This is a genomic window from Paenibacillus sp. GYB003 (assembly GCF_036577625.1).
In the GTDB taxonomy this organism is placed as follows: domain Bacteria; phylum Bacillota; class Bacilli; order Paenibacillales; family NBRC-103111; genus Paenibacillus_AB.
The window spans coordinates 173,015-259,215 of record NZ_JARBDC010000005.1 but is presented as its reverse complement, the minus strand read 5'-3'; the positions used below and the strand labels follow the sequence as shown (position 1 = coordinate 259,215).

Here is an 86,201-nt window from a genome sequence, read left to right as displayed (position 1 = left end):
ATCATCCTGCACCCTCTACAATGGAGATTTTTTTCGGTTTTGTCCACGAAAATGGTATAATATTTGGAACAAATAGTAAATTATAGATCGTTTTTTTATATGTGAGCTTTGATGCAACGCTAGTGGAGAAGCTCCCGATAATATCGTGCGAATTGCGCCTTTTGCCGATGCGGCGCAAATTTACCGGGAGCTTCTCCCGTTAAAACGAATCGAAGCTTGCCCGGTGACGAACAAACGGGAGGAATTCCGGTTAAACGAGTCGCTTGGCAGGATAGGGGGCGCCCGGACTTGGAAAAAGAAAGGAGTATCCCGAGCGTCCCGAATACGCTTGCTTTGCCGGCTGTCCCGATTTCCCGCAAAGTTTGGTACGATAACGGTATCGCATAGGCGGCTTCGGCTCGAATGCGACCATTCGATGGGAGGCGATACGGACGATGGACGCTAACGCCAATGGGAACCGCGCCCGCACGGGCGCCGCGGCGATTCAACCGGAAGAGCTGCGCACCGGGGAAGTCGTGGCATCGGCCGGCGGGCCGGGAGAGGACGTATGGAGCATGCTCGCAAGCTGCATAACGGGCGATACCGCGACCGCCGCCCGTTTGCTGGAACGGAATCGGGAGCTTGCGAATTGCTGCTGGGGCTATTTCACGCCGCTTCATTTCGCCGTACGCGAAGGGCATGCCGGGCTCGTCCGGCTGCTGCTGGACTGCGGGGCGGATGCGACGTACAAGTCGGGCCTCGGCTGGCAGGACGATCCGCTGACGAAGGCGATCGATCGCGGACACGGCGAAATCGCCAGTCTGCTGAAGGAGCATTTGGCGCGGAGCTACGGGACGACGCCGACCGGCGGCGAGATCGGCGAGCTGATCCGGGCGCGCCGGGTCGCGGACGTCCTGCGACGGCTGGACGAGTCGCCCGGAATTGCGGCGCAGGCCGACGAGCGGGGCAATACGCCGCTCCACTGGGCCGTGTTGACCCGGCAGCTGCCGCTTATCGCCGCCTTGCTCGACCGAGGCGCGAATATCGCGGCGGCGCGTGCGGACGGGGCGACTCCGCTGCAGCTCGCCGTCGCCGGCGGCGATTACTGGTACCGGGCGAAGCGGGATTTGCCCCGGCAGGCGCTGCGCAGCGAAGCGGTGCTCGTCGGCTATTTGCTGGCGCGCGGGGCCGACTACGACATATGGACGGCAGCGGCCGTAGGCGACGCCGATCGGCTCGGCGAGCTGCTCGAAGGGGATCGGCAACTGGCGAACGCGAAAAATTCGGTCGGCAAACGGCCGCTCGGCTATGCGGCGAAGCCGGGGCATACGGCGGCGGTGAAGCTGTTGCTCGAGTGCGGCGCCGATCCGAACGCGGACGAGGCGGACGCGCCGCGCGGCAGCGCCCTGTGGCACGCCGCAAGCGGCAATCATCTCGAATGCGCCAGGCTGCTGCTCGCGCACGGGGCCGATCCGAACGCGCTGCTGGACGCCGGCGGCAGCCCGCTCTCCATCGCCGTTTCCAAAGGGCACGACGAAATGGCGAAGCTGTTGTACGCCCACGGCGCGACGATGAGGCTCGATTTTGTATGCTATTTGGGCAACATCGAGGTCGTCAGCGCTATCCTCGGCACGAACAAGTCGCTCGCGAACAGCGGCGGCGATTACGGGCCGCTGTGCATGGCCGCCGGCTTCGGCCACGCCGATATCGTCCGGCTGCTTCTGCGCAGCGGAGCCGAGCTGAACGCGCCGTGGTACGCGAACAACTATATGGGCTATGCGGCCGATTTCGGAACGGACATGGTCCGGCTGCTGCTGGAGGCGGGAGCGGACCCGAACCTCGCCAACTGGCAGGGCGTCACGTATTTGCACATCGCGGCCGCCAAAGGGCAAATCGGCGTCGCCGCGCTGCTGCGCGAATTCGGGGCCGACCTCGACGCGATCGACGGGGAGTACGGCGCGACGCCGCTCGGATGGGCGGCCAAATACGGACAAACGGAGATGGCGCGCTGGCTGCTCGAGCAAGGAGCCGATCCGCGCCTGCCGGCGGAGGAGCCGCGGTCGCGCCCGCTCGCGTGGGCGAGGCGGAGAGGGCATGCCGCTATAGAGGCGATGCTCGCTCCGTACGCCGATCGCGCCGACTGAGCAGCGCGGGCCGACCGTTCCGTCACAAATCGTTCCATAACGGTGTGATTGCACGCACAGGCATACGCCTCCTCGCGGCCTATACTTGGTGTATACCAAACCAAGACAAAGCGAGGAGATTGCGATGCTTGCCCCTGCGACGATCGAAATCATTAAATCGACGGTACCCGTTCTGGAAAAGCACGGAACGGCGATTACGAAACGGTTTTACGAGCTGCTGTTCGACAATCATCCGGAGCTGCTGAACGTGTTCAACCATGCGAACCAGAAGCAAGGCAGACAGCAGGCCGCTCTGGCGGGAGCCGTATATGCCGCCGCGCAGCATATCGACAACCTGGAAGCGATTCTTCCGGTCGTGAGGCAGATCGGCCACAAGCACCGCAGCCTCGGCATTAAAGCGGAGCAATACCCGATCGTCGGACGCAACTTGCTCGCCGCCATTCAGGACGTTCTCGGCGATGCGGCGACGGAAGACGTCATCCGGGCGTGGGGGGAAGCGTACGGCGTCATTGCGGATGCGTTTATTGGCGTAGAGGCGGACATGTACGAGCAAGCGGAAAAGCAGGAAGGCGGCTGGGCCGGCTTCCGCGCGTTCCGCGTAGAGCGGAAGGTGCGGGAGAGCGAAGAGATCGCATCGTTTTATCTCGTTCCGGCCGACGGCAAGCCGATAGCCTCCTACGCCCCGGGCCAATACGTCAGCGTGAAGGCCGAAATCCCGGGCGAGCCGAACGTCCACATTCGCCAATACAGCTTATCGGGCGCCCCGGGCAAGCCGTATTACCGGATTTCGGTCAAACGGGAGGACGCCGCCGCGGATCGGCCGGCCGGCAAAGTTTCCGTTTATTTGCACGAAACCGTCGGGGAAGGGGACGTATTGCCGCTGTCGGCCCCGGCGGGCAGCTTTACGTTGGACGAAGGCGACCGTCGTCCGGTCGTTCTCATCAGCGGCGGAGTCGGAGTAACGCCGTTGGCCGCCATGCTGCACGCTTTGGCGGAGAGGAACGATCCGAACCGACCGGTTGCGTTCATCCATGCGGCCCGCAACGGGGACGTTCACGCGCTCCGGAAAGAAGTCGAGGAGCTTGCTTCGGGCCGCTCCGCCATACGCGCCTACTGGTGCTACGAGAAGCCGACGGAACGGGACCGGGCTGCCGGCGCGTTTCATCAGGAAGGCTATATCGATTTGAATTGGCTTCGGCGGATCGTGCCGACGAAGGACGCCGGCTTTTATTTTTGCGGACCGATCCCGTTCATGAAAGCGATCAACCGCGCTTTGCTGGAATGGGGCGTCGCTCCGGCCGACATTCATTACGAATTTTTCGGACCCTCGGGCCGGCTGGACGACTGAGCGGCGATTCCGGCCCGCAGCAGCCGGTTGACCGTCTCGCGGCGAACGCCGATCAATTGGCCGATTTCGTCCTGCGTGAGCAGCTCCGTCATCGAGACCGGCGCGATATAGGCGCCGAACCAGGCGTCCAGCTTGCGCAGCTTTTCGGCGGGCGCGACCTCGGTCAGCTGATCGATCCGCTGCTGCATCATGCGCAGCTTTTCCTGCAGCTGCAGGGCGATGGCGCGCATTTTGTCCGGGCTGCTCTCCGCTTCCCGGTACCATTCGTTCGCCGGCAGGACGTCGACCTCGCAAGTGACGAGCGCTTCGGCCGTTCCGAAATACGGGTTCGGGCTGATGAGCGAATGGTGCGGAATCGTTTCGCCCGGCACGATGAGGTTGACTACGAATTGCCGGCCGTCCTCGTGGACCCGGACGATTTTGAGCAGGCCGCTGTTTAACCGGTAGAGCGGCCCCGTTTCTCCTTGGCGGAACAACGTCTCGCCTTTGTGCAAAATCATGGAAATCCCCCGATTCGGGAGAGCGAGCGCCGGGAACAGGTTCGGCCGCCCGCTTCTTCCCGTTTTTTCGTTTACGATGATTATAACCTTTTTCACGTATGGCGGTTCAAGGAGGACATATGCGATGACGACGCTGCGCGAAGTGATGGACAAGCTCGAAGCGATGGGATCGGAGCAAACGAAAAGCACGTTTTTGCGGCACGGGGCCAAGGAGCCGTTATTCGGAGTCAAGGTCGGAGACCTGAAGAAGCTCGTCAAAGAGGTGAAAGCAAACCAGCAAGTCGCACGCGCTTTGTACGATACCGGGAACAGCGACGCGATGTACTTGGCCGGACTCACGGTCGATCCGAGGACGGCGGACAAAGACATGCTGCAGCGCTGGGTGCGTGCGGCGAACTGGTATATGCTCGCCGAGTACGCCGTCGCCTGGGTGGCGGCCGAAAGCCCGCACGCCCTCGAGCTCGCGGAAGACTGGATCCGGTCTCCCGACGAGATGACGGCTGTCTGCGGCTGGAGCACGTACGCGAACTATATATCGATTACTCCCGACGGCCGGCTCGATCTGCGGCGTATCGAGCGGCTGCTGGGTCAGATCGAAGCGACCGTTCACGAAGAACGGAACCGGGTCCGCTATGCGATGAACGGATTCGTCATCGCGGTCGGCGTCTATGCGGCCCCGCTGCACGAGAAAGCCAAAGCTTGCGCGGACGCCATCGGCAGCGTCAAGGTCGACGTCGGGCAAACGGCGTGCAAGGTGCCGCGGGCGTCCGAATATATCCGCAAGGCTGAGGAGCGGGGGAAGGTCGGCGTCAAGCGGAAGACGTGCATCTGCTAGAAACGATGCCCGGCGGCGCGTGCCCGGCTTCTAGCGGACATAAGCGAGCTTATCCGGATTGACGACGATATACACCGCCGCGATTCGTCCGTTCTCGGCATGGAACGAAAACACCGATTGCGGAACGCCGTTTTCGTACGTGACGATGCCGGCGTCGCTCCCGACTCGGGCGAACCGGAACGAGAAGGCGGGGGACGCTTTTTCGAGCAAGCCCGTAAGAAATCGGATCACGCGGTCCGCTCCGACGATCGGGCGAGTCGCCGCATGCACTTTGCCGCCGCCGTCCGAGTAAAGCACGGCGTCTTCGGACAAGATGCCGAGCAGCCTGGCGATATCCCCGCTTGCGAGCGCCTGAACGAATTGCCGGACCAGCTCGCCCGTTCGTTCGGGATCGGCCGGGCGGGACGACGCCGCCCCCGGCACGGGGGCGGCTTCTTCGTCGTGCGGCGGGCGGAGGCTGATGCCGCGCTTCGCCCGGTGAAAAATTTGCCGGCAGTTCGTTGCGCTTTTGCCGACGATGCCGGCGATTTCGTCGTAATCGTACTGCAGCACTTCCCTCAGCAAAAAGACGGCCCGCTCGACCCACGACAGCTGCTGCAGCAGAAGCAGGTAAGCCGTCGACACCGACTCGCTGCGCACATACGCTTGAAGCGGGTCCGCCTGCGCGTCGGTCTCCGGCGTCACGATCGGCTCCGGCAGCCACGGCCCCACGTACACTTCCCGCTTCGCCTGACCGGAACGGAGACGATCGATGCAGCGGTTCGTGACGATTTTGCACAAATACGCTTTGCCGTTCCGAATGGGCGCAGGGTCGGCTGCGGCACCCAGCGACAGAAACGCTTCCTGCACGATATCTTCCGCGTCCATGACGCTGCCCAGCATCCGGTAAGCGAGCGAAAATAAAAGCGGCTTGTAGGCGGCGTACCAGTCCTCGATAGGAACGGTATGGTCCATAGCGATCATCCTTTCGGCGGGCCGGTCAGGTCAGCCCCATTTGGTCAACGGCCGCACGGCGTCCGTCCGGACGGCGGGCGAGGATTGCAGCAGCTCCCGCACGGCGCGCTCGGCGCTTGCCGCGGCGGCGTCGGCGAGCATTTCCCCCCGGGTGACCCAGTCGCCGGCGACGTACAATCCGCCGATTTCCGGTACGGCGGGACCGGGCGCGTCTTTTCGGCCGACGCGGACGACGTCGTGAACGACGGTCATGTTCGGCAAATATTGCTTCGCCGCCACTTCGTTCCGCCAGCCGGGGTGCAGCAGATCCATCGTCGATTCGAGCATTGTCTCGTCCGCTTTCGGATCGCTTTCCGCGCCGTCGTTATACTTGATCAGATGCATCACGAGCGTCGCGTCCCGGCTCAACCGGGCGACCCGGGAATGATGGGTGAAAAAAACGGGCTGATCGATGCCGATCGCGAAATGGCGATCCGGCACCGGAAGCTTGCGCAGACAAAGGTCGAGACACGCCGCCTTGACCGGCCTGGCCGCTTCTTTCCAGCGGCGCAAAGCGGTTCGCTCCGCGTCGCGGACCAGCCGGTACGTGTCGGCCGGGGACAGCGTGCTGATGACGCCATCGACTTCAATGGCGGCGCCGTCCGCGCAACGGATGCCCCGAACCGCTCCGTCGTGCCGAATCTCGGCGACGCTTTTGCCGGTCATGACGGTCGCTCCGGCGCGGACGGCCATCTCCCGCAGCTGATCGACGATCGTCTGCCAGCCTCCGTTCAAATAGAGAACCCCTTCCTTCAGCGATCGCTGGATTTGCCGCATGACCGGTCCGATCGGCTGAATATCGATGTCTTTATTATAAGTGGCCGTCCGGCACAATGCATACAGCAGATGACGCACCATCGGGTCGCGGATTTCCCGCTCGGCCCATTCGCGCAAGCTGATGTCGGGCAGGTCGGCCGTGCGGATTTTGCCGATGCGGAGCATGGCGCGCCCCAGCTCGATTTTGCCGGACCATGTCAAAAGCCGCGAAGCGAGCAGCCGAACCGGATCCCCCGGCAGCGGCAGCAGCCGGTTTTGCCATAACGCGAACCCGTCGGCGAGCGGCTTGCCGCCTTTGAGACGCACGCCAAGCTCCTGCAAAATCGAATGCGCTTCTCCGCCGCGATACAGCGCATGGCCGCCGAGGTTGAAGAGGGCGCCTTTTTTGTCGATCGTCATCGCCCTTCCGCCGATACGCTCGGACTTCTCCAGCACGACGACCGATTTGTTCGCCCGGGCCAGCAGGACCGCCGCAATAAGACCCGACAAGCCTCCGCCGATTACGGCTGCATCGTAACGATTCATAAGGATCATCCTCCGTCTTTTCGTTTTCGTTACACAAGACGAGGAAGGAGGCGAAGCTGTGACAGACGGCTCAAAAAAATAGGATAGATGCCGAAACAGGGGGAAAGCGATGTCGATCGGCTTGTCCGGCTCGTTTCTCGGCCAAAAGCGCGTCATTCCCCGCATGATCGAAAACGGAGGCGGTTCTTTCGCAAGTAATGCCCGGCATTGCAAAGTAATGCTTGACAATGCCGGATAATGGAATCAAGGAAAAACCGCCCTTCGGATGAAGGACGGCTTTGGTCGTTGTTGCCGAAGCGACGGCATCGCGCGGCAGAGCCGGTATGCAAGATCACGACCGCACGACATCGACGGCAAGCGGACGCCCGTCCGGGTCCCGCAAAATCCACCGGCGAATGCCGGCTGCGCCGTCTTCCGCAGCCTGGGCAACGGTCATGTCGCATTTCCGGATCAGCCGGTAGGCTTGATCGGCATCGGCCGTCTCGAACCGCAGCTTGAAGGACGAGTCGGGGCCGTACTTGTCCGCGAAACGGAACCATCGACCGGCCTCGTCCGGGCCGAACAGGTCGGCGTACGCCCGCGCCGAGGCGATCGGATTTTTGGCCGCGACCACAGCCGGTCCGGCGTCGAATGCGAGCGGATGCCGAGCCGGGGCGGCGCCGGCGAACGGAAAGGCGTGCGACAGCGAATGGCTGCCGACGATCAGCTGATGTCCGTCCGGGTCGGCGGCGATGAAGAAGTCCGTGAACAAACCGCCTTTGTCCAAAAAGTTGACGATTTTCCATCCTTGCCGCCTCGCATCGTCGTACGCCTTGTCCACGTCCGGGACCCGGATATAGAAGGCGGGCTGCCAATCCGCATGGTTGAGGTCGAGTCGCCGATCCATCAGCACGAGCAATCGGGCGTCCCGAAGCGGGAGGAAGCCGACCGGTCCGCTCAGCCTTTCGGGCGCCGGTTCGATGCCGAGCAGCTTGCCGTAGAACGTCATGCTTTCCTTCAGGCTGGCGCACATGCAGACGACGGCTTCGAGCGCCCCGGCTTTCGAAGGTTCGTTCGAAGGCTTCGGACGATTGCCGCCGAACGAATAAAACGGACTGAGCGCGATATGTTGAACGGGAGCGATCGCACTTCCGCCGGAACGTTCCCGAAGCGTCCGCAGCAGTTCGCGAATGCGAGCGATGCCGGATGCCTCGTCCTCTCTCGCCTTGCGAAGCAGCTGTACGGCTTGCCGCATGCAATCCGGGTCGTGCGGCGTCCCTCCTTGCGGGAACGGGAACAGCTCGCGCAGCTTTTCGAACGTCTCGCTCACTCTCTCGTAGCACCGTTTGACCTCAAGCAAGCCGTCCTTCGCCAAACGATGCCGATCCGCCGACTCCGGCCGTCGGCCATCGTATTCCCCGATCCGTTCCTTCCAGAACGATACCGCCTGTTCCCGAAACCATCCGTACAGGTTCAAGTTCGACGCGTTCCCGAGCGGTTCGATCGTGCCGCTCTCGAACGCGGCGATCCATTCGTCATAGGCGCGCAAGCCGCCTGCGCACGGCATGAAGGTCGGGTCGTCTCCGTCCGAGTGACGCACGATCCGCTCCAGCAGCCGAACGAGTCTGTGCTCCGGAAGCCGCCGATCGTCGTCCAGCTCCCCGTCGAAGACGAACGCATACAGCTCGCGGGATATCGCTTTATCGATTTTCGGAGAGCCCGAATACAGGCTGCTGTACGAAATTTGCTCGCACGATTGCGGGTCGGCGACGTAGAGCGTTTGCTTCTCGTCGTCGTAGCCGTAAACGACGGCAAGGTCGTAGGAAATCGCGCTGCTCAGCAGCGCGGGCATCCCCCGGTCGATCGAATCCCGGATCATATCGAGCGTAAACAAAAGATTGCGGGTTTTGTGCGGGCTCGAACCGGCATTTTTATAATGCTGGTAATCGACGTAACGCGAATGGAAGCCCAAATTGAGCAGGGCGTTGGAAAGGAACGTATCCCAATCCCAGATCATCGGACTTTCGGCGCCGATCGTCGAGCGCCGGACGTTCAGCACGAAGGCGTAGCCTGTGTAGCCCGTCGCTTCGGCCATCGTTACCGGCCTGCCCAACGAACGGAGAATATGATAGAGGGCGTTCGGAAAGGCGGCTCCGGGGTGAACCGGGGGCTCGTCGGCGAGTCCCGGCTTTGCCAGAACGACTCGTTTGCCGCCGCCGCGCGCATCGATATGGGACCGGATGCGGCTGCGGATATCCAGTTCGATGCGGGTATCTTCGGCTTTGCGCCGAATGCGGGACAACGCCTTATGGATCGTGTTCACGTTCGTATTCCAATGGTCGGCGATTTCTTGCGGAGACAGCTGCCCGTAAAAATGTTTCTCGAATACGTCGCGCTCCCTCGGCCCGAGCGCTTTGACGACGGCGGGCAGCCATTCCGCGAGAGGCGATTCCGCGCCGGAGGCGGCGCTGTCGGTCCCGTTGTCCGTTCCCGCACGTTTCGCATAATGGCGCAGCACCGTGTCCAGATCGCGCCAGTCGGGCTCGGCGCCTTCGGAAGCGGACGTTGCCGAATCGCGAAGCGGCGGGAACGGCTTCTCCCGTCCGTGCGGACCGCCCCGCCTCAGCTTCATCATCGCCTGGTTGCGCACGATCGTCCGCAGCCAGGGCAGAAACTTCGTCAAATCCGTCATCGTCCCGAGCTTCAAGAACGCGCGGACGAGCGCTTCCTGTACGATATCTTCCGCCAAATGATGGTCGGAGGTAATCTGCTTGGCCCATGCGAACGCCCGACCGCGATGACGGGCCAGCAGCTCGTTGTACGCCTCGCGGTTCCCTTGGCGGGCGCGCTCGATAAGGGCCTCGTCCGAATCCAATTCCAGCTCGATGTCCGTCGTCATAGGTCCTCCTTGTTCCGGCAAAGCCTCACCGCTTTTTATTCGCGCCGGGGCGGGCGTACTCCTCTTCGAAATTGTTTTCGACTTTTTTGGCAAAAGGATGTCACGTTTCGAAGGTTGCGCGGCATCGTCACCAGTGAATTTTCCAAATCAAATAACAGCCAAAGGCAGAAAGAGGAGAAGTTCATGATCCCCATTCACAAAGCGACGCCGTCGCCCGTTGTCGCGTCCGTCATTCCGACCTTGTTCGTCGGCGAGCTCGAAAGCGCGTTGGCCTGGTATTGCCGTTGTTTGCGGTTTAAGGTGCTGGCCTTCAATCCGCATTTCGCGACGATGGAAATGTCGCCCGGGCGCATTTGCTGGATTCGAAAAAACGTCGAGAAAAAAGGACAAGGGACGCTCAATTTCCATGTGAGGGATGCGGGGGCGTTCCATGACCGACTCGTCAGGGAGGGGGCGGATGTCGACCCGCTCGAAATCGGGGTGGCGAATACGCATTGGTTTCAATTCCGCGATCCGGACGGCAACACGTTCGGGGTATGGAGCGGGCTGTTCGGCTTGAACGAAACGGAGAACGTGAACGGACCGAATTTTCCGAGGCTCGTTTCGTACACGTTCGTGAAGCTTCCCGAGATCCGATGCGCCGGCGTGCAGGCGACCGTGGATATAAGCGATCCCGGATCCGCATGGTCCGACGCCGTTTCGACGCTGGACCGTCACACCGAGGGAATCGAGGGAGTGCTGCCCGGCCGTTTCTGCGTCAACCCGATTATCGAGCGTTATGCGGGGGTAACGGAGCACCGTTTGTTCGTCTGCCGGGAGTTTGCGCCGAATGTCTCCGTTCCGGAACAATTGGTCGAGCTGGTCATACCGGGGCAGTATTACGCCGTTTTTTCGTTCGAACGCGCCAGGGACGATTTTAGGGCGGAGTATTCGAGCCTATACCGCTGGCTGGGCAAACAGTTCGGCTTTCTGAAGGCGGAACCGGGAGCGCCTAACGCGTACCATTTGGAACGGATGCACGAAGATAGCCATGAAGTATACGTCCCGTATACGGTGGGGCCGGACGAAACGCACGACTACTGCTGACTTCGGCATTCCGTGAGCGAGAGCATGCGCGGTAAGGCGATTCGCGGAGCGGGAGGGGACGGAAGCCCGAACGAGCGGAAGACGACCGGCTCGAACGTTCGCTCGGGGTCCGTTTTCTTTTGCATGTTCGGCCGTCCGGTACGTATATAAGATTGCCCGAAACAGGGGAACCTATCATCTTAAGCTGTACGAAAAACGGGAAGCCCCTTTCGTCTGCACGGCCGGAACCGCGAGGTGATCATTGGTGGGAAACAATACGGTAGTCGGGAAAATAACCCAAAACGTAATCGACGCGCTGCAGCTTTCGCTCAAGGCGGATATGCCGATTTATATAGGCGACCAAAACATCGCTCACATGAGCAAGGAACATCCCGCGGATTTTCAAACTTATTTTCCGTATCTTCGCGACATTCTGCAAAATCCGGATTACGTAGCCCTTCATCCGAAAAGAGGCTCGCTCGAGTATATCAAGGTGTTTCGTGAAGAACGCGACGTCTATGTGTTGGTCGCCGTAAGGCTGACGAGCAAAAAGAAATTGTTCGCCCGGACGCTGTTCGTCATGTCGGAGGATAAGGTCGCCAAGTATCGCGAGGAAGGGTCCCTCAAGCGGGTGTAAAATTCGCGCGGGCGAAATGAAGGGGCCCGGACTTGTATCGATCTGGAATCAACATTATAATAAAGACTGCTGTTACATAAAATAGCATGGAATGGATCATTTGAGGACGGAACAGGCAGCCGTCGCCCATCGTTTGGAGATGCAGATTGTCACCTGCCTATGATCTGTTCGGCACGAAGCCACGGAGAGTCTCCCGTGGCTTTTTTATGTCCCCGGCTATCTGCCGACCGGCGAACGGTCGCAAAAAAACGCGCGAATTCCGACCGAATTCCGGCCGGTGTTACGAAGTATTGTAATGGAGCGTCTTATTCGAGAAAGCCGCGAACCGACAAGTCGAGATAGCGGACCGCATCGTTTGGCGTTGCAAAGCATTACCGCGCCGGCCGATTCGGCATTGCCCGGTAATACCGAAAAAATGAATCATAAAGGAGGCTTGGCTTTTATGCAGTATCATTTTTTCGTCGGAAACGATAACGGGAACAGCGAGCACGATTTGTTTATCGACGGCAGGCTGATCAAGCAGCCGAATGTGTATTGCGGAGTGGACAAGCTGCCTTGGAGCGAGGAGCTGCCGCCGGAGAGCTTCATCAAAAATTTGTCCGAGCAGCTGATCGTAACGATCGATTCGCCGGCCGTAAAGCCCGGCATGTATTATATCGGGAAGTTCGCGCTGGAAAGCGGCGAGCTGCTCGATACGCTGCAAATCGGCATCGACCAAAAGTGCGACATGGACTTGCCGATCATCAATACGCTCGGCCAAATCGCGGCGGTTGCCGTGCAGAAGGCGTACGAAGAGACCCAGACGATACCGGAGCAAGTCGAGGTCCATGTCGACATGGCGACCGCGCTGCCGGTTACGCAGCATTCCGACGAGACGGCCGCCCGGTTCGAGAGACGGTTTACCGACGGTGCGCATCACGTGACCGTGCATCTGAACAAGCAGCGGGTCGCCGTCAAAGTCGTGTTCGATTACACGAAAGTAATCCCGGAGGCGACGCCGGTCATTTTCGCGCTGCAAAAAGACGTGGAAGGGCGTCCGCGGGAAGGCGACATTTTCGAGGAGTTCGTGAACACGTACCAGCTCGGCAAGTCGTTCAACGGCGGGTATTTCAAGGACAAACGGATCTTACATACGGATATCGGGGACGGCTCGACGGAATATCCGATCACGGAAGGCAACAAGTTTTTGCGCCAATTCGTGCACGGGAGCCATCACGGAGCGGGCTACGCAATCGAGGAGGCGCTCGGCGAATTCAACCGTCTCGTCCATTTGCCGGACAGTCCGCGGCAATTTTTCAGCGACGTCATCAAAAATCCGAAGCACAAATATTACGCGAGGGCGATCAACACGCTGAAGCGTCCGCTCGAAGGACAAGCCCGGCATATTATTCAAAACATCCGCAAGCAGCTGACGAAGGCGCGCAACGAAATCGACGTCATCTGCGTTTACGGGGGCGGCAGCATTTTGATGCGTTCCTTCTTGTATCCGCTGCTGAAGGAGCTGTGCGACGAGCGCGAAATCCGGCTGCTCTACATTCCGCCGCAGCACGCGATCACGCTCAACGCCGAAGGGCTGAACGCGTTCGTGCACGGGAAAATATACGAAACGTTGAAAGGCAAGGCGATTAAAGCCGGGTAAGCGGGGACGACCCGGCCCGAGGTGAACGAAGCGTGAAAAAACGGAAACTGCCCGGCGAAAACATAAGCCTGAAAACGAAAAAGAACGAATCCGACGCGATTATGGAGTGGATCAACAGCCAGTCCAATCTGATGGATTCGATCCGGTATTTGATCGAAAACGAAATTCGCGAAAACGGGCTGCGAAATTTGCAGCATTTCATTCCGTCCGATCGTCCGATGATTCCGGCCGACGCGGCGAGGACTCGCGCGGAAGCCGCGGCCGCCCTGGATCTGGCGCCGGGCCCTTCCGCGGAGAAGCGCAAGCCCGAACCGGACGATATCGACGACGAGGATATCGAATCTTGGCTGTAACGCGTTAAGCGAATGGCGAAAGAAGCGCTGCAAGTAATACTCGGTATTGCTTGCGGCGCTTCTTTTTGTTGTTCGGGTCACACTTGGTATTACCCTGCTATGTCGTAGGGAAGCCCGGCGTCGTATCCTCCCGCTCGGTCGGCGAAACGAACGATTAATCCGGCGGTGCCGCTTCGGAAACTCTTCATGGATGCACGGGACAGATGGGCTGACTCTTATTGCCGGCAAAACCTGCAACAAGGAGACATGTTGATGGAAAACGTCCATGTAATTTGTCGGGTTCCCCGATTTAGGAACATTTTAAAGGGAAGACATCCCGATAATGCCGCTCGAAACGCGCATTCTTGCCAATGCAAGTGCGATTAACGGGAGCTTCTCCCGTTCTTTCAAGCCGATGCTTGACTGGAGAAGAATGAACGGGAGGTATTCCTGTACTGTTCGAGCCCCGTGGCAACCGGAGAATACGCCAGCGCAGAAACGGAAAAATATTGGCGGAGGATCACTCTTCAAATCGTTTGCAACGGACCTCCCCAAGTTGACAAAACGGATATCGTGTAACTATAATTGTTACAGGTTGGATTGGGCCGCAGGTCATACTTTGTTCGGCGGAGATTCATACTAAGCTCGATACGGCAGTCGACCTTAATTCAAAACGGCAATCGACGATTCCGATCCGGGGCGGACGATAACGTGAAAACCTCCCGATAACCTTTTCCGATTTCCTTAAGTCGGCCGCTATAAAGGAAAAGCTCCCGCTAATTTGGGCGAAGCCGTGTTTTTCAACGATGCGGGACGGAATTTAAGGTAGCATTTCCCGATAAATCGCTTAGTCACCCTGACAGAAGGCGAAATAGCGGGAGATATTCCGGTTACGTCCGGCCGAACCGTCCAGCGCGCCGCGTCTAGTACGGCAACGTCGACAAAGGACTTGCGTAACGGAGCGAAGAAACCGCTCTGCCTTTCCCTTACCGACCAACCGATTCCGAATACGGGAGGATATGCCCTTATGAAAATCGCAGTCATCGGCGCAACCGGCAAAGCGGGGAGCCTTATCGTAAAAGAAGCGGCCGCAAGAGGCCACGACGTGACCGCGATCGTTCGCGACGCGTCGAAAGCGGGCGATTTGAACGTCGCCGTCATCGGGAAATCGGTATTCGACTTGAACGCGGACGATTTGAAAAGCTTCGACGCGGTCGTCAACGCGTTCGGCGCGGCGCCAGGCCGCGAGCATCAGCATGTGGAAGGGGGGAGAGCGCTCATCGAAGCGCTGAAAGGAGCCCCGGACACCCGGCTGATCGTTGTCGGCGGCGCGGGCAGCTTGTTCGTGGACGAGGCGCTGACGACGCGGCTCCTCGAGACGCCGGAGTTTCCGAAGGAGTACTACGCGACCGCGTCGAACCAGGGCCAAAACCTGGAAGATTTGCGCCGGTCGACCGGCATTCGCTGGACGTTCGTCAGCCCTTCGGCCTTTTTCGACCCGGCAGGCAAAAGGACCGGCGCCTACCGCACCGGCGGCGATCGATTGCTCGTCAATTCGCAAGGCAAAAGCTACGTCAGCTACGCCGATTTCGCAATCGCGATCGTCGACGAGATCGAAAATCCGCGGCATGCGAACGAACGGTTCACGGTCGTGTCCGAAGCGGAATAAATGCCGGCCGACTAACGGAGGCCGAAAAACGAAAGACTATCCGCAGGCGTTTGGGCGCCGTCGGATAGTCTTGTTTTTTCGCTATGCGCTAAGTTCGGCGGCCGATCATTTCACGCCAAGACGCATCCGGTAGCCGAACAGGAGCTCAAGCGTCCGGCCGGCGAAAAATCGTTCCGCCGCTTCGCGGAACGCGGCGATCTCGGCGTCCAATTCGTTCGTTCCGAGCTTCAGCGCCGTTTGAACGCCGCCCTGGCTGAGCGCCAGTCCGACATAACGTTCGGCGTCGCCCTGCTCCGCGTTATGAAACACGATTTCTTTCGTGTACCGGAACGCGCCGCTGTCGCGCAGCTGCTGCAAATGCCGCTCTTTATCGCGCTTGACGGCTTTGTCGCGTTTGTCGGCGAGCCGATCGACGATCGCGTCGGCTTTCTCGATCAGCTTGTTGTAGCCCTGCTCGACGGTCCAATGAATCGTCGGCGGCCAGTCGCAATCGTAAGCGGCGAAAATGCCCCCCGGACGCAGAATGCGGGATACTTCCCGCAGCGTGCTGACCGGCTCCATCCAATGAAACGATTGCGAGCAGGTGACGATATCGGCGGATTCGGATTCCAGCTCCAGCTTGTTCGAATAGCCCTGAACGAACGATATAGAGCCGGCGCCGTCAAGCGCGGCCAGCTTCGCCCTCGCTTGGCCGATCATATCCGCATTCGGCTCCACGCCGACGACGCGGGCGGCGCTGCCGCGCCAGACGAACGTCGACAGTCCGGTTCCGCAGCCGACATCGACGACAAGCGAAGGGGAGCGGCCCAAATAGGTCGTCAGGATGTCGATGACCGGGCGCGGGGCGGTCGGACGGAAACGGTCGTACACGTGCTCGAAGCCGGTAAAACGGTCGATATTGCTTTGCAAATTTCCTTCCGGAATCATGGGCGCAAACCTCCGATCTTGATGCGAATACTATAACGATTCGATATCGGACAAGGAAAGCCTGCCTGCCGGCATGAAAAAAACGGAAGCGGCAAAAAGTTGACTTTTCGGATGCTGCTAACTAAAATATAGTTAATATTTTAAATACAGTCTCTATAAAATTGGGATTCGTTTTATGCCGTTCCAGTTTACGGAAGGCGAAGGCGAAGGATGCCGGGCGCGGGAGCGAAGCGGGCAACGTCCGGCCGCCTTTTTTCAACCGGCCGGAATTCTATATAAATCAAACCAATCGGAGGGAAACTGATCATGAAAGTCGTTGCAATCGTAGGCAGCATCCGTAAAGAATCTTACAACTACAAGCTGGCGAAATACGTACAAAACCGGTACAAGGACAAGTTCGAGCTGGACATTTTGAGCTTGCGCGGCTTGCCGATGTACGATCAAGATATCGAAAACGAACCGTCGGACGAAGTGAAGGCGTTCAAACGCAAGGTGGCCGAAGCCGACGCCGTTCTGTGGGTGACTCCCGAATACAACGGCACGATTCCGGGCGTTCTCGGCAACGCCATCGATTGGCTGTCCCGCGTCGACAAGGTGATGAACGGCAAGCCGTCCTGGATTATGGGCGCTTCGATGGGCAACCTCGGCACCGTAAAGGCGCAGCTGCATTTGCGCGAAATCTTGTTCTCGCCGGGGATCAACTCCCCGCTTTTGCCGAGCAACGAAGTGTACGTGGGCGCCGTTCACGAAAAAATCGACGCGGCCGGCAATCTCATCCACGAGCCTACCGTCAAATTTTTGGACGGCGTCGTCGACAACTTCCTCGCTTGGATGAGCAAGCAAGCTCGCTAATCGATCGGGCGAGATTCGAAGGCGGAGACGGGCGATTTCCGAAAGGGATCGTCCGTTTTTCGCCTTTTTGGCGTTCGGCCCTTTCGGCAAGCGTTTCGAAAAAATAAAGGAATGTTTCCGGCCTTGGGCGAATTTCCTGTATAGAGCCTGAGCTACGGTCCGTGCGGGCAGCGGGCGATTTGCGGAGAAGCCAAGGAGGAAGCGGCATGCACAAAACGGTTTTGGCGAACGGGCTAACGGTCGTTAGCGAGCATCGCGAGCAGGCGTCGTCGACGCTGCTCTGTTATTGGGTGCGAGCCGGCGGGCATTACGAGGAGCATTATCCTTACGGCATCGCTCACCTGTTGGAGCATATGATGTTCAAAGGGACGGGGACGAGAACGAAGGAGCAAATTTCGTACGATATCGAACATTACGGCGGACATCTCGGCGCCGGGACGAGCACGGACCGGACCCGCTATTACGCGTATATGCCTTACGACCGGATGAAGGACGGCATTTCGCTGTTGACCGATATGGTGTTTCATTCGACGTTTCCGGAACGGGAGCTGGAGCTCGAGAAAAAGGTCGTTATCGAGGAAATTCATCGCGCCCGCGACAATCCGCGGGAATTCGGCGGACGGACGCTGACCCGGACGCTCCGGGCGATGCATCCGGAGAGGGCGAGCAACCTCGGCACGGAGGAGAGCGTGTCCGGCATTACGCGCGACGATCTGCTCCGGTTTCACCGGGAGTTTTACGGCGCGGGCAACATCGTGCTGGCGGCGACGGGGCACGTTCGCCATGACGAGCTCGTAGCCGCCTTGAACGAGCTGGACATCCCGGCCGGCTCCGGACCCGCATACCGGTTAGGGAAGCTGCGGCCCTACGAGCTGGGCGGGCAGCTGATCCACGAGGCGAGAGACATTCGCCAGGCGCAGCTGTATTGGGGCATGTACGGCCCGGATGCGTACGACGACGCGAAATACGCCGGCTATGTGGCGATGCATGCGCTCGGAGGCGGGCAGGCGTCCCGGCTTTGGCGAAGCGTGCGCGGCGACAAAGGGCTTGCGTACGAAGTGTGGGCCACGATGAGCCCGATGGTCAGCGAAGGATTTATCACCGGCTACGTGGCGACCGATCCGCTCCGGCTCGCGGAAGCGAAGTCGATCATTACCGGCGAGCTGGAGCGGCTGCGGAAGGAGCGGCTGCCGGACGAGGAGCTGACGCGCGCGCAGCAGGCGATTACCGGCCGGCATTTGATCGCGCAGGACAAACCGGAGGCGATCAACGCCAACATGGCCGCCCGCTATTTATACGACCTGAATACCGATCCGCGCTATTTCGCGGAGCGCATTCGCGCCGTGACGAGCGAAGCGGTGCTCGATTTCGCCAACGCCTATTTGGACCCGAGCCGGATGCTGTATGTGCAGGTGAGCCGCGAGGCCGACGCGGGGGCGGGAGGAACCGGCGGCGAAAGCGGAAGCGAGAGTCAAGCGGCCGGTTGAGGCTGATCGGCCGCAACGGGAAGCCGCTCATGCCGGCAGCCGGCGGGGTCCTTCCGCCATGCGCCGCGCAGGGCGGCTTTTTGCCGTCCCGCCCGACGGATTGGCAGGTTTCTTGCGTTGAGGTCGAGACCGATTTCGTATATGATGTTTAAAGATTGTCCTTCAACATACGATAAAGGGAGATATAGCTTCATGTACCCTACCGATATGCAATACTCGATGCCGGCCGAATGGGCCAAGCACGAGCGCACGTTTCTGTCCTGGCCGGTCCGGCAGTCGATGGTTTATCCGGACCACTACGAGCGGGTAGCCGAAGGCTATGCGCAAATCGCCGAAGCGATCGCCGAGTTCGAGCCGGTTACCGTCATCGCCAATCCGGACGATGCGGAGCGCATTCGCGGCCGTTTCGCCGGGACGAGCGTCGACGTGCTGACGATTCCGCATAACGACGCGTGGTTCCGCGATAACGGGCCGACGTTCGTCGTGCGCGAAGGCGGCGGCGTGGCCGGCATCAACTGGCGGTTTAACGCGTGGGGCGGCAAATACGCGCCGTGGGATTTGGACGACGCGGTCGCCCCCAAAGTGCTCGAGCATTACGGCGTCGAGCGGTTCGACGCGCCGCTCGTCATGGAAGGCGGCTCGCTCCACGTCGACGGGGAAGGGACGCTGCTGACGACGGAGGAATGCCTGCTCAACCCGAACCGCAACCCGGACATGACGCGGGAGCAGATCGAAGACGCGCTGAAACGGTACTTGAACGTAAGCAAAGTCATTTGGCTAAAGCGGGGGCTCAGCGGGGACGAAACGGACGGCCACGTCGACAACATCGCCTGCTTCGCCGCTCCCGGCAAAGTGCTTATGCAGGTATGCAGCGATCCGGAGGACGACAACTACGCGATCACGCAGGAAAACTTGCGGGTTCTCGCGGAGGCGACCGACGCCAAAGGCCGCAAGCTGGAAGTCGTTCCGATCGAGCAGCCGCCCATGGCGACATACGAAGACAGCCGGCTTACGCTCAGCTATTTGAACTTTTATTTCGTCAACGGGGGCATCATCCTGCCGGTATTCGGCGGAGCGGCGGCCCGTACGGACCGGCTCGCGGAGCAAACGCTGCAGGCGCTGTATCCGGAGCGGCGCATCCGCACCGTCGACGGGATGGCGATCATTCGCGAGGGCGGCAACGTCCACTGCACGACCCAGCAAATGCCGGCGCGCGGATAAGCAAACAAGAGAGGAGCGATAGCGATGAGAAACGTCAAAGTGGCCGCAACGCAGATGAGCTGCTCGGACAATATCGACGAAAATATAAGCAAGGCGGACGCGCTCGTCAGACAAGCCGCCGCGGAAGGCGCGCAAATCATTTTGCTGCAGGAGCTGTTCGAAACGCCGTACTTTTGCCAGAAAGAAAAGTCGGACTACTACGTGTACGCGACGGAGATGGAGCATAACAAGGCGGTCAACCATTTCCGCGCGGTCGCGAAAGAGCTGAACGTCGTTCTGCCGATCAGCTTCTACGAGAAAAAAAATTACGCCCGCTACAACTCGCTCGCCGTCATCGACGCGGACGGAGAAGTGCTGGGCAAATACCGCAAAAGCCACATTCCCGACGGTCCGGGCTACGAGGAGAAGTTTTACTTCAATCCCGGCGATACGGGCTTCAAGGTTTGGAAAACCCGCTATGCAAAAATCGGGGTAGGCGTTTGCTGGGATCAATGGTACCCGGAAGCGGCCCGCTGCATGGCGCTGATGGGCGCGGAGCTGCTGTTTTACCCGACGGCGATCGGCTCGGAGCCGCAGGACAGCTCGATCGACTCGAAGGATCATTGGCAAATGTGCATGCGGGGACATGCCGCGCAAAACTTGATGCCGGTCGTCGCTTCGAACCGGATCGGGGAAGAGCGGGACGAAGACTCGACGATCCACTTTTACGGCTCGTCGTTCATCGCCGGGCCGCAAGGGAACATGGTCGCGGAGGCGGGCCGGACGGAGCAGGCGGTGCTCGTCGCCGAATTCGATCTCGATCAGCTGGAGACGCAGCGGATCGAATGGGGCATTTTCCGCGACCGCCGGCCGGAGCTGTATAAAGCGATCGCTACGTACGACGGCGATTTGAAGCTGTAACAGCGAAACGATCGGCAAGGGCGCTCTCGCGGGCGTCCTTTTCTTTTAAAGTAAAACAATCCGTTGTTACATACCGGGTATCGAGTACAATAGCAGTAAAAAGCCGTTCCCGACGCGTTCGGGGAATGGAGGTCGTAACCGTGACGGACAAGCGATACCGCTTCAAGCAAGATGAAATCGACGGCATTACGGGCCGCTTCGGCCAAGCTTTTTACGAAAAAGCGTCGAGGGACATCGAAACGTATGCCGACAAATGGGCATTGACTTCGTTTCAGCTTATTCCTTCTTATTCCGCCAACCTGGTCTTAACGTGCCGTTCCGACCGGTTCGGAGACGCGGTGCTTAAAATCGGCGGTTCTTCCTCCGGAGGCGCTTCCACGGAATTCTATACGCTGCGTCAATATAACGGCAGACGATTTTGCAAACTGTTCGACGCGGACCTTGCAAACGGCGTAATCCTCGAAGAGCGGGTGCAGCCGGGCCGGCCGCTAAGGGACGAGACTTCTCTGGAAAAACGAATGGCCGTATTCAGCTCCCTCTACAACGGCCTGCACGAGCCGCCCGCCGATGCCGAGCTTTACCCGACCTACGCCGGTTGGGTCGGCAGCATTACGGATCACATGAGCAAGCGGACCGATTGCCGGGAACTGTATGCGTATATGAAGAAAGCGCACGACATCTGCTTGTCGGTTTCGGCCGAATATTCGCGGCGGATGCTGCTTCACGGCGATTTTCACCATGACAACATTTTGCTGGGCGCCGGCGGGGAGTATGTCATTATCGATCCCAAAGGCGTCATCGGCGATCCCGTGTTCGACGTTCCGCGGTTCATATTGAATGAGTTCGAAGATGAAATCACTCCGGAGTTATACGAAAAAATCAACAAAGTTATCGCCATATTGGAGAATCATCTGCAAATCCCGGATTCGATATTGAGGCAGTGCGTGTTCGTGGAAACGGCGATGGGCGTATGTTGGAGCGCCGAAGACGGACCGGCCCCGGGGGAATACCCGAAGCTCGTGCGGGATGTCGCATTCGCGGAAGCCATTTTGAACGCCGGGTAGCGATAGTAAGGCAGGTCGAACAGCAGACCGTGGAAACATTTGGAGCGCCCGTACGGCGCTCCTTTTGTTCACATCCCGCCGCGATTCGCTTATACTGGGACTTATGTTCATTTGAACTTCACAGCTCAGAGAAAGAGGACATCATGATGAACAGGAACATGAACATGGCGTTCGTCCCGCTCCTGGTCTTCGCGCTTCTCCTGCTGCTGTTCGGACCGGCCGCGCCGTTTATGCGAACCGAAGCCGTCCAGGCGGCGAACGAGCCGGCCAAGGCGGCCAAGAAGCTCGTGATGGGCACTTCGCCGGACTATCCTCCGTACGAAAGCGTGGATGCGAAAGGAAGCGGCGACATCGTCGGGATGGATATCGATATCGCCAAGACGATAACGGCCGAGCTCGGTTACGAGCTGGAGATCGCAAGCATGGACTTTAACGGACTGATCGCCGCCCTCCAATCGGGACGGGTCGATTTTGTCATGTCCGGCATGTCGGCAACCGAAGAACGCAGGCAGAGCGTAACGTTTTCCGACGGCTACTATACCGCCCGCAATACGATCGTCTCCCGCAAGGAGGCGGCTTATGAAACGGCGGGGCAGCTGTCCGGCAAGCTGGTCGGGGCGCAGCTCGGCTCGGTTCAGGAGCAGTTCGCGGAGACGCTCGAGGGCGCGAAGCTGAAGAAGCTCAATAAAATATCGGACCTCGTTCAAGAGCTGAACTCCGGGCGGATGGACGCCGCGATCGTCGAGGATGCGGTCGCGATCGAAATGGTTCGCGCGAACCCCGGCCTGGCTTTAAGCTACCTGCCCGCCGCGGAGAAGGATAACGGCTACGCGATCGCGTTTCCGAAGCAGAGCGAACTGGTCGACGAATTCAACCGAGTGCTCGGCCAGATGAAAGAAGACGGCCGGCTGCAGCAAATCGTCGCGAAATGGTTCGATCAGAAAGATGCGGCCCCGACCGAACGTCCGGCCGGTTTGAATATCGATTTCCGCGTATTGAACGGATACGTGCCTTATATCCTCAAGGGCGTCTATGTAACGCTGCTGTTCACGCTCGTCTCCGCCCTGCTCGGACTATGCTGGGGAGCGATCCTTTCCCTGTTCAAAATATCCGGCGTCAAGCCGCTGCAGTGGTTCGCCACCGCCTATACGTCCGTATTTCGCGGAACGCCGCTGCTCGTGCAGCTGACCTTGATCTACTATGCGACGCCGCAGCTGCTCGGCTACGATATTCCCGCCCTGCTGGCGGCCGGGCTGGCGTTCGGCCTCAATTCGGCGGCTTATTTGTCGGAGACGATTCGCGGCGGCATTATGGCGGTCGACAAAGGGCAGCGCGAAGCCGCCATCGCCCTCGGCGTCCCGTACCGGAAAATGATGACGCGCATCATATTTCCGCAGGCGCTTCGCCATATTTTGCCGGCGCTGGTGAACGAGTTCGTGGCGCTGCTCAAGGAGTCTTCGCTCGTCTCCGTCATCGGCGTAACCGAATTGATGCGCCGCGCCGACGTCGTGCGGGCGAGCACCTTCCGCGCCTTCGAAGCGCTGCTGCTCGTCGCCGCGATCTATTACGTGCTCGTGCTCGTGCTGACATCGTTGGCCCGCATGCTGGAAAGGAGGCTGCGCCGCAGTGATTGACGTAACGGACTTGACGAAATCGTACGGCAAACAGCAGGTGCTTCGCGGCATTACGACCCGGGTCGAAAAAGGGGAGGTCGTCGCCTTGATCGGCCCTTCCGGCTCCGGCAAGTCGACGTTTCTGCGCTGCCTCAACCTGCTGGAAACGCCGACGTCGGGAACGATCGCCATCGACGGGATCGAGCTGACGAATCCGAAAACCGAAGTCGCTCGCATTCGCGGGCGGATCGGCATGGTGTTTCAGCATTTTCACCTGTTTCCGCACATGACCGTGCTCGACAACATTACGTTCGCGCCCGTCGAGGTGAAGAAGATGTCCGTGGAAGCCGCCCGGGTCAAGGCGCGCGAGCTGCTCGCGCAGGTCGGGCTCGCGGATAAAGCGGACAGCTACCCGTCCCGGCTGTCGGGCGGGCAGAAGCAGCGCGTCGCCATAGCGCGCAGCCTGGCGATGGAGCCGGACGTTATGCTGTTCGACGAGCCGACGTCGGCGCTCGATCCGGAAATGGTCAAAGAAGTGCTAAGCGTGATTCGCGGACTCGCGGACAGCGGCATGACGATGCTGATCGTCACCCATGAGATGAAATTCGCGAGAGAAGCGGCGAATACGATTTATTTCCTCGATCAAGGGACGCTCGTCGAGCGGGCGACTCCGGAACGGTTTTTCGCCCGGCCGGAAAGCGAGCGCGCCGCCCGCTTTCTGGATCAGGTTTTATAGAGCGTCGACGCAGCCCTCGGAATCCGGTTCCGGGGGCTGCGCATTGTCGCGGCCGAAACGCGCGAAGGAAAATACTGCCTTTGACATATTCCGACCAAACCGCTATGATTTATTTTATTCGACTATTTTCGACGAATTCGAACAACAAACGACGTTACGGCATTTCGTTTGGAGGGACACCGTTGATCCGACTCGTTGATTTATATAAACGTTACGATACGAAAAAAGGAAGCGTCGTCGCCGTCGACCGCGTGAACCTGCATATCCGCCAAGGGGAAATTTTCGGCATCGTCGGCTACAGCGGCGCCGGCAAAAGCTCTGTGCTGCGGTGCATCAATCTGCTGGAGAAGCCGACCTCGGGCCGCGTGCTGGTGAACGGCGTCGAGCTGACGAGCTTGTCGAAAAACGAGCTGCGGCTCGCCCGCCAAAAAATCGGCATGATTTTTCAGCATTTTCATCTGATCAGCAGCAAAACCGTTTTCGACAACGTCGCCTTCGCCCTGAAAGCGGCGGAAACGCCGAAAGCGGCCATAGCGGGCCGGGTGAACGAGCTGCTCGGCCTCGTCGGACTGGCCGACAAAGCGGACCAATATCCGGCGCAGCTGAGCGGAGGCCAGAAGCAGCGGGTCGGCATCGCGCGGGCGCTTGCAAACGAGCCGCAAGTGCTGCTGTGCGACGAGCCGACGTCGGCGCTCGACCCGACGACGACCCAATCGATTCTCGCGCTGCTGAAGCAGATCAACCGCGAGCTCGGCTTGACGATCGTGCTCATTACGCACGAGATGGAGGTCGTCAAAGATTTGTGCCACCGCGTGGCGATCATGCAGAGCGGCCGAGTGATCGAGGAGGGGGACGTCTATTCCGTCTTCGCCGACCCGGTTCAGCCGCTGACGCAGCAGTTTATCCGCAACGCGCTGGAGTTCAAGCTGCCGCAGAAGCTGTGGGACAAGCTCGACCCGGCGGGCAAGGTGCTGAAGGTGCTGTTTCGCGACGAGGTCGCCGAGCAGCCGGTCATCGACGAGCTGCTCAAAGCCGGCGGCATTCGGGCGAACATTTTGCACGGCAGGATCGAATATATCGGGGATAAGCCTTTGGGCACGTTCATTATGGAAGTGACCGGCCATACCGGCGAAATCGACGAGGCTGTCCGCTTTTTGACCGGGCGCGGCTGCGGCGTGGAGGTGATGTCGAATGTCGGTTAGTTCCCTGCTCGAGCTGCTGCCGGATATGCTCAAAGCGTTTTATGAAACGCTGTACATGGTCGGCATCTCGCTGGCGATCTCGATCGCGCTCGGCATCCCGATCGGCATTTTGCTGTTCGTCAGCGGCAAAGGCCTGTTCGTGGAAAATCGCACGCTGAACGCGGCGCTCGGCTTGCTCGCCAATATCGTCCGCTCGATTCCGTTTTTGATCCTGCTCGTCCTGCTGCTGCCGTTCACGCAGTGGATCCTGGGCACGACGATCGGCCCGACCGCGGCGTCGGTGCCGCTGTCGGTGGCGGCGATTCCGTTTTACGCCCGCCTGGTCGAAGCGTCGCTGCGCGAAGTGAACAAAGGCGTCATCGAAGCGGCGGTCGCCGCGGGCGCGAAGCCGTGGCTCATCATTCGCGAGGTGCTGCTGCCGGAAGCCAAACCCGGCATCATTTCCGGACTGACGATTACGGCGATCAGCCTGCTCGGCTTTTCCGCGATGGCGGGAACCGTGGGCGGCGGCGGCATCGGCGATTTGGCGATCCGCTTCGGGTATTACCGGTACAACAACGAAGTTTTGTTTACGACGGTTATCGTGCTGATCGTGATGGTCCAGCTCATTCAGTGGTTCGGGGACTGGGCCGCGCGAAAAGTCGATAAGCGTTGATTCATATACACGACTGCAGCTTGTACAGACAGAAAGGGAGTAGGAACCGTATGAGAAAAACAGTTTCGCTGTTCGCCATGCTGACGGCGCTGCTCGTGCTGCTTGCCGCCTGCGGGGGCAACCAAACGGGAGGGAGCGCCGGTTCGTCCGGTGCCGCCGGCGGCGGCGAGAAGAAGACGATCAAATTCGGGGCGACGGCCGGTCCGTACAGCGATATGGTAACGAAGGCGATCAAGCCGCTGCTCGAGAAGAAAGGGTATAAAGTCGAGCTGGTCGAGTTTAACGATTACGTGCAGCCGAACAAAGCGCTGGCGAACGGCTCGATCGACGCCAACCTGTTCCAGCATATTTTGTATTTGAAGCAATTCGCGACCGACAACAAGCTGGACATCCAGGAAGTGATCAGCGTCCCGACCGCGCCGATGGGGCTCTATTCGAACAAATTCAAGACGCTCGATTCGATCGAGAACGGCAGCCTGCTGACGATCGCGAACGACCCGTCCAACCTGGCCCGGTCGCTGCTCATGCTGCAAAGCATGGGTCTCATCACGGTCAAGAAGGACGTCAACGCGGCCACGCTGTCCGAGAAAGATATCGTGGACAATCCGAAAAGCTTGCAGTTCAAGCCGGTGGAAGCCGCCTCGCTGCCCCGCACGCTGGACAGCACCGCGCTTGCGGTCGTGCCCGGCAACTTCGCGCTCGCGGCCGGAATGGACTTGACGAAGGCGCTCAAGCTGGAGGAAATGGCGGAAAACTACCGCAACGTCATCGCGATCAAAACGGCGGACAAGGACAGCCAGTTCGCCAAAGATTTGAAGGAAGCGGTGCAATCGGACGAGTTCGAGAAGACGATCGACGAGCAGTTCAAAGGGTTCTCGAAGCCGCAATGGATGACGGGGAAGTAAAGAAGGAAGTTGAAAGCTGCCGATGCGCTCGGCAGCTTTTTTTATGTGGTACGTGCAAGGCGTGCGGTTCGGCTCAAAAGCTTTTGGCGACCATGAAGTACAAAATGACGACGGGAAGCAGCGTCGTAATCGTGCCGAATACGGCCCAATACCGCGACGCCCGGCGATACGGCTCCGTGACCGCGCCGGCTTCGATCGACTGCTTGCTGTGGCGGATCATGCTCCGCTGCAGCGGGATCAGGATGCCGAGCCAGAGCGCGCCGGTGACGGCGAACAGGACGAGCGACAGGGCGAGCCAATTGAAGCCGGACTGGAGCGCGCCCGTGCGGACGGCCATCCCGATTCCCGAGACGGTCAGCAGGACGAGGCCGGGCAGCGTGAAGGCATAGTCGGCGATCATCACGTTTTGGGCGGCGCGATGAATGACGACCGGGTTGCCCGTGACGTCGGCCCGTATTTTCCAAAAGGCGGCCGTCACGATATTGCCCAGAAACAGAAAAGCGCCGAAAATATGAACGAACAGAAGCAAGCTCATCGGTTACACGTCCTCTCTCATGGCGGAACGCTTGCGCGGATCGCCTCTCTTTGATCTTATTATATAAACCGACCGGCGGTTTGTAAATACCGAAACGAAAATCCCGCCAAACGCCTGGCGGGAGTCGTAGGCCGGACCGCACACGGCCAAGGGGCCGGCGAGGTCAGCCGATCGTGATTTTTCCTTCCGGGTACCGGAACAGCTCTTTCTCCGCTTTCGACGTAAGCGTAAAGGCGAGCGTCACCGGACCGAGCCGGCCGATAAACATGAGCAGCATAATGACGATTTTGCCGGGGGTCGTCAATTGCGATGTCAATCCCATCGACATGCCGGTCGTGGCGTAAGCGGACGTTACTTCGAAAAGGATGCCGAGAAACGGATAATCTTCGGTAGTCGAAAGCACCATGGCCGCCAGTACGATCAGAAAAAACGACAGCAGCGTGAACGTGATCGCCTTGTAAATCCGGTCTTTGGCAATCCGGTAGCGGAACATGACGATGTCTTCCTTCCCCCGGACCATCGCGACCATCGCCCCGATCAGGATGGCGAACGTCGTCACCTTGATGCCGCCGCCGGACGAGCCGGGAGCCGCTCCGACGAACATGAGCAGGATGATGAAAAACTGCGTCGCCTGCCGCAGCGATTCGATGTCGAGCGTGCTCAATCCGGCCGAACGGGCCGTGACCGATTGGAACATCGCGCCGAATATTTTCCCGAACGGCGAGAGCGGATGCAGCGTGTGCGGGTTCGTCAGCTCGAACAGGAAAATGACGAGCGTTCCGACGACGATCAAAGCGGCCGACACGGTCAGCACGACTTTGCTGTGCAGCGTCAGTTTCTTCTGCTTCGGATACGAGAGCAGGTCGGAGATGACGATAAATCCGATGCCGCCCAAAATAATGAGCACGATCGTCACCGCATTGACGACCGGATCGTCCACGTAATGCATCAGGCTGGCGCGGCGGTCGGGAAACATGCCGAATAAGTCGAAGCCGGCGTTGTTGAACGTGGAAATGCTGTGAAACATCCCGAAGTACAGCGCCTGCCCCAAGGGCATTTCGAACATCCAGCGGACCGCGAGCACGACCGCGCCGACCGCCTCGATGACGAGAGCGTACAGCAGCACCTTTTGAATCAGCCGCACGATGCCTTCCGTCGTCGCCTGGTTCATCGCCTCCTGCAAAATGAGCCGCTCGCGGAACGATATTCGCCGGCGGAATACGAGCGCGGCGAGCGTCGCGACGGTCATGAAGCCGAGCCCGCCGATTTGCACGAGCAGCAGCAGCACGAGCTGGCCGAACAAGGAAAAATGCTCGCCGATGTTGTAAAAGGAAAGCCCCGTCACGCAAGTGGCCGAGGTCGCCATAAACAGCGCGTCCAAAAACGGCATCGCCGTCCGGCTGGAAGACGAAACCGGCAGCGAAAGCAGAACGGAGCCGGCCGCGATCATGACGATAAACCCGAACGCCAGCACTTGCGGCGGATTGGGCCGAAACCGTTTCAATTTTTTATGAAATTGACCGAACATATCGAAATAACCCCGTATCGTTTGTTTGCGATCTATTCTATCGGTCGCGAACGGAAAAGTAAAGGTGTTTGGGGAGGAGTGTGGTATAATCGGAAAACGAACGAATGTTCCATTCATGCGGGAAACCCGTAACGGCAGGTGAAAAAGGACCATGTCCGATCTCGTAGAAGTATCGGTGCGTTCGCTCGCGGAATACGTGTTTCGCGGGGGCAGCATCGATGCCGGCTTTCGCACCGGCGCCACGCTCGCGGAAGGAACGAAAGCGCACCGGGCGATCCAGCAAACGTACAAGGAAACCGACTTGAAGGAGGCGTACGTCCGGGGCGACGTCGAATACGAAGGCATCGTGTACCGGATCGACGGCCGCTGCGACGGCTTGCTGTTCGATGAAGCCGGCGACGGCGTTGCGACCGTGGAAGAAATCAAATCGACCGGGGGAAGCGTGACGCTCCTCACGGAGCAGTCGCACCCCGTCCACTGGGCGCAGGCGCAATGCTACGCCTATTTGTACGCCAAAGCCGAGAAGCTGGAGCGGATGCGCGTTCGGCTGACCTACGTTCATCGGCAAACGGAGGAGCGCAAGTCGTTCGAACGGATGCTGACCCGGGGCGAGCTGGACGCGTTCGTCCGAATGCTCGTCAAGGCGTACGATCCGCACGCGAGGCAGCGGCTGGCCTATGCCCGGGACCGGGAAGCCGGCATCAGGGAGCTGCCGTTTCCGTTCCCTTCGTACCGGCAGGGCCAGCGGCATTTCGCCGGCGCGGTGTACAAATCGATCGCCGACCGGAAGCGGCTGTTCGCGCGGGCGCCGACCGGGACGGGCAAGACGATTTCGACGCTGTTTCCGGCGGTGAAGGCGATCGGGGAAAAGCTGCTGCGCCGCTTTTTCTATACGACCGCCAAGACGACGACCCGTGCCGCCGCGGAGGATGCGCTCGCGCTCATGCGCGCAAGCGGGCTTTGCCTGAGATCGGTCACGATTACGGCGAAGGAGAAAATATGCTTCAAGGAAGAGACGCGGTGCGAGAAGCTGTACTGCGAATACGCGGACGGTTATTACGACCGGATCAACGCGGCGCTGTACGATTTGTGGTCCCGGGAAACGGCGATCACCCGGGACGTGATCGAGGCGTACGCCCGCAAGCACCGGGTGTGCCCGTTCGAATTTTCGCTCGATGCGGCCTACGAGGCCGATGCGGTCGTGTGCGACTATAACTACGTCTTCGATCCGCGAGTCTCCTTGAAGCGGCTGTTCGAGGAGGAAAAGCGCCATACGGCGGTGCTGGTCGACGAAGCGCACAACCTGGTCGACCGGGCGAGGGAGATGTATTCCGGCGAGCTGACGAAAGCGCCGTTCCTCGAGCTGAAGCGGCAGACGAAGGCGGGAAGCGGGAGCCGCACGCTGCACGAAGCGGCGAAGGCGGTCAACGAGGCGTTTATCGCGCTTCGGAAAAGCTGCGGAGAAGGCGGCGGCGGATTGATCGTGCTCGAAGCGATTCCTCCCGCTCTCGTGCCGCTGCTCGAATCGTTCGCGTCGGCGGCGGAGGCGGCGCTGCTGGCCGGCGATGCGGCGGCCGACCGCCAGCTGCTTACGGATATGTACTATACGGTTCAGCATTTTATCCGGACCGCGGAAAGCTTCGACGAACGAAGCCTCGTCTACGTCCAGGTCGAGCGGAGCGACGTGCGGATCAAGCTGCTGTGCGTCGATCCTTCGGGCATGCTGCGACTGATGGGCAAAGGGTACCGCTCGCTCGTTTATTTTTCGGCGACGCTGTCTCCGATCCCGTATTACCGCGATACGCTCGGCGGAGACGAGGACGACTACGCGACGGCGATTCCGTCGCCGTTCCGCAGCGAGCAGCTCGACGTGCTGCTGCTGCCGGTGTCGACGCGCTACCGCGACCGCGGGAGGTCGAAGGCGCGGATCGCGGCGATGCTGCGCCGGGTGACGGACGAGCGGCCGGGCAATTATTTGGTCTTTTTCCCCTCGTACGATTATATGAACGAGGTCGCCGAGCTGTTTCTCGGCGCCGGCTGGGACGGGGAGGCGCTCGTGCAGCAGGCCGGCATGTCCGAGGAGGAGCGCGATTCGTTTCTGGCGGCGTTTCGCGCCGGGGCGGAGAAGACGATCGTCGGCTTCGCCGTCATGGGAGGCGTGTTTGCGGAAGGGATCGATTTGGCCGGCGACCGGCTGACCGGCGTCGTCATCGTCGGCGTCGGATTGCCGCAATTCGGCGGGGAGCGGGAGCTGATCCGGCGGTATTTCGACGATACGGGCCGAAACGGCTTCGATTACGCGTACAAGTTTCCGGGCATGAACAAAGTGCTGCAAGCCGGCGGGCGGCTCATCCGCACCGAAAGCGACAGCGGGACGCTCGTGCTCGTCGACGACCGGTTTATGCAGCCGGACTATTACGCGCTGCTGCCGGAGGAATGGAAGCCGGTGACGACGATGCGCTGAAGCCGGCTGCACTTGGGGAAGGGTAACCGGAATGAGGGTATCCCGTTTAAAGCGCAGGAAACGGGAAATCCGGAAAATGGCATGAGGCTTTCCGGCAAGGCGATAACCGGACTCATCGACCTCGACGACGGACGTCGGGGTTGACGGTACGAGACCCGAGTCACTATACTTGTGGCATTCGAAAAAAGCTGATCGCTCCCGGAAAGGATACGGAACAGAATGAACGAACGCGTCGGAGCGACGCCGCCGGCAGGCCGGAGCGCCAGCCGCGCTTGGCTCGCGCTCATTCTCGGAACGTTGTCGGCCTTCGGGCCGTTTTCGCTCGATATGTATTTGCCCGCTCTGCCCGAGCTGGCCGAAGATTTGCATACGACCGCATCGCTCGCCCAGCTCAGTCTGACCGCTTGCCTGGCCGGTCTCGCCTTGGGGCAGCTGCTCGCCGGCCCGCTCAGCGACGTGCGGGGGCGGCGCGGTCCGCTTTTGCTCGGGCTCGTCCTGTACGCGGTGTCGTCGCTGCTGTGCATGGTCAGCCCGTCCGTATGGACGTTCGTGCTCATGCGCTTCGTTCAAGGCGTCGCCGGGGCGGCGGGCATCGTCATCTCCCGGGCGGTCGCGCGGGATTTGTTCGGCGGCTCCGAGCTGACGAAATTTATGGCGTCGCTCGCGCTTGTCAACGGGGTTGCGCCGATCGTCGCGCCGATCGCGGGCGGACAGCTGCTGCAGGTCGTTCCGTGGCGCGGCGTGTTTCTCGCGCTCAGCGCGCTCGGACTGCTGACGCTGCTCGCCGTCCTGTTCGGCCTGCCGGAAACGCTGCCTCGGGAGAAGCGGTCGCGCGGCGGCCTGAAGCAAACGGGACGGACGTTCCGCCGCATCGTCCGGAACCGGCCGTTTATGGGCTACGCGTTATCGCAAGGACTTGTCGCCGCCGCGATGTTCGCCTATATCGCCGGGTCGCCTTTCGTGCTGCAATCGATATACGGGGCGTCTCCGCAGCTGTTCAGCCTCTGCTTCGCGATCAACGGGGCGGGCATTATCGCGGCCAGCCAACTGACGGGAAGACTCGCGGGACGGCTCGGGGAAACGCGGCTGGTGGCGGGCGGACTGATTATGGCCGCCTGCGGCGGAACGGCGCTGCTGCTTGCGATTATGGCCGATGCCGGGCTGTTCGGCATCCTCGTTCCGCTGTTTTTCGTCGTGTCGAGCGTGGGCGTCGTCAATACGGCGTCGTTTTCGCTGGCGATGCGGGATCAGGCCGATTCCGCGGGCAGCGCGTCGGCTTTGCTCGGGGTGATGATGTTTTTGTTCGGAGGCATCGTCGCTCCGCTAGTCGGGCTCGGCGGAGAAGATACCGCTTTGCCGATGGGGCTCGTCATCGCCGCGGGGGATTTGGGGGCGCTTGCCGTCTATGTGTGCATGATCGGGCTGAAAGAGCGCCGCGTTTCGAACGAACAACCATAATCGAGCAGCAGCGCGCGAAATCGGGCGGAAAGTTCCCATAATGCGCGAATAGGGGAGAACCCGGCCCGTTCTTGTCACGAAATGTTCACATATGTCAAAAATTGATTTTTCCTTATTTTTCGGATGAGGGGTATAATAGGGACATATAGGGTTCTTGTCGAACCTGTTCCTGCTCTTGGAAATGGAAGACTACTTCTTTAACCCGAATACCCGGCGTCATGACCTGATGCGTATTCCGTACGCTCAGGTCATGCTTGTGAAAAATGGAACAGCTGCGCCGGGCACGGGCAACCGTTTTCGCCATTATGCTATTTTTGCGTTTTGCGGAAGAGACGTACGTCTACCTTGCTTGAACAGGTATCGGGATACTCGGCGGGCTTCTATTTCATGCAAAGGAGGACGTTTACAAATGTCAGAAACAACTACGCAAGAAGCGGTTCTGACTCCGGCAGCGCGGGAGGATGTACTCGATCTATTGATGAAGCCCGAGGTGCAGCAATCGCTGACGGTTCTCGTCGAGAACATGCCGAAGCTGGCGGAGATGGTCACCCTCATGACGAAGGCGTACGATTTCGTGCAAAGCGTAACGACCGACCAAGTCCTGATCGAAGACTTGAAAGGCGGCATGGACGAAATCGTCAAGCCGATTACGGAAAAAGCGAAAGGAATCGCCTCCGCCGCTATCGAAGCGAGCGATCGCGCGCAAGCGGAAACTTCCACGATCGGTTTGTTCGGCCTGCTCAAAATGTTGAAGGATCCGCAAGTGCAGCAATCGCTCCGCTACGCGCAAGCGTTTCTGGAAGTGCTCGGCGAACGTCGGAAGCAAGGCTAATCGGTTTCAGCCAAACCGAAATCAGAACGGAGGATTCGTATGTCCAAGCAAATCGTAATACTCGGCGGCGGCTACGGCGGATTGCTTGCCGCGCTCAGCGCACGCAGCCATATGTCGGCCGAAGAAGCGACGATTACGGTCGTCAACCGGTATCCGACCCATCAAATCATTACCGAGCTTCACCGTCTGGCGGCCGGCAACCTGGCCGAGAAAGCCGTCGCGCTTCCGCTCGAGAAGCTGCTTCGCGGCAAGCAAATCAATCTGATGATCGACACGGTGCAGGAAATTGCGCCCGATCAGAAGACGGTCAAGCTGGCCGGCGGCGCTTATTTGAAATACGACGCGCTTGTCGTGGCGCTCGGCAGCGAAACGGCGTTCTTCGGCATCCCGGGCCTTCAGGAGCACAGCTTCATCCTGAAGTCGGTGAACGACGCCAACAAGCTCCGCGAGCATGTCGAAGCCCGCGTCGCCGCTTACAGCCAAACGGGCAACAAAGCGGACGCTACGTTCGTCGTCGGCGGCGGCGGCTTGACCGGCATCGAGCTGGTCGGCGAATTCGCGGATATGCTTCCGGGCTTGTGCCGCAAGCACGGCGTCGATTTTAACGATATCGAGCTGTACTGCGTCGAAGCGGCTCCGTCCATTTTGGCCGGCTTCTCGCCGGATTTGGTCGAGCATGCGCAGAAGAGCCTGGAAAAACGCGGCGTCAAGTTTTTGATCGGCGTGGCGATTACGGAAATGCAGCCGACGACCGTTTCGCTCAAGGACGGCAGCACGATCGAAACGAGCACGCTCGTTTGGACCGGCGGCGTTCAAGGCAACTCCGTCGTGGCGAACTGCGGCATCGAAGTAAACCGCGGACGCGCGACCGTCACCGAAACGCTGCAATCGACTTCGCATCCCGACGTGTTCCTCGCCGGCGACAGCGCGGTCGTCATGAGTCCGGAAGGACGCCCGTTCCCGCCTACGGCACAATTGGCTTGGCAAATGGGCGAGCTGGTCGGCTACAATCTGTTCGCTTATTTCAACGGGGCGAAAATGGATACGTTCCAGCCGGTATTCTCCGGTACGCTCGGCAGCCTCGGCCGCAAAGACGCGTTCGGCACGATCGGCGGCAACAAAACGAAGCTGAAAGGCTTGCCGGCTTCGCTCATGAAGGAAGCGAGCAACATCCGCTACTTGTCCCACATCAAAGGTTTGTTCTCGCTCGCTTATTAATAACGACACGAACGAAGGGTGCCGCTCGGCACCCTTTTCTATTTACCTCGGTTACAGCGACGCATACGCAAGCGCCGAGAGCAGAACGGACGTGATCGCCATCGCCAATACCGGGCGCAGCGCCTTCGTCCGCAGCTGCTTCAAGTCGACGTTCAGCCCGAGCCCGACCATCGCCATCGACAGCAAAAACGTCGTCCCCGCGGCCAAGCCGTTCATCGCCGAAGCCGGCACATCGATATCGTTTCCAATTATGAAGCTGCCTATGAGGCTTGCGGCGAGGAAGCCGAGCAGAAACCAAGGGAATTCCAGTCGCGCGCCGGCCTGCATCGTGCCCGAGCGGCGTTTCCAGGCGACAAGCAGCAGGCAGAACGGGACGAGCAGCAGCACGCGTCCGAGCTTGGCGAGCAAAGCCGCCGCCAGGGCGTCCTGGCCGGCGGGAGCGGCGGCCAGCGCGACGTGGGCGATTTCGTGCAGGCTGATCCCCGACCAGGCTCCGTAGTCCGCGGCGTCCAGCGGCAGCAGCGGACGCAGCAGCGTATAACCGACGGCGAACGCCGTTCCGACGAGCGCGATCATGCCCGCGCCGATCGCCGTATCTTCCTCCTTCGCCTGCAAAATCGGCGAGACGGCGGCGATGGCCGCCGCTCCGCAAATGCCCGTTCCGACGCCGAGCAGAAGCGTGACGGACGGGTCCGCTTTGAACCGTTTGCCGAGCCATACGGTTAGAGCGACGGCGAAGGCGATGGCGCATGCGCCCCGCAGCAGCAGTCCGAGTCCGTCGTGCAGCACGACGCCGATATCGAGCCGCAACCCGAACAGGACGATGGCGAGCCGCAGCAGCGTTTTGGACGAAAATTGGATGCCCCGGCGCAGCGTCTCCGGGTATCCCCGAAAGCGGCGGTAAGCAACCGCCAACGCTATCGCGCAGGCGAGCGGTCCGAGACGGTCGAGCCCGGGAATATGCGCGGCTCCCCAGCCAAGCGCCGCGACCGCGATCGTAAAGGCGACGCCGAGCGCCCATGCGCCCCGCGACGGACGGCCGGACGGCCGTTCCTTCGCAAAATCGCGTTTCGCGGCAGGGGGTGCGGGGGTTGGTGCGGGCGCGGGCGCCGCAGTCCACTTTTCCGTTTGTACAGTCATCGTCGACAACTCCTCGTGAAGGATACACCTTCAGCATACGACCGGAATTGCAATAAATAAAATAAATCATTATGATTAGATTCATAAGTATACGCTTATGATTAAGGTGGAAAGGACGGGGCGCGGCATGGATCAGGCGCTGCTCGTTTTTATTACGGTAGCCGAGAAGGGCCATTTTACCCGGGCGGCCGAGGAACTGCATATGACCCAGCCGGCGGTTAGCCAGTATGTGCAGCAGCTGGAGCGGACCTACGGCACGAAGCTGCTCGAACGGGGCCGTGGGCAGGTGCGGCTCAACAAGGCGGGGGAAATCGTATACCTTCACGCCAAACAAATCGCCAAGCTGTACACGCGGATGAATTACCTCGTCGACGATCTGCTGCACAAGGCGAGCGGCGCGCTGACGATCGGCGCGAGCTACACGTACGGCGAGTACGTGCTGCCTCGCATGATCGCCCGGCTTCAGGCGGAATATCCGCTCATCCGGCCCGCGATCTCGATCGGTAACACGCAGCAAATATCGGAGGAGGTCGCCGGAGGCGAGCTCGACATCGGCATCGTCGAAGGGGAGTTCCGGCACGAAAAGCTCGATATCGAGCCTCTCGCCGAAGACGCGATGGACGTTATGGCCGCGTCCGGTCACCGTTTGGCGGGCCGCGCCCGCGCGGACGCCGCCGAGCTGGCCGAGGAGACGTGGATCGTCCGCGAAACCGGGTCGGGCACGCGGGCGGCGACCGATGCGATGTTCGACCGTTTCGGCTTGCGGCCGCGGCGGTGCATGGAATTCGGCAGCACGCAGCTGATCAAGGAGTCGGTTGAGGCCGGACTCGGCGTCACGCTGCTTTCCCGCTGGGCCGTACGCAAAGAAATCGCGCTCGGCACGATGCGGCGGCTGCACGTCGAGGGCATGCCGGTTACGCGGCGGTTTTATTTGATTACGCCGGCGACGAAGTTCCATACGCGGGCGACGGACGTGTTCAAGGCGCTGCTGCGGGACGGGGGCGAAAGCCCGGATGGCGCGGCGACGCCGGTAAATGAATCGGGTAATGCAAATTAGCGGACCTTGGGGCTTTTATTTCCTCCGATCTCGTCACGACCGTTAATTGTTGGAATCGGCCGATCCTGGTCGGTTAAGATGCTTCAAAGACCGTTATTAAAACGAATCACGGTCGGGGGAACAGCAGTCCGTTTAACCCCGTATAGGTTTGCCTCAAAAGAAAAAGCTTCCGCCCTCGGGAAACCCGGTCGGAAGCTTTTTCGGTTAAGTCGCCGCAGCCTGATGCCCAAGCGCGTCCGCGACGAGCGAGGCGTACGCCTCGGCCCCTTCGGCGTTCAGGTGAACGCCGTCCTGCGAGAAATAATGGTCTTTTTCGGCGCTGGCCGAATACCAGTCGATCAACGTCGCGTTCGGATGCGACTTGGCGACCTCCGCCAAAGTCGCGTTGACTTCGGACTCCCACGGGCGCGGAACGCGCGTGTTCACGAGAACGATTTGGCGGTCTTTGCCGATCGAGGCGAGCAGCGCTTCGAGCTTTTTGCGGGGAAACGCTCCGTTCGTGCCCAGCTCGATAATGACGCGATCGCCGAGCTTGTTGCCGGTTTTCATTGCGTCGACGATGTCCGCGGCTTGAACGAGCTGCCGGCCGATTTTGCCGTCCACCTCAATGCCGGGAAGCAGCTTCTCCAAATACGGCTTGGCGTCCAAAATAACCGAATCGCCGATAACCGTAATCCCTTTGCCTTTGCCGTCTTTCGTGTCGGGCGGCGCGGCCGGGTCCGGCTTTGCCGCCGCTTCTTCGCCCGTTTCCGTCTCCGGACGGTGCGGCGGGAGCGGCTTCGTCCCGCTGCCGTTCGCATCGGGGCTGCCCGGACCGCCGGCACTGCCCGGCACTGTCTCCGGCTTCGGCTTCGGCTTGCCGCCCGTATCGGCGGGATTGCCGGGCTTCGGCTTGCCGCCGGACGATCCGGCGGGTCCGGCCGTTTGGTCGGCCGGCGGCCCGGACGGAACGCCGGCACCGACGCCGGCGACGACGCCCGCCGGGTCGTCCTCGTGCGGAAGCGGGGCTTCGGCGGCGGGGACGGAGCTCGCCGTAGCCGGCGGATACAGCCGGGTCGCGCCGATGCCGAACACGGCGATGGCGATCAGCGAGCCGGCGACGGCGATCGACGCCGTGCGTCCGCCGCGGCGTCCCGTCCGCTTCCGGTTGCGCCAGAGCATCCACCGCTTGCGGATGGCGCCGCGCCGGATCGGCTCTTCGACGAATCGCCAGGACAAGGCGGCGAGGACGAGGGTGGCGGCCAACTGAAAGGCGGCGAGCGGCCAGTCGATCCCGCCCGTCCGAACGGCCGGCTTCGTCAGCGCGATGACGGGGAAATGCCATAAATAGATGCCGTACGAGCGGACGCCGAGCCAGCGGAGCGGCTTCATGCCGAGGAGGCGGCCGAGCCGGGCGGCCGGATGGGCGAGCGCGGCGACGACCGCGGCGGCGGCGACGGATAGCGCGACCATCCCGCCTCTGTACAGCGAGGCGTCGTATTCGCTCGTCCGCGCCATCATGTACAGGACGGCGAGCAGCCCGGCCGCGCCGACGCAGTCGAGCGTGCGCCGCGCCGCCGGCGTCGCGCGCCCTGCGGCCGGCTTCGCCGACGGCCAGACGACGGCGAGCGCTGCGCCGATCAGCAGGCCGAACGCGCGGGTGTCCGTGCCGTAATAGACCCGGCTCGGGTCGGTTCCCGGCTCGTACAGCAGCGCCATGGCGAGCGCGGACGCCAGCGCGCCGGCGATGAGGAGCGCGAACAGCTTGCCGCGCTGCGGCGCGAATCGCAGCCCGAAGGCAAGCGCAAACGGAAACAGCAGGTAAAACTGCTCCTCCACGGCGAGCGACCATAGATGGCCGAGCGGCGACGGCGGTCCGAAGCTTTCGAAATAAGACACGTCGCGGTAGACGAACCACCAGTTGCTTGCGTACAAGACGGCCGCGATCGCGTCGCCCCGCAGCGAGGCGAGCCGGGACGGATCGGCCAGCAGCAGCCACAAGCCGACCGCGGCGAGCATGACGAACAGAGCCGGCAGCAGCCGTCTCGCCCGGCGGAGCAAAAACGGCTTCAGCGCCAGCCGCCCGTTCGTTCTCCATTCGGCGGCAAGCAGGTCCGTGATCAAATAACCGGACAGCACGAAAAACACGCCGACGCCGAGCAGTCCGCCGGGGAACGCCGACGGGTCGAGATGGTACGCGATGACGGCCATGACGGCTATCGCCCGCAAGCCGTCCAGACCGGGCATGTAGCGGCCCACGCCATTCGGTTTAGGCATTGCGATCGCCCCCCTCGCCGGGGTTGAGGCCGGTTCGTCCATAGCGCTTTCCCGAAGCCGACGCCCCGAACCCGCTTGCGGTCGTTCTCTTGCTGTCCGCTTTCACCATCATGTTCATCTGCGATCTGCCCTTTCGTTCGCGTTGCCGCTCTGTCAATTCTCCAAATTAGACGGGGCAGCGAAACGATTGGTTACATGCCGAAGCAAACTTTTCGGCTGGAAAACGAAGGCTCGCGTCTTTCGGAGCGATTGCGCGAAAATGCGCGGATTGGCGCGAATGCCGCAATAAAGCAATCGAAAGAGACGTTCTCATTTTCAAAAGGAACGCCGAAAGGCTCCTTCGATCCCGAAGCGGGACGAAGGAGCCTTTATTGTTTCGAACGGGACTCGGGGAAACTTACTGCTTCAGCAAAAACGAGTTGCCGTCCTCGTCGGAGAACGTCGCGTACGTTCCCCATTGCATGCTCTGCGGCTCCCCTTCGAAGCGGACGCCGCGCTGCTTCATGGCCGCGTAAGCGGCATCGATGTCGTCGCATTGAAAAACGATCGACGCCTTCATCTCGTTCGAGCCCGGCATCATGCTTTTCGGATAAATGACGAGGGCCGACTCGGCGCCTTTCGGAGCGACCTCGAGCCAGAAGGCGTTCGGTCCCATCGGCGTTTCCCGGACAAGCTCGAAGCCGACCTTCTCCGTCCAAAACGTTTTCGCTTTTTGCTGATCTTCCACGTATACCGCAACCGTCGCGATTTTGCCGATCATGGGCGGTTCCTCCTCTGCTTGAATTCGGACAAGCTTTACTTTACCACGCCGCCGGCGGCTAGTCTTGTAAAAAAACGACATCGTTTTTGTTGGCGAACGACGCGGACTTGCGCCTCATCCAGCTTTTGTATTCCGGGGCGTGACGCCGAGGCAAAGTTTGAAGTCTTTGGAGAAATGGGCGTAATCGTAGTATCCGAATTCGAGCATGCATTGATGCAGATCGATCGTCGGCTCGCGAAAAATACGCAGCCGGGCTTGATTGAAGCGTGCGATTTTTTGCAGCCGCTTCGCCGGCATGCCGACGAGCTCCAAGCATTTGCGTTCGAACTGCCGGCTCGAATAGCCGCTTTCGGAGACGACCGGAGCGATATCGGTTTCCATCGGCTCGCGGTACAGCCGGGACAACGCCTGCAGCAGCCTCGGGTCGATGCGGTCGGGGGCGACGATCGACAGCAAATACCGCTCCAGCAGCGAATAAGCTTCGTCCATATCGGCCGACGCGAGAGCCGTTTGCAGCTTGGCGACGTCAGCGGCTTCCAGCACGCGGTCCAGCGGGACGGCCCGGTCGTTGAACGACTTGAGCGGGGCTTCGGAAAAAGCTTTCAGTCCCCAAGGCAGCAGCCGGACGCCGTACAGCCGAATCCGGCCTGCCGCATCCAGCCGGAAGCTGCGCGACAGCATGCCGAGGAAGAAAGCCGGGGGCAGCGAAGCGCCGTCCGCGGAGTAGGCGGAGCCGTAATGGAACAGCATTTCCTGGCAGCCGTCCGGCCACAGCGTTTCGCCGCCTTCCGCGCCGGAGTAATCGCGGTTCAGCGTCCATATGCATTTGACATAAGGCTTCAGCGCCTCGGTCGGCTCGCGTTCCTCGTATCGCACCCGTTTTCCTCCGTTTCCGTCGGTTTGTCCCTTATTATACAACATGCGCGCCATCGGAATGCCGCGTTCGCAAATCGGCTCGCGCGATCAGCCGGTCAGCCGCCGATACGTATCGGCGTCGCAAATGACGAACAGCCGGGCGTCGTCCGGAATCGGCTCGTCAAGCCGGCGGTTGATATTCAGGTTGTCCCCTTCGGACAGCAAGGTCGCTCCTTCCCGCAGCAGCTCGTCGAACGCGTCTCGGAACGTGCGCCAATGCGCGCGCTTGCCGATTTCGTACAAGTCGCCGCTGTCCTTGCTCGTCAGCAGCTGCGAGACGACGCGGGACGCGCCCGGATGGAAAGCGGAACGGACCGCGAGGCGCGATACGGTTTCCGGCCCGAGTATGAATTCGTCGACGTGAACATGGGCGAAGTTCGGGATGTTGTCCCGGTCCTTCACCTCCGCGATCGTATGTATGCGCCGGAAATGCCGTTCGATCGTCGTGGCGACGAGCAGCGTTTTGCCGTCGATAAAAGCGCTGTCGCGGATGATCTGCTGATTGTCGAGCGTTTCGTCGGCGAAGATGAACACCGCCCTCGCCTTGGACAAGTTCGCGTCCTCGAGCGTTTGCCGCTGTACCGGATTGCCTTGAACGTAATGAACCCGGTCATGGGACAACGGCGTTTTCGGCAGCTGGGCGATCAGCACGATGTCCGCGTTCGGATCGCTTTTCATAATTTCTTGAACGGCCAGCTCGGCGTGCTTGCTCCAGTCGATCAATACGAAATGATTTTCGCCCTTGTATCGCAACTTGCCTTCCTCCTTGTTCCGGTTGTACGCGAAGATGAAATCGACCGTTTTGCTGATGACGATCGAGATCAGCCCGATGCCGAACACGTACAAAAACATGCCCAGCAGCTTGCCCGGCACCGTCTTCGGATAAAAATCGCCGTATCCGACCGTGGTGACGGTCGTCATGACCCACCACAGCCCGTTGAACGGGTGCTGGAACGTATCGGGCTCGAGCATGTAGATCGCCAGCGAGCTGAGCAGCAGAAGGATGGCGGCCGTACCGAAAACGGCGCCGTTGTTCATGCGGATCAGGCGAATGACCCATTTGCTGAAAAAAAGCATGCGCTCCCTCCATAATAAAGCGGCTTTCGGCTACGGGAAAATCATACCATAATTATCGCGCCGCGCGCGGGATGCGTCCCTTTCAAAAAAGAAACGCCCCGAACGGCGCGGGCGCCCTCTGACGAAAATCTCCGGCAAACGCCGCCGCGGCGAGCGTAAATGTTGACACCGGAATGTTTTGTCCGCCGCCCCCATACCTTTTTAACAGGAAATCATGGTTCGGGAAAAATAGGGAATCCTACCGGAAGGGAATCGCTTAACCGTCGCCAAAAATATATATTGACAATCGTGTGAACGCGGGAGTATTGTTATGTACATAATTCCTATCGGATATATGGGGTTACAATCGCAAAGGAGAGGGTAGACTTGAAAAACAACTTGTGGATCGCCTTGCAGACGAACTGGGTCAGCCTCGTCGTTTCGATCGCGATTATCGGCTTCCTGTACGTGCTGGCCCGCAAAAGAGTCGGCTTCGGCACCCGCGTGCTGATCGGGCTCGGCCTCGGGCTCATCGCCGGTATCCTATTCAACAGCTTCAAGCTGGATTACAAAAGCGTAAGCACGATCGGGACGATTTACGTCAACCTGATCAAAATGCTCGTCATGCCGCTCGTGTTCGTGCTCGTCATTAACAGTATCGCGCAGCTGTCCAGTCTCGGTCAACTGCGAAAAATCGGCGTGAAGACGATCGGCTGGTTTTTGCTGACGACCGGCATCGCCGCGATCATCGGTCTGATCGTCGCTTTGGCGATCGATCCGGGAGCCGGCATTCAGGCGGCCGTGCCGAAAGATTACAAGCCGCGGGACATCCCTACGTTCTCGCAGGTCATTCTCGATCTCGTGCCGTCCAATCCGGTCAGCGACGCCGCCGGCGGCAAAGTGGTGCCTTTGCTTATTTTCGCGATTTTCGTCGCGGTCGCCATCATTCACGTAGGGTCGAAAAAGCCGGATGCCGTCGCGCCGATCAAAGCGCTCATCGAATCGGCCACGGCCGTTCTGCACCAAGTCGTCAAATACGTCATCCGGCTTACCCCGTACGGCGTCTACGCGCTGATCGGCGCGATGGCGGCCAAATACGGCATCGAAACGCTCGCTCCGCTCGTAAAGCTGATCGGCACTTCCTATTTGGCGCTTCTGATCCATTTCGTCCTCGTGTTCGGCGGGCTCGTGCTGCTCGTCGCGAAGGTGAATCCGATCAAGTTTTTCAAAAAAGCGTATCCGACCGTCGCCGTCGCCTTTACAACGCGAAGCAGCTATGCCACGCTTCCGGTCAATCTGGAAGTGATCACGAAGCGGCTTCGCGTCTCGCCCCGCATCGCCAGCTTCGTCGCTCCGCTCGGCGCGACGATGAACTTCAACGGCTGCGGCGGCATATGGCCGGCGATCGTGGCGATATTCGTCGCGAAGGTATATAATTTGCAGCTCGGCTTGTCGGATTATATCGTGCTCGTCCTCGTCGCCGTCATCTCGTCGATCGGCGTAGCCGGCGTGCCGGGACCCGCGACGATATCCACGACCGTAGTGCTGACCGCGCTCGGCTTGCCGCTCGAAGGGATGGGGCTCGTCATCGCCGTCGAATCGGTCATCGATATGGGACGGACCGCCGTCAACGCGACGGGGACGACCGTCACTTCGCTGCTCGTGGCCAATGCCGAAGGCGAGTTCGACCGCGAATCGTTCGACCGGGACGAGGAAGATCCGCTCGAGGTCGGTGCGGCGTAACGTCTCCCCGACCTACGTACAGGTCCGCGCAAGCCTTATGTCCGATTTGCTTTTGCCCGTTTCCCGGTAGTATAGTGATAGTATCTATACAGGGGTGGAACGAATCGGATGGTTGCTGGCTTGGATTTGTCGGGGTTTCGCTGGGAAGACACGGAGCAGCTGCTGCATCAGTTTGAGGCGCTCGGGCCGCTGCCGGGCTTTGTAGCCGCCTGGCTCGAATCGCTGCTGCCGTTTTTGCCGCTTGTTGCGATCTTGATCGCCAATGTGAACATATACGGCTTTCTGGAAGGGTTTCTGCTGTCTTGGTTCGGCGTCGTCACCGGAGCGTTTACCGTCTTTTGGTTCGTGCGCCGGTTCGGCGGCCGGGTCCGCCAATTCGTGGAGCGCAAGAGCCCGCGTTCGACTCGGCTCATCCACTGGCTCGAGCGGCACGGCTTTATGCCGATCTTTCTGCTCTCGTGCTTTCCGTTTACGCCGTCGTTTCTGGTCAACATCGTGTCGGGCTTGTCGAAGGTGCCGTTCCATACGTTCATCATCGCCACGGTGCTCGGCAAGGGCGTCATGATTTTGATCGTATCGTTCGCCGGCCACGACTTGTTCAACTTGTTCCAGCAGCCGTGGAAGCTGGTGCTGATCGTTTCCGTATTCGGCATTTTGGCGGTGACGGGACGCAAGATCGAAGCGAAATATTTCAAATAAGATCGACGGGCCTTCCCTTTCGAAAGGGGAGGCCTTTTGCGTTGCCGGCTCGCGCGGACGTGTTCAGAATATGTTCAGCCCCCTTTGCTACGATGAAAGAAACGGTTCAGGTTACGGAGGCGGGCGGATGGCGAAAATTATGGTTGTCGACGACGCGGCATTCATGAGGCAAATGCTGAAGCATATACTGGAGAACGCCGGTCACGAGGTGCTGTGCGAGGCGGCCGACGGCGCGGAAGCGGTCGAGAAGTACCGGGCGTTCCGGCCCGACCTCGTCACGATGGATATTACGATGCCGGAGATGGAAGGGATCGAAGCGCTGCAGCGCATTCGCCGGGACGACCCGGACGCGAAGGTCATCATGTGCACCGCGATGGGGCAGCAGCGGCTGATCGTCCAGGCGATCCAAAACGGCGCGCGCGATTTTATCGTCAAGCCGTTTCAGACGGGCCGCGTGCTGGAGGCCGTATCGAAGGTCATGGTTTCTTTTTAGCGCGATACGAGACGAACAGGGAAAAGTGGCAAGCCGCGGACGGGTATCCCGCGGTTTTTTCGTGTATCCGGCGGCAGCGGCATGGCGACGAACGGGGGCGCCGGCAAACGGATTGCTTTCCGCGTTCGGGATCGGTATAGTGAAAGTATCAGGTCGAACAGAAAGGACCCGGGCCGCGCGCGGAGCGGTTCGGCGGTGCTTGTCTATGAGCGAAGACGGCAAAAAGCGCGCCGGCATCGTGCCGGGGCTCGAAGTGGATATCGTGCTGAAGCAGGATCAGCGGACGGGGAAGACGACCCGCGGCGTCGTCAAGGACATTTTGACGAAATCGCCGGAGCATCCGCACGGCATCAAGGTACGCCTCGCGGACGGACAGGTCGGGCGCGTGAAGCGGATCGTTTCGGACGGAAGCGGGAAGCGCGACGGCGGCTGACCGGCGGATTTATTCAGATTAGCGAAAAAAGGAGCGGATCGCGATGAGTTTGCGCAAACCGGGGCCGGCGGAGTATGCCGGACATTTCGGCGAATATATCGGGCAAGTGCCGGACGGGAGCTTGACGGACATTTTGAACGAGCAGGCCGATCGCGTTCGGCGGCTGTTCGGGTCGGTTCGCGAGGAGGACGGAGGTTACCGGTATGCGCCGGACAAATGGAGCGTCAAAGAGGTGCTCGGCCACATCGTCGATACGGAGACGGTGATGAGCTACCGGATGATGCGGGTGGCGCGGGGCGACCGTACGCCGCTTCCGGGGTTCGACGAGAACGACTTCGTGCGCGGCGGGGAGTTCGGCCGGCTGACGATCGCGGCGCTGCTGGAGCAGTTCGACGCGGTGCGCCGGGCGACCGTCCTGCTGGTCGGAAGCTTGCCGGAGAAGGCGTGGGCCCGGGAAGGCACCGTATCCGGCCACGCGATCACGGCGCGCGCGCTGGCGTACGTCATCGCCGGCCACGAACGCCACCATACGCGTCTGCTGGAAGAGCGCTACGGGGCCGTAGTCGCCAAAGCTTAAACAAAAGCCGCCATCTGCGGTTTCGGGAGCGTACTGCCCGCGCCCGAGATTACAGATTGGCGGCTTTCGCTTTCGAGCGGGGCTTCAGCGCGGCCCAGCAAGCTTCCAGCCCTTGCGACAGCTTCAGGGCGGCCAGCAGGCCGACGAGCGAGCCGCAGACGAATACCGGAAGCGTCCAGACGTTCGGCAGCGGAGCGAAAAAAGGGATGAAGGCGACGGCGACGATCGGGGCCGCCTGGATGCGGATGAGCCGGATCGATCCGATCGCGGCCGCGCACGTGAGAAGAAACGCGAGCGGGCCGGGGTGTAGCGCGTGAAGGACGCTTCCCGCGGCCGAAGCTGCGACCGCCGCCGCGACCACTTTGGCCGACTCGCCCGGTTTCAGGCTGCGGCTGATGAAAAAATAGCCGAACGCGCCCAGCGTCGGGTAAAAGCACATTTTCAGCACCCCGAAATGGGATGAAAGAGAGTACGCTGCCAGCAAATAGCAGCAGAGGACGGTCGATTTGATCCACATCGGTTGCGTTGCAGCCTCCGCATCGGTTGTCGCGTCATTCTAAGTAAACGCATCGTATTGGGCGGAAATGTTCGCCGCAGCTTATTGTAAGACAGGGGCCAGTTGCGGGTCAAGGAAAAATTCGGATCGTTCATGCGAAAGCATTATATCTTTTCGGGTTTGTAACGGTAAGTACGATAAAGCATGGAGCGTGCAGCGCCTTTCGTTGCCGTGTCCGGCGGATCGCGATCCTGCCGGGCGGTTGGAATGGAGCGAACGGGAAAACCTCCGGTTAACCCGCTCTGCTGGTGGCGTCGTTTCGAAAAAACGGGAGAAGCTCCGGTTAAAATGGCGCTGGATCGGCGAAAAGCGCGGCATGGACGTATGTAGCGGGACGTTTTCCCGTTGGTTTTCCCGGAAACGGGAAACGACGGAAAATAGCGGGAACTTTTCCATCCCGCTTCCCGCTCCGCTGCCGTTTCGGCGTGCAAAAAGGTTCGGTTTGCACAGAAAAGACCGTCCGGCCCGACCCTCGCTTAAAAGCCAAAGCCGGAGCGGATTTCCTACTGCCGGCGGCGGGAAACGGCGATACCGGCTCGGTTGACCTGCGCCGGCGTCGTCGGGAGTTGGAGCGGGGGGCGAGCACGGGGCGGCGGCGGGACTGGCCCAAGTTTCAAATGTCTAACGGACATGGCGGCCGCTAAGAAGCCTCATTTCGGCTTATTTTTTTGTAACGGACACAGGCGCACCTATTTGGCGAAAAACCTCTTTTGGACGCGGTTCGGAGCAAATAAGCGCAGGTGGTGTCCGTTACGATCGGAAAACGGCCGATTTTCGCGAAATAAGCGCCGTGGCGTCCGTTACGTTTCGGAAGCCGACTGTTTTCGCTCGTCCTCGAAATACGTCGATAGACGGTTTTCTTTTACGGCGAAATCGTTCACCCGACGCGCTTGAACTGGCTCGTATAAAGCTCGTAATAAAACCCGCGGCGCTCCAGCAGCTCCTGATGGGTGCCGCGCTCGATAATTTCGCCGCCGCCTATGACGAGAATCTGGTCCGCTTCGCGGATCGTGCTGAGCCGGTGTGCGATGACGAAGCTGGTCCTGCCCCTCATCAGCGATTTCATCGCTTCCTGAATGTGCATCTCCGTGCGCGTGTCGACGCTGCTCGTCGCTTCGTCGAGAATGAGGATCGCGGGATCGGCGAGTATCGCCCGCGCGATCGTAATGAGCTGCCGCTGCCCTTGGCTCAGGTTGGCGCCTTCCGCCGACAGCAGCGTATCGTAGCCGGCCGGCAGCTTGCGGATGAAGCCGTCGGCGTTCGCCAGCCGGGCCGCCGCCTCGATCTCCTCGTCGGTCGCGTCCAGTCGGCCGTAGCGGATGTTTTCGCGGATCGTGTCCGAGAACAAGTACGCGTCCTGCAGCACGATGCCGAGCTGCTCGCGCAGCTTGCTTTTGTCCCAGTCGCGCAAATCGCTTCCGTCCACGACGATCCTGCCTTCGTCGATATCGTAGAAGCGGGTGAGCAGGTTGACGATCGTCGTCTTGCCGGCTCCCGTCGGCCCGACGAGCGCGATCGTTTCGCCCGGCTTCGCCGCGAGCGAGACGTGTTTCAGCACCGGCACGCCTTCCTTGTAGCTGAACGTGACGTTCTCGAAGCGGACGTCCCCGCGTATCGGCCGGTCGATCGCGGCTTGGGCGTTATTCCTGTCATATTCGGTCGGGCTGTCGAGCACCTCGAACACGCGCTCGGCCCCCGCGATCGCCGATTGGATCATGTTGAACTGGTTGGCCAAATCGTTGATCGGCCGGGTAAACTGGCGCGAGTAGTTGAGGAAGCTGACGACGATGCCGATCGTCGTGTAGCCGCCTATCGCCATCCAGCCGCCGATCGCCGCGATGAGCGCGAAGCTGGCGTTGTTGATGACGTTGTTGACCGGGCCCATCAGGCCGGATAAAATTTGCGCCCGAATGCCGACGGCGCGGAGGCTTTCGTTGTGCGTCTGAAACTGCTTCAGCGCTTCGCTTTCCCGGTTGAACGACTTGACGACCTTTTGCCCCGTGACCGTTTCCTCGATATAGCCGTTCAGCTCGCCCAAATGTTTCTGCTGCGCCGAAAAATGGCTGCGCGTCCGCTTCGCGATCTGCCCCGTCACGAACATCGTAAGCGGAATGGTAACCAGGCTGACGAGCGTCAGCCAAACGCTGAGGCCGAGCATAAAGGCGAGCGCGCCGATGACGGTCAGCAGGCTGTTGATGAGCTGGGTGACGCTCTGGTTCAGCGAGTTGGACACGTTCTCGATGTCGTTCGTCGTGCGGCTCATCAGCTCGCCGTGCGTCTTGCTGTCGAAGAAGCGCAGCGGCAGCTTCTGCAAATGCTCGAACATGTCGCGGCGCAGCTCACGGACCGTCCGCTGGGAGACGCCGGCCATGACGTACGCCTGCACCCAGCTCATCGCCGCGCTGAGCACGTAGACGCCGAGCAGCGTCAAGCACAGCCGGACCAATCCGTCGTAATCTCTCGGAATAATGTACAGATCGATCGCCCGCCCGAGCAAATACGGGCCGATCAAAGCGAAGCCCGTACTCAGCGCGGTCATGGCGAAAACGGCGACCAAGCCGGACCGCTGCCGGCCGAGGTAGGCCCACAGCCGTTTCAGCGTCGGTCCGAGCCGTTTCGGCCGCACCTTCGGCGTCATCCCGCGCGCTCCGGGGCCATGGCCGCCTCCCATGCCCATCGGTCCCGGCCCTCCGGCGAACGGCCCCGGCCGACCCGTCGACTGCGACGGGTGCTGCTCTTGTGCTTGCGCTTGCGCTTGCGTATGCGCCGAATTCCGGTCAGACGATCCCGCCATGGCGAATTTCCTCCTTTCCGAGCTGAGACTCGTAAATATCTTGATAAACGTCGCAGCTGCGCATCAGCTCGTCGTGTTTCCCGATGGCGACGATGCGTCCTTCGTCCATGACGACGATTTGGTCGGCGTCCATGACGGAGGAGATGCGCTGGGCGATCACGATCGTCGTGCTTTCGCCCATGAGCCGTTTCAGCGCCTGCTGGATGCGCGAATCGGTGCCGAGATCGACGGCGCTCGTGCTGTCGTCCAGAATGAGCACCGCCGGGCGGACGAGCAGGGCGCGGGCGATCGACACCCGCTGCTTCTGACCGCCGGACAAGTTGACGCCGCGCTGTCCGATGATCGAGTCGTAGCCGTCCGGCATGCGCGAGATGAATTCGTCCGCCTGTGCCGCGCGGGCCGCTTCCTCGATTTCCTCCTGCGTCGCCTCGGGCTTGCCGTAGCGGATGTTGTCGCGGATCGTGCCGCTGAACAAAATCGCTTCCTGCAGCACCATCGCCACTTGCCGGCGCAGATGGTCGAGCCGGATGTCGCGGATATCGACGCCGTCGATCCGGATCGCCCCTTCGCTCACCTCGTACAGCCGGGAGATGAGGTTGACGAGCGTCGATTTGCCCGCCCCGGTCGAGCCGAGGATGGCGACCGTCTGGCCGGGCTCGGCCGTGAACGAGACGTCGGTCAGCTCGTAGTCGCGGCGCGATCCGCCGTAGCCGAACGACACGCGGTCGAATTCGACGCGGCCGGCGCGAATGACGCCGGTCCGGGCGTTCGCCGCGTCGCGGATTTCCGGCTCCGTTTCGAGCACCTCGCGAATCCGGTCGCCGGACGCCTTCGCCCGCGAGACGGATACCATCATCATGCCGACCATCAGCAGCGAGGAGAGCAGCTGCGTCACGTAATTGACGAACGCGATCAGATCGCCGACCGCCAGCGAGCCGCTCCAGTTCAAGTCCGCGCCGTACCAAAGCACGGCTACGATGCTGGCGTTCATGATGAACATCATGATCGGCATGTTGACGGCGACGATGCGCGACGCTTTGACGGCGACGTCCGTAAACTCGGCGTTCGCTTTGCCGAAGCGGCTGTTTTCGAAAGCGGACCGGACGAACGCCTTGACGACGCGAATGCCGGACAAATTTTCCTGCAGCACGGTATTGACGCCGTCGAGCTTGTTCTGCACTTTCGAGAACAACGGGAACGAGGCGCGAATGAGATAATACTGGGTCACGAACAGAACCGGCACCGCGACGACGAGCACGACCGCCAGCTTCGGGCTGAGCAGGAACGCCATGATGCAGCTGCCGATGGCGAGAAACGGCGAGCGCACCAAAATGCGCAGCGTCATCTGTACGAGGTTTTGCATCTGCACGACGTCGTTCGTCAGCCGCGTGACGAGCGAGCCGGCTTTGAACCGGTCCAGGTTGCGGAACGAAAACGATTGCACTTTCGCGAACACGTCTTTGCGCAAATCGGCGCCGAAATGCTGCGAGGCGATGCTGGAATATATCGTGCAGCCGATCCCCCCGACGAGTCCGGCGAGCGCGACGGCGAGCATCAGAAGGCCGGTTTTGCGGATGTACGCCAAATCGCCGGTCATGACGCCGTTGTTGACGATGTTCGCCATCAGCTTCGGCTGCAGCAGGTCCATGAACACCTCCAGCAGCATGAGCAGCGGGGCGAGCAGCGCGGGGAGCCAGTACGGCTTCAAATAATCAGTCCATTTGATTCGCGTCATCGGGCGGAGCCTCCTTCATTTGCCGGCTAATGATCTGCTCGTACTGCTTCACGTTATCGAACATATGGAGCAGCAGACGGCGCAGCAGCATGTTTTCCTCCGGCGTCACGCCCCGGAGCGCATACGCCTCGCTCGCCTGCAGCGCCTCGCGCACTTCCTGTACGGCGGCGCGGCCTTTGTCCGTCAAGTAGACGCGCTGCACGCGCTGGTCGTTCGGGTCGGGCCGGCGTTCGACGTGGCCGTTTTTCACCATCCGGTTCAGCATGACGGTGACGGTGGCGGGCTTGACTCGCATTTTGGCGGCCAGCTCGCTTTGGCTGAGGCCGTCGTGTCTGGACAGCTCGAACAGCACCGGCGGCTGCCCGGGGTGCACGTCCTGGTCTTTCAGCGACAAATGCGAATTGTAATGATGCTGGCGCATCAGACGGGCCATCAGGCCCATCAGCGGGGCTTCGTGGTGATGGTTCGGTTCCAGGCGAAAGCGCCTCCTTTTCGAAAAAGGACATATACGGTATGTAGGAAAATGAGAACGTTGCAAATGTTAGCCGACTAATTATAAGGGTAGGGGGATCGCCGGCCGCTGTCAATCTTTTTTTCCTTTATTCGGTTCGTTGATGTTTCCCCGCGGGCGGGAGTACAATAGAGGCAGAGGATGCAATTCGGACCGACCGGAGGTGTTTGAACGTGACAGCAACGCATTTGCCGCAAGCGGCTTCGGTTTTGGCCGCCCTGATCGGGGGCGCGGCCGTAATCGCGGTGCGTCTCAAGGCTTCGGCGAAGGCGACCTCGCTCAAAAAAATCATGATCCCCCCGCTCGGGATGGCGACCGGGTTCGCGATGTTTTTGTTTCCGGCCGCGCACGTGCCGTGGATGTGGGCGGCGGCCGCTTTGCTCGCCGGGGCGCTCTTTTTCGCCTACCCGCTCATTTGGACGTCCAGATTCGAGGTTCGGGACGGGCATGTTTATTTGGTGCGCTCGAAGGCGTTTATCGTCATTATTGTCGCGCTGCTGGCGATCCGGCTGCTGCTGCACGATTTGGTCGAGCGGGCGGTCAGCGTTCCGCAGACGGGAGCGCTCTTTTTCCTGCTCGCGTTCGGCATGATTTTGCCGTGGCGGCTGGCGATGGTGCGCCGGTATAAGGCGACGCTCGCCGGGATGGCGGAGCGGGACGGACCTGCCGGCGGCGAGGGCGGGCGGTGATCGGAGAGGAAGACGGCGAACGGGGCGAACGCGCTCCGGGCGCCGTTTTTTTTGCGGTATAGAGCCCGTTGTCCGAGGGGGGCGGATGCTTGATGGCTGCGTTAGCGGAACGGAATTAATCCGCATTCCGCTATTCTGGGGGAAATCGTCGGAAACGCAGCTTGTTTTCAGCGAATTAGCGGCAGGCCGTTCCGTTATGTACGCTGCATGGTACCGATTCGTTCTTTTAACGGAATCCGGTTCCGTTGTACCTCGGAAGCTGAACATTGGTCTGCGACGGACCGCGTTTGCCGAACGGATTCCGTTTATCGGGCGGTCGGCTTGCTCCGGCAGCGCATGCGCAAAATCGTAAGCGTTCATCCGAAATAGACGATCGGAGCGAGCTCGTCGCCTTTGATGACGCTGTCGAGCACGGCGGTGATCCGGATGTTTTCGGTCGGCAGGCGCCATGCGGGAAACGTATCGCCGGGTACGCGCAAAATCGTCGTATCGCCGTCCCAGTACGTTTCGCGGACGATGTATTCGTCCTCCTGGCGGACGAGCGAAATTTGGCCGGACGAGCGAAGCGGCGCCGTCGTGCTGAACAGCAAATAGTCGCCGCGCGCGACGCCGAGCGAGACGAGGCCGCTGTCGCCGAGCCGCAGAGCGAACAGCGCCTCCGAGAAGCCGCCAAGCCGCAGATGGGGCTGCTGCGCCAAGTCGCTGCCCGTCAGGTCGAACGCGAACCATTTGCGCGTATAGCCGGTAGCGGCGACGGGTATCACTTTACTCGGATTCATCGCGATCCCCCATATAGCCGATCACTCCGCGCTCCCGGCAAAACAGCATTTTGCCGCGGCCCGTCTGCACGATGTAGTCGATTCCTTCCTTGCGTTTGAACAGCTGCTCGGCGTGGAAGTAGGCGGTCAGCTTTTCCGCGAGCCGGTTGGACGTCACTTGGCGGTTATGGCGCTTTAGCCGTTCTTTGGCGAATTCGGGCGTGACGCCGAACTGCGAGGCGATGACCGCGACCGCTTCGGCTTCGAGCCGCGGCAGCTCGCAGCGGAGCAGCATGAACGTAGGCACGCAGAACTGGTAAGCGAAATTGGCCGCCTTCGTTTCCTGGAACCGGATAAACGATTCGCCCATCGTCAGCTGGTTGCCCGCGTGATGCAGCAGGTGGCACAGCTCGTGCCCGAAATCCTGCCACTGCTCCTGCCGCGTCAGCCGGTTGTCGAGCACGACGGACTGCAGGCCGGCCCGGTCGATCGCCTGGCTGGCGACCGGCGCATAGTGGAGCCAGATGCCGAGTCCCGCCGCGATCGTCTCGGGGTCGAGCTCGTGCGGCTCGCGAATGTTCAAGGCGCCGAACAGCTGCTCGATCGATTGTTCGAGCGGCGTGCTCTGGTAAGAGTACATAATCGAATCTCCTTTCATTATACGAATATATGTTCGCTATATGGCGGAAAAGAAACGCCCTGCGGTAGGGCGAAAGTTGTTGGCTGCCGTTACTCTCCCTGCTTGTCGCCGGGCTTTCGGCCCGACTCCCTCGTTTTAATGATTTCCCATATTTGTCGCAGCTCGTCTCTTCGTTCCTCCGGAGCTTCCAGCAGCTCCTTGAACCAAACGCCGAGCTCGGGGTCGTCCCATTCGGCTGCAGGCGCGGCGGGTGCGGGAACTTGCTCGGCTGCGACGGGCTCGTCCGTACGTTTGCCGATCAATCGGTCGACGGTAACCCCGAACAGCTCGGCCAGCTGCCCCAGCATATCGACGGAAGGCTCGCGGTAGCCCGATTCGTAGCCGGCGTATGTGCTTTTGGCGATGCCGAGACGGGCGGCTACCGTTTGCTGAGACCAGCGCATTTGTTTGCGCAGCTGCGTAATCGTTTCGCCGATCACTTTGCCTTCCTCCGTTTCCCCTTGCGCCGCCGCGCTTCCCGGTCCGATGTGCGACAGGATTGTTTGGCGTTCCCGACGTTTCTCGCTTGCCGTCAACCGGCATGAACGTTCTTCTTCATCATAAAAGGCCGGTTTCCGAAATCGAACGCCGGTATCGGCCGAGTTCTTACGACCATAATCGCATATCGCGGACTTTTTTTCAATATATTAGGAGCATTTCGTAAAAATTCGGTTGAAAAGTACGCGAAACGCGTACATAATAGGACATAGGAACATACGTTCCTATATTGGGTATCGGTTGATCGGACGCGAAAAGCGTATTTCCAAATATCGAAAGGAGCTGGCATTCATGAACAAACCGACGGTGGAGCAACTCGATTTTTTTCGCGAAGAGGTGTGCGGCCGTTGTCCGGGAAGCTTGTGGGGGGCGAAAAGCATTTGCCGGATCCATCAGCGGTCCATCGGCGAAATCGAACAATGTCCGCAGTGGGAGACGAAGCAAACGGCGTCGTCCCGCTACGATCGCGATCCGGACAAGCCCCGGGCGAAAACGGAACAGATGGAGCAGGTCGAAGAGGAGCTGAAAGATTATCCGTGGATGGTTCGGGAGATCGACCGGCTCCGTGACGCGCTGCAGGAGGCCGGTTCCGGACTGACCGGCGTATACGGCTTGGACGGGGCGATGCCGAAAGGAAAAGGGCGTCACGCGGATTCGGTGAACCGCGAAGCGCAAATGCGCGAGAAGCATTGGAGCCGTCTGCGGCAGCTGGAAGCGAAGGTGAAGCGGCTCGATGAGGCGGCCGAACGGGTGAGCGACGACCGCCAGCGGACGGTGCTCGAATGGATTATGGAAGGAAGGCGGATGAACCATATTGCCAGACATATCGGCGTATCGCGTCAGCGGCTGCACGAGCTGAAGCGGGAGCTGATCCGTTTTCTCGCGAAGGAGATTTACGGGGACGACCGGAAAGGGATTTCGTGACCGGGGTCCGGTTTACGGAATCGACATAAAGGACGATAGCGACGAAATTTGTGCGAACATATGTTCTCGTTTTATAATCGAGTCAGGAACACGAAGCGAAAACAAAAGCCGGTCGGCACGGAAGTCGGGAACGTTCTTTAAGAAGGCCCGCGACGAAAGGGAGCGACCGAATATATGGAGCAGATCGGCAGACGGCCGCCCGCAGGGCGGTCTTTTTGTTGGCCGGGAACGGAAAGGGAAAGGGGGGAGTATCGTGAACGGGACTATACGCGAAAAGGACGAATGCATGTACAGGCAGCCGGCCAAATGCGTGGCGTGCGTCTGGGGGAGATGGGAAGCGAGCCGGCAGTTTTGTATGCGGCCGGTTTGCGACCGGGATGAGGCCGCTGCGGATGAAAGCGGCCATGAAAGGAGGTGAGAGCCGGGTGCAGCAGTCGAAAACGAGCGCCGCGAAGGCGCGGGGCGAACCGGAGCGGGGTTAGGCCCCGCCGGCGCTAACGAAACGATCCCGCGGGAACGACCGAGGTGAACCAAATGCGCAATGCGATAAAAGCAAAGCTGGCGGCCGACCTCGCCGATTTGTCGGGGCGATGCTTCGACATCGGCGAGCCGACCGCCTCGACCGCCAAGCCGTACGCGACCGTAAAGCTGGCGGAACAGTCGGACGGCTCTCCGTGGCTGGGCAGAACGAGCCGGTTCGAAGTCGCTCTCTATGGCGAGGCGAATGCGGCGGCCGCGTTGGACCTGTTGGCCGACCAAGCCGTACTGGCGCTGGACTGCGTCAAGCTGACGGAAAGCTCGGCGGCTCTGCCGGACTTCACGTGCCGGTACGCAGGGACGGCGGCGTCCGAGCGAATCGACGAAGCCGCTCAGGCGCTCGTGCGGGTGCTGTCTTTTACGGTAGCCGCGGTAGGAAGCGGCGAAAACGCGGCGCCCGACGCATGGCTTGGCGCGTTGGCCGCTTGGACGACCGCGCAGGCTGGCGCGGACTGGCGCGTCTACCGTACATGTTGGCCGCAGCAGTATGCGATTCCCGCCGTCATGTGGCGGCTCGGGCCAATCGAATCGGCGGACCGGAACGCGGCGGCGGCCGAGCTTCGCCAAAGCATAGTCGGCCACGTCATCGGGCGAAACGCCGGCGAACAAACGGCGATGATCCGTACGTTGGCCGCCGGTCTCGGGAGCTTGACCAAGCTGCCGCTCGACCCGGTCGCCAAAACGTACGCCGCCGTCGCGAGCGTATCCGGCGATTACGCGGCGGACGGCCTGACCGTAGGGCAGCTTACGGCAGTGCTCCGTCAAACGATAGCCAAGTCGGCGCCAGGCGGCCCATTGATCGAACAAGTTCATATTGACGGCGGTTTCGGATAGCCGAATCGCCGTTTTTCATTTCCGGGTCCTTATCCAGGGCCCGTACAAGGGGGGATCCGCATATGGCAACCAAAAAAGAAGCCGCGCCGCTGCAAGCCGAGGGCGCGGAACCCGCGATCCGTCCCGCTTATACGCGGGACGAGCTGCTTTCGAGCGCGGCGGCGCTTTTCGCCGTGAAGCCGGAAGTGGTGACGGGGGCGCTGTACGGGACGGACAAATCCGCGTACACGATTGAAGAAACGGAGCGGTTGATCCGCCAATTTCAAACAAGGAAGGTGCTGTCGTAATGGCCGGAGGAACTTGGAGTCAAACGGAAATGCCCGTATTGCCGGGCATGTACATGAATTTTCAGGCGGCGGCGATCGCAGCCGTTCAACCGGGCGCGCGAGGCGTCGTCGCGGTGCCGGTGAAAGCCCACTGGGGCCCCGTCAAGCAATTCGTTGAAATTGCGGGCCAGTCCGCCGCGGATGCGGCGTTTACGAGCGACGAAACGGCGGGTGCGACGGCGTACTCGACGCTCAAGCTGGCGCTGCTCGGCGGAGCGAAAACGGTGCTCGCCTACCGGCTGGCGGACGACGGCGCGGCCAAGGCGAGCTGCACGCTGCAGGACACGGCTGCCACGCCGGTCGCGATCGTCAAGCTGGAGGCGAAATATCCGGGCGAGCGGGGCAACAAGTTCCAAGTAACGGTACAGCCGAACCCGGTGGACAGCACGAAAAAAGACGTCCGTCTGCTCGAAGGGACGACGCTGCTCAAAACGTTCACGTTCGCGAGCGGTTCGGCCCAGGCGGTCGTCGACGCGATCAATTCGGATACGGCCAACGTATGGATAACCGCGACGAAGCTGGCCGACGGCAGCGGCGCTTTGAAGGACGGCAGCGGCTTCCCGTTCGCCGGAGGCGACTCGGGCATCGACGGCATTGCCGGCGCCGACTATACGGATGCGCTGTCCGCCTGCGAAACGCAGCAGTTCGACCTGTTCGCGCTTGACGGCGTGGCCGATCCGGCGATCCAGGCGAGCGTCGTTTCGTGGGTCGCCCGCGTGCGCTCGGAAGGGAAGCCGGTCATCGCCGTGCTCGGAGGCTCGACCGCCGATGATACGGGTACGTCCGCGGTCGGGGCGGCAACGGCGCGTAGCGCCGCGTTCAACCACGAGGCCGTCGTCAACGTCGGCACGGGCGCGATTTTGAGCGGCGTCAGCTACAGCTCGGCGCAGCTGTCCGCTTACGTGGCCGGCTTGATCGCCGGTCAGAAGCTGAGCGAATCGACGACGTATGCGGCGACTCCGTTCGACGACGTTACCCGCCGCTGGACGCGCGGCGAGCAGGAGCAGGCCGCGGCGGGGGGCGTCTTTTTGCTCGTTCACGACGGGAAACGGGTCAAGGCGCTTCGCGGCATCAACTCCTTGACGAGCCTGCGCCAAGGGCAAAACAACGCCTGGAAAAAAATCCGCACGATCCGCGTGATCGACGCGATCCAGGCGGATTTGACCGCTACGGCCGAAAACGGCTATATCGGCAAAGTGAACAATACGGCCGAAGGCCGGCTCGCTTTGATCGGGGCGGCCAAGCAGTACATGCAGTCGCTCGCGCAGTCCGGGGTCATCGAGACCGAGGGCTGGGACGTGTTCCTCGATCCGCTCTATTACGGCCCGACGGCCGTTTTCACACCGGAGCCGGATCAAGTGTATTTGAACTGGGAAGCCCGTCTGACGGATGCGATGGAACAAATTTTCGGCACGTTCGTCGTGCTCTAAGGAGGAACCGAATCGATGGATGCGAATCGCGTATTTATGGGCACGTACGGCAAAATTTTTATCGACGGCGTTTGGCAGAGCAACTTCAACCATCTGGAGGCGAACGTGGAAATCCAGAAAAAAGAGCTGAATCTGGCCGGCGACCCGTGGGTCCGCCATAAAAAAGGGCCGATGAAAGGGACCGGCACGATCAGCGGCTTCAAGGTGACGAGCGATATGATCGCCCGCGGCTTCAATAAGTTCGAGCTGATCAGCAAGCTGGAGGATCCCGAAGCGTTCGGCTTCGAGACGATCACGCTCAAAAACGTCATGCTCGACAAGCTGCAGCTCGCCAACTGGACGGCCGGCGAAGAAGTGAAGGAAGAAATCTCCTTCACGTTCGAAGAATATACGCTCAACGACCGCGTAGTCGCGGTGTAACGAAGAACACGATTGAACGGGAGGTAACCGACGATGATGGACGATCAAGTGCTGCAAAAACTGCTCGACGCCGACCGGCTTCCGGAAAAAACGGTCACGCTGGCGCGACTCGGCATCCCGGTGACGCTTCGCGGCCTGACCGGCAAGCAGGTGTATACGCTGCGCGAGCGGTGCACCGAGCGTTCCGACCGCCGCGGGCAAAAGACCGAGCGGCTGGACGAAGAGCAGTTCAACGTCGCCCTCATCGCCGCAGCCACCGTCTCCCCGAACTGGGGAGACTCCCGGCTGCTGGCGAAATACGAAGCGAGCGGCGGCGAGGAAGTGATCAAGCGCGTTTTGCTTGCAGGCGAGCTGTCCGCTCTCGGCGACGAGGTGCTCGACCTGAGCGGCTTCAACACGACGCTCGACGAAGTAAAAAACTGATCGACTCCGGGGGGCTGGCGGGCATGCTGCACCTCATATGGGTCCGGCACCACCTGCGCCCCGGAGCGTTTTGGCAGCTGCCGCGCGGCGAGCAGCTGTTTTTGCTGGCCAGCATGGAGCTCGAGCTGGAGGCGGAGGAAGCGCGGTACCGCGCGCATATGTCGAGGTCGGGAAGGCGGTGAGGAAGGGTGGCCAGTTTGGAAGCTTTGGACAGCTTGGACCGGCTGACGCGATCGCAGGATCGGTTGAAGGATTCGGTCAACCGGACGATCGTGGCGTTTTACAGAATCGAGCAGTATGCGCAGCGGGTGGCCAAAGCGTTCGAGCGACTGGGAAGCATGAGTCAAGCGGCCAGGCCGGGTACGAGCGGCGGCGGGGGAAAATCCGCCGTCGCCGTTGCCGTAACCGTCAGCAACGTAGCGGTAACCGTCCAGGCTTCGAATGAAACGAAGAAAGGCAAGTTCGACGACTTTAAAACGTTCGCCGAAGGCGTCAAAGCGCTTGCCGAAGGCTTCAACCAATTTACGGCGGGCGTGAAAAACATCGCCGATACCGTCAAAACGTTCGCGGAAATTCCGAAGCAATTCGCTCAGTCGATCGACGAGCTGAGGGAGTCGCTGATGAAGCTGGCGGAAGTGCCAGCGAAGTTCGCGGAGTCAATCGGCACGTTCGCGGAGATTCCGGCGAAATTCGCCGAATCGCTAGGGAAGCTGGCGGAAGTGCCTGCGAAGTTCGCGGAATCGATCGGCACGTTCGCGGAGATCCCCGCGAAGTTCGCCGAGTCGCTAGGGAAGCTGGCGGAGGTGCCCGCCAAGTTTGCGGAGTCGATCGGAACGTTTGCGGAGATTCCGGCGAAATTCGCCGAGTCGCTAGGGAAGCTGGCGGAGGTACCAGCGAAGTTCGCGGAATCGATCGGCACGTTCGCGGAGATCCCGGCGAAATTCGCCGAGTCGCTAGGGAAGCTGGCGGAGGTACCCGCCAAGTTTGCGGAATCGATCGGCACGTTCGCGGAGATCCCGGCGAAATTCGCCGAGTCGCTAGGGAAGCTGGCGGAGGTACCCGCCAAGTTTGCGGAATCGATCGGCACGTTCGCGGAGATTCCGGCGAAATTCGCCGAGTCGCTAGGGAAGCTGGCGGAGGTACCGGCGAAGTTTGCGGAGTCGATCGGCACGTTCGCGGAGATTCCGGCGAAATTCGCCGAGTCGCTAGGAAAGCTGGCGGAGGTACCCGCCAAGTTTGCGGAGTCGATCGGCACGTTCGCGGAGATTCCGGCGAAATTCGCCGAGTCGCTAGGGAAGTTGGCGGAGGTACCGGCGAAGTTTGCAGAGTCGATCGGCACGTTCGCGGAGATTCCGGCGAAGTTCGCCGAGTCGCTCGGGAAGTTGGCGGAGGTACCGGCGAAGTTCGCGGAGTCGATCGGCACGTTCGCGGAGATTCCGGCGAAATTCGCCGAGTCGCTCGGGAAGCTGGCGGAGGTACCGGCGAAGTTCGCGGAGTCGATCGGCACGTTCGCGGAGATTCCGGCGAAATTCGCCGAGTCATTGGGCCAATTGGCCGAAGTGCCGGCGAAATTTTCAGCCTCGATCGCCACTTTTGCGGAGCTGCCCTCCAAGTTTGCGAAGTCGTTGAAGGAGTTGGCCGATGTCCCTGCGGCATTCGCCAAATCGATCGGCTCTTTTGCGGAGCTGCCTGAAAGGTTCGCCAAATCGATCGGCTCTTTTGCGGAGCTGCCCGAAAAATTCGCCAAGTCGATCGGCTCGTTCGCGGACATTCCCGAGAAGTTTGGCAAGTCGATCGAATCTTTTGCCAAATCGATCGACACGTTAGCCGAGGCGATTAAAAATATCGTCGGCATTTTTGCAGGCGGCTCGGGGGCCGGATCCGGGTCGGGAGCGGCCGCGGGTGCGCAGACGGGCTCCGGAGCTGCAGCCGACCAAGAGCGAAAGGGACCGCGAACTAAAGGAGCCAAAGGCAAGACCAAAGGAGGAGCGAGCCCGAGGCCGACGAACGGCGCGGCGAAAAGCATGCCGCCGGTACCGGGCGGCAATGCGGCCGGTTTTATGGACGAAGCGGCGGCCGCGAACGAGAAATTTTCGCTGAAAAACGCAGCAAAAGGAGCCGGCAAGCTGTTGAAAGCGGGTGCCAAATCCGCAGCGCCCTTAAGGCTCGTCTCGGGAGCGATGGAAATCGCCACGGCGGATAACAAAGCGCAAGCCGCAACCGCCGTTGCGTTCGGAGCAGGGGGGGCCGCTATCGGCGCCGCTCTCGGGAGCGCCATTTTGCCCGGAATCGGTACGGCCGCGGGCGGGATGATCGGCGGCATGCTGGGGGACAAGCTCGGCAATTGGCTAGGGGGCAAGCTGTTCGGCAAAAAGGCCGCTCCGTCGGCCGAAGCCGCGAAGCAGCCCGCACCACCGACCGTCGATTCGTTTTCGCAATTGGATCTATACCCGACGGGTCCGGCCAAAGGCAAGAAACGAAAAACGAACGCGAAAGCGGTACCGCCCGCGCCCGCCCAGCCCGGCTATGGCTACGAAGCGCCGGCTCCCGGCGAGAACATCTACAACATCAACGTAGAAGGCGTCCAGGTCGTGATGCCGAAAGAAGAAATCGACGAAGAAAGCTTGGCCAGACGCATCGGCTGGGAAATCGTCAGCAAGATGAAAGCGTCCATGGATAATCAGGTGGTGACGAAATGAGCTACGCCTATACCGATCTGATGAAGCCGATCGACATTACGCTGGAGGATGCGGCCGGAGGGAAGCTGTGGTTCCCGGTCAACCCGACCGAAATCGGCATTCGGCGCGAGCGCGGCTTCGAAACGTTCCAAATCATCAATTTGGGCGAAATCGACGTGCCGCACGGAGAGAAGATCAAAGAAATTTCGTTCTCGTCCTTTTTTCCGGCCGAGGCCGACCTCAGCTACTGCCGCTACGAAAATATTCCGGACCCGCAGCAAACGATGAATCAGCTCAACACGTGGATGTCCGAGCGGCAGCCGCTGCGGCTGATGATTACGCCTTCGGAGGTCAACGTGCTGGTCATCATCGCCTCGCATAACAGCACGTTTCGCGCGAACGAGCCCGGCGATGTTTACTTCGATCTGACCTTCCGTACGTGGAAAGACTACCAGATTCGCAGCGTGGCCGAACTATCGGGCGGGGCGTCCGCGGCGGAGGCGAGACCCGATCTGAAGCCCGTCCCGAAAACGTATACGGTGCGATCCGGCGATACGCTATGGGCGATTGCCAAATTGAACTTCGGCTCGGGCAGCCGCTGGCGGGATATTTACGACCTGAACGCGGCCGTGATCGGCCCGAATCCCGATCTGATCTCGCCGGGACAAGAGCTGGTGATGCCGACATGAGCAGCGCCGAAACCCGCGCGTACGAAGTCGTGCTGGACAACCGTTACTTGCTCGGCGATTTGATCGAAAGCATTTCGCTGGAGGAATCGCTCGACGAAATCGCCTACAGGGCCACGGTTACTATGATGGTCCCGGCGGATTTCCCCGGCATCCGGCCCGGACAAGAAATTCGCGTCTCCGGCGTTCCCCATCAGGGGACGGACATGGCGTATTTGCTGCATCCCGGCGTCGTCTGGGATTGCGAAAACAGCTACCACGGGGCCGATCGGCTGACGGTGACGCTGTACGACCGGACGATCTATTTGTCGAAATCGGAGGACGAGTACGTGTTCCCGGCCGGGCAGACGGCGTCGCAGCGTCTTGAAAAGTATGCCGCGGACTGGGATATCCGGCTGTATCGAATTCCGGATACGGTCCGTACGCTGAGCAAAAAAGTATATCGGGCGCAATCGATATACGCGATGATCGCCTCCGATCTGAAAGAAACGGCGCGCAAAGGCGGGGAGCTGTACCGGCCCCGAATGACGCCGAACGGCCTCGAGCTGTTCCCGATCGGCGGCAACGAGACGGTATGGGCGCTTGAGCCGAGCGGCAATATCGAATCCTTGACGCAGCGGCGGACGCTCGAAGGGACGGTGACGAAAGTCAAAGTGCTCGGCAAGGAAGAAAATCCGGAGAGCGCGACGGAAATTTTGGCCGTGGAATCGAAAGATACGGACATGTACGGCACGCTGCAAAAAGTCGTCATGGACAGCGACATTACGACCGTAAGCGAAGCGGCCGCCGCGGCGAAAGGGTATTTGTCGGGCGTGCAGGAAACGTTCAGCGTGACGGCGATCGACGTGAATACGATACGAGCCGGCGACCGCGTGCATTTGCTCGGAAGCGGGATGGATCTGATCGTCACGTCCGTCCGCCACGAGCTCGGGCGGCCCGGCAAAATGTCGCTGGAGCTGGCGGCGTTCGATTACGTCAAAAGGAGGTATTTCATGGATGGACCCGTTTAAAAAATTGGCCTCCGTCTTGGAGCAGCGAATGGCCGGGCACGCGGCGACCGCATTGTCGGGCGTCCCTTCCGAGCTGGGCACGATTACGGGAAGCGGGCTGAAGCTCGATTCGTTCAAGCATGAGCTCCAAGATTTTTTGATCGCGGATTGGGACGTGACCTTGAAGCTCCCCGCATTTACGCTTTCCGGAGACGTCACCGGGCTGCGGGATAGCGATGGCGGGTCCGTTACGGGCAGCGGCACGTTCCGGTTCGACGAAGCGGAGATCGAAGGCGTGAAGCTGGCGCTCAAAGACGGCTTGAAGCCCGGAGACAGGGTGCTGGCCGTTCCGGTCGCCGGCGGCTCCGAGGCGGTCGTGCTGTGCAAGGTGGTGCGCTGATATGCCGAATTTGTTTCCCGTCGCCGGAGAGAGTTCTGGCACCCCCGCCGGTAGTACCGACGGCACCGCCGCAGGACAAGTGAAGTTCGGGCGCAGCTGGCGATTCGACTATGAGCTGGGCGATTTCGTAACGACCCCGACGGGCAAAATCGCGGAATGCTCGGATGCGGAAGCTTGGCTCGAATGGTGCAAAAAAACGATACGCACCGAGCGGTACACGTATTTGGCGTATTCCCGCAAGTACGGTCAAGAATACGACGAGCTCATCCCGCGCAATTTGTCGCGCCGGGCGGTCGAGTCGGAAATCGTCCGAATGACGACGGAAGCGTTGAAGACGGATCCGCGTACGGACCGGGTCGGTCCTTTTTCGTTCGAGTGGGACGGCGAACGCTGCTTCTTTCAATGCGAAGCGACGAACGTGCGCGGGCAAAAATCGAGGATGGACGGAAGCGTGGTGACGAGCTGATGGCGGTTTTGCCGAACTATTTGCAGGATCAAACGGAAGAAACGATACGCCAGCGTATGCTGGACAGCTTGCCCTCCGATCTCGACAAGTCGGAGGGTTCTTTTATATGGGACGCGTTGGCGCCGGCGGCGATCGAGCTCGCCCAAGCGGCGATTTGGGCGCAGGAGGTGCTGCGCCGGGGCTTTGCCGGCACGACGTTCGGGCCGTATTTGGACATGCGCTGCGAGGAGCACGGGCTGACACGGCGCCCGGCGGTGAAGGCGAGAGGCCAGGTCGAGTTTGCCGGCAAAGCCGGTACGGTCGTCCCCGCAGGGACACGAGTCGCTACGCCGGCCGATCGCGTGACGGGGACGTCTTCGGTGGAGTTTGTGACGAACCGGGAGGTTGTGTTGGGAAGTACGGGGACGGCTATGGCCGCCGTTGAAGCTGTCGTGGCCGGAGCCGCCGGCAACGTATCGGCGGGGGCTATCAGCCTGATGGTCACCCCGGTGGCGGGTATCTTGAAAGTAACGAATCCGTCCGCCATGACGGGCGGAACGGAGACCGAAAGCGACGATTCTCTTCGCTCGCGGTACTTTCAAAAGGTGAGCAGCCCGTCCGCCGGCGGCAATAAAGCGGACTATATCAATTGGGCGCTGGAAGTGGCGGGGGTCGGCGGAGTGTCGGTTATCCCGGTTCGGGACGGTCCCGGCACGGTCAGCGTAGCGATTATCAATACCAATAAAGAACCGGCGTCGCAAAGTCTGGTCGACGAGGTTCAGCAATATATAGCGCCGACATGGATTTTCGAAGAGAAAGCGGCCGAACAGTCGATTGGCGGGTTCGGTGCGTCCATTGACGGAGAATATGTCAAAATGACGTATGATCCGCAGGATGCCGGCACCGTCTACCAGTCGCTAGCTCCGCTATTGCCGAAGCCGGGGCTTTGGCATGCTAGAGTGCGGGTGAAAGCGAGCAGCACGGCCGGTTCGACTAACGTGTTCCAGGCAAGCGTCTTTAATATATCGACAATGGACTGGGCAAAGACCGCTCCGAACGGGAACGAAGATGCTTTGTTTTTATTCCGCGCCGACCAACTAAGCGAAAGCTTCGATTACGTAACCTTGCCTTTCTTCTGGAACGGGTCGGACAATATTCAACTTCGCCTGTTTCGTCTCAGGGATGATACGACGACGACTTTATGGGTCGATCGGTTAGAATATCGATCCGCTTTTTCGAAGGATTCCGGAGAAGGGAAGGCTCCGATCGGGGCAAAAGTGAAGGTTGAATCGGCCGCCCCCGTCCCGATTTCCGTTTCCGCCTCCTTAACCCTATCAAGCGGGTACGATCCGACGAGCGTCAGGGCCGCGGTGGAGCGGAACATCGCCGATTATATTCGCTCCCTTGCTTTTGCCGAAGATAACGATGTTCGACATGTCCGCATCGGCCAAGCCATTCTCGATACGGCCGGCGTTCTAGATTACGATGACTTGCTCGTCAACGGTAAAGGCGACAACACGGTCGTCGGCATCCAGGAAGTGGCGGTATTAGGGACGGTGACGCTGACGTGAGCAGTACGATGAGTCCGAGAAGCAAGCAAATGTTGTCCTATCTTCCCCGTTATTACGATACGTCGCGAGCCATCCGCTCTCTCCTTCAAGGAGAGGGAAACGAATTGAACCAGCTCCATGAAGCTTTAAACGGCATATTACTTCAACTGTATGTCCGTACGGCTGATTGGGGGCTGGACCAATGGGAAAAAGAGATGGGGCTATCGTTCGATGCGGGGAAGACGAATAACGCCCGCCGCGACCAGATCGTTTCCCGGCTGCGCGGGTACGGTACCGCAACGGGACGCGTCGTCCGGGAAGTAGCGGAGGCGTATGACGGGGGTGCTATCGATGTTATCGAAAATTTCGCCGGTAGCGCCATTGTCATCAAATTTGTCGATACGCGTGGCATACCTCAGAATCTGGAAGATTGCAAAGAAGCTTTGCGGGCCGTCGTGCCCGCTCATTTGGACATCGGCTTTGAGTTCCGTTATTTTCTATGGTCGGATTTGGATGCCAAGCAGTTGACGTGGGATCAACTTGATGCACTCCATCTTACGTGGGACCAATTGGAGGTATATAAATAATGCCTGATATCACTCCGAAATTAGGTTTGAAAAAGCCGCTGGAAAATGAAACGGTCAGTCGCGCCGCGCATAATGAAAATCTGGATTTGATCGATGCGAACACCGCGGCGCAAAGCGATTTTGATGCTCATAAGAGTGCGGCCGTTCTGGATCATCCCGATGGCAGCGTAACGACAGCAAAGATTGCTACTAAAGCCATTACAGCCGCCAAAATTGCCGACAATACGGTCGGCAGCGGTCAACTCGCTGCGGGAGCCGCGACGGATTCGGTAATCGGTAATCGTACTATCAGCGACGTCAGTGCCCCGACCGCGGATACGGCGGTGCTTACTGCTCTAATGGGTTGGTTGGCCAATATGATCAAATCGATCACCGGCGAGTCTAGCTGGAGAACAGTACCGGGCACAACCGTTAAAGCGATCAAATCGACGCTTGACGCAGCCACATCGGCTCCCACCCCGAGCACGATCGCCCAGCGCGATTCAAACGGTCGTATTAAAGCCGGGGCACCTTCAGCGAGTGACGACGTCGCGCGAAAGGCGGAAGTGGATGCGGCTCGGACAGATGGGACGAAGCCTTTTAAACTGGAGGTTCGGACAAGCGACCCTGTAAACCCGGAAATAGGGCGCATTTGGATTCGTAGCGACCTATGAGCGCGAGGGGGTGAGTTAAATGGCGCAAGTTACGCTGTACCCGACGTATGAAAGAGCGGCGTCATATTTGCAAGTGACTAACGGAGAGGATGAAATGGTAGATGAATATTATTACCTTTCATCAAGCAATCCCTTGCGTGCTTCACGTGCCTCAGGATATTACGGCAGCAGGAATGTAGTAAATTTTAATTTTTCCCAAATTCCAAATGGGGCAATTAATACAATAACGCTTTGTATACCAGGGACATATTACGAGTATCCTTCTGGAAATTGGTCTTTTCCACTGTACGGGCTTAATCGGGTTCCTACGGATAACTTATCTTTGTATACGGGATATAGTACACCGTCAAATTTTACGTGGACAAAATATACACAGTTTGATTACGCTCCGAGTGCCACACTTTACTACAACGTTACATCGGAATCATTAGCACAAAAAAGTTCAGGGATATACACCGGTTTTGCATATGAAATCAATTACTATTCGACGGGGTATAGTCAACCGTATCTCGTTGTCGATTATACGCCGCCAAACGCCGAACCTAACGCCCCTTCCATAACCTCGCCTTCTTGGGGCCAATGGCTAAATACGCGAACGCCGACGGTAAGCTGGAATTTCAGCGATCCGGATGCAGGGAATTATCAAAGCGCCTTTTATATAGAGATTGTAAATTCAGCTTATTCATCCGTATTGTGGTCTTCGGGATGGATTAATAGCGGATCCACAAGCTATACTTTTCCTTCGGGGGCATTCTCTTCGGATGGAAACTACTATGTTCGGATCAAAGTTAAAGACCAAAACGGCGCGGTAAACCGAGCGAATGGTAATGGACCTGACAGTGCTTTTGGAAATGTGTATACAGGAATCGACTCTTCATCTCCCGGTACTTCCAGCCACTACATCGAAGGAAGAGCGAGGTTTTCGGCAACAAATGCCAGTTCGGGAAATATGCGTTTAGTATGGACGTACAGCGACTTAACGCCCCAAACCGCCTATCGTCTTGTCGGTTCAAATACAGCCTGGGCACAGTGGAATTACGATTCAGGGGAGATATGGAACGGGAACAATTTTCACGACGTTCCATTCTCATCTCTCGGTGAGGGTTTATGGTACTTCTCTGTAACTACCAGAGATACAGCCGGGAACTGGGGCAGCTATCAAGGCGATTATGCTATTTATATCGACCGAGCGGCTCCGACGATTTCCAGCGTTTCCCCTACCGTATATCAGCGGAATAACGGGGCGACGGTAAGCGCGAGGGCACAAGGCGTTACTGATAATCTATCTGGCGTCAGCTATGTTACTACGCATCTTGTACGCCCGGATGGCAGTTGGTTTCAATACAATAATGCAGTCAATGAGGGAAACGGAACTTGGCGCATCGATATGGCTTGGAATGGCGATCAGCAAGGCCTATGGGGGATAGACTTCAGGGCGATCGACGCGGCAGGAAATGTAGGCAGTATGGCGCGGGCTTATGCTTGGGTAGACGGGGCCAGCCCCTCCATTTCCAATGTAACGCCTAAGCAGTACTTGACAACGGCTGTCGGAGGCACTTTCCAAGTGTGGGCTTATGGGGCTACTGATGTACACTCGGGAGTATCCAGCGTCAAGTTTCCTACTAATGGACCTAATACGGATTTTGTTTGGTACGATGGCATCAAGGATGGGGCGACGAATAACTGGTATTGCAATATTCCTATCAATAATTACAGCGGCGGAGCGGAAGGATTGTATACGACCCACGTTTACGTCTACGATAATGCCGGGAATAGCGCAATGACACATATTATCGAGACTATCGTTGACCGTACGGCGCCGACCATATCAAGCGTTCAAGGATACAGTTACACGAACCAAACGTCAGGAAGCAGAAGGGTTTGGGCGTACGGCGCAGCTGATGCCCATTCCGGTATTCAAACGGTTTATTGCAACTATAAAGTCCCCGGCCAGGCCCCTGTAAACAGCGTCCAATGCAGCCAGTCCGGATCGGATTGGTATGCGGATATTCCGTTATCTGCTCAGGGCGAATACAGCGTAGATTTCTATGCGCTCGATAAGGCTGGAAACTGGATGGTAGGGTCTAAAACGGTTTATTTCTTCGTCGATTCCCAGCGGGCAAACGATCCGAACCCTTCGGCTGTATGGGACACTACTTCAGTGGAATTGACATGGAGCCAATTTTCAGACCCCGCTCCGTCTTCCGGGCGTAAATCTACCAATCTGTACTTCGGCGAATGGGACGGAAACAACTGGGTAGGAACGCCGTTATACAACGGGACAGACATTGGGGACGTTACAAGTAAAACGATTACGGGATTAACTCCCGGCAAACGTTATAGGTATACCGTTATTTACTACGACAACGCAGGCAACCAAAGCGCGTATACCTTTTTCGAATTCGTAACCAAGAAGCAAATCGGTTCGTACCCTATATCCGCAAGCGGAGGGGTAATCAACTTGCCATTGTATGACCCCGTTTCCGGGGTTACGGGTCCTATACCTATCCGGGCAACAAACTCGGCGGGAATCATTGGGGCTCTAGAATTAGTTAGCATTACTGATCCTAAAGCAAGTCCGGTACGGGTAAGTACAGCAGCCGGTATCAGAGCAATTTCAAAATAATGAGCGGTTTGACTACTCCACAATTTACCCCGCCCCGAGCAATCGGGGCCCCCCTATCTCCAAGCCGAAAGGAGTTTTCCTTATGAGCGATCCGGGAATGAAGATGCTTTCCGACATCGCGGTCAAAGTCGGCAAGCTGGAAGCGCTGCAGGAAACGAACGCCCGTGCCATTCACGACATGGCGACCGGGCTGAACCGGCTCATCAATAAACTGGATCAATCGGACGATATCGCCCGCGAGGCGGACCTTCGAGCGAAATCGGCGCATCAGCGCATCGACGAGGTTAAGCTGGAATCGGACAAAAAGTGGTCCGGCGTCCAGGCCGACATCGAGTGGCTGTGGCGCACCGTCCTCGCCGCCGTCATTACCGGGGCGATCAGCGGCGCGGCCGCTTTTGTTTGGGGCAACATCGGATAAGAGGAGGATGGCCGTTTGAAGGACACGCAGCTTTTCAGCTGGGAGGCGCTGCTGACGATCGGCGGTGCCTCGCTGTTAACTTTTTACATCGTGCAGTATACGAAGGCGCTTCTCGATCGAATGATGCCGCGGCGGCGCATCCCGACCGATCTGTACGCCGTCGCGGTAGCGTGGCTCGTCCTGCTTGCGGCGCAGTTCGCGACCGGCACGACCGCCGATTGGCGCACCTGTTTTCTCGCCTTCGCCAACGCGTTTTTGGTAGCGGCGGCCGCGGGACAAATACAAAACAAATCGCTGCATCCGCCAGGAGGGAAACCGACATGACCCAAGGCTTCGATTGCGCCACGCCCTTAAACGCGACGCTCGCCGCGGCTTTCAAAGCGCAGGGCTTCGACTTCGTCTGCCGGTACCTCGTTCCGCAAGGCTGGAAACGGCTGACCCGGGAAGAGGCGGAGGCGATCGGCGAAGCCGGGCTGCACATCGTCTCCGTGTACGAAACGACCGCCGACCGGGCGCTCGGAGGGAGAGAGGCGGGCTTGCGAGACGGTGCTGCGGCCGTGCAAACCGCGAAGGCGGTCGGCCAGCCGGAAGGCAGCGCCATTTATTTTGCCGTCGACTTCGACGCCACAGCCGCGCAAATGCCAACCGTGATCGACTACATCCGTGCGGCCGGGGAAACGGCTCCCGGTTACTTGACGGGCGTTTACGGCTCTTGCTCCGTCATCGAGGCGGTACGCGACGCCGGGGTCTGCTCCCGGTATTGGCAAACATATGCCTGGAGCCGAGGTCGAAAGGCGGACGGCATTCATATTTACCAATATCGCAACGATATTCGAGCGAACGGGATCGGAATCGATCTGGACGAATCTTACGGAGACGAAGGATGGTGGAGCGGAGTGGGATACAGGCTCAAGGCGGAGGATGTGAATGAGATCATCGAACGGTTCCTCGCGCACGAATTCGATAAAGCGTCCGACGCCGATAAAGTGCGGCGCAACGAGCTGGCCAACGAGCTGCGCAAAGCGTCCGGACAGCCGCTCCACTATTACGAGCCGTAACCGTCCTGGTTTGGAAAAGGGCGCGTCGTTTTCTTCATCCTTCATCAACTTTTTACACAATGCGCGATTGGCGTTAACAGTGGATGGTTATGCTAAAGCTAGCATCCCCTAGCGCTGAAAAGTCGGGAGGAAACGGATGATGAGAATGAGCAACGTTCGCGTCGGACTGGCCATGCTGTTCACGTTCATGCTGCTGATCGCCTATGAAACCGTCCATCGGCAAATCGATTACGCGACCGCCATGGAAGTGTCGGGCGATTCGCAAAGCGATTGGAAGTATGCGCCGGTATTGTCGATTTTGGAAGCTTACGATATGCCCGGCAGCCGGGTAACCGTCCAAGGAACGGTCGTTACCGAGCCGACGAAGCGGTCGGACGGCAGTATTATGTTCTCGATCAAGGATGACACCGGGACGCTCAGGGTTCGCCTGAGTCAGAGCCAAGGCGCTCCGATCCGCAAAGGCGACGTGCTGCAAGCGACCGGCAACATTCGCGACTACCAGGAGGACGCCGTCATGACTGCAACCTACTCCGATATCGAGCTCGTTCGATAACGGCTTTGGCCTACGATTCCCCTTACCCCTGCTGCCGGACTTCCGAGTCCGGCGCTTTTTTTGTGCCCGAAACGGGCGTTACGCGGGTCTTCTCCGGCTCCTTCGCCGTGTGCCGCAATAGCCGCGAGCGCATATACTGTATAGCAGCTATCGCGAAACTGCGCGCGACGGTCGAAAGGGGAAATGCACGATGGATACCCGGAGTCCGGCAATCGAGCATATTCGCAAGTTTGGCGCGAACAATTACAGTCCGCTGCCCGTCGTTCTCGTGCGCGGGGAAGGCGTTTGGGCGGAGGACTCGGCTGGCAACCGATATTTGGACATGCTGAGCAGCTATTCGGCGCTAAACCACGGTCATCGCCATCCGAAGATCATCGCGGCGCTTAAAGCGCAGGCCGATCGCATCACGCTGACTTCCAGGGCGTTTCACAACGAGCCGCTCGGCGAATGTTACGCCAAACTCGCCGGTCTGACCGGCAAAACGATGATATTGCCGATGAACACGGGCGCCGAAGCGGTCGAAACGGCGATCAAGGCCGCCCGCCGGTGGGCATGCGACAAGAAAGGCGTTCCCGAGGGAAGCGCGGAAATCATCGTGTGCGAGGGCAATTTTCACGGACGAACGATCACGGTCACCTCCTTCTCTACGTCGGCGGAATACAAGCGGGGCTTCGGTCCGTTTACTCCCGGCTTCAAAACGATTCCGTACGGGGACGCCAAAGTGCTTGAGGAAGCGATTACAGCCCATACGGCCGCATTTCTCGTAGAGCCGATTCAGGGCGAAGCGGGGATCGTCGTGCCGCGGGACGGCTTTTTGCGCGAGGCGGCGGATATTTGCAAAAGGCACAACGTGCTGTTCATGGCCGACGAAATCCAGACCGGCTTCGGGCGGACGGGCAAACGATTCGCCTGCGATTGGGAGCAGGTCGTTCCCGACGTTTATATAATCGGCAAAGCGCTGGGCGGCGGCGTTTACCCGATTTCGGCCGTGGCGGCCGACCGCGATGTGCTGGACGTGTTCGATCCGGGCTCGCACGGTTCGACGTTCGGAGGCAATCCGCTCGCCTGCGCCTGCGCCATAGCGGCGATGGACGTTTTCGAGGAGGAGGACTTCGCCGGCCGGTCGATTGAGCTGGGCAACCATGCGATGGAGCGGCTTCGCCCGTTGGCGGGAGGGATCGTGAAGGACGTAAGGGGCAAAGGGTTGTTTATCGGACTGGAGCTGGACCGCCCGGCCAGGCCTTACTGCGAACGTTTAATGGAGCTGGGCGTGCTGTGCAAAGAAACGCACGAAACGACGATTCGCCTCGCGCCTCCGCTCGTCATTACGCAGGATGAGCTGGATTTCGCTTTGGAGCGGCTGTGCCGGTTGTTGGCGTAGCGCGGCCGTTCCTCGAAAGGAGGGCTTGCATGAATCCGCGAATTCGACAAAACATTACCGTCCTTGGCGTGCCGATGGATCTCGGAGCGGACCGGCGGGGGGTGGACATGGGGCCGAGCGCGATTCGGTGCGCGGGACTTCAGCAGCGGCTGGAAGGGCTCGGCTATACGGTTCGCGACGAAGGCGATATGATCGTGAGGCGTGCCAAGGCGTATGCGGCCGTGCCGGAATCGAATTTGAAATATTTGTACGAAATCGTCCGGGTGAACGCGGAGTTGGCCGAAACGGTCGCGGACATCGCCGGCAAAGGGCATTTTCCGCTCGTTTTGGGCGGGGATCACAGCATTGCGATCGGCACGATCGGCGGCATTTTACGGCATAAGGAGCCGCTTGGCGTCATCTGGTTCGATTCGCACGGCGACGTCAATACGGCCGCCACTTCGCCGTCCGGCAACATTCACGGGATGGCGCTCGCGGTCGCTTTAGGGTACGGACATCCGTCACTGGTCGAAATCGGCGGCGGCCGTTCGAGCGTGCAGCCGCAGCATGTGGCTATCGTCGGCGCGAGGTCGCTCGATCCCGGCGAGCGGCGGTTTTTGAAGGAGAAGGGCATTGCCGTTTACACGATGCATGAGATCGACCGGATCGGCATTTCCCGAGTGATGGAGCAAGCGCTGGAAAAAACGGCCACCGGGACGAGCGGGGTGCACGTCAGCTTCGATCTGGACGGCCTCGATCCGAAGGACGCCCCGGGCGTCGGAACGCCGGTCGCGGCCGGGGTCAGCTTGCGCGAAAGCTTGCTGGCGATGGAGCTGTTGTCCGACGCGGGTGTCGTCGTCAGCGCCGAGTTCGTCGAGGTCAACCCGACGCTTGACGTCCGGAACCGGACGGCGAAAGCGGCGGTCGAATTGATCGCCTCCCTGCTCGGCGAAAAAATTTTGTAAGCCGGTTATAGCGGATTCAACTTTTGCGCCTCCGAGACGCGTTCGGGGGCTTTTTTGCGCCGAGGGTGACGCGCGGTATTTTTATTTATCATGTACGTTTAACTTGCCTCCGGAATTAATCGAAAAGTATAAGTTTTTCGTCAAGCAGAACTATATCCCATCGGTTAATGCCGGGGTTAGAGAAGCGATGGAGGAATACTGCGTCCGAATGGAAAAAGAGATGCTGAGAACGGAAATGGCGAAAGCGGCAAACGACCCGTTGTTTATGGAGGACTTGCAGGACAGCATGGAAAGCTCCGGCGACGCGGATAAGGAGTCGGCAAAGGAGAATTCCGAATGGTAACGTATCAATGGGGAATTTTTTGGGCCGATTTAAATCCGACGAAAGGCTCGGAGCAAGCGGGAACCAGGCCGGTACTGGTCGTCTCCGCGGAAGTGGTGAACATGGCGCTGCCGGTTGTCTCGATTTTGAGCCTAACCAGTTTAAAGCCGGGCAGAACCGTCTATCCGGTTGAAGTCTATTTGCCGGCAAACGTATCGGGGTTGTCTAAAGATTCAATCGTCTTGGCCCATCAAATACGAGTCATACGCAAAGAACGGCTTGGTCAGAAATGCGGGGAAATCAAGTCGGACCCGATCAAAGAAGCGGTTAGACACGCTTTGAAACTATACTTGGATATCGTTTAACCGCCGGGCGCGTAAGGCTTCGTCGCCTCCGAGACGCGTTCGGGGACTTTTTTGCGCCGAGGGAGCGCACCGAATAAAATCCAGGACCATGGGAACGATTGGACGGCTGCGATCAGGAGCATCGGAATGCAGGCGATGACAACGATTTTCAAGGCGATTCCGATATGGTACCAAGTGGACGATGCCGGGATGTGCACGTAGTGATCGTAAACCGCCATAACGGCCGGATGAATGAGATAAATGCCGAAAGAATAAATGCCTATATAACGCAGAAAGGCTGCAACCGGAACGTACTGCAGCTTCCGCCATACATACGGCAGAAAAACGGCGGTAACGATGCAAAAGCCGTGAACGATCGCCTCCGATAGCGTCCGGTTCGGCTGGAAGCCGGTATACCGCTCCGCCAGCTGCAGGGCGGCGAAAGCGGCGGAAGCGATCGGAACGACGGCGAACAGCAGGTTGGCCCGTTTGTCCAGCCATCGTTCGAAAGCATCGTAGCGGCGGCCGATCCAACAGCCGCAGACGAAGGCGACCAAGTAAGTCGAGCTCAAAAACGATTTGTCCAATGCCGGATGACGCATGGCGATCCAATAGCCGAATCCCCATTGAACGGCAAAAGCCGCGCCGAGCAGCCAGTAGAAGCCTCGTTTGCAGGCGGCCGCAAAAGCGAGCAGGGCGGGGGCGAGTATGTAATACTGCATGATCAGCACGGCGAAGTACAAATGATACATCGTACTGCCCGTCGCCAAGGCGAGCGCGACTTCCCGGAGCGACGCCCATTCCGTTCCGTAGCCGAGACCGATGTTCATGTAATGATAGATGCAAGTCCATGCGATATACGGAACTAAAACGGAAACGATTCTACGCTTATAAAACGGTATTAGCTGCCGTCCGTTCCAACCATCGAAGTTCCGGTAGAAAAAAACGATGCCGCTATACAGCACGAAAGCGGGAACGGCAAAGCAAGACAGCCGGTTGACGAGAAAATAGAACGCATGGGCGGGAGAGTCGACGGACAAGTCCGACAAAGCCGCCGAAGTGCCGTGAATAAGCAAGACGCACAGAATAGCCGTCCCTCTTGCGATCTCGATCTCCGCGATTCTCTGCTTCGACACGATCTCTCCTCGTTTCTCTCACCGGGATAAGCCGCCAACCACACGCGCTTGGAATGTAGTTCCATATCAAGAACCAAATTCCTGCTTTTGGCTTGAAAATGTGCCTTCGTTTTCCGCGTCCGGAGTCCTTCTGCATCCAGGCAACTCGAGTATTACTGGAATACCTCCCGTTCATTCGTCTCCTTTCGGCCATCGGTTCGAATGGTACGGGATAAGCTCCCGTTAATTCAGCGATGCATCGGTGAAAAGAGCGATTCGGGACAATTTAACGGGCGGATTTCACGCTAAATTGCCTCGGGGCAGGGATACCGGCGAAAATAACGGGAGGTTTTCCAGCAGCCGGTAATAACATCTTGTTGGACCGCGGTCGCACCTCCTCGAACTGCTTCGATCGGAGGTTATCCTTATATTTCCCCCGGATTTTGTGTATGATATAGAGATATAGCGAGAGACGCAACCATTCGGCGAAAGGGGAGGCACATCGGGAGATGGAGACGAAAACGGCATCATCGAACTTTATCAAAACCATCATTGCGGAAGATTTGAAAGAGGGCCGGGTAAACCAGGTCGTGACGCGGTTTCCGCCGGAGCCGAACGGCTATTTGCATATCGGACATGCCAAGGCGATTTGCCTCAATTTCGAGCTGGCCGACGAGTTTGGCGGAAAAACGAATTTGCGGTTCGACGATACGAACCCGGTCAAGGAAGACACAGAATACGTGGACGGCATCCTGAACGATATTCGATGGCTCGGATTCGAGTGGGACGAGCTGCATTTCGCCTCGGACTATTTCGAGGAAAACTACAAGCTGGCGGTGCATCTGATCCGCAAAGGGCTGGCGTACGTCGACGACCAGTCGCCGGAGGAGATGCGCATCGCGAGAGGAACGCTGACGGAGCCCGGCAAAGACAGTCCGTACCGGAACCGGTCCGTCGAGGAAAACCTGGACTTGTTCGCGCGGATGCGCGCCGGCGAGTTTCCGGAAGGCTCCCGCGTGCTGCGCGCCAAAATCGATATGGCTTCGCCGAACATCAATATGCGCGATCCGGTGCTGTACCGGATTCTTCATGCGCATCATCATAAAACGGGCGATGCGTGGTGCATTTACCCGATGTACGACTTCTCGCACCCGATCGGCGACTCGATCGAAGGCGTCACGCATTCGCTGTGCTCGCTCGAGTACGAGGACCATCGGCCGCTGTACGACTGGGTCATCCGGGAGTGCGAGATGCCGCACGTGTCCCGTCAATACGAATTCGCCCGCTACAATATGACCAATACGATCATGAGCAAGCGGTATTTGAGAATGCTCGTGGAATCCGGAACGGTGGACGGCTGGGACGATCCGCGGATGCCGACGCTGACCGGGATGCGCCGCCGGGGCTACACGCCGGAAGCGATTCGCAGCTTCCTGCGCGAAGTCGGCGTTTCCAAAGCGATTTCGACGGTCGACGCGCAGTTTTTGGACCATTTCGTACGGGAAGATTTGAAGCTGAAGGCGCCGCGGACGATGGCCGTGCTGGAGCCGCTCAAAGTCGTCATCACGAACTACCCGGAAGGGCAGACGGAAATGCTCGAAGCGGAAAACAACCCGGAAAATCCGGACATGGGCCATCGGAGCATTCCGTTTTCGCGGGAAATTTGGATCGAGCGGGACGATTTTGCGGAAAACCCGCCTCCGAAATACCACCGGCTGTACCCGGGCAACGAAGTGCGCCTCAAGCACGCGTATTTTATCAAGTGCGAGGAAGTGGTCAAAGACGAGAACGGCAACGTCGTCGAGATCCGCTGCACGTACGATCCCGAAACGAAGAGCGGCAGCGGCTTCACCGGCCGCAAGGTGAAGGGGACGATCCACTGGGTCGACGCGACGCAGGGCATTCCGGCGGAATTCCGCCTGTACGAACCGCTCGTGATGGACGAAAAGGTCGACTCGGACACGTTCCTCGAGCGGCTGAACCCGAATTCGCTGGAAATCGTGAACGGCTTCGTGGAGCCGAACATGGCGGGCGTCCGGCCGCAGGAGAAATTTCAATTTTTCCGCCACGGCTATTTCAACGTCGATTCCAAATATTCGACTGCGGACAAGCCGGTGTTCAACCGGATCGTTTCGCTGAAAAGCTCGTACGATCCCGGGGCCAAATAATCGGGACGGATCAATGCCGGCCGCCAAGCGCGGTCGGTTTTTTTCGTTTGCAGCCCGAAATATAGTTCTTTCGGCGGCCTTCCCCGCGCGGCAAAATGGGCCTTGTTCCCCAAGTTTCAGGGAAGAAGAGGTTGCGCTTCCGTGGTATAATACAGTCGATATCGAGGCTTAACGGAGAGAGGAACGAAACCATGCTGTTCGTGCTGATCGCCCTGTGGGGCGTCGGGATCGTGCTGCTGCTGACGGATGCGCGCAAAAGCTCGATTCGCTGGCTGAGCGGAGTCGCCTTCTGCGGCGGCTCGGGAGCGCTGTCGGCCGTCATCGGCGACAGTCTGATCCCTTACGCGATGGAGCGCCAAGCGGCGAACGGGCTGATCGCCCTGATGGAGCGAATCCGAATGCTGTCGTCGTTGCTTCAGTATTACGGCATGCCGTATACGTTCGCGATGTTCGCGATCAACTACAACCCGGCGTATATGACCCCGCGGCGCAAAAAAGGGCTGGCGCTGGCGCTGCTGCTGCCGATCGCGGCGACGCTCCTGTTCGTCCGGCCGATTCATCCGATTCCGTTCGGACTGACGGCGGCATGGGCCGTTCCGTATGTCGGGATCGCTTCCTTATGGGTCGTGTTCAAGCGCGAAACGCATGCGTCGCTGCGGCGAAGCGACCGTCTGACCGGGCTCGCCATCGTCCCCACGGTCCTGCTCTGCTCGGTTATGAATTACGTGCTGCCGAGCTTCGGGTTTGTCGAGATGTGGCGCCACAATACGTGGATTATCGCGTTCGCGGTGCTCGTTTTCGTCGTGGCCATTTTCAAATACGGCTTTCTCGGCATTCGCTTTCTGATCCAAACGCGCAAAATGGACGTATCGATCCGCGCGGTGACGTCCGGAACGGCGGTGCTGAACCATGCGATCAAAAACGACGTCGGCAAAACGAAGCTGTTCGGCGAAAAAATCCGCGCCTACGCGGAGCGGACGAATCAGCCGGAGCTTGCCGCCGACATCGGCGTCGTGCTCGCGGCGACGCGGCACATTCAGGAAATGATCGCGCGCGTGCAGGACCAGACGCAGGAGCTGGCGCTGCGGCCGGAATGGAACGATCCGGCGGCGATGCTGGAGGCGCTGCGCGACCAGCTGGCGGCCGATGCGGCGGCGGTGAGCATCCGGCTGGACGTGCCGGAAGGGCTGAAGCTGTATTGCGACCGGGCGCAAACGGCGGAGATGTGGAACAACTTGCTGACGAACGCGATCGAAGCGATGCCCGAAGGCGGGACGATCACGGTGAAGCTGTATGACACGAAAACGCATACGATTGCGGAAATCAAAGATACGGGGCCGGGCATGGACAAAAAGCTGCTGAGGCAGGCGATGGAGCCGTTTTTCACGACGAAGGGGGACCGCCGGATGAACTTCGGGCTTGGACTGTCGTACTGCTACCAAGTGATGCGCAAGCACGGGGGCGGGTTCGATCTGTACAGCGAGCCGGGCCGGGGAACGACGGCGGTCATGCGGTTTCCGCACCGGAAAAAAAGGAGAGAGCGTATGAACGTCATTCGGGTGCTGATCGTGGAGGACGATCCGGATTGGCTGCGGGGGCTGAGCGGCTACTTGTCGGCGGAGCCGGATCTGGCCGTCGTCGCCTGCGCGTCGACGCCGGAGGAGGCGGAGCGGGCCATTCGCGAGCTGGACTACGACGTCGTGCTGATGGACATTATGCTGACGGACGAAGCCGCCGGCATCGAGCTGGCGCAGCAGGCGCTGGCGCGCGGGTCGGCCAAAGTGCTGATGCTGACGTCGATGGGGCTGAAGGAGCTGATGCTCGATTCGTTCCGGGCGGGCGCGGCCGACTATTTGATCAAGTCCGATTTCGAGCGCATCCCGGGCGCGATCCGGGACGCCCATCGTAACGAGTCGCCGATCAGCCCCGCCGCGGCGGCGCAAATGCGCGAGGAATTCCGGCGGCTCGCGCAGCTCGAGCAGACGTATAAAAAGAAGGAGCTGCGCGAGAAAATAACGCCCTCCGAGCTTCAGGTGCTCGAGCTGATCGACAAAGGGATGTCGCAATCGGCGATCGCCGACAAGCTCGTCGTTTCGCTGCGGACGATCAAGGTGCATGTCGGCAACATTTTAAAAAAGCTGGGCGGCGGAAGCAGCAAGGACGCAGCTCGCAAAGCCCGCGAGATGGGGCTGTTCGAGCGGGAGGACGGGCCGGGAAGCTAGGGGCCGGCTCGTTCGCGCGCGATATCGAGCGTCCGACGGACGCCCGGACGGTTTAGGCCTACGCCCCTCGCGCTGCGGCCGCAGAAGCGCCGATCGGCCGCGCGTTCGCGGCCGCGGCTTTTTACAGCCCGATCCTTCGCTTCGCGGCCAACGCGCGCACATCCTCGAGTCCGTCGCGCACTTCGCCGATCGGCAGCCGTCCGGCCTCGAGCGCATCCTCCGGGAGCGCGAGCAGCCGCTCGTAAAACCGCAGCGCTTGCTCCAGCAGCGCCCGGCAGCCGTCCCGCTCCTCCGTCTCCTCGCCGGTCGCGGCGACTTGATCGCAGTCGTCCAGCAGCTCGAACAAAACGTCCTCCGCGTCGGCGAACCGTCCCGCCGCTTCGTAATACGGCCAGAGCAGCCCTTTCGTAGCGGCGGGCAGCTCGTAGCCGGCGAGCCGGCCGAGCAGCTCTTCGACTTGGCCCGGAACGTCCAGCCAATCGGCCGCTGTTTGCTCCCCGGCGGCCATCAGCGTTAAATTCAGCGCCTTCGCGTTAAGCCGGTAGCTGTCGCTCGGGCGGTCCAGCATGGCGTGCAGCTCGGCCTCTTCTTTCATCAGGCCGGCGATGACGAGCAGCTTCTCCGCGGACGCTTCGCCTTGGCGGTTCAACAAATCGATCAGGTCGCGCTCGGACAGCGCCCGAAGCAGGTTCGGATTCAAGCCGAACAACCGCTTGTACGTTTCCCCCACCAGCTCGAGCGCCTCCTGCGGCTTCAGCTGGCGCTTCAAGCCGAGCAGCACGCCCAGCGCTTGGCCGAACTGCTCGATCATCCGCATCACATAATCGTTCCGAAACATCGGGTTTCGACGCCTCCTTTGCGATCGTTCTATATTCGTTTACGTTAACTATACCATTACGTTTCCCGGAAACCGAAATTCGGGTACACTGAAGGTACGGAGCGCGATCGGATGCGACCCGGCGGATGGAGGCGATGCGGGTGATCATCGATATTTTTCAGGACAATGTATGTCCCTGGTGCCGAATCGGCGAAGCGAATCTGGAGCGGGCGCTGGCGGAGCGAGGCGGGGAGCGTCCGGTTTTGCGCTGGCGGGCGTTCCTGCTCGATCCGGGCGTCCCGGAGGAAGGTCTTCCTTTCATGAGCACGATGAAGACCAAGTACGGAGAGCAATTTTCGCGCGAAGGCATGCTCGGACGCGTCGCGGAGGCGGGGGCGGCCGCAGGCTTGAAGTTCGATTTCGACAAAGTCGAATATATGCCGAACACGCGGCTCAGCCACCGGTTGATCGCCATCGCTCCGGACGAATTCAAGTCGGCGCTCGTAGCCGCCCTCCATCGGGCTTATTTCGAGCAGGGCCGCAATATCGGGGACCGGGCGACGCTGCTCGCGATCGCCGAAGAGACCGGACTGGCGCCGGACGAGCTGGGCGCTCGTCTGGATCGGGGAGAAGGCGCCGCGCAGGTGGAGGAAGATTTGGCGACGGCGAAACGGATCGGCATTGCCGGCGTGCCGTTTTTCATTATCGGGGGCAAGTACGCCTTGTCCGGGGCGCAGCCGCCGGAATCGTTTCGGAAAGTATTCCGCCGACTGGAGGAAGAAGCGTAGCGTCCCGGGCCGGGACAAACGCGACAAAAGAAGGGCCGTGCGCGAGGAAGTCTCGGCACGACCCTTCTTGGCCGTTTGGGTTCGATCGATCGTTATAGCAGCAGCGATTGCTTGTCGAATTCGTCAAGGAGCAGCATGGCGCGCTCCAGATCGTTCTTATGAACGTTCAGCTTGACGGTCGTCCGGCCCTTCGCCGACGGATCGGTATGGGCGATGCCCATTCCGGCGGCAGCCTCCGACTTGAGCTGGCATTTGATGTTGTTCGTCTTCAAAAAGGCGTACTTGGCTTCGATATCTTCGGCATTGTCTCCGCTTCCGACAAGCAGCGTTTTCCACCCTTTGCCGCGCAAGACGGCCCATGCGACCAACAGGATTACAGCCAACGACATAATCATCCATCCCACGATCCAACACCACCTTCAATCAAATTGTCGGTACTGAGGTCTTCGGCTAGCGATTACGGGTTGTATATACAACGTTCGGCGGCGGGAGGGCGGATTATGGGGGTTCACCCGAAAATATTTTTAGAAAATTTAGATAATTTGTCCGCGGTTGTCCGTTTCGCAGGTCGGATCGGCATCGAAGCCGTTTCGCGCGAAGGGCGATGCGGCGGAGCGCGAAGATGAAGCGGGCGGGGCGCTGTGATACAATGACAGGAAAAGCGAGAAAACGCAAGTACGGAGGAGCATGCGATGATTCGGATCGGATTGGCGGGCTGGGGCGACCACGAAGCGCTTTACCCGCCGGGGACGGCGGCGCAGGACAAGCTTCGCCTGTACGCCAAAACGTTTCCCGTCGTTGAAGTGGACAGCTCGTTTTACGCGATACAGCCGCAGCGCAATTACGAGAAGTGGGCGCAGGAGACGCCGCAGACGTTCGGCTTCGTCGTCAAGGCGTACCAGGCGATGACCGGGCACCAGCGCGGAAAGCCGGCCGCCGGCGAATCGGCGGAAGCGACGTTCGCCGCATTTTGCGAGTCGATCGTGCCGCTGCGCGAGGCGGGCAAGCTGAAGGCGGTGCTGTTCCAGTACCCGCCCTGGTTCGACTGCACGCGGGCGCACGTGGACGAGCTGCGGCGCGCCAAGGAGCGGATGGGCGACGTCCCGCTGGCGCTCGAGTTCCGCCATCAAAGCTGGTTCGCGCCGGACGTGCGAGACAAAACGATCGCGTTCCTGAAGCGGGAAGGCTGGGCGCACAGCGTTTGCGACGAGCCGCAGGCCGGTCCCGGCTCGGTGCCGGTCGTGGCGGTGCCGACGCATCCGGAGCTGACGATCGTCCGGTTTCACGGACGCAACGCGGAAGGGTGGAACAGCGGCGGGCAGCCGAACTGGCGCGACGTCCGGTATTTGTACCGGTACAGCCGGGACGAGCTGACCGAGTGGATCGGTCGGCTCGCCGCCTTGGCGGAAGGCTCCAAGGAGGTCTGCGTGCTGTTCAACAACAATTCCGGCGGCGACGCCGCAGCGAACGCGCTGGAGCTCGCCGGCCTGCTCGGGCTCGGTTATCCGGCCTTGCCGGTCGTGCCGGTGCAGCTGGACTTGTTCGGCGAATAATCTAATATTCGGTCTTATGCTCCGACCGGGCCCACAGCTCGAACGGATTCGGCGCCCCGCGGTCGGGCGCGAGGCGAGCCATCGGCAGACGGCGGCCTTCGATCGGCTTGGCGACTTCCTCGTAGAGCAAGCTGTCGTCGAAGCCGGCGACGGCCGCATCGTCGCGGTCGAAGCCGTAATAGACGGAGCGCACTCTCGCCCAATACAAGGCGCCGAGACACATCGGACAGGGCTCGCAGCTCGTGTACACGTCGCAGTCGGTCAGCTGGAACGTGCCCAGGTTGCGGCACGCGTCCCGAATCGCCTGCACTTCCGCGTGCGCGGTCGGATCGTTCGCGGACGTCACCTCGTTCACGCCTTGGCCGACGACGCGACCGTCCTTGACGACGATCGCGCCGAACGGGCCGCCTCGCGTTCCTTTCGTATTGTCGCAAGCGAGTCGTATCGCTTCTTCCATAAAAGCTTCAGGCGTGTTCACCGGCAGTACCCCTTCCTAATTCGAAGTATCGTTTGTCGTAGCTTAGGCGGAATGCCCCCGAATTTATGCGCCGCACCCAAAATAAAGAGCCTTCCGCAGATGAAAGAAGGCTCGATGGACATGCTCGTTCTCGTTTGAAGTCCGCATGCCGCAGTCACGTTTTCAATTTGGCGAAAGCGTCGCGCGGATGAAGGAATATGGTAGGCATCGACGCCACCTTCCGAAACACGACGTCGCCCTTCAGCACGGACGGACCGCTCGTGAACAGCGTTGCCGACGGTTCCCCGGCTTTGCGTCTGGCGCGCGTCGGGGACGTATTCTCGGTATTGCGCTTCGTCATCGCACTCACACCCTTTCCAGAAATAAAGCCAAAATGCCGAACAGCACCTGATTATTGTTCGTAATCTCGTCGAGCACGATCCGCGAGTTGAACGCTCCGCGGCTTTGCTTCTCGAGGAAGCAGTGCAGGGTGACGATGAATTGCTTCGAAATCGGAACACAACTAATATATTCACGGAATCCCAATTTCTCGACTTCGAATAGCTCGGTTTTTCCGCTTAAATATGTTTGCGAAACGTAGCTCGACGTGTCGGTCACCTGAAACGACTCGCGGCCGCCCACGTTTCCCGCGCTGCCGAGCTTGACCAGCCGCTGGCCGTCGGCCGTCAGCTTGTACAGCGTCGCGCCGGTCACTTGGCTGAGCTGAATTTGCACGAGATGGTTGCGGATCACCCCGGTCTGCAGCTCCTGGATGAACACCGACAAGATGCGGGCGTAATCCGGCGAGGCGTGATCGCTGTTCTCGAGCAGCGAGACGAACAGCCGGTTGGCGCTTTCATGCACCCTGCTTGTCCTTATTATATCATGAATTTCCAGCGGATTCAGTCCCGTCCGCACATAATTTTTGAGCAATATCGACAATTGCGCGCGAATATAGGCGAAGGCGTCGTCGGAGCTGTCGAAAGGCTTGACGTTGCGGGCGAAATTGCTCGATACTTCGTCGATGAACTGCTTCAGCCCGGACTCGAGCGACGGCGAGTCGTCCTGGTACAAAATCCAGATCCGGTTCAGCACCATGACGAGCACCGGCTTGCCGGTCGCCAGCGCGTGCCGGTATTCGGCGTGCGTAATGCTGATGCCCCACTCCGGCACGATGCTGCCGTACCGTTCCCCGATCACGAGCAAGTAGACGTCCGATTTCTCGATCTCTTCCATGCAGCTCTCGACGATATTGCCGGACCCGGTGAAATTGAATTCGATCGATTCGGATACGACCGCATGGTGGCCGAGCATCGATTCGATTTGTCCGGCGAGGCTCGACCGGACGAACGCCAGATCGCGTATGGTCGAACTGATAAAGACCCGCAGCAAGGCAATCCCTCCCAACTTTTACATATTAGACGGGAAGGCGGAATATTCCTGCACGCGGGACAAGACGTATAAAATCGCGGCCCGATCGTCATAGTAAGACGTGAACCGGGCGTCAGGCCCACGTCCCGACCCGTATCGGGAACGGCCGGCGAATATACGAGGAGGTACGCATCATGAAATACGATTCCAGTCTGCAGTCGCAAAACCCGATCTCCCAGGCGCAAAATTCGGTGGAGTCCGCGCATCGGGCCGTCTCGCAGGCGCAGTCGCACCCGACGGAGCAGACGGTCGAACAGGCGGAAAACGCGCTCGCCAAGGCCGAGCGGGCCGTCGACCAAGCCGGCATGAGCCATAACGAGACGGCGGTCGAGATGGCCGAGGAGATGCTCGCGGAAGAGAAGCGGAAGCTGAACGGGCTGAAACGAAGCGGCCAAACGGAAGACGGCGAATAAGCGCTCCCCCCGGTTTGCCCCCGGGGGGCGGTGTCCGCAAGCCCGGAGTCGTGCGCTCCGGGCTTATCGCGCCGACGCGGAACCGGGACGTTCGGCGGCGTTCGGCCGCCCTCTTTCCCTATTGCTTCCTCTCATTGCCCTATGATAGATTCAGAGTGCACGGCCGCAAATATGGGGAGAGGAAGCGAATTCATGAAAAAGGGGACATTGCCGGGAAAAGCGCTGGTGCTGCTGCTGATCGCCGCTCTTGTCGGGGCCTTCGGCACGGCCGCGCCGGTATCGGCCGCGGATGGGGAAGACATTCCGGACGTCGTCCGGCAGGTGACGTCATCGGTCGTCGCCGTGATCGGGAAACCGGGAGAGGACGGGGGCAAATCGGCCAACCGTTTCGATTTGGCGCACGGGACCGGCGTCATCGTCCGTTCCGAAGGCTATATCGTCA

The 86,201-nt window shown here is 59.8% G+C and carries 85 protein-coding genes (1 of these 85 cut by a window edge); 60 read left to right on the top strand and 25 right to left on the bottom strand.

The genetic code is table 11. From position 1 onward, the window contains the following. Positions 1 to 434: 434 nt before the first annotated feature. Together PV407_RS04615 and hmpA are read left to right on the top strand one after the other, a co-directional pair. A complete protein-coding gene (locus PV407_RS04615; RefSeq protein ID WP_332088697.1) occupies positions 435 to 2,123 on the top strand; it encodes an ankyrin repeat domain-containing protein in 1,689 nt (562 codons plus the stop codon). Positions 2,124 to 2,247: 124 nt separating this feature from the next. Then, entirely contained in the window at positions 2,248 to 3,471 is a 1,224-nt protein-coding gene (hmpA, locus tag PV407_RS04610) for an NO-inducible flavohemoprotein (RefSeq protein WP_332088696.1), read from the top strand. On the opposite strand, the gene PV407_RS04605 is transcribed toward hmpA, so the two are convergent. After that, positions 3,432 to 3,971: a Crp/Fnr family transcriptional regulator gene (locus tag PV407_RS04605; protein WP_332088695.1), complete on the bottom strand. Its 540-nt coding sequence runs from the start codon at positions 3,969 to 3,971 to the stop codon at positions 3,432 to 3,434. The genes hmpA and PV407_RS04605 overlap by 40 nt on opposite strands. 124 nt (positions 3,972 to 4,095) lie before the next feature. On the opposite strand from PV407_RS04605, the gene PV407_RS04600 reads away from it, so the two are divergent. Further along, the gene (locus PV407_RS04600; protein WP_332088694.1) at positions 4,096 to 4,806 is read left to right on the top strand and encodes a DNA alkylation repair protein; all 711 of its coding nucleotides are present in this window, start codon (positions 4,096 to 4,098) and stop codon (positions 4,804 to 4,806) included. 30 nt (positions 4,807 to 4,836) lie between these two features. Here PV407_RS04600 and PV407_RS04595 read toward each other — a convergent pair whose 3' ends face one another. From PV407_RS04595 to PV407_RS04585, 3 genes are all read right to left on the bottom strand, one after another. Next, positions 4,837 to 5,760, bottom strand: coding sequence for an RNA polymerase sigma-70 factor (locus tag PV407_RS04595; protein WP_332088693.1), 924 nt, complete (start codon positions 5,758 to 5,760; stop codon positions 4,837 to 4,839). 30 nt (positions 5,761 to 5,790) lie between these two features. After that, positions 5,791 to 7,257, bottom strand: a complete 1,467-nt coding sequence (locus PV407_RS04590; protein WP_332088692.1) for a phytoene desaturase family protein — start codon at positions 7,255 to 7,257, stop codon at positions 5,791 to 5,793. A 175-nt stretch (positions 7,258 to 7,432) separates the two neighbouring features. Then, positions 7,433 to 9,979, bottom strand: a complete 2,547-nt coding sequence (locus PV407_RS04585; protein WP_332088691.1) for a sigma-70 family RNA polymerase sigma factor — start codon at positions 9,977 to 9,979, stop codon at positions 7,433 to 7,435. Between the two features lie 183 nt (positions 9,980 to 10,162). On the opposite strand from PV407_RS04585, the gene PV407_RS04580 reads away from it, so the two are divergent. From PV407_RS04580 to PV407_RS04560, 5 genes are all read left to right on the top strand, one after another. Then, on the top strand, positions 10,163 to 11,065 hold the full coding sequence (locus PV407_RS04580) for a GyrI-like domain-containing protein (protein WP_332088690.1): 903 nt from the start codon (positions 10,163 to 10,165) through the stop codon (positions 11,063 to 11,065). A gap of 244 nt (positions 11,066 to 11,309) precedes the next feature. Further along, positions 11,310 to 11,681 (top strand): PBECR3 domain-containing polyvalent protein, encoded by a 372-nt coding sequence (locus PV407_RS04575; RefSeq protein WP_332088689.1) that lies wholly within the window; start codon positions 11,310 to 11,312, stop codon positions 11,679 to 11,681. A gap of 442 nt (positions 11,682 to 12,123) precedes the next feature. Then, on the top strand, positions 12,124 to 13,320 hold the full coding sequence (locus PV407_RS04570; RefSeq protein WP_332088688.1) for a ParM/StbA family protein: 1,197 nt from the start codon (positions 12,124 to 12,126) through the stop codon (positions 13,318 to 13,320). A 32-nt stretch (positions 13,321 to 13,352) separates the two neighbouring features. After that, on the top strand, positions 13,353 to 13,673 hold the full coding sequence (locus PV407_RS04565; protein ID WP_332088687.1) for a hypothetical protein: 321 nt from the start codon (positions 13,353 to 13,355) through the stop codon (positions 13,671 to 13,673). A gap of 1,006 nt (positions 13,674 to 14,679) precedes the next feature. Beyond that, positions 14,680 to 15,321, top strand: a complete 642-nt coding sequence (locus PV407_RS04560) for an NAD(P)-dependent oxidoreductase (RefSeq protein WP_332088686.1) — start codon at positions 14,680 to 14,682, stop codon at positions 15,319 to 15,321. A 105-nt stretch (positions 15,322 to 15,426) separates the two neighbouring features. On the opposite strand, the gene PV407_RS04555 is transcribed toward PV407_RS04560, so the two are convergent. Then, entirely contained in the window at positions 15,427 to 16,248 is an 822-nt protein-coding gene (locus tag PV407_RS04555) for a class I SAM-dependent methyltransferase (protein WP_332088685.1), read from the bottom strand. A gap of 306 nt (positions 16,249 to 16,554) precedes the next feature. On the opposite strand from PV407_RS04555, the gene PV407_RS04550 reads away from it, so the two are divergent. The 10 genes from PV407_RS04550 to PV407_RS04505 all read left to right on the top strand — a co-directional run bounded on the left by PV407_RS04550 (position 16,555) and on the right by PV407_RS04505 (position 26,883). Further along, the gene (locus tag PV407_RS04550) at positions 16,555 to 17,100 is read left to right on the top strand and encodes an NADPH-dependent FMN reductase (protein ID WP_332088684.1); all 546 of its coding nucleotides are present in this window, start codon (positions 16,555 to 16,557) and stop codon (positions 17,098 to 17,100) included. Between the two features lie 206 nt (positions 17,101 to 17,306). Then, complete coding sequence (locus tag PV407_RS04545; protein WP_332088683.1) at positions 17,307 to 18,587, top strand: M16 family metallopeptidase; 1,281 nt, start codon at positions 17,307 to 17,309, stop codon at positions 18,585 to 18,587. 192 nt (positions 18,588 to 18,779) lie between these two features. Then, positions 18,780 to 19,808 (top strand): agmatine deiminase family protein, encoded by a 1,029-nt coding sequence (locus PV407_RS04540; protein ID WP_332088682.1) that lies wholly within the window; start codon positions 18,780 to 18,782, stop codon positions 19,806 to 19,808. Positions 19,809 to 19,832: 24 nt separating this feature from the next. Continuing rightward, on the top strand, positions 19,833 to 20,708 hold the full coding sequence (aguB, locus tag PV407_RS04535; protein WP_332088681.1) for an N-carbamoylputrescine amidase: 876 nt from the start codon (positions 19,833 to 19,835) through the stop codon (positions 20,706 to 20,708). Between the two features lie 140 nt (positions 20,709 to 20,848). Next, on the top strand, positions 20,849 to 21,772 hold the full coding sequence (locus PV407_RS04530) for an aminoglycoside phosphotransferase family protein (RefSeq protein WP_332088680.1): 924 nt from the start codon (positions 20,849 to 20,851) through the stop codon (positions 21,770 to 21,772). 143 nt (positions 21,773 to 21,915) lie between these two features. Then, positions 21,916 to 23,406: an ABC transporter substrate-binding protein/permease gene (locus tag PV407_RS04525; RefSeq protein WP_332088679.1), complete on the top strand. Its 1,491-nt coding sequence runs from the start codon at positions 21,916 to 21,918 to the stop codon at positions 23,404 to 23,406. Continuing rightward, positions 23,399 to 24,121 (top strand): amino acid ABC transporter ATP-binding protein, encoded by a 723-nt coding sequence (locus PV407_RS04520; RefSeq protein ID WP_332088678.1) that lies wholly within the window; start codon positions 23,399 to 23,401, stop codon positions 24,119 to 24,121. The genes PV407_RS04525 and PV407_RS04520 overlap by 8 nt, the downstream gene beginning before the upstream one ends. 182 nt (positions 24,122 to 24,303) lie before the next feature. Then, complete coding sequence (locus tag PV407_RS04515) at positions 24,304 to 25,323, top strand: methionine ABC transporter ATP-binding protein (RefSeq protein ID WP_332088677.1); 1,020 nt, start codon at positions 24,304 to 24,306, stop codon at positions 25,321 to 25,323. Beyond that, positions 25,313 to 25,978 carry a methionine ABC transporter permease gene (locus PV407_RS04510; RefSeq protein WP_332088676.1) on the top strand — a complete coding sequence of 222 codons (666 nt, stop codon included), beginning with the start codon at positions 25,313 to 25,315 and terminating at the stop codon, positions 25,976 to 25,978. Before PV407_RS04515 ends, PV407_RS04510 begins: the two co-directional genes overlap by 11 nt. 50 nt (positions 25,979 to 26,028) lie before the next feature. Beyond that, the gene (locus tag PV407_RS04505; protein WP_332088675.1) at positions 26,029 to 26,883 is read left to right on the top strand and encodes a MetQ/NlpA family ABC transporter substrate-binding protein; all 855 of its coding nucleotides are present in this window, start codon (positions 26,029 to 26,031) and stop codon (positions 26,881 to 26,883) included. A gap of 73 nt (positions 26,884 to 26,956) precedes the next feature. On the opposite strand, the gene PV407_RS04500 is transcribed toward PV407_RS04505, so the two are convergent. Together PV407_RS04500 and PV407_RS04495 are read right to left on the bottom strand one after the other, a co-directional pair. Next, positions 26,957 to 27,418, bottom strand: coding sequence for a DUF2269 family protein (locus PV407_RS04500; RefSeq protein ID WP_332088674.1), 462 nt, complete (start codon positions 27,416 to 27,418; stop codon positions 26,957 to 26,959). Positions 27,419 to 27,581: 163 nt separating this feature from the next. After that, positions 27,582 to 28,946: a TrkH family potassium uptake protein gene (locus PV407_RS04495; RefSeq protein ID WP_332088673.1), complete on the bottom strand. Its 1,365-nt coding sequence runs from the start codon at positions 28,944 to 28,946 to the stop codon at positions 27,582 to 27,584. Between the two features lie 151 nt (positions 28,947 to 29,097). On the opposite strand from PV407_RS04495, the gene PV407_RS04490 reads away from it, so the two are divergent. From PV407_RS04490 to PV407_RS04475, 4 genes are all read left to right on the top strand, one after another. Beyond that, positions 29,098 to 31,410, top strand: a complete 2,313-nt coding sequence (locus tag PV407_RS04490; protein WP_332088672.1) for an ATP-dependent DNA helicase — start codon at positions 29,098 to 29,100, stop codon at positions 31,408 to 31,410. A gap of 219 nt (positions 31,411 to 31,629) precedes the next feature. Further along, on the top strand, positions 31,630 to 32,868 hold the full coding sequence (locus tag PV407_RS04485) for a multidrug effflux MFS transporter (RefSeq protein WP_332088671.1): 1,239 nt from the start codon (positions 31,630 to 31,632) through the stop codon (positions 32,866 to 32,868). Positions 32,869 to 33,277: 409 nt separating this feature from the next. Beyond that, the gene (locus tag PV407_RS04480) at positions 33,278 to 33,700 is read left to right on the top strand and encodes a DUF1641 domain-containing protein (protein WP_332088670.1); all 423 of its coding nucleotides are present in this window, start codon (positions 33,278 to 33,280) and stop codon (positions 33,698 to 33,700) included. Between the two features lie 39 nt (positions 33,701 to 33,739). Further along, complete coding sequence (locus tag PV407_RS04475; protein WP_332088669.1) at positions 33,740 to 34,918, top strand: NAD(P)/FAD-dependent oxidoreductase; 1,179 nt, start codon at positions 33,740 to 33,742, stop codon at positions 34,916 to 34,918. A 51-nt stretch (positions 34,919 to 34,969) separates the two neighbouring features. On the opposite strand, the gene PV407_RS04470 is transcribed toward PV407_RS04475, so the two are convergent. Further along, positions 34,970 to 36,058 (bottom strand): YeiH family protein, encoded by a 1,089-nt coding sequence (locus PV407_RS04470; RefSeq protein ID WP_332088668.1) that lies wholly within the window; start codon positions 36,056 to 36,058, stop codon positions 34,970 to 34,972. 127 nt (positions 36,059 to 36,185) lie between these two features. Here PV407_RS04470 and PV407_RS04465 point away from each other — a divergent pair, with 127 nt between their 5' ends. Continuing rightward, positions 36,186 to 37,115: a LysR family transcriptional regulator gene (locus PV407_RS04465; RefSeq protein WP_332088666.1), complete on the top strand. Its 930-nt coding sequence runs from the start codon at positions 36,186 to 36,188 to the stop codon at positions 37,113 to 37,115. A gap of 204 nt (positions 37,116 to 37,319) precedes the next feature. On the opposite strand, the gene PV407_RS04460 is transcribed toward PV407_RS04465, so the two are convergent. The 4 genes from PV407_RS04460 to PV407_RS04445 all read right to left on the bottom strand — a co-directional run bounded on the left by PV407_RS04460 (position 37,320) and on the right by PV407_RS04445 (position 42,123). Beyond that, positions 37,320 to 39,371, bottom strand: coding sequence for an acyltransferase family protein (locus PV407_RS04460; protein WP_332088665.1), 2,052 nt, complete (start codon positions 39,369 to 39,371; stop codon positions 37,320 to 37,322). A gap of 397 nt (positions 39,372 to 39,768) precedes the next feature. After that, complete coding sequence (locus PV407_RS04455; protein ID WP_332088664.1) at positions 39,769 to 40,131, bottom strand: VOC family protein; 363 nt, start codon at positions 40,129 to 40,131, stop codon at positions 39,769 to 39,771. A 114-nt stretch (positions 40,132 to 40,245) separates the two neighbouring features. Continuing rightward, entirely contained in the window at positions 40,246 to 41,007 is a 762-nt protein-coding gene (locus PV407_RS04450; protein WP_332088663.1) for a helix-turn-helix domain-containing protein, read from the bottom strand. An 87-nt stretch (positions 41,008 to 41,094) separates the two neighbouring features. Further along, positions 41,095 to 42,123, bottom strand: a complete 1,029-nt coding sequence (locus PV407_RS04445) for a potassium channel protein (protein ID WP_332088662.1) — start codon at positions 42,121 to 42,123, stop codon at positions 41,095 to 41,097. Positions 42,124 to 42,489: 366 nt separating this feature from the next. On the opposite strand from PV407_RS04445, the gene PV407_RS04440 reads away from it, so the two are divergent. The 5 genes from PV407_RS04440 to PV407_RS04420 all read left to right on the top strand — a co-directional run bounded on the left by PV407_RS04440 (position 42,490) and on the right by PV407_RS04420 (position 46,047). Continuing rightward, on the top strand, positions 42,490 to 43,845 hold the full coding sequence (locus tag PV407_RS04440; protein ID WP_332088661.1) for a dicarboxylate/amino acid:cation symporter: 1,356 nt from the start codon (positions 42,490 to 42,492) through the stop codon (positions 43,843 to 43,845). A gap of 108 nt (positions 43,846 to 43,953) precedes the next feature. Further along, positions 43,954 to 44,544, top strand: a complete 591-nt coding sequence (locus tag PV407_RS04435) for a TVP38/TMEM64 family protein (protein ID WP_332088660.1) — start codon at positions 43,954 to 43,956, stop codon at positions 44,542 to 44,544. Between the two features lie 127 nt (positions 44,545 to 44,671). Next, positions 44,672 to 45,037, top strand: coding sequence for a response regulator (locus tag PV407_RS04430; protein ID WP_332088659.1), 366 nt, complete (start codon positions 44,672 to 44,674; stop codon positions 45,035 to 45,037). Between the two features lie 205 nt (positions 45,038 to 45,242). After that, positions 45,243 to 45,470: a YwbE family protein gene (locus tag PV407_RS04425; protein ID WP_332088658.1), complete on the top strand. Its 228-nt coding sequence runs from the start codon at positions 45,243 to 45,245 to the stop codon at positions 45,468 to 45,470. Positions 45,471 to 45,513: 43 nt separating this feature from the next. Then, a complete protein-coding gene (locus PV407_RS04420) occupies positions 45,514 to 46,047 on the top strand; it encodes a DinB family protein (protein ID WP_332088657.1) in 534 nt (177 codons plus the stop codon). Positions 46,048 to 46,096: 49 nt separating this feature from the next. Here PV407_RS04420 and PV407_RS04415 read toward each other — a convergent pair whose 3' ends face one another. The 4 genes from PV407_RS04415 to PV407_RS04400 all read right to left on the bottom strand — a co-directional run bounded on the left by PV407_RS04415 (position 46,097) and on the right by PV407_RS04400 (position 51,574). Beyond that, entirely contained in the window at positions 46,097 to 46,564 is a 468-nt protein-coding gene (locus tag PV407_RS04415; protein ID WP_332088656.1) for a hypothetical protein, read from the bottom strand. 916 nt (positions 46,565 to 47,480) lie between these two features. Next, positions 47,481 to 49,280, bottom strand: coding sequence for an ABC transporter ATP-binding protein (locus PV407_RS04410; protein ID WP_442951622.1), 1,800 nt, complete (start codon positions 49,278 to 49,280; stop codon positions 47,481 to 47,483). 100 nt (positions 49,281 to 49,380) lie between these two features. After that, a complete protein-coding gene (locus PV407_RS04405) occupies positions 49,381 to 51,132 on the bottom strand; it encodes an ABC transporter ATP-binding protein (RefSeq protein WP_332088655.1) in 1,752 nt (583 codons plus the stop codon). Next, on the bottom strand, positions 51,110 to 51,574 hold the full coding sequence (locus PV407_RS04400) for a MarR family winged helix-turn-helix transcriptional regulator (protein WP_332088654.1): 465 nt from the start codon (positions 51,572 to 51,574) through the stop codon (positions 51,110 to 51,112). The genes PV407_RS04405 and PV407_RS04400 overlap by 23 nt, the downstream gene beginning before the upstream one ends. A 242-nt stretch (positions 51,575 to 51,816) precedes the next feature. Here PV407_RS04400 and PV407_RS04395 point away from each other — a divergent pair, with 242 nt between their 5' ends. Continuing rightward, a complete protein-coding gene (locus PV407_RS04395; protein WP_332088653.1) occupies positions 51,817 to 52,332 on the top strand; it encodes a CcdC family protein in 516 nt (171 codons plus the stop codon). Positions 52,333 to 52,688: 356 nt separating this feature from the next. Here PV407_RS04395 and PV407_RS04390 read toward each other — a convergent pair whose 3' ends face one another. From PV407_RS04390 to PV407_RS04380, 3 genes are all read right to left on the bottom strand, one after another. Beyond that, positions 52,689 to 53,111 (bottom strand): hypothetical protein, encoded by a 423-nt coding sequence (locus PV407_RS04390; RefSeq protein WP_332088652.1) that lies wholly within the window; start codon positions 53,109 to 53,111, stop codon positions 52,689 to 52,691. Continuing rightward, complete coding sequence (locus PV407_RS04385) at positions 53,098 to 53,730, bottom strand: ImmA/IrrE family metallo-endopeptidase (RefSeq protein ID WP_332088651.1); 633 nt, start codon at positions 53,728 to 53,730, stop codon at positions 53,098 to 53,100. The genes PV407_RS04390 and PV407_RS04385 overlap by 14 nt, the downstream gene beginning before the upstream one ends. Before the next feature lie 89 nt (positions 53,731 to 53,819). Then, positions 53,820 to 54,305 carry a helix-turn-helix domain-containing protein gene (locus PV407_RS04380; protein WP_332088650.1) on the bottom strand — a complete coding sequence of 162 codons (486 nt, stop codon included), beginning with the start codon at positions 54,303 to 54,305 and terminating at the stop codon, positions 53,820 to 53,822. A gap of 253 nt (positions 54,306 to 54,558) precedes the next feature. Between PV407_RS04380 and PV407_RS04375 the strand changes: the two genes are divergently transcribed. The 25 genes from PV407_RS04375 to PV407_RS04255 all read left to right on the top strand — a co-directional run bounded on the left by PV407_RS04375 (position 54,559) and on the right by PV407_RS04255 (position 74,816). Further along, positions 54,559 to 55,191, top strand: a complete 633-nt coding sequence (locus PV407_RS04375) for a hypothetical protein (protein ID WP_332088649.1) — start codon at positions 54,559 to 54,561, stop codon at positions 55,189 to 55,191. A 253-nt stretch (positions 55,192 to 55,444) separates the two neighbouring features. Continuing rightward, on the top strand, positions 55,445 to 55,609 hold the full coding sequence (locus PV407_RS04370) for a hypothetical protein (RefSeq protein ID WP_332088648.1): 165 nt from the start codon (positions 55,445 to 55,447) through the stop codon (positions 55,607 to 55,609). A 116-nt stretch (positions 55,610 to 55,725) separates the two neighbouring features. Continuing rightward, positions 55,726 to 56,562, top strand: coding sequence for a hypothetical protein (locus tag PV407_RS04365; protein ID WP_332088647.1), 837 nt, complete (start codon positions 55,726 to 55,728; stop codon positions 56,560 to 56,562). 62 nt (positions 56,563 to 56,624) lie between these two features. After that, complete coding sequence (locus PV407_RS04360) at positions 56,625 to 56,849, top strand: hypothetical protein (RefSeq protein ID WP_332088646.1); 225 nt, start codon at positions 56,625 to 56,627, stop codon at positions 56,847 to 56,849. Beyond that, complete coding sequence (locus PV407_RS04355; protein ID WP_332088645.1) at positions 56,849 to 58,318, top strand: phage tail sheath subtilisin-like domain-containing protein; 1,470 nt, start codon at positions 56,849 to 56,851, stop codon at positions 58,316 to 58,318. Before PV407_RS04360 ends, PV407_RS04355 begins: the two co-directional genes overlap by 1 nt. A 15-nt stretch (positions 58,319 to 58,333) precedes the next feature. Next, positions 58,334 to 58,738: a phage tail tube protein gene (locus tag PV407_RS04350; RefSeq protein ID WP_332088644.1), complete on the top strand. Its 405-nt coding sequence runs from the start codon at positions 58,334 to 58,336 to the stop codon at positions 58,736 to 58,738. Positions 58,739 to 58,771: 33 nt separating this feature from the next. Then, positions 58,772 to 59,161 (top strand): phage tail assembly chaperone, encoded by a 390-nt coding sequence (locus PV407_RS04345; RefSeq protein ID WP_332088643.1) that lies wholly within the window; start codon positions 58,772 to 58,774, stop codon positions 59,159 to 59,161. Positions 59,162 to 59,184: 23 nt separating this feature from the next. Then, positions 59,185 to 59,343: a hypothetical protein gene (locus tag PV407_RS04340; protein ID WP_332088642.1), complete on the top strand. Its 159-nt coding sequence runs from the start codon at positions 59,185 to 59,187 to the stop codon at positions 59,341 to 59,343. 6 nt (positions 59,344 to 59,349) lie between these two features. Beyond that, a complete protein-coding gene (locus tag PV407_RS04335) occupies positions 59,350 to 61,860 on the top strand; it encodes a hypothetical protein (protein WP_332088641.1) in 2,511 nt (836 codons plus the stop codon). A gap of 29 nt (positions 61,861 to 61,889) precedes the next feature. Beyond that, positions 61,890 to 62,528 carry a LysM peptidoglycan-binding domain-containing protein gene (locus PV407_RS04330; RefSeq protein ID WP_332088706.1) on the top strand — a complete coding sequence of 213 codons (639 nt, stop codon included), beginning with the start codon at positions 61,890 to 61,892 and terminating at the stop codon, positions 62,526 to 62,528. Further along, positions 62,525 to 63,535, top strand: a complete 1,011-nt coding sequence (locus tag PV407_RS04325) for an XkdQ/YqbQ family protein (RefSeq protein WP_332088640.1) — start codon at positions 62,525 to 62,527, stop codon at positions 63,533 to 63,535. The genes PV407_RS04330 and PV407_RS04325 overlap by 4 nt, the downstream gene beginning before the upstream one ends. Beyond that, complete coding sequence (locus PV407_RS04320) at positions 63,522 to 63,914, top strand: hypothetical protein (RefSeq protein ID WP_332088639.1); 393 nt, start codon at positions 63,522 to 63,524, stop codon at positions 63,912 to 63,914. The genes PV407_RS04325 and PV407_RS04320 overlap by 14 nt, the downstream gene beginning before the upstream one ends. 1 nt (position 63,915) lies before the next feature. Then, on the top strand, positions 63,916 to 64,380 hold the full coding sequence (locus PV407_RS04315; protein WP_332088638.1) for a DUF2634 domain-containing protein: 465 nt from the start codon (positions 63,916 to 63,918) through the stop codon (positions 64,378 to 64,380). Further along, the gene (locus PV407_RS04310; RefSeq protein WP_332088637.1) at positions 64,380 to 65,930 is read left to right on the top strand and encodes a baseplate J/gp47 family protein; all 1,551 of its coding nucleotides are present in this window, start codon (positions 64,380 to 64,382) and stop codon (positions 65,928 to 65,930) included. The genes PV407_RS04315 and PV407_RS04310 overlap by 1 nt, the downstream gene beginning before the upstream one ends. Before the next feature lie 8 nt (positions 65,931 to 65,938). Further along, on the top strand, positions 65,939 to 66,496 hold the full coding sequence (locus PV407_RS04305; protein ID WP_332088705.1) for a putative phage tail protein: 558 nt from the start codon (positions 65,939 to 65,941) through the stop codon (positions 66,494 to 66,496). Then, on the top strand, positions 66,496 to 67,149 hold the full coding sequence (locus PV407_RS04300; protein ID WP_332088636.1) for a hypothetical protein: 654 nt from the start codon (positions 66,496 to 66,498) through the stop codon (positions 67,147 to 67,149). The genes PV407_RS04305 and PV407_RS04300 overlap by 1 nt, the downstream gene beginning before the upstream one ends. 19 nt (positions 67,150 to 67,168) lie before the next feature. Beyond that, on the top strand, positions 67,169 to 69,775 hold the full coding sequence (locus PV407_RS04295) for an Ig-like domain repeat protein (protein ID WP_332088635.1): 2,607 nt from the start codon (positions 67,169 to 67,171) through the stop codon (positions 69,773 to 69,775). 82 nt (positions 69,776 to 69,857) lie between these two features. After that, entirely contained in the window at positions 69,858 to 70,193 is a 336-nt protein-coding gene (locus PV407_RS04290) for a hypothetical protein (RefSeq protein WP_332088634.1), read from the top strand. A 15-nt stretch (positions 70,194 to 70,208) separates the two neighbouring features. Continuing rightward, positions 70,209 to 70,517: a hypothetical protein gene (locus PV407_RS04285; protein WP_332088633.1), complete on the top strand. Its 309-nt coding sequence runs from the start codon at positions 70,209 to 70,211 to the stop codon at positions 70,515 to 70,517. Beyond that, positions 70,514 to 71,251 carry a DUF1906 domain-containing protein gene (locus tag PV407_RS04280; RefSeq protein ID WP_332088632.1) on the top strand — a complete coding sequence of 246 codons (738 nt, stop codon included), beginning with the start codon at positions 70,514 to 70,516 and terminating at the stop codon, positions 71,249 to 71,251. Before PV407_RS04285 ends, PV407_RS04280 begins: the two co-directional genes overlap by 4 nt. A gap of 139 nt (positions 71,252 to 71,390) precedes the next feature. After that, positions 71,391 to 71,804, top strand: a complete 414-nt coding sequence (locus PV407_RS04275; RefSeq protein WP_332088631.1) for an OB-fold nucleic acid binding domain-containing protein — start codon at positions 71,391 to 71,393, stop codon at positions 71,802 to 71,804. A 190-nt stretch (positions 71,805 to 71,994) separates the two neighbouring features. Beyond that, on the top strand, positions 71,995 to 73,185 hold the full coding sequence (gene rocD / locus PV407_RS04270) for an ornithine--oxo-acid transaminase (protein ID WP_332088630.1): 1,191 nt from the start codon (positions 71,995 to 71,997) through the stop codon (positions 73,183 to 73,185). Positions 73,186 to 73,214: 29 nt separating this feature from the next. Continuing rightward, complete coding sequence (gene rocF, locus PV407_RS04265; RefSeq protein ID WP_332088629.1) at positions 73,215 to 74,129, top strand: arginase; 915 nt, start codon at positions 73,215 to 73,217, stop codon at positions 74,127 to 74,129. Positions 74,130 to 74,337: 208 nt separating this feature from the next. Further along, positions 74,338 to 74,472 (top strand): hypothetical protein, encoded by a 135-nt coding sequence (locus tag PV407_RS04260; RefSeq protein ID WP_332088628.1) that lies wholly within the window; start codon positions 74,338 to 74,340, stop codon positions 74,470 to 74,472. Continuing rightward, positions 74,466 to 74,816, top strand: a complete 351-nt coding sequence (locus tag PV407_RS04255; RefSeq protein ID WP_332088627.1) for a type II toxin-antitoxin system PemK/MazF family toxin — start codon at positions 74,466 to 74,468, stop codon at positions 74,814 to 74,816. Before PV407_RS04260 ends, PV407_RS04255 begins: the two co-directional genes overlap by 7 nt. Here the strand turns inward: PV407_RS04255 and PV407_RS04250 are convergent. Then, positions 74,813 to 75,931, bottom strand: coding sequence for an acyltransferase (locus tag PV407_RS04250; protein ID WP_332088626.1), 1,119 nt, complete (start codon positions 75,929 to 75,931; stop codon positions 74,813 to 74,815). The two genes, PV407_RS04255 and PV407_RS04250, sit on opposite strands and share 4 nt — an antisense overlap. A gap of 488 nt (positions 75,932 to 76,419) precedes the next feature. Between PV407_RS04250 and PV407_RS04245 the strand changes: the two genes are divergently transcribed. Both PV407_RS04245 and PV407_RS04240 read left to right on the top strand, forming a co-directional pair. Then, positions 76,420 to 78,078 carry a glutamine--tRNA ligase/YqeY domain fusion protein gene (locus tag PV407_RS04245; protein WP_332088625.1) on the top strand — a complete coding sequence of 553 codons (1,659 nt, stop codon included), beginning with the start codon at positions 76,420 to 76,422 and terminating at the stop codon, positions 78,076 to 78,078. A 191-nt stretch (positions 78,079 to 78,269) separates the two neighbouring features. Beyond that, on the top strand, positions 78,270 to 80,300 hold the full coding sequence (locus PV407_RS04240; RefSeq protein WP_332088624.1) for an ATP-binding protein: 2,031 nt from the start codon (positions 78,270 to 78,272) through the stop codon (positions 80,298 to 80,300). 121 nt (positions 80,301 to 80,421) lie between these two features. Here PV407_RS04240 and PV407_RS04235 read toward each other — a convergent pair whose 3' ends face one another. Beyond that, entirely contained in the window at positions 80,422 to 81,138 is a 717-nt protein-coding gene (locus tag PV407_RS04235; RefSeq protein WP_332088623.1) for a DUF6483 family protein, read from the bottom strand. Positions 81,139 to 81,272: 134 nt separating this feature from the next. Here PV407_RS04235 and PV407_RS04230 point away from each other — a divergent pair, with 134 nt between their 5' ends. Then, the gene (locus PV407_RS04230; RefSeq protein WP_442951621.1) at positions 81,273 to 81,905 is read left to right on the top strand and encodes a DsbA family oxidoreductase; all 633 of its coding nucleotides are present in this window, start codon (positions 81,273 to 81,275) and stop codon (positions 81,903 to 81,905) included. Positions 81,906 to 81,997: 92 nt separating this feature from the next. Here the strand turns inward: PV407_RS04230 and PV407_RS04225 are convergent, their stop codons facing one another. Next, entirely contained in the window at positions 81,998 to 82,294 is a 297-nt protein-coding gene (locus tag PV407_RS04225) for a hypothetical protein (protein WP_332088620.1), read from the bottom strand. 303 nt (positions 82,295 to 82,597) lie between these two features. Between PV407_RS04225 and PV407_RS04220 the strand changes: the two genes are divergently transcribed. After that, positions 82,598 to 83,458, top strand: coding sequence for a DUF72 domain-containing protein (locus PV407_RS04220; RefSeq protein ID WP_332088619.1), 861 nt, complete (start codon positions 82,598 to 82,600; stop codon positions 83,456 to 83,458). A gap of 1 nt (position 83,459) precedes the next feature. On the opposite strand, the gene PV407_RS04215 is transcribed toward PV407_RS04220, so the two are convergent. From PV407_RS04215 to PV407_RS04205, 3 genes are all read right to left on the bottom strand, one after another. After that, positions 83,460 to 83,936, bottom strand: coding sequence for a nucleoside deaminase (locus PV407_RS04215; RefSeq protein WP_332088618.1), 477 nt, complete (start codon positions 83,934 to 83,936; stop codon positions 83,460 to 83,462). A gap of 154 nt (positions 83,937 to 84,090) precedes the next feature. Then, entirely contained in the window at positions 84,091 to 84,276 is a 186-nt protein-coding gene (locus PV407_RS04210; protein ID WP_332088617.1) for a hypothetical protein, read from the bottom strand. Between the two features lie 5 nt (positions 84,277 to 84,281). After that, complete coding sequence (locus PV407_RS04205) at positions 84,282 to 85,307, bottom strand: DUF4062 domain-containing protein (protein WP_332088616.1); 1,026 nt, start codon at positions 85,305 to 85,307, stop codon at positions 84,282 to 84,284. A gap of 173 nt (positions 85,308 to 85,480) precedes the next feature. Here PV407_RS04205 and PV407_RS04200 point away from each other — a divergent pair, with 173 nt between their 5' ends. Next, complete coding sequence (locus PV407_RS04200) at positions 85,481 to 85,759, top strand: hypothetical protein (protein WP_442951619.1); 279 nt, start codon at positions 85,481 to 85,483, stop codon at positions 85,757 to 85,759. Between the two features lie 192 nt (positions 85,760 to 85,951). After that, positions 85,952 to 86,201, top strand: partial view of a S1C family serine protease gene (locus PV407_RS04195; RefSeq protein ID WP_332088615.1) — the start only. Its footprint extends 2,219 nt past the window's final position; only the first 250 of its 2,469 coding nucleotides appear in the window; the start codon lies at positions 85,952 to 85,954; its stop codon lies beyond the right edge, outside the window.

Coding starts and splice junctions, on each gene's coding strand:
- PV407_RS04615 (WP_332088697.1), top strand. CDS start 435: ATGGACGCTAACGCCAATGGGAACCGCGCCCGCACGGGCGCCGCGGCG.
- hmpA (WP_332088696.1), top strand. CDS start 2,248: ATGCTTGCCCCTGCGACGATCGAAATCATTAAATCGACGGTACCCGTT.
- PV407_RS04605 (WP_332088695.1), bottom strand. CDS start 3,971: ATGATTTTGCACAAAGGCGAGACGTTGTTCCGCCAAGGAGAAACGGGG.
- PV407_RS04600 (WP_332088694.1), top strand. CDS start 4,096: ATGACGACGCTGCGCGAAGTGATGGACAAGCTCGAAGCGATGGGATCG.
- PV407_RS04595 (WP_332088693.1), bottom strand. CDS start 5,760: ATGGACCATACCGTTCCTATCGAGGACTGGTACGCCGCCTACAAGCCG.
- PV407_RS04590 (WP_332088692.1), bottom strand. CDS start 7,257: ATGACGCGCTTTTGGCCGAGAAACGAGCCGGACAAGCCGATCGACATC.
- PV407_RS04585 (WP_332088691.1), bottom strand. CDS start 9,979: ATGACGACGGACATCGAGCTGGAATTGGATTCGGACGAGGCCCTTATC.
- PV407_RS04580 (WP_332088690.1), top strand. CDS start 10,163: ATGATCCCCATTCACAAAGCGACGCCGTCGCCCGTTGTCGCGTCCGTC.
- PV407_RS04570 (WP_332088688.1), top strand. CDS start 12,124: ATGCAGTATCATTTTTTCGTCGGAAACGATAACGGGAACAGCGAGCAC.
- PV407_RS04560 (WP_332088686.1), top strand. CDS start 14,680: ATGAAAATCGCAGTCATCGGCGCAACCGGCAAAGCGGGGAGCCTTATC.
- PV407_RS04555 (WP_332088685.1), bottom strand. CDS start 16,248: ATGATTCCGGAAGGAAATTTGCAAAGCAATATCGACCGTTTTACCGGC.
- PV407_RS04550 (WP_332088684.1), top strand. CDS start 16,555: ATGAAAGTCGTTGCAATCGTAGGCAGCATCCGTAAAGAATCTTACAAC.
- PV407_RS04545 (WP_332088683.1), top strand. CDS start 17,307: ATGCACAAAACGGTTTTGGCGAACGGGCTAACGGTCGTTAGCGAGCAT.
- PV407_RS04540 (WP_332088682.1), top strand. CDS start 18,780: ATGTACCCTACCGATATGCAATACTCGATGCCGGCCGAATGGGCCAAG.
- aguB (WP_332088681.1), top strand. CDS start 19,833: ATGAGAAACGTCAAAGTGGCCGCAACGCAGATGAGCTGCTCGGACAAT.
- PV407_RS04525 (WP_332088679.1), top strand. CDS start 21,916: ATGATGAACAGGAACATGAACATGGCGTTCGTCCCGCTCCTGGTCTTC.
- PV407_RS04510 (WP_332088676.1), top strand. CDS start 25,313: ATGTCGGTTAGTTCCCTGCTCGAGCTGCTGCCGGATATGCTCAAAGCG.
- PV407_RS04505 (WP_332088675.1), top strand. CDS start 26,029: ATGAGAAAAACAGTTTCGCTGTTCGCCATGCTGACGGCGCTGCTCGTG.
- PV407_RS04500 (WP_332088674.1), bottom strand. CDS start 27,418: ATGAGCTTGCTTCTGTTCGTTCATATTTTCGGCGCTTTTCTGTTTCTG.
- PV407_RS04495 (WP_332088673.1), bottom strand. CDS start 28,946: ATGTTCGGTCAATTTCATAAAAAATTGAAACGGTTTCGGCCCAATCCG.
- PV407_RS04490 (WP_332088672.1), top strand. CDS start 29,098: ATGTCCGATCTCGTAGAAGTATCGGTGCGTTCGCTCGCGGAATACGTG.
- PV407_RS04485 (WP_332088671.1), top strand. CDS start 31,630: ATGAACGAACGCGTCGGAGCGACGCCGCCGGCAGGCCGGAGCGCCAGC.
- PV407_RS04480 (WP_332088670.1), top strand. CDS start 33,278: ATGTCAGAAACAACTACGCAAGAAGCGGTTCTGACTCCGGCAGCGCGG.
- PV407_RS04475 (WP_332088669.1), top strand. CDS start 33,740: ATGTCCAAGCAAATCGTAATACTCGGCGGCGGCTACGGCGGATTGCTT.
- PV407_RS04470 (WP_332088668.1), bottom strand. CDS start 36,058: ATGACTGTACAAACGGAAAAGTGGACTGCGGCGCCCGCGCCCGCACCA.
- PV407_RS04465 (WP_332088666.1), top strand. CDS start 36,186: ATGGATCAGGCGCTGCTCGTTTTTATTACGGTAGCCGAGAAGGGCCAT.
- PV407_RS04460 (WP_332088665.1), bottom strand. CDS start 39,371: ATGCCTAAACCGAATGGCGTGGGCCGCTACATGCCCGGTCTGGACGGC.
- PV407_RS04455 (WP_332088664.1), bottom strand. CDS start 40,131: ATGATCGGCAAAATCGCGACGGTTGCGGTATACGTGGAAGATCAGCAA.
- PV407_RS04445 (WP_332088662.1), bottom strand. CDS start 42,123: ATGCTTTTTTTCAGCAAATGGGTCATTCGCCTGATCCGCATGAACAAC.
- PV407_RS04435 (WP_332088660.1), top strand. CDS start 43,954: ATGGTTGCTGGCTTGGATTTGTCGGGGTTTCGCTGGGAAGACACGGAG.
- PV407_RS04430 (WP_332088659.1), top strand. CDS start 44,672: ATGGCGAAAATTATGGTTGTCGACGACGCGGCATTCATGAGGCAAATG.
- PV407_RS04425 (WP_332088658.1), top strand. CDS start 45,243: ATGAGCGAAGACGGCAAAAAGCGCGCCGGCATCGTGCCGGGGCTCGAA.
- PV407_RS04420 (WP_332088657.1), top strand. CDS start 45,514: ATGAGTTTGCGCAAACCGGGGCCGGCGGAGTATGCCGGACATTTCGGC.
- PV407_RS04415 (WP_332088656.1), bottom strand. CDS start 46,564: ATGTGGATCAAATCGACCGTCCTCTGCTGCTATTTGCTGGCAGCGTAC.
- PV407_RS04410 (WP_442951622.1), bottom strand. CDS start 49,280: ATGGGCATGGGAGGCGGCCATGGCCCCGGAGCGCGCGGGATGACGCCG.
- PV407_RS04405 (WP_332088655.1), bottom strand. CDS start 51,132: ATGACGCGAATCAAATGGACTGATTATTTGAAGCCGTACTGGCTCCCC.
- PV407_RS04400 (WP_332088654.1), bottom strand. CDS start 51,574: ATGGGCCTGATGGCCCGTCTGATGCGCCAGCATCATTACAATTCGCAT.
- PV407_RS04390 (WP_332088652.1), bottom strand. CDS start 53,111: ATGAATCCGAGTAAAGTGATACCCGTCGCCGCTACCGGCTATACGCGC.
- PV407_RS04385 (WP_332088651.1), bottom strand. CDS start 53,730: ATGTACTCTTACCAGAGCACGCCGCTCGAACAATCGATCGAGCAGCTG.
- PV407_RS04375 (WP_332088649.1), top strand. CDS start 54,559: ATGAACAAACCGACGGTGGAGCAACTCGATTTTTTTCGCGAAGAGGTG.
- PV407_RS04365 (WP_332088647.1), top strand. CDS start 55,726: ATGCGCAATGCGATAAAAGCAAAGCTGGCGGCCGACCTCGCCGATTTG.
- PV407_RS04360 (WP_332088646.1), top strand. CDS start 56,625: ATGGCAACCAAAAAAGAAGCCGCGCCGCTGCAAGCCGAGGGCGCGGAA.
- PV407_RS04355 (WP_332088645.1), top strand. CDS start 56,849: ATGGCCGGAGGAACTTGGAGTCAAACGGAAATGCCCGTATTGCCGGGC.
- PV407_RS04350 (WP_332088644.1), top strand. CDS start 58,334: ATGGATGCGAATCGCGTATTTATGGGCACGTACGGCAAAATTTTTATC.
- PV407_RS04345 (WP_332088643.1), top strand. CDS start 58,772: ATGATGGACGATCAAGTGCTGCAAAAACTGCTCGACGCCGACCGGCTT.
- PV407_RS04340 (WP_332088642.1), top strand. CDS start 59,185: ATGCTGCACCTCATATGGGTCCGGCACCACCTGCGCCCCGGAGCGTTT.
- PV407_RS04325 (WP_332088640.1), top strand. CDS start 62,525: ATGAGCAGCGCCGAAACCCGCGCGTACGAAGTCGTGCTGGACAACCGT.
- PV407_RS04320 (WP_332088639.1), top strand. CDS start 63,522: ATGGACCCGTTTAAAAAATTGGCCTCCGTCTTGGAGCAGCGAATGGCC.
- PV407_RS04315 (WP_332088638.1), top strand. CDS start 63,916: ATGCCGAATTTGTTTCCCGTCGCCGGAGAGAGTTCTGGCACCCCCGCC.
- PV407_RS04310 (WP_332088637.1), top strand. CDS start 64,380: ATGGCGGTTTTGCCGAACTATTTGCAGGATCAAACGGAAGAAACGATA.
- PV407_RS04305 (WP_332088705.1), top strand. CDS start 65,939: ATGAGTCCGAGAAGCAAGCAAATGTTGTCCTATCTTCCCCGTTATTAC.
- PV407_RS04300 (WP_332088636.1), top strand. CDS start 66,496: ATGCCTGATATCACTCCGAAATTAGGTTTGAAAAAGCCGCTGGAAAAT.
- PV407_RS04295 (WP_332088635.1), top strand. CDS start 67,169: ATGGCGCAAGTTACGCTGTACCCGACGTATGAAAGAGCGGCGTCATAT.
- PV407_RS04290 (WP_332088634.1), top strand. CDS start 69,858: ATGAGCGATCCGGGAATGAAGATGCTTTCCGACATCGCGGTCAAAGTC.
- PV407_RS04280 (WP_332088632.1), top strand. CDS start 70,514: ATGACCCAAGGCTTCGATTGCGCCACGCCCTTAAACGCGACGCTCGCC.
- PV407_RS04275 (WP_332088631.1), top strand. CDS start 71,391: ATGAGAATGAGCAACGTTCGCGTCGGACTGGCCATGCTGTTCACGTTC.
- rocD (WP_332088630.1), top strand. CDS start 71,995: ATGGATACCCGGAGTCCGGCAATCGAGCATATTCGCAAGTTTGGCGCG.
- rocF (WP_332088629.1), top strand. CDS start 73,215: ATGAATCCGCGAATTCGACAAAACATTACCGTCCTTGGCGTGCCGATG.
- PV407_RS04260 (WP_332088628.1), top strand. CDS start 74,338: ATGGAAAAAGAGATGCTGAGAACGGAAATGGCGAAAGCGGCAAACGAC.
- PV407_RS04255 (WP_332088627.1), top strand. CDS start 74,466: ATGGTAACGTATCAATGGGGAATTTTTTGGGCCGATTTAAATCCGACG.
- PV407_RS04245 (WP_332088625.1), top strand. CDS start 76,420: ATGGAGACGAAAACGGCATCATCGAACTTTATCAAAACCATCATTGCG.
- PV407_RS04240 (WP_332088624.1), top strand. CDS start 78,270: ATGCTGTTCGTGCTGATCGCCCTGTGGGGCGTCGGGATCGTGCTGCTG.
- PV407_RS04235 (WP_332088623.1), bottom strand. CDS start 81,138: ATGTTTCGGAACGATTATGTGATGCGGATGATCGAGCAGTTCGGCCAA.
- PV407_RS04230 (WP_442951621.1), top strand. CDS start 81,273: ATGCGGGTGATCATCGATATTTTTCAGGACAATGTATGTCCCTGGTGC.
- PV407_RS04225 (WP_332088620.1), bottom strand. CDS start 82,294: ATGTCGTTGGCTGTAATCCTGTTGGTCGCATGGGCCGTCTTGCGCGGC.
- PV407_RS04220 (WP_332088619.1), top strand. CDS start 82,598: ATGATTCGGATCGGATTGGCGGGCTGGGGCGACCACGAAGCGCTTTAC.
- PV407_RS04210 (WP_332088617.1), bottom strand. CDS start 84,276: ATGACGAAGCGCAATACCGAGAATACGTCCCCGACGCGCGCCAGACGC.
- PV407_RS04200 (WP_442951619.1), top strand. CDS start 85,481: ATGAAATACGATTCCAGTCTGCAGTCGCAAAACCCGATCTCCCAGGCG.